Consider the following 113,680-nt stretch of genomic DNA (forward strand, 5'->3'; position numbering starts at 1 on the left):
CTCCGTGCGTGGCACAGTGAGAGTACGCAGCGAAGCGCCAGATCAAACGCGAATATGGAAAATCATCTTCCTGGACGCTATCGACTAGACATCTTGGACACCACGATGCACCCTTGCAAAGCGTCGCTGACTTCCCTGAGACAAGCTCACCGATTCCTAGGAGCGTTCCCCCTAGAAGTGACTGACCGGTTAATCGTTCCAGCGCTTTCGCTCGCCTGCGCACTACAGGACCGGAGCCGGATAGCCTCGAGCAATCGTTGTAAGTGCCTGGCTCAGACCCTGATGCAGCATCGAGAAGAGCGATAAACGATGACCAAGGAACTGCGCACAGGGTCGTTAGTCGCAGGCAGTAGCTACTGAGGGACTCAGTGCCGGAGGTCCCAGCCCCAATGAGCTTTAGGGGTGGAAGCTTCGTCCAGTTTGGAATGTGAACTGTCATGCGCCGGCCGCACCGTCAGCGCTAGGCTCAATGTTCAAGTAGTCGGCTAGTGACGTTGTAGGCTTTGAGCTCGCAAGACGATTGAAATGATCGATGTCTCGCCAGAACGAGCTGTGGTTCTTTGGTGTGCCTGAAGCCGATTTGAGGTGGTCAGAAGTCAGCTTCGAGCATCCAGCTCTGCACCTCAGCTCATTTGCACGTCGGAGATATCTTACAGTTGGGCCGAATATTCCTCCTCCATTCAATGCAACCAGCTCCAGGTTGTCCTGAAGCAGAGTGGGATGGGATAACGGAAAGCCTGCGCCGATTGCCTTTACCAACGTCGCGTAGCCTACTAGGTCCTGCTGCATCTTCAGGTTGTACGGTCGCATGTAGACGATGTCCGAGCGGTTGAAGATTTCCTGAGCATCTTCATAGAGGGGAGAGGCCTCATGCGTACCGAACATGACCGCCGCGCAGCCGATCTCCTCGATGAGGGCCATGATTCCAAGCATGTAGTTGCGAGCACTCTGCGTCCTTGTGACTCGACAGATATTTGCGACTTCGTCGATGACTATGTACTTTAGGCCGCGAACCTTCGCCATTCTTTCAAAGGAGAGTCGGAGCTCTCTCTCCGCTCGACGCGATCGAACGTCTTGCCAGAAATGAGAGGACGCGCGTTCTTCAGCAGACTCGTCAAACCTGTGGGGACTGCCAAGATGGGAGTCAGGCTCTAGCCAACCTATCTCAGGTTCTGTGATCTCCTGATGGAGCCTCAAGGCAAAATCCTTGGGGTTGAACTTGTCGCCTTGGTTCAGGACAGCTCTTACTGAGATCAAGGGGATGCTGCCGATAGGCCAGTGCTTAGGTCGGCCTGCAAGCGATGGCATAAGACGACGTCGCAGCTCACTCTTGCCTGACCACGACGGGGCAACAAGCCATACGAACTCCCCGGGCCTCGCGCGTGCAATGGAGCCAAGCATCTCGCGCTCAGCTGTCACGAACCGTTCGTGTGGAATGAAGGGAAGTGACTCGTTACAGAGCAGATTGACCAACGGAAACTCAATGCTCATCGCGACTACCTTCGGTGACCAGGTCAGGAAGAGCACTGAAGTCAATCTTCAGACCGCCATCCGCTTTGAGCGGCTTTGATTTCCTAAGAGGAGGCGCACTGTTCTCACCCTTCCTTTGCTCTGCATCCAAAGAGCGCTGTCTTGCATTAGCCGCGCTGGTCCTTTCGTAGTTCTGCCTTTGGATGTCTTCCTTCCTAATCACCGTTTCCGGGCGAAGGAACTGATCCCACATTGCCTCGAACAATCGATCTTCAGGCGTGTAGTGGCCGATCTTGGTAACCTCAGAACACCACGCTTTGTAGCGCCTGGCGGTCGTCTGAATCCATACGAATGTTGTATCTTCTGGGTCCCGACGCGCCTCCAGAATCTTCTCAGAGGCTAGGCGGCTACAGAGTTCTGAATTTGTGTAGTTTCTTCCGCAGAAGCGGAATCCGCGCGTTGTCTCATAAGACGTTGACTTAAGCTTCACAGCGGTGCGGAAAAGCAGGTCGTCGTTCAAGACGATGGGGAGGCCTGAGTTAGGTGCCAAGCGGATGAGTTCTTCCATGCGCTCACCAGATCCGCAGTGATCTGCGCCAGGGAGCCGTGGGAGCAGGCCGTACAGGAGCTCATTGATCTCGGACTCGGTGGTCGAGAACTCCATTCGAGCGGTCGAGCGGCTCTTGAACTTTCCGTCGACGCTTCTTCCGGCCTGATCGGGCTTCGTGCTGCCGATCAACCGATGACTCACCATCGCATTGATCTGGCCTTGGATGGTCTCGCACTCAGAGTTATATCGGCTTCCGCCAGTCGGCGCCGTAAGAAATGTTACTCCAGGTATCTGGCAGACCTCACATCGGACGGACTTTAGGTCAGAGCCCCGATCGATCAGTATTGAATGAGGGAGCTTCTGGTGCTTTCGAACATAGTTCCGCAAGAGTATGAGAATTCCATCCCGCCTGGCTGGACCGAAGACAAACGCGTGCGCCATGACGTGTCCAGAAGCTTCGTCGCGTCCGCAATAGAGCAGCGGGCACTGGTCCTCCATGCCTTCTTGTCCTTGGATGAATGTTCTGTGGTCGATCTTTGTCGCATCAACGTGAAGCACGGAATGTACGGCCAGTGCGGATCCCGATCTTACGCGCGCGTCAGAGCGAGGCTTATTTGCCTGATATCGACGCTTTCCGCCAACCGCAAGATCGCGAACCGCTCGGGACGTGTTCTTCACTCGGCTTAGGAGCGCCTTATAACCGGGCGCAACTATGCCGAGCTTTTCACACTGGCCGACGAGCTCTCGATGTAGATCAGACTTGCTCGTCACCAAGCCACCTAGCCAGTGGGACTTGATTGTTTTGTTGAGAACCTCCGTTTGGGTGGACGTGAGGCGGCTTGACCTGTTCCCGGAGTTTGCATATTTGGTAAGCGCTTCTTGCAGCGGATTTCGCCCCTCCGCGCGTGCGGCCCTAACTTTCCTTTCCAGAGCCCGCATGCGGCGAGGCAAGGGCTCTCCACTTGCGATGACTCGGTCGAGCTTCTTGAGTCTTGCAACCGCTTTTTCCACGTCGGTTGAACTGGCGAGTGACATTGGATCGCTCGCGTCCAGATAGAGAGCGTCGATGCCTTTACTGAACTCCACACCGATGGCCAGCGCCTGTTCCGGATTAAGGCTAAGGTAGAAGTTCCGTACGTCTATGAGAGGCACATGTTCTATCGGGCCGAAAAGAAGCTTATCGGCGAGCAGGGCGGCGGCAATTCCGGCATTGAACCAAGCTATCTCTACCATCAACGTTGAGATGCTTTTAGGCCCTGCGGTGAGTCGCTTCTGGACTTCTATGAATCCCTCGCGGCGGGCGAGTGATAGCTCCTCATCCCAGCTCTGATAGATGAACTGCAGGTTCCGGAGGTAGCGGCTGTTGTATGGGGAGGTGGCCCGCACGACGTACGTAATTCCATGCGACTCCGCCCATCGCTCATACGCCAGGTTACGGTAATGGCTGCCATCCCGAATCCACTCATCTGGCTTCTTCTTAACCAGCGAATCAAGCTTGGTGATCGACTTGCACTCGACCACCTCAACATTCGACCTCCGAATCACGAAGAAATCTGCGTGTGCGGTGCTTATGTGGCGTCCTCGTCGTATGCCGTGACACCTGACTTGGCAGACATACGAAATTACGTCGGGGTCCAGCTCAAGCTCTAAGGCATATGTCTGCTCAACTGTGTGGCTTTCGAGCCGGCGTATTGCGCGACACTTCTTGGAACTGAAATCGACAATCACATTGTCTAGTGCATAGGCGCCGACGGTTCGCCCGGCACCATGGCCGTACAGGTCAAACGCGAATGCCCGGTCTTCTAAAGAAAGATCCAAGGTTCTTAGGTGGTTTTGCAGTTCATCTGGCGTCATCTAGGCCTCCCTTGGCTGGGCGAGGGCAATACCTCACCCTCCCGGCCGCGCGGGTACTTGAAAGAAGTACGGGACGGGGGTAGATTCAGCTCAGCGGATCCAAACGCTAGCTGCACACAAGCCCCGGCCTGCAAGCCGGGGTTTGTTGTTTCTACCCTAGTGGTTGAACTCAGCTCATCGCATGGGTGCTCTCCTGTACGGTCGCTGCGGAAATGAGGGCGAGCAGGTTATTGGGTCCTGCTTCTTGAGGCCACGAAGAGCCAGCGGGCGAGGGCTTGTGAAGGGACTACGCGACCTCGACGGCCGGGCATATGCACCACGTCAACGCCTAGGCGGCCTTGGACGGCGGCACGCCTTGCTGCCTCGAGACTGCGGAAGCCCAGGGCCTGCCAAGCATCGGCAATACGTACGTAGAGTCCAAACTCATCCACGATCGTCCCTAGCAGTTCATCCTCGGACTGGGATTGAAGTGCTGCTCTTGGTAGTGAAAGGGTGCTCATGCCACCGAAACATACGGAATCCACGGTCCGTTGCAAGCGATCTGGGTTCGGCAGGCCATTAGGAGCCATAAATGGTTATGGGCTCCATCAAATCAAAGGCTTACGCGTAACAGCCGACGCCTTCGGGATGGCGCCTTTTGTGGCCTTACTTTGCAGATTGCGCGGACAGCTTCCCTGCCGGCGAGAAGTGGTGGGGCCAGTCCATTACGTGTGCTAGGTGTCCACAGAAGCTTGGGCGGCTCAGTCCTATGGATGAGTACTAGCGATTGGCCAGATAGCGAGCTAGCCAACGCTTGCGCTAATAGCGCCCGTCGATCAGGTGCCCGCGATCGTCTTCGTACTCCTCAGCTTCATTGCCGGCAGCCTCAGCCGCTTGCAAAGCGGCTTCCTGTGCTTGTTTATCGGCGTACTCCTGGCGATTCTCGACGAAGGCTTCGCATCCTTCGATGAAGGGCTGAGAGTTGCCGCCACACTCCGACGTGTCAGAGATGTCGTTTGCCTGTGCCCACGCAAAGCCGGCTTCATGACCTGAGCAATCTTGCGTGCAAGTATAGTTGCCGCTGTCTTCTATGGCGTAAGGATCAACACTGCTGAGATCAGCCCCCGTACCTTCACTGTCGGCCCCGTACTCTTCGTATGTCGCTTGCGTTGCATCCTCTGCCGCGGCAGCTGCCACCTCTGCATCAGCTTCGTAATCGTTGTAGTCGCCGTGGCGTCCGCAGGCGGTGAGAAGCACGTAGGTGGCAAGCATTACTTGAAGCCGGCTCACACTTGCTCCCTTGTTCACTTGTGAATGAAAGAAGCCGAAATGGGGGCATTGATCGAGAGCACTTGGCACGAGCTGAGCCAAAGGCGCGCGGTCAACTCGACTTCAACAACAGTGAGAATAGGTTGGATGTCACACCAGCCCCCCGTCAGTTACGGTGAAACTGTTGGGGTAGACAGGCAAGAGTGATGTCGCCACGGGAGCGAGACGAGAGCATGTCTGCTGCACCTCTCATGACTACCTCAGCTCTTCGTATACCTGATGGGCCGACCGCACTCGAGCCAGTGTCTCAGCCCACCTTTCAGGATGTATTGGCGACAGTGCGATTCGCTCAACATCGGTCCAGAGTTCATGAACCGCACGACGGACCATAGAAAGATTTTTTACATAAGACAGTGCAAGAAGTTCAACCTCTGCGTAGCCCTCTTTGACGCAGGCAGAGAGCTTCGAAGCACTTGCCGCGGACTCGCCATCGTCATTGGCAGTCCTCCGCCTAGCTCTGATTAACTGCTCCGGAAGGCCAAAGATGAATGAAAGGTCGGGAACTACCCTCAAGGCAAATATCCGCGAGCATTTACATTTGCCAGCACTACTAGCTCCGATGGCCTGCGAAACTTCCATCTCTACAAATGACCTACCCTCCATCCACATGAGCAACAACTCTTGAAGCCGGGGTATAGCCCACTGCCCTTTTTCTCGGTCTGAGCTAAATCGCGCGTAGTCTCTTTCAAAGAGGCCTTCAAGATTTCCCTTCCTCACTAGCTGCGGGACCAGAGAGGGGTCTTCTGCAAGCCAGTCAAAGACCCATTCGGTCCACTCTCTCACATTGGCGAAATCACCTGGGCAGTTCCTCTGCATACGAGCCTCCAAGCCCCTGATGACAGTGGGCTCAACTCCCGTTGAAGCCGCCAACTTGTCTATCCAGTCTGGATTCTGCTCAGCCCCGAATTCGTCTCGGAACCTAGCTACTACCTCGGAGCTTACGTCCACCCAGTCTTGGCCTCCTTGGGCACTTGCTGAGAAGGCTCCCATCGTTCTTCCAAGGTACTCGCGAACGGCAGATCTAGAAGACTCGCGATCAAAGGAAATCGGGAGTCGTCGAAGCATGTATCGGGCGGTTTCATCCAACTCGTCTGTGGATGCATGCATCCGGTCAAGCACTCGAGCAAGCGGATCCTCAACTGCCAAACACTGGTCGCTTTGAGAGAACACCTCCCTAAGCTGATTCCAGTAACGACTGATAGTGTTGGACTCACCGTCGAAACGCATAACCCTACCAGGGATAACTAGGACGAAGCCAAATGAATTTTCCCCCGCCCGCCCGGCCCTGCCCGCTGCATTCAGCAGCTCATGAGCCTCCAGAGTCCCCATTCGCTCCGAGTCGGCGTCGAATCTCTGATCACTGGATATGATCACGACTTGGCTTGGTAGATTCATCCCTTGTGCTAGGGTTGAGGTCGCTACGACGACATCAACCCCATCGGGCCGCCTGTAAAGTGATTCGTGAAGGGCCCTCTCCTGCGGAAGTAACAGGCCATGATGCGTAAGGGCCCGACTTCTCAGATCGTGTCCGTCGCCAACGTCAGCATACAGAGCACTACGTTCGCCCAGCTCGGTGAGTGCCGCGTCAAAATTTTGCCGCTCAGACTGGTTCAGTGAAATCGTTCGTACTGGGAGCGCATCTGAAACCTTCCTCGCGATACTGGCTGCCCAAAGGATGGTTTGGGTAAAGACCAGCGTCTTCAAGGTCTCGCTTGCAGAACGTGTGGCTGCACCGATGGCAATTTCTGCCGCAACTTCGGTGGAGTTCGGGGTAAGGTACCAGTCCGACGTGCGTGTGCCCGCCGCACCCAGCTTGACATTTCGGTCTAGCAGCGGAACGAGGAGGTAATCACTTATATGGTTGGTCATCCACGTTTGCTGAAGGCCCATAAAGCCGTAGGGTTTAACCTGCAATTGGCGTCTTACTGAGACAGGAGGCGCCGCCGTCCTTCTGGCCCTCGCTGCAGCAGCTAACACAGCCTGGCTCGACGCGACCTCGGCAGCTTGGTAAAGCACGACACCGCGTACCTGCCGAGTGGGCTTCCAGTTCAAATCCAGTGCAAGGCATGGCCTGCTGGTTAGGTTTTCAACCCATGCTGCCACTTGCGAAGCATTGCTGACCATTGCGGACATCAACAGAAGATCTGCAGAAGGAGCCGCAAGCGTGAAGTTCAGTAGACAAACCATTGCATCGATGGATCTCCTGTCACGGCCAACTCCGGCAGAGTGGATGAGGTGGAATTCGTCGAACGTCAGAAGACCAACTTCAGCGAACGCGGCGGGCTCGTATCCGAGGAGTGCCAAGCAACGCTCAGGGGTCATCACTGAAATTTCAGGAAGTCCCTCGTTGACGATGTCTTCAACAGAATCTGAACTCCGTTCCTTCTGAATTTCTCCAGATGGGAAAGCCGCCCCCAAAGAACGGGCGACCTGATCTACCAAAGCAAGCGTGGGCGCAAGGAACACCACCTTCCGATTCGCCAGCAGCGTACTTGCGATCTTTAGCTCAGATAGAGTGGATTTGCCTGCGCCGGTTGGGAAGCTGACTACGGATGAAACTCCATTATCAAGATAACCTCTACTAACTGCCTGTAGATGGTTCTTCCAGAGATAGGGTCTACTACCTGCAATCAACCCCATTTTCTCGCGCCACCTGTCTTCTGGAACTCCTGATGGCGGCTTGATCGATACGAGCGAGGACGCTCGGAGTTCTGTTCCTGCCGCCAAGAGCAAAGATGCCAGATGAAATGGCCCTGGGTAAGTACTTTCAGAGACTACAGGCCGGTTGGAGAGATTGGTCGATTCTGTTTTTCGAATGGATAGCTCGGCCACACGTGAAAAAATCTCATTGCTGCTCCTGACCGGCTCCGGCCTTCCCATCAGCTCGCTCGAAAGAAGTCTGACCCCGTCAAGTATCATGCCGTAGAGAGCAGTGGCACCCAGGCCAATGCTAGGCGAAGGGCTCTCCATCCAACTGCTTGTCGAGTTGCTACCGGTAGCCACTGTCGCAAGATCGCCTCTGATGAGGCGTCGAAGTGCGTCGATGAGCGACGAACTTACACTCCCGGAGCTTTCAGGCGGAGCCATCGTCTTCGTCATTTCCACCGCGTCCGCATGAGACTGCGCAATTAGAAACAGCAGCGAAGAGGAAATGCCCGCCGGTATCGCGTCCAGCCTAAGCTCCCAGCTGGCAGATGCTTCAGCAGAGAGTGCCTCTGCTTGAAAAACCACATGATGCGCGGTCCCTGCGACAAACGCCGCTGACCTCCTGATATCAGACTCTGGGGCCAGAGAAACCAGCGACTCTTGTACGAATGCAAGCCTTCGCATCTCGTCAATTAGGCTGTCGATGCCGTGATCAGCCTCTTCACCACTACGAAGCCTTATTCGTGCGGCAACGATCCTTGTGTAAGCAGCGGTTAGCTCCTTCGCCAAATCCCGGGACTCAAGCCCCTGAAGGCTGGGGGCGGATGCTATTAGATCCAGGGTCTCTCGATCAAACACTCTTCACCCCGGAATCAAGAATGGCGACTACTTTCTCGGCTAGCTCCTGCATCCATCCTCGCAGGTCGGCGACATGAAAGATGTCCCCTCTACGTCGGCTCATGTCGCCTTTGACAACTTCGTCATAGTCCATAAAGAGTGAACTCAGACCTCGCGGCGATGCATGATAGTCTCCAACCGTGATGGATGCCTTGAACACCCTGGCTTCTCTCCAGATGATGCTCTTAACTGCATCGGTGGCGTTTGGATAGCCAGAACTCTTGAGTAGGGAAACCACTTCTGCAGCAATCATGTTCTGACGGGACCCAGACTCCAGTTCGCGAAATTCTGGCCAGACCTCATCACGGATCACATCCCGGGGATTATCTGTCGCCTTGTCCTCGAAGATTACGACATGGCTAATTCCATTCTCACCTGCCTCAACTTGCAGGCCGTCCAGCCCTTTGTGGGCAAGAATCATGTGTGGTGTTCGGATAGCTGAGTTTGCATTGAGGCGATGCGCGCATATCCACGACATGACTTGGAACAACCAGCCATCGCGGTGGTAAGGGTTATCTGCGCTGGCCGTGACGAGTTTAATGGCTTCCGATCTGGCGATACCGTCTGCTTCCACTTGCGGAACTCCGGAGGCCTTTAGGATCTCTGCCAAATGATCCGCTTGACCTAAGGCGACCATGGCAATCTGAACTGCCAAGAGGTCTGCATCCGGGACTGACCACTCATTGCCGTCGCAGAGCGAAGCCACGGTATACGGTCTCGTTTCAATTGCCATCTCCAGCTGCCCCCAATTCAGCTTCCGTGTCTATAGCTTCTTCACAAGACGTATACCACACACTCACAGTGATGCACGCCCTGTAGCAATCTGGTGACTGTGTTACTAGCCTTACAGAGGGGACCCGCCGGATGTCGAAAAAAGTCTTGTGAATCAATCGATTGAATGGAGCGGCCCTTCACGCTTACCCTTTGGGTGCCAAATAGATCGATATTTGGACGGTTCGCAACCATCTAGCACGTCCCGCAATCCTTGGGCGACTTCATCAAACTTCCCAACTCCCAGCATCAGACAGCGACCTCGATTGGGCGGTGGCTATCTGTCATCTGCGCATAGTCTGTGCATTTGCTGCCGGATGCACGAACTATGCGTCAATCGCCTTTAAAATCAATGGCCTATGGAGTCGTGTGCCAAGCTATGTACTCAGCTGTGAGCATAGTCAGTGCATAAATCTCTCCGAAACGTCGCAACTATTGCTCTAGGTGGCGTCCAAACTATGGGGAGATGGCTAATCTGCTATGCACGCGCGCACTTCATCGCGACGATGACGGTGCATCGCCGGCGCAGAAAAATGAGAAACGCGCCCGCTATCGGGCGTCTGGGATCAGCGTTCGCCGTCGCGCAGGTAATCGAACAACTCGGCGTCGCCTTTCAGACCGAGCTTCAACATCGCATCGCCTTTCTGGCGGCTGATGGTGCTCACGCTCTTGTGCAGATGGATGGCGATCTCTTTGACCGTCATGCCGCTGCCGAGCAGACGCAGCACTTCCACTTCGCGCGGTGACAGGGGACGGGCTTCGCCTTCCTCGACACTCTCCGTGCCGATTGCGTCAATGCGTTCCTTCAGCGACAGGCTGACGTAGGACATGCCACGCTGCACCGTCTGGATCGCCAGCGGCAGTTCGTCCATCGACGAGGTCTTGTCGACCAGCCCCAGCACGCCGGTAGCGACGACCATGCGCAGGATCGCCAGATTGTTGGACACGCTGAGCATCAGCACCGGCAGCTCGGGAAAACGACGGCGGATCATGGCGATCATCGCGAAGCCATCGGCCTGCGCGCCGCCGGGCATGGAGTAGTCGGTGACCAGGACATCGCACTCGTGGTCGCCCAGTGCGGTCATCAGCTCGGCCACGGTGCTGGCCTCGGCCACCACCTGGCCAACGCCGCTGGATTCGATCACGGCCTTCGTGCCGATCCGTACGACTGGATGGTCATCGGCAATGATAATGCGCAGGGTCATGGACTAGTATTGCCTGTGAGGCAGCCGTCGGGCCGTGCCGGGATGGGAATGTCATTCTACGGAGATCAGGCAGCATGCGTACCCACGTCGTTCGCTGGCTGGTTCTGTTCGTGCTCGCGATGGCGATGGGCATGCAGGCATCCGCTGCTTCATCGCCTCCCTTGCCCGCCCACCAGAGCGAGTGGCTTGGCAGGCACCCTACCATCATCCTGGGTATGTACGACAGCGGCTGGCCGCCATTCGAGTCCATGCGCGACGGCACGCCGGTCGGCCTCGGCTACGATTATCTCAGCCTGCTGACCCGGCAGTTGGGGGTGCAGGTGCAGGTGCGGATGTATCGCGACTGGACCGACGTCCTGGAGGCGGCATGTCGGGGCGAAGTCGATGTGGTGATGAACATCACCCTCACCGCTGATCGCACGCGCTGCATGGTCTACACCCGCCCCTATGCCCATGCGCCACTGGCGCTGGTGGGCCGCCCCGGCGAAACCCGGGCATCGTCTGATCCTGACCTGCGCGGCCTGCGCGTGGTCACCGAGCGCGAGTTCGTCACCAGCGACGAAGTGCGCGCGCGCTTTCCCGAAGCCCGGCGCGTGACCGCGGCCAGCACCGCCGCCGCATTGGCCATGGTCGGCAGGGGCGAGGCCGATGTCTACATCGGCAACGCTTATGTGGCCACGACCCTGATCGCCGAGCGACGGCTGACCGATGTCAGCCTGCTGCGCCCCAGCGACCTGCCACCGGAGCGGCTGCATTTCGGTGTGCCCAACGCCAAGCAGCCCTTGGCTGAAGCGCTGGACATGGGCCTGGCCGCGCTCGCCGAGAGCGAGCGCGAGCGCCTGGAACGGCGCTGGCTCCCGACGCCGCGATGGTCGGTGCAGTCGCAGGTGATCCTGGGCAACGCGGAGCGGCGTGTCCTGGAAACGCCGCTGCGCCTTGCTTTCGCGCCGAACGCGGCACCGCTGGCCTTCATCGACAGTGCCGACCGGCCCAGCGGTGTCTCGGCCGAGTACCTGCGCCTGCTGCGCACGGTGGGGGCGCAGCTCACGCGGGTGCCGGCGCACGACTGGTTCGATGTGCGCGAGCAGCTGCGCCGTGGCGAGGTCGACGCGATCATGGGCATCCCCAACGATTCGAACTACCTGGGCGACGGCTGGGTGTTCAGCCAGCCCTTCATCACCGTTCCCAACGTCGTGGTGACAGCCAGTGGCAGTGCATCGGTGCTGGGCGTGCCCGATCTGGATGGCCGCAGCATCCTGCTGTCCGATCCGGAGCGGTTGCGCGGGTATGTCCTGCAGCAGGCCCCCAATGCGCGCATCGTGCCCGCGCGCAGCGCCGAACTGGCGCTGGCACGGCTGGCCAAGGGAGACGCCGATGCCTACATCGGAAACCTGGCCGTCATCGATCGGATCGTGCGTGATCACTATCCCGCGCAGCTGCAGGTGGCAGCGCCGGCAGGATTCAGCGATCGCCTGTCGTTGGCGGTCAAACGCCAGTACGCGCCGCTGGCCACCACGTTCGACCGCCTGCTGTTGAACATGAGCGCGCGCGAGCACGAAGCGATCCGCAGCGACTGGTTGTCGGCCGAGTACCGCAGCGATCTGGACTGGCGCAGGATCGCGCGCTGGGCGGTGCCGCTGGCCCTGGTGCTGCTGACCGCACTGCTCGTCCATGGGTGGGGCCACTGGCGCCTGCGCCGTGAAGTGGCGATGCGCCGCCGTGCCGAGCAGCGCCTGGCCGACGTCACCGACAACCTGCCGGCGATCGTCTACCAGGGCCGTCGCGAACGGGATGGCCGGCTGTCGCTGCCGTATATCGCCGGTGACACCGAAGCGCTGTTCGGGCTCACCGCGGCCGAGGCGATGGCCGATGAAAGCGCGCTGATGGCGCGCATCGACGAGCGTGATCGCGCCAGTGTGCGCCAGGCCATGGAAAGCGCCGCGCGTGACTTCGCCCCGTTGGACATGGAATTCCGTACCCGCCCAAGTGGCATGCTGCGCTGGGTACGTTCGCGCGCGCTGCCCTACGACGCCGAGGACGGGGTGCTGCTGTGGAGCGGCTATTGGATCGATGTGACCGATGCGCGCGCCCAGGCCGACGCGCTGGCGCTGGCCAAGGCGGCAGCCGAGCGCGCCACCGCCGCCAAATCCGAATTCCTGGCCACGATGAGCCATGAGATCCGCACGCCGATGTCCGGCGTGCTGGGCATGGTGGAGGTGCTCTCGCATACCTCGCTGGATGGCGAGCAGCGCCGCATCATCAGCGTGATCGAGGACTCGGCGCAGATGCTGCGGCAGATCCTCGATGACCTGCTGGACTACTCCAAGATCGAGGCCGGCGCGCTGTCGCTGCAACCGCATCCGGTCGCGCTGCGCGCATTGCTTGGCAATGTGCAGCAGCTGCTTGCCCCACAGGCGGTGGCCAAGGGACTGGACCTGCAGATCCAGATCGACGACGCGCTCGCGGCCATGCACCTGATCGATGGCATGCGCCTGCGGCAGATCGCATTCAACCTGCTCAGCAATGCCATCAAGTTCACGCGTGCCGGCGAGGTCGGCATCGCGCTGGCGGTGCTCGACGCTGAGGCCGACGGCGCGCAGCGGCTGCGCCTGACCGTTCGCGATACAGGCATCGGCATTTCGCCCGAGCAGCGCGAACGGCTGTTCGCGCCGTTCGTACAGGCCGACGCGGCGACCAGCCGCCAGTACGGTGGCACCGGGCTGGGGCTGAGCATCTGCCAGCGCCTGGTGGCGATGATGCATGGCACGCTGACGCTGCACAGCGTGCCCGGTGAGGGCACGCGCGTGGAGGTGCTGCTGACCGTACCGGTGGTGCCGGTGGACGAACAGCCCGGCGCCGCGGAAGAACACACGCAGGCGGTGCCGTTGCCGGCCGCAGTGCAGCAGCGGCGCATCCTGATCGTGGAGGACCATCCCACCAACCAGGCGCTGATGGGGTGGCGCATGCAACAGCTGGGCCTGCCACACGTGCTGGCCGAGAACGGCGAACAGGCACTGGCGCTGCTGGCGCGTACCCGTTTCGACCTGGTCCTTACCGACTGCCGGATGCCGGTCATGGACGGCTATGCCATGACCCGCCGCATCCGCGAGCAGGAGCGCGACCGCGGCAGCGCCCGGCTGCCGGTGATCGCGCTGACCGCCAGCGCGATGGAGGACGATCTGCAGCGCTGCCGCGAGGCCGGCATGGACGATCTGCTGGCCAAGCCGGTCGCACTGGGCGCCTTGCGCCAGGCACTGGTGCAGTGGCTGCCGGACGGGGATCGCCCGCCGTCCGGCGCGGTGCAGGCATCGGGTACGGATGACGCGCCGCCGGACCGGGCCGCGCTCGTGCGCCGGTTTGGTTCGGAGCACGTGGCTGGCGTGCTGATCGAGAGCCTGTGCACGGCCTCGGCCGAGGATCTGGTGAAGCTGCAGGCAGCCCTGGATGCGCAGGCCGGGCCCGCGCTGGTGAATGTGCTGCACCGGCTGGTGGGGGCCGTGGCAACGCTGGGGGCCGATGCGCTGGCGCTACAGGCGCGCAGCCTGATGGAACGCGTCGACGACGAAGGCGTGGCGGCGCACGCCGAGGCGGTCAGCGCATTCGATGCGGCGTTGCGCGCTTATCTGGTGCAGCTGCAGGCGTCCTGACCGGCGCCCTGCCGATCATCGCTGCTGCTGCAGGTATTCGATCACCTGCCGCCGGCGCTCCGGGTCGGCGGTGGTGTTGACCATGCGGGTGCCCGGCACCACGTGGGTCGGCGAGCGCAGGAACGCATCCAGGGTCTGCTCGTTCCAGGTCAGCCCGGCCTCGCGCATGGCGGTGGAGTACGGGTAGCCGGTGACACTGCCGGCGCGCCGGCCGATCACGCCGTGCAGGTTCGGGCCGAAGCGGTGCACACCCCCGGGGCTGACCGTGTGGCAGCCGGCGCAGATCGCGAACGCGCGCTGCAGATCCTGCTGATGGGCCTGCTCCGGCGTTTGCGGGGTGCGCGAACACGCTGCCAGCAGCAGGCAGGCCAGTAACGCCAATGTCGATCGGAAAGCAGGGGCCATGGCGCAACGGTCAGGTCCAACAGGACGCTCAGGATAGCGAGCGCGGTGGCGCCTGCCGCATCCGATGACCTGCGACCGGTGGTCGCAGGTCGGGCCGGTCACATCCCCGAGTAGTTCGGGCCGCCGCCGCCCTGCGGGGTCACCCAGACGATGTTCTGGGTCGGATCCTTGATGTCGCAGGTCTTGCAGTGCACGCAGTTCTGCGCATTGATCTGCAACTGCTTATGACCATCGCTGCCGACGAACTCGTACACGCCCGCCGGGCAGTAACGCGCTTCCGGCCCGGCGTATTCGCTCAGGTTGATCCGCACCGGCACACTGGCGTCCTTGAGCGTCAGGTGGCTGGGCTGGTCTTCGGCGTGGTTGGTGCTGCTCAGGAACACCGAGCTGAGGCGGTCGAAGGTGAGCACGCCATCGGGCTTGGGATAAGTGATCTTCGCGTGCTTCGACGCCGGCTCCAGGCACGCGTGGTCCGGCGTGCTGTGGCGCAGCGTCCACGGCGGGTTGCGGATGCCCAGCTTGGGCAGCAGCCACTGCTCGATGCCGGTCATCAGCGTGGCCACGGTCTGGCCCTTCTTGAACCACTGTTTGAAGTTCTTGGCCTGCTGCAGCTCGGCATGCAGCCAGCTGCTCTCGAACGCCTTCGGATAGGCGCTCAACTCGTCGTGCTGGCGATCAGCGGCGAGCGCATCGAAGGCCGCATCGGCGGCGAGCATGCCGGTCTTGATCGCGGCGTGGCTGCCCTTGATCCGGCTGACGTTGAGGTAGCCGGCCTCGCAGCCGACCAGCGCGCCACCGGGGAACACCGTCTTGGGCAGCGACATCAGGCCGCCGGCGGTGATCGCGCGTGCGCCGTAGCCGATGCGCTTGCCCCCTTCCAGGTGCTTGCGGATGTCCGGGTGCGTCTTGAAGCGCTGGAACTCTTCGAACGGGCTCAGCCACGGATTCCTGTAGTCCAGGCCGACCACATAGCCGATCGACACCTTGCCACCTTCGGCGTGGTACAGGAACGCGCCACCGTAGGTGTCGTTGTCCAGCGGCCAGCCGGCGGCGTGCACCACCAGGCCCGGTTCGTGCTTGGCCGGATCGATCTGCCACAGTTCCTTGATGCCGATGCCGTAGGCCTGCGGATCCTTGCCGGCATCGAGCTGGAAGCGGGCGATCAGCTGGCGGCCGAGATGGCCGCGCGAGCCTTCGGCGAAGATCGTGTACTTGGCGTGCAGCGCCATGCCGCGCTCGAACGCCGGGCCGGGCTGACCGTTCTTCTCGATGCCCATGTCGCCGGTGGCCACGCCGATCACCGCGCCGTCGTCGCTGTACAGCACTTCCGCCGCCGGGAAGCCGGGGAAGATCGCCACCTCCAGCGCTTCGGCCTGCTGCGCCAGCCAGCGGGTGACCTCGCCCAGGCTGACGATGTAGTTGCCTTCGTTGTGGAAGCACTCCGGCAGCAACGCGTTGGGCGTGCTGCGCGACCCCGTTTCATTGAGGAACAGGAATTCGTCGCGGGTGACCTTCTGCTTCAGCGGTGCGCCGCGCTCGGCCCAGTGCGGGAACAGTTCGGTCAACGCGCGTGGGTCCATCACCGCGCCGGACAGGATGTGCGCGCCGGGTTCGGAGCCCTTCTCCAGGATGCAGACCGACAGCTCGCGGCCAGCCTCGATGGCGCGCTGGCGCAGCCGGATCGCCGTGGCCAGGCCAGCAGGGCCGCCACCGACGATCACCACATCGAATTCCATCACTTCACGCGGGGGCAGGACGTTGATTTCTTCGCTCATGGGGCTGCGTAACTCTTGGGTAGTGCCGCGGGTTGAACGGCGGCGGTTGCCTGGGAATCGCGCGTGTCACACCACGGCGAAACGGTGGATCAGTGCGCCAGAGTACCGGCACGGCGCATGTAAGCCTAGATCGCCGACGATGAGAGCGGTGTCGGCGCGTGCTGGATACCGGGATGCTGCGGCGCAGCAACCGCGCTGCGGCGCCGTCCCTTGGCCGCTTCCTGCACAACGACCACAATGGGGGCCTGTTCCACCGCCACCTGCCGGGATGCCATGTCACTCAATCCGTTCGATCTGTTCGATATCCGTTCGCTGTTGAGCGAGGAGGAGCGCGCGGTGCAGGCGACAGTGGCGCGCTTCACTGATACCCGGGTGCTGCCGATCATCGGTGATGCATTTGATGAAGGCCGCTTTCCGGACGAACTGATCCCCGAGATCGCTGCACTGGGTCTGCTCGGCTCCAGCCTGCCCGAGCAGTACGGCGGCGGCGGACTGAACGCGGTGAGTTACGGCTTGATCTGCCAGGAACTGGAGCGTGGCGATTCGGGCCTGCGCAGTTTCGTCTCGGTGCAGAGCTCGCTGTGCATGTACCCGATCTACGCCTACGGCAGCGAAGAACAGCGCCTGCGCTGGTTGCCGGACATGGCCACCGGCAAGGTGATCGGTTGCTTCGGCCTGACCGAGGCGCATGGCGGCTCCGATCCGGCGGCGATGAAGACCCGCGCGGTGCGCGATGGCAGTGACTGGCTGATCAACGGCAGCAAGATGTGGATCACCAGCGGGCCGGTGGCGGACATCGCCATCGTCTGGGCACACACCGAAGACGGCATCCAGGGCTTCGTGCTCGAGAAGGGCATGGCCGGCTACAGCACGCAGGAGATCAAGCACAAGATGAGCCTGCGTGCCTCGCTCACCGGCGCGCTGTTCTTCGACAATGTGCGCGTGCCCGACCGTAACCGCCTGCCCAACGTGCAGGGCCTCAAAGGCCCGCTGGGCTGTTTGAACCAGGCGCGTTATGGCATCAGCTGGGGCCCGATCGGTGCCGCGGTGGCCTGCCTGGATGAAGCGCTGGCTTACACCAAGCAGCGCGTGCTGTTTGGCCGGCCGGTAGCGGCCACGCAGAGTGCGCAGATCAAGCTGGCCGACATGGCGCGGCGGATCACCACCGCGCAGCTGCTGGCCTTGCAGCTGGGGCGCCTGAAGGACGCCGGGCAGCTGCAGCCGCAGCAGGTGAGCCTGGCCAAGTGGAACAACTGCCGCATGGCCATCGACATCGCGCGCGAGTGCCGCGACCTGCTCGGTGGCGCCGGCATCACCACCGAGCATGTGGCGATCCGGCATGCACTCAATCTGGAATCGGTGATCACCTACGAGGGCACCGAGACAGTGCACCAGCTGGTGATCGGGCGCGAGCTGACCGGGATCAATGCGTTCTGAGGTCACCTGACCAACGGTCAGGTGCTACACCAACGGTCAGGTGCTACACCAACGGTCAGGTGCTACACCAACGGTCAGGTGCTACGCGGCCGGCAGGTGCCTGTGTCACCGGTAGGTGCCGACCGGTGGTCGGCACGGCATCTTATTCCCCGCCGGCAAACCCGTTCTGGCGCCACGCCTCGTACATCACCACCGCGACAGTGTTGGACAGATTGAGGCTGCGGTTGCCCGGTTGCATCGGCAGGCGCAGGCGGCGGCCGTGGGGCAGGCTGTCGAGCAGGTCCTGGGGCAGGCCGCGGGTTTCCGGGCCGAACAGGAAGGCATCGCCATCTTCAAAGTGCTGGGTGTCGTAACGCACGCTGCCGCGGGTACTCAGCGCGAACAGGCGCTTGGGCGCAATCACCTGCAGGGCGGTCTCAAGATCTGGATGGACCTGCAGTCGGGCGTATTCGTGATAGTCCAGGCCGGCGCGCTTGAGCTGCTTGTCGCTCAGGTCGAAACCGAGCGGCTCGATCAGGTGCAGCCGCGCGCCGGTGTTGGCGCAGAGGCGGATCACATTGCCGGAGTTCGGCGGGATTTCGGGTTGGAACAGAACGACATGGAACGTGGGCGTGGCAGTCATCGGCGAAGTGTACGCCGTGGCTGCGGGGGACCGCAGCTACGGCTTACTGGCGGATCAGGGTCGAGGCGGCGGCAGCGGCGGTTTCCAGGGCAAGGGCCTGCAGATCGGCAGCCGACGGACGCACCTGCAGGGTCGGCAGGTTGATGATCACTTCGTTGGCGACGGCGGTGGCGGCAGCGGTGAAGGTGGCGACGTAGCCGCGGTCACGGGTCTGCTCGGCAGCCAGGGCCTGGCGCTGTTCGGCGGTCGGGCGCACTTCAACGGCGGCCAGCGTGGTGACGTGGCGGTTGGCGGCCAGTTCGGCGCGGTAATCGGCGATCAGGCCGGCAGTCGGGCGCACTTCCACGACGGCCAGGGTCGGGATGCTGCTGGTGCGCTCAACCTCGGCCTGGGCGATCTGGTCGGCCGACGGGCGGACCTGCACGGTGTCCAGGGTGACGATGGCGGGAGCGGCCTGCACCGACGAAGCAAATGCGGAGCCGGCGGCGAGGGCGATGGCGATGGCGAGCGTCTTGGTGTTCATGGCGAGGTCCTGTTTAGTGTTGGTGAGCAGTGGTGTGGTAGTAAGGTAGTACACCGATTCGGGGCTTGCAAGAACAATTTGATCTTTCTTGTTTTTGTTCAGCGTCCAGTCAGTTTCGGTTTGATCCCTGTTTCTTCGCCCAGTACCACGCAGGACGCGTGCCAACTTTTCAACGTTGATTTCAAAGGATTTTTCGGGGAAATGGGGTGTCCGCCGTCCGGACAGGTGTCCGCTGGCAGGCGTGTGCGCCGTCCGGTTCCCCCCCAATGACTGTTGGCCGATGCCTTTTGCCCGGACGGCGCGCTAGCATCCGGCTTCACTTTCATGACCAAGGAACCGGAATGGCCGTCCAACTTCGACCGCGTGCCGCGCTGCTGGCTGTAGCGCTCTCCGCCGCACTGGGCTCACTCGCGCCGGCACCGGTCCTGGCCAAGCCGGCCACGGTGGCCAAGGTCGATATTCCGTTCGAGCAGTTCACCCTGCCCAATGGCCTGCGCGTGGTGGTGCACACCGACCGCAAGGCGCCGATCGTGGCCGTCAACATCTGGTACCACGTGGGCAGCAAGGACGAACCGGCCGGCCGCACCGGCTTTGCGCACCTGTTTGAACACCTGATGTTCCAGGGCAGCGAGAACCACGACGGCGAGTATTTCGAGCCCTTCAAGCAGGTGGGTGTCACCGGCCAGAACGGCACCACCAACACCGATCGCACCAATTACTTCGAGAACGTGCCGACCACCGCGCTGGACATGGCGCTGTGGATGGAGTCCGACCGCATGGGCCATCTGCTCGGCGCGATCGACCAGGCGGCCCTGGACGAACAGCGTGGTGTGGTCCAGAACGAGAAGCGCCAGGGCGAGAACCAGCCGTATGGACAGGTCTGGGAAAAGCTGACCCGCGCGATGTATCCGGAAGGCCATCCGTATCACCACAGCGTGATCGGCTCGATGAACGATCTCAACGCGGCCTCGCTGGACGACGTGAAAACGTGGTTCCGCACCTGGTACGGCCCCAACAATGCCGTGCTGGTGCTGGCCGGTGACATCGACGTGGCCACCGCGAAAGAAAAGGTCGCCAGGTACTTCGGCGACATCCCGGCCGGCCCGAGCATGGCCCAGCCCAAGGTGGACGTGGCCAAGCGCGAGAAGAGCACGCGCGAAGTGATGACCGACAAGGTGCCGCAGGCGCGCATCTATCGCGCGTGGAACGTCGCCCAGGTCGGCACCACCGACATCGACCAGCTGCAGTTGTTCGCGCAGGTCCTCGGCGGTGCGAAGTCCTCGCGTCTGGATCAGCGCCTGCTGCACCAGGACAAGCTGGTGGACAACATCAGCGCCGGCGCCTACAGCTCGCAGCTGGGCTCCAACTTCGTGATCATGGCCAGCGTGAAGCAGGGCGTGGACCCGGCCAAGGTCGAGGCGATCATCGATGAAGAGGTGAAGCGCCTGACCAGGGACGGTCCGACCGCCGATGAGCTCAGCCGTGGCAAGACCGCCTTCCGCGCCGGGTTCATCCGCGGCATCGAGCGCATCGGTGGCTTCGGCGGCAAGGCCGACGCGCTGGCCGAGTGCACCGTGTACGAAGGCGACCCGGGCTGCTTCCGCACGTCGCTGGCCACCATCGATGGGGCCACTGCCGCGCAGGTGCGCGATGTCGGTGCCAAGTGGCTGGGCGCCGGCGACCACACCATCGTGGTCGAGCCGGGCGCGCGCGTTGCGCTGGCCGAACTGCCTTCGGAAACGCCCAAGCCGTTCACCGTGCCCGCCGTGGACCCCAGCTTCACGACCCTGGCCAAGCAGGTCGACCGCAGTACCGGCGTGCCGCAGACCAAAACCTTCCCGGATCTGAAATTCCCGGAACTGCACCGCGCCACGCTGAAGAACGGCACCCAGGTGATCCTGGCCGAGCGTCACGACATCCCGGTCGTGCAGTTCAGTTATGAGTTCCCGGGTGGCTTCACCGCCGACCAGGGCCGCAAGTCCGGCACCGCCAACTTCACCATGGGGCTGCTCACCGAGGGCGCCGGCAAGCTCGGCGCGCTGCCGTTCGCCGATGCCGCCGATGCACTGGGTGCCAAGCTCGATGCCTCCGCCTCGCTGGACAGCACCAGCGTGTACCTGTCCGCGCTGAAGGAAAACCTGGCCCCGTCGCTGGCCCTGTATGCGGACATGCTGCGCCAGCCGCGCTTCGACCAGACCGAGATCGATCGCGTCAAGGCCACCTGGATCGCCGGCATCCAGCAGGAGAAGGTCAACCCCAGCGCGGTCGCGATGCGCGTGATGCCGACCCTGCTGTACGGCGCCGGTCATCCGTATGCGATCCCGTTCACCGGCAGCGGCAATGAAGTGGACATCCAGTCCATGACCCGCGAAGACCTGGTCGATTTCCACCGGGATTGGCTGCGCCCGGAGCAGGGCACCCTGATCGTGGTCGGCGATACCACGTTGAAGGAAATCGTGCCCTTGCTGGAACGCCAGCTCGGCAATTGGAAGGCCGAGGGTCCGGCGCCGCAGGTCAAGGCCCCGGTGGACGTGGCACGGCCGACCCAGGCCCGGGTGTACCTGATCGACCAGCCGGGCGCGGTGCAGGCCAACCTGTTCGCCAGCCAGGTGGTGCCCTCGTCCAAGGACCCGGGTTCGACCCGCTTCGACATCGCCAATGGCGTGCTCGGCGGGGACTTCACCTCGCGCCTGAACATGAACCTGCGTGAGCAGAAGCACTGGTCCTACGGTGCCGGCAGCAGCGCCAGCAACACCCTGGGCCAGCGCCCGTGGGGCGCCCGCGCACCGGTGCAGATCGACAAGACCGCCGAGGCGATGCAGGAGATGCGCAAGGAGATCGCCGAGTTCGCCAGCGGTACCAAGCCGGCCACTCCGGCCGAAGTGGCGCGCATCCGCAACATCCAGAACCTGAGCCTGCCCGGCGCCTACGAGACCGCCAGCGCGGTGATGGGGACCATCAGCGGGATCGTGCGTTACCAGCGCCCGGACGACTATGTGGTCCAGCGCAAGGCCGAGATCGAGGCGATGACCCCGGCCCAGGTGCAGCAGGCCGCGGCCACGCTGGACCCGAACGCGCTGACCTGGGTGGTGGTCGGTGACCTCAAGCAGACCGAGGCACCGGTGCGTGCGCTCAACCTCGGCCAGGTGCAGGTGATCGATGCCGAAGGCAAGGTGGTGGCTCCGGCTGCTCCGGCTGCTCCGGCGGCGGCGGCCCCGGCCGCGGCCGCGGCCCCCAAGGCCCGGTGATGCCGACAGCGGGTCAGCCATCGCGCTGGCCCGCCCCTCAGGTGCCGGGAACCCTCCCGGCCCCTGATCACCCCCGATTCAGTTGTTTCCCGCACACTCCCTTACGTATTCCAGCCAGGCCTTGTCCATGCGCATTCTGCTTCTGTCCGCCCTGATCCTCAGCGTTTCCGCCTGCACCTGGGTGCCGATCGAGTCGTCCGGCAAGACGGTCCGTGTGCTGCCGGCCGGACCCGCGCCGAGCGGCTGCCAGAGCAAGGGCGAGGTGGTGGTGACCGTGAAGAGCAAGGTCGGCTTCTACAACCGCAACCCGCTGCGCGTGCAGGAGGAGCTGGAAACCCTGGCCCGCAACGAGGCGCCCAGCGCCGGTGCCAACGCCGTGCAGGCCTCGGGCCTGCCCGCCGATGGCAGCCAGCGTTTCCTGGCCTTCCAGTGCCCGCCACGCTGAACCCTTCACCCCGCGCCCGGACCATACGCCCGGGCGTGAATTCGTAAAGGTGCGGTGAAAGCCGTGCCGGCTTACAATAGCGCCCCCTTTGCCTGAGCCTTGGCGCTAACTGATGCTCTTCAAGAATGTATCGATCGCCGGCTTGGCGCACATCGACGCGCCGCACACGCTGACGTCCAAGGAAATCAACGAACGGCTGAAGCCGACGCTGGATCGCCTTGGCATCCGTACCGATGTGCTCGGCGATATCGCGGGCATCCACGCCCGCCGCCTGTGGGATGCCGACATGCTGGCCTCCGACGCCGCCACGCTGGCCGCCCGCAAAGCACTGGAAGACGCCGGGATCGGCGCCGACAAGATCGGCCTGCTGGTCAACACCTCGGTCAGCCGCGACTACCTGGAGCCGTCCACGGCCAGCATCGTCTCGGGCAACCTGGGGGTCGGCGATGAATGCATGACCTTCGACGTCGCCAACGCCTGCCTGGCCTTCATCAACGGCATGGACATCGCCGCCCGCATGCTCGAACGCGGCGAGATCGACTACGCGCTGATCGTCGACGGTGAAACCGCCAACCTGGTGTACGAGAAGACCCTCGAGCGCATGGCCCTGCCGGGCGTGACCGCCGATGACTTCCGCAACGAGATGGCCGCGCTGACCCTGGGCTGCGGTGCCGCGGCGATGGTCATGGCGCGCACCGAGCTGGTGCCCGATGCCCCGCGTTACCGCGGTGGCGTGACCCGCTCGGCCACCGAGTGGAACCAGCTGTGCCGGGGCAACCTGGACCGCATGGTCACCGACACCCGCATGCTGCTGATCGAAGGCATCAAGCTGGCACAGAAGACCTTCGTGGCCGCCCGTGAAGCGCTGGGCTGGGCCGTGGAGGAACTGGACCAGTTCGTCATCCACCAGGTCAGCCAGCCGCACACCGCCGCCTTCATCAAGAACTTCGGCATCGACCCGAAGAAGGTGATGACGATCTTCGGCGAGCACGGCAACATCGGCCCGGCTTCGGTGCCGATCGTGCTGAGCAAGCTCAAGCAGCTGGGCAAGCTGAAGAAGGGCGATCGCATCGCGCTGCTCGGCATCGGCTCGGGCCTGAACTGCTCGATGGCCGAAGTGGTCTGGTAAACCAGTCGCCGCAGGCTGCTGCGGCGTTGGAATTGAACATCAAGGGCCGGTTCTGCCGGCCCTTTTCACAGGTGCGTTTGCATGCCCCAGCTGCCCGGTTACCCCGCCCATCCGCACCGCTTCGAGGTGCGCCCCGGCCTGTCGATGAACTATCTCGACGAAGGCCCGCGCGATGGCGAGGTGGTGGTGATGGTCCACGGCAATCCGTCGTGGAGCTATTACTGGCGCACCCTGGTGGCCGGGTTGTCGGACAGATACCGCTGCATCGTGCCGGACCATATCGGCATGGGCCTGTCGGACAAGCCCGATGACGCGCACTACGACTACACCCTGCAGTCGCGCGTGGATGACCTCGACGCGCTGCTCGCGCACCTGGGCATCACCGGCCCGGTGACCCTGGCCGTGCACGACTGGGGCGGCATGATCGGCTTCGGCTGGGCGCTGTCGCACCACGCGCAGGTCAAGCGCCTGGTGGTGCTCAACACCGCCGCCTTCCCGATGCCGGCCGCGAAGAAGATGCCGTGGCAGATCGCGCTGGGCCGCCACTGGACGGTGGGTGAGTGGATCATCCGCACCTTCAACGCCTTCTCGTCCGGTGCCTCGTGGCTGGGCGTGGAGCGGAAGATGCCGGCCGAGGTGCGCCGCGCCTATGTGTCGCCGTACAACAGCTACGCCAACCGCATCAGCACCATCCGCTTCATGCAGGACATCCCGCTGTCACCGGCCGACAAGGCCTGGTCGCTGCTGGCGCGCGCCGGTGAGGCGCTGCCTTCGTTCGCCGACCGCCCGGCCTTCATCGGCTGGGGCCTGCGTGACTTCGTGTTCGACCACCACTTCCTGGCCGGCTTCCAGGCCGCACTGCCGCAGGCGCAGGTGCATGCCTTCGAGGATGCCGGGCATTACGTGCTGGAAGACAAGCACGAGGTGCTGGTGCCGAAGATCCGCGCGTTTCTGGACGCGAACCCGATCTGAGCCGTTGGGATTGACGCTGGGTCGCATCCGACCCCGTCGGTAGAGCCGACCGTTGGTCGGCTGCTTTCTGGTCGGCTGCTTCTGCCCCGGCGTCATAACACCCGGCGCCCCCAACTACGCTGCGATCGGTGCCTGCGGCGGTGCCGGGGAATTGCCGTTGTCATCGGGATGATCATCGTCATTGTCCGCCTCGTCCCGCCAGCGCCAATCGGCCAGTGTCAGCGCCGGCATGCCGTGCGCCACGCGCGCCTTGTCGCACTGGGGGCTGGCCTTGCCGTACTCCCACGAGGCATCCACCTCACGGCAGACGCTGGGGCGGTTGGGGTGGATGCTGCAGCGCGAGTACACGCCGATCTCCGCATCCAGCGCCACGCAGTACACCGGCTTGGACAGCGTGCCGCGCATGCACAGCCGGTGCGGGTCCAGCACCTGGGTGAGCTCGTGCGGGACGCCACCGGGGGTGACCTCGTCCGATTCCATCCAGTGGAAGGCCACACGGTATTGGGTGCAGCAGGCGCCGCAGGTGAGGCAGGGATGGGGCATGGGGCACCGGCTGAATACACGTAGATCCACGCCATGCGTGGATGGGTGGGAAGGCCGCGAATTTTCCACGCCCTCGGCCGGCGCGCAAGATTTTTCTGCAGCGGCGACAATGAACGGATGAACAGCGCCATCAATATCGCCGCGCGCCTGCCCGAGCTGGCCCGTGAACGCCCCGACCAGATCGCCATCCGCTGCCCCGGCAAGCCCGGACCCGGCGGCATGGCGCGTTATGACGTCACCCTGGATTACCGCACCCTCAACGCCCGCAGCGATGCGATGGCGGCCGGGCTGGCCGCGCACGGCATCGGCCGCGGCGTGCGCGCGGTGGTGATGGTGCGGCCCTCGCCGGAATTCTTCCTGCTGATGTTCGCGCTGTTCAAGAACGGCGCGGTCCCGGTGCTGGTCGACCCGGGCATCGACAAGCGCGCGCTGAAGCAATGCCTGGACGAGGCGCAGCCGGAGGCCTTCATCGGCATCGGCCTGGCCCACATGGCGCGCCTGGTGCTGCGCTGGTGCCGCTCTGCGCGCCTGCTGGTGACCGTCGGCCGTCGCTGGGGCTGGGGTGGCACCACCCTGGCCCGGCTGGAAGCCCAGGGCGCCACGGCGGCACCTGCGCTGGCCCCGACCGATGGCGAGGATGTCGCGGCGATCCTGTTCACCAGCGGCTCCACCGGCGTACCCAAGGGCGTGGTCTACCGCCACCGTCATTTCGTCGGCCAGGTCGAGCTGCTGCGCGCCGCCTTCGGGATGGCGCCGGGCGGGGTGGACCTGCCGACCTTCCCGCCGTTCGCGCTGTTCGATCCGGCGCTGGGGCTGACCTCGGTGATCCCGGACATGGACCCGACCCGCCCGGCCCAGGCCGATCCGCGCAAGCTGCATGACGCCATCAACCGCTTCGGCGTCACCCAGCTGTTCGGCTCGCCGGCGCTGATGCGGGTGCTGGCCGATCACGGCCAGCCGCTGCCGAGCGTGCGCCGGGTGACCTCGGCCGGTGCGCCGGTGCCGCCCGACGTGGTCGCGCGCATCCGCCGCCTGCTGCCCGATGACGCCCAGTTCTGGACCCCCTACGGCGCCACCGAGTGCCTGCCGGTGGCCGTGATCGAAGGCCGCGAGCTGGAGAACACCCGCCAGGCCACCGAGGCCGGCGCGGGCACCTGTGTCGGCCGCGTGGTCGCGCCGAACGAGGTGCGCATCATCGCCATCGATGACGCGCCGCTGCCGGGCTGGTCGCAGGCGCGCGTGCTCGCCGCCGGCGAGGTGGGCGAGATCACCGTGGCCGGCCCGACCGCCACCGACAGCTACTTCAACCGCCCGCAGGCCACCGCGGCGGCGAAGATCACCGAAACCCTGGCCGATGGCAGCACGCGTGTCGTGCACCGGATGGGCGATGTCGGCTACTTCGATGCGCAGGGCCGGCTGTGGTTCTGTGGGCGCAAGACCCAGCGCGTGGAAACCGCGCAGGGCCCGCTCTACACCGAGCAGGTCGAGCCGGTGTTCAACGCGCTCGATGGCCTCGCCCGCACCGCGCTGGTCGGCGTGGGTGCACCAGGCCGGCAGGTGCCGGTGCTGTGCTACGAGCTGCTGCCCGGTACCGTCGATTCCCCCGCGCTGGTCGAGCGGCTGCGCCGCGAGGCCGCCGCGCACGCGCATACCGCGCGCATCGAGCGCTTCCTGCTCCACCCGGGCTTCCCGGTCGACATCCGCCACAACGCCAAGATCGGCCGCGAGAAGCTCGCGGTCTGGGCCACCGCGCAACTGGAGCAGCACGCATGAAGATCCTCGTGACCGGTGGCGGCGGCTTCCTCGGCCAGGCCCTGTGCAAGGGGCTGATCGAGCGCGGTCACCAGGTACTGGCGTTCAACCGCGGCCATTACCCCGCGCTGCAGGCGATGGGCGTGGGCCAGATCCGCGGTGATCTGGCCGATGCGCAGGCAGTAATGCATGCGGTGGCCGGGGTCGATGCGGTCCTCCACAACGGGGCCAAGGCCGGTGCGTGGGGCAGCTATGACAGCTACCACCAGGCCAACGTGGTCGGCACCGACAACGTCATCGCGGCCTGCCGCGCGCACGGCGTGGGCAAGCTGGTCTACACCTCCACGCCCAGCGTGACCCATCGCGCCACCCATCCGGTCGAGGGCCTGGGCGCGGACGAGGTGCCGTATGGCGAGAACTTCCAGGCGCCGTATGCGGCCACCAAGGCCATCGCCGAGCAGCGCGTGCTGGCCGCCAACGATGCACAGCTGGCCACCGTCGCGTTGCGGCCCCGGCTGATCTGGGGCCCGGGTGACCAGCAGCTGGTGCCGCGCCTGGCCGAGCGCGCCCGGGCCGGCCGCCTGCGCTTTGTCGGTGATGGGCAGAACAAGGTGGACACCACCTACATCGACAACGCCGCGCTCGCCCACTTCCTGGCTCTGGAACACCTGGCCCCGGGCGCGGCCTGCGCCGGCAAGGCGTACTTCATTTCCAACGGCGAGCCGCTGCCGATGCGCGAGCTGCTCAACAAGCTGCTGGCCGCGGTGGAGGCCCCGCCGGTGACGAAGTCGATCAGCTTCAAGGCGGCCTACCGGATCGGCGCGGTCTGCGAGCGGCTGTGGCCGCTGCTGCGCCTGCGCGGCGAACCGCCGATGACCCGCTTCCTGGCCGAGCAGCTGTGCACCCCGCACTGGTACAGCATGGAACCGGCGCGCCGCGACTTCGGTTATGTGCCCCGGGTCAGCATCGAAGAAGGGCTGGCCCGGCTGGCATCTTCATCGAACGCACAGGATTCCATCACTCCCTGAACACCGCAGGTTGGTGAACATGGCCCCACGCCAACTCCGGCACGCATCAACGCGAGGGTCGACATGCTGCATTACGCCGTCATCTTTTTTGTCATCGCCATCATCGCGGCGGTACTGGGTTTCTCGGGCATTGCCGGCGCTGCCAGCAACGTTGCCTGGATCCTGTTCGTCGTCTTCCTGATCCTGGCGGTGGTGTCGATGTTCCGCAAGCGGACCTAGTGTCCGGCGCGTCCCGCGCCACCTCTCTCCGGCGTGGGACGCGCTGCGGAAATCACGACGGCCTGACATCGGCAACGATGTTCAGGCTGTCGTTGCGATGGAGCTGCGCAGATCGCGCTCGTGCGCGTGCCGCGCCATCGCCAGTTCCAGCAGCCGCGTGATCAGCGCGGTGTAATCCAGCCCACTGGCCGCCCACAACTTCGGGTACATGCTGATCCGGGTGAAGCCGGGCAGCGTGTTGATCTCGTTGATCACCACCTCGCCAGCCGAGGTCAGGAACACATCCACGCGTGCCAGGCCGGCACAATCCAGTGCCTGGTAGGCCTGCACGGCGATTTCCCGGATACGGGACTGCTCCGCATCGGTGATGGCCGCCGGCACCACGATGTCCGCACCGCTTTCGCTGATGTACTTGGTGTCGTAGGAATAGAAATCATCGTGCACGACCACCTCGCCACAGGCGCTGGCTTCGGGGTGCTCGTTGCCCAGCACCGCGCATTCGATCTCGCGGCCGTCGATCGCCGATTCCACCAGCGCCTTGTGATCGAACGAGAGTGCCAGCGCGAGCGCGGCATGGAATTCCGCTTCAGTGCGCACCTTGCTCACGCCCACCGAGGAGCCCTGGTTGGCCGGCTTCACGAACAATGGCGTGCCCAGCGCGGCGACCAGCGCGGGGTAATCGGCCCGGGCCGCCGTGACCCGGTTGAAGCAGGCGAACGGCGCCACCGCCAGCCCGGCATCGCGCAGCAGGCGCTTGGCCACGTCCTTGTCCATCGCCACCGCCGAGCCGAGCACGCCCGAGCCCACGAAGGGCAGGTTGGCCATGCGCAGCAGGCCCTGCAGCGAGCCATCCTCGCCCAGCGTGCCGTGCACGATCGGGAACACCACGTCGATCTGCTCCAGCGCGGTGGCCGGATCGGTCGGGACCAGCTGCTGGCGCTCCAGGCCCGGCCGCACCGCCACCGCATTGCCCGAGCGGTGCAGCGCGATCCGTGCCGGGTCGCTGGCATTGAGCAGGAAGTCGCGCGGGTCGCTGACGTGCCACTGGCCCTGCTTGTCGATGCCGATCAGGCTGACCTCGAAGCGGTCCTTGTCCAGTGCATCGAGGATGTTCTTCGCCGATTGCAGCGAGACCTCGTGCTCGGCCGAACGGCCGCCGAAGATGATGCCTACCCGGGTCTTGCCCATGCCTGTTGCCGCTCCTGCCTCTTCTGGAACCACACAGGATGGACCGGCGCGCGGTGCATGGCAAAACGCGCAACGCGTGATGCCCGCGGACGCCCGCCGTTCAAGGGGGCACGGTAGAATGCGGTGATGGCCCGTTCCCTGCTCTCTTCCCTCAAGCCGCTGGCTGGCAATGCGCTGCAGCTCACGCTCAACCGCGCGCTGGCGCTGGACCCGGACACCCGCAGCGCGCTGGCCGCGCTGGATGGCCGCCACATCGCCCTGACCCTGGAATCGCCTGCGTTGGCGATGCGGATCGGGGTGGACGGTGAGCGGCTCACGGTCGGCCCGGTCGATCCGCAGCAGGAGCCGGACCTGGCCGTGCGCAGCACGCTGGGCGGGATGCTGGCCCAGCTGCCGTTCCTGGCCAATGCACGCCGTGGCGGTGATGCGCCGGCCGGGCGGGTCAAGGTCTCCGGCGATGCCGAGCTGGCCCGCCGCCTGCAGCAGCTGGCGACCCGTTTCGATCCGGACTGGCAGCAGCCGTTCGTGCGCGTGTTCGGCGAGGTGATGGGCGTGCAGATCGCCAATACCCTGCGCTCGGCACTACAGCACGCCCGCCGCGGCGCGTCCGACCTGGCGCACAGCGCCGCTGAATTTGTCACCGAGGAGTCGCGCGACGTGGTACCCCGAGCAGAACTGGATGCCTTCCACGACGATGTGGACGTGATGCGCGACGACGTTGAACGCATGGCCGTGCGCGTCCAGCGCCTGCGGCAGGTGGGCGCATGAAGGCGATCTTCCGGGCCAGCCGCATCGGCCGCATCATCCTGCGCTACCGCCTCGACGATCTGCTCCAGGGCACCCCGGCCGAACGCTGGCTGCGCCTGGCCAAGCCGTTCGTGCCACGCGCCTCGGCCGACATCGCCGCACAGTCGCGCGGTGCGCGCCTGCGCCTGGCGCTGCAGGACCTGGGCCCGATCTTCGTCAAATTCGGCCAGATCCTCTCCACCCGCCGTGACCTGATCCCGGCCGATGTCGCCAACGAACTCACCCTGCTGCAGGACCGGGTCAAACCGTTTGATGGCGCCGCCGCGCAGGCCATCGTCGAGCGTGCGCTGGGCCGCCCGGTCAGCGAAGCGTTCGCCAGCTTCGATCTGCAGCCGCTGGCCTCGGCCTCGATCGCGCAGGTGCACGCGGCCACGCTCGCCGATGGGCGCCAGGTGGTGGTCAAGGTGCTGCGCCCGGACATCGAAAAGCAGATCGACGCCGACATCGCGCTGCTCAAGTCGGCCGCCGCGCTGATCGAGCGCGCGCACCCGCGCGCCGACAAGATCCGCCCGCGCGAGGTGGTCGCCGAAGTCGAAAACACCCTGGCCGCCGAGCTGGACCTGCAGCGCGAAGGCGCCAATGCCAGTGTGCTGCGCCGCAACTGGATCGACTCGGACGATCTGTACGTACCGGAAGTGATCTGGAGCCATACCGCCGAGCGCGCGCTGACCCTGGAGCGCGTGTGGGGCATTCCCTCGGACGACATCGTCGCGCTGGACAAGGCCGGCATCGACCGCAAGGCGCTGGCCGCCAAGGGCGTGCGGGTGTTCTACACCCAGGTGTTCCGCGACAACTTCTTCCACGCCGATGCGCACGCCGGCAATATCTGGGTCGACACCGATCCGGCGCGCCGCGACAACCCGCGCTTCATCGCGCTGGATTTCGGCATCATGGGCCAGCTGTCCGAAGAAGATCAGTACTACCTGGCCGAGAACTTCATGGCCATCTTCAACAAGGATTACCGGCGCATGGCCGCGCTGCATGTCGAGGCCGGCTGGATGCCCAACAACGTGCGCATCGATGAACTCGAAGCGGCCGCGCGTTCGGTGTGCGAACCCTATTTCACCCGCCCGCTGTCGCAGATCTCGCTGGCCGAGGTGCTGATCAAGCTGTTCCGCGTGGCCCAGCGCTACGAGCTCACGCTGCAGCCGCAGCTGATCCTGCTGCAGAAGACACTGCTCAACATCGAAGGTGTCGGCCGTCAGCTCGATCCGGAACTGGACATCTGGGCGGTCGCGCGGCCGGTGCTGGAACGCATCCTGCGCGAGCGTTACAGCCCGCGCCGCGTGCTCAAGGAAGTGCGCAAGCGCCTGCCTGAAATCATGACGCATACGCCGGACATGCCGCGCCTGGTCCACGCCTGGCTGCGCCAGCAGGTGGAAGGCGACCACGAATTGTCGATGCGCTCGCGCGATCTGGCGGCGCTGAACGTCAGCGTGCAGAAGCTGCAGAAGCGCGCGGTGGCCGCGATCGCCGGCGTCGGCCTGATGATCGTCGCTGCGGTGCTGTATGGCCTGCAGCCAGGTGGCTGGTACTTCGGCGATGCCCCGGTGTGGAGCTGGGTGACCGGCGCGGCGGGCGTGTTCTCGCTGGCCAGTGCCTGGTGGCGCCGATGAGCGCGATCGAGCTGCAGGCAGAGGCCATCGCCGAGGCGCCTGTTGCGCTTCCGCCCCTGCAACTGCTGCACCTGGACGACCAGCTTGCCGTGGTCAACAAGCCCGCCGGGCTGATGGTCCACGACAGCAAGCTCGCCCGGGGCGAAGACGACTTCCTCGCCGACCGCCTGCGCGAACAGCTCGGCAAGCCTATCTTCCTCGTCCACCGCCTGGACCGCGCCACCAGCGGCTGCCTGCTGCTCGCCTTTGATCGCGAAAGCGCCAGCGTGCTCGGCAAATCGCTGATGGGCGGCGACGTCACCAAGGATTACCTCGCGATCTGCCGCGGCTGGCCGGCCGACGAGGCCTTTACCGTCGACCATGACCTCGATGGCGGCCCCGGCAAGCCGGTCAAGAAGCAGGCGATCACCCACTTCCAGCGCGTCGCCGTGGGCGAGATCGCCATTCCGATGGGCGAGTTCGAGACCTCACGTTACGCCCTGCTGCGCTGCCAGCCGCAGACCGGTCGGTTCCGTCAGATCCGCCGCCACCTCAAGCACCTCTCGCATCACCTGATCGGCGACACCAGCCACGGCGACGGTCGCCACAACCGCAGCTTCCGCATGCAGGGCATCCACCGCATGCTCCTGCACGCCGAGCGCCTGCGCTTCCCGCATCCGGACGGCACGCCGATGGACATCAGCGCGCCGGTGGACGGCGAATTCCGCAAGGCGATGGATCTGTTTGGTTGGGTCGTGCGATAGCCGACCAACGGTCGGCTCTACTTCACGACAGCCGACCAACGGTCGGCTCTACCGGAGGACATACGTCGTGCGATAGCCGACCAACGGTCGGCTCTACCGGTTATTTTTTTGCCGGTGTTGGCTCATTCACGATCGCTTCCAGGTCCTTCTGCAGATCCACGAACAGCGGCTGCATCTTGGCCTGGATCGCCACCATCACGTTCTGCATCAGTGCCGGCGTCTTGTCCAGCAGGCTCTGCCCCGCCGAGCTCTCATAGAACTCCGCCATCGCCAGCACGTCTTCCTTGCTGAAGGTCTGCTTGTACAGATCCACGTACATCGGCCGCAGCTCCTTCCAGGACAGCGCCTGACGCACGGTCTGGCTGGTCCGCTGCTCGATCCGCTGCAGCTGGGCCTGCTGTGTCGCATCCAGCTGACGCTGCTGCGCCACCTGCTGGAACTGCTGGCGCTGCATCGCCTCGATCTGCGGCAGCATCGTATCGAGCATGCTCTGCGCGCGCGAGGCGGCCAGCAGGCGGTTGATGTCGGCATCCGACGGCGGCGCGGCCAAGGCCGGCGCGATCGCGGCCAGGCCCAGCGCCAGGGCCAGAGTGAGGCGGGTCAGGCCGCGGCGGGCCAACGGGCGGATCAGGGACATGGCGGAGCATCCTGCGTTGCGTGGACTCCGGAGAATACCTGCGATGGCGTCATCAGGCCGTAATTGAGGACGTTATCGGCGACATCCACGCACGTTGCAGTCACCCGACCGGCGGTCCTCCCCTTACAATGCCGCCCATGGGCAACGGGCCAGTCACCATCAGCGCGCACCTGACGATTCCGGATACGGAACTCGTCGAGCGGTTCGTGCGCGCCAGCGGCGCCGGTGGCCAGAACGTCAACAAGGTCTCCACCGCCGTCGAGCTGCGCTTCGACGTGGCCGGCTCGCCTTCGTTGCCCGAGCCGTTGCGCGCGCGCCTGCTGGCCCGCCGCGACCGGCGCATGACCGGCGAAGGCGTGCTGGTCATCGATGCACAGCGTTTCCGTACCCAGGACCGTAACCGCGAGGACGCGCGCGATCGACTGGCCGCCTTCATCCAGGCGGGGCTGAGCGTTCCCAAGGCACGCGTGGCCACCAAGCCGACCTACGGGTCGAAACTGCGTCGTCTGGACGCCAAAAAGGGGCGCGCGCAGATCAAGCGCGGGCGCACCACACGCAATTGGGAGTGATTGCTTGAACAACCGAAGTCCGTTGTTGCCGGTGGTTCCGCCGAACATGCCGCAGGTCAAACCGAACCGCTTCCTCCGCTGGCTGGCCCGCTGCACGCTGCGCCTGGGCGGCTGGAAAGTGACCGGCACCCTGCCCGATGTGCCCAAAGTGGTGTTCATCATCGCCCCGCATTCGTCCAACTGGGACGGCTTCTGGGGCATGGCGGCGAAGATCGCGCTGGGCATGCAGGTCAAGGTGCTCGGCAAGGCCTCGCTGTTCTGGTGGCCGCTGGGGCCGCTGCTGCGCAAGCTCGGCGTCATCCCGCTGGACCGCAGCTCGCCGCAGGGCACCGTGGAGCAGGCGGTCAGCCTGATCCGTGGCTCGGACCGCCTGTGGTACGCGATCACCCCGGAAGGCACGCGCAAGGCGGTGCAGCACTGGAAGGCCGGCTTCCTCAAGATCGCGCGCATGGCCGATGTGCCGGTGCTGGCCGCGTACTTCCACTACCCGGAAAAGACCATCGGCATCGGCCCGCTGTTCCATCCCACTGGCAACGACGTGGCCGACATGGCCGCGATCCGCGCGTACTACCGCCCCTGGCAGGGCAAGACCCGCGGCACCGTCTGAGCGCGGCCGGGCGGGTCGGGCGGAGTAGCCCCCACGGCCCGCACAGCCACGCGCCACGACCGGCACATGCCGCCTGCGGGCTTTGGGAGTAGGGTGACCGGCTGCGGGATTTTCCGTCCCGCGCCCTCATCCAAGGAGCCCGTTTCATGTCGCGTACCGTAGTTTTGGCCGCTGCCATCAGCCTGGCGCTGGCGGCCTGTTCCGGCAAGGAGTCCACCCCCGTGACCGATACCCAGCCCGCCCCGACCCAGCAGCCGGCCGATGCGTCCGCCAACCCGCTGTTGAGCGCCAGCACGCTGCCGTTCCAGGCGCCGCCGTTCGACAGGATCAAGGACAGTGACTACCTGCCGGCCTTCAACGAAGGCATGAAGCAGCACCTGGCTGAAGTCCGCAAGATCGCCGACAACCCCGAGCCGGCCACCTTCGACAACACCATCGAAGCGCTGGAGCGCAGTGGCGAGACGCTGACCCGCGTGTCGCGCATCTTCTTCGGCCTGGTCCAGGCCGACACCAACGATGCACGCCAGAAGGTGCAGGAAGAAGTCGCCCCGAAGCTGGCCGAACACCAGGACGAGATCAACCTCGACCCGAAGCTGTTCGCCCGCATCAAGACCATCTACGACCAGCGCGATGCGCTGGGCCTGGACCCGGTGCAGAAGCGCCTGGTCGAACGTGACTACCAGGAGTTCGTGCGCGCCGGCGCGCAGTTGAACGATGCCGACAAGGCCTCGCTTCGCAAGCTCAACGTGGAAGAAACCACGCTGGCCACGCAGTTCCACACCCGTCTGGTGGCTGCGACCGCCGCCGGTGCCGTGGTCGTCGATGACAAGGCCAAGCTGGCCGGCCTGGACGAGGATGCGATCAACACCGCCGCCGCCGATGCCAAGGCCCGCAACCTCGATGGCAAGTACCTGCTGCCGCTGCAGAACACCACCCAGCAGCCGGTGCTCGGCTCGCTGAGCGACCGCGAGCAGCGCGCCGCCGTGCTCAAGGCGTCGGAAACCCGTGCTGAAAAGGGCGACGCCAACGACACGCGCGAGACCATTCAGCGCCTGGCCCAGCTGCGCGCGCAGAAGGCCAAGCTGCTCGGCTTCGAGAACTATGCCGCCTACAGCCTGGCCGACCAGATGGCCAAGACCCCGGCCGCCGCGCTCAAGCTGCTGACCGACACCGTGCCGGCCGCCACCGCCAAGGCGCGTGGCGAGATCAGCGAAATGCAGAAGGTGATCGATGCGCAGAAGGGCGGTTTCAAGCTCGCTGCCTCCGATTGGGACTTCTACGCCGAACAGGTGCGCAAGGCGCAGTACGACCTGGACGAATCGCAGATCAAGCCGTACTTCGAGATGGACAACGTGCTGCAGAACGGCGTCTTCTACGCCGCCACGCAGCTGTACGGCATCACCTTCAAGCCGCGTACCGATATCCCCACCTACCATCCGGACATGAAGGTCTATGAAGTGTTCGACAAGGACGGCACCTCGCTGGCCCTGTTCTACACCGACTACTTCAAGCGTGACAGCAAGTCCGGCGGCGCCTGGATGGACGTGTTCGTCGAACAGGATGGCCTGACCGGTGCCAAGCCGGTGGTCTACAACGTGTGCAACTTCACCAAGCCCGCCGCCGGCCAGCCCGCGCTGCTGAGCTTCGATGACGTGACCACGATGTTCCATGAGTTCGGCCATGCGCTGCACGGCATGTTCTCGAAGGTGAAGTACCCGTCCATCGCCGGTACCAGCACCTCGCGCGACTTCGTCGAGTTCCCCTCGCAGTTCAACGAGCATTGGGCGCTGGACCCGAAGGTCTTCGCCAACTACGCCAAGAACTACAAGACCGGCGAGCCGATGCCGCAGGCGCTGGTCGACAAGATCCTCAAGGCCCGCACCTTCAACCAGGGCTATGCGACCACCGAGTACCTCTCGGCGGCCCTGCTCGACCTGGCCTGGCACACCCAGCCGGCCGACGCCAAGCTGCAGGACGTCGCCCCGTTTGAAGCGGCCGCGCTGAAGAAGTTCAAGGTCGACCTGCCGCAGGTGCCGCCGCGCTACCGCACCAGCTACTTCGATCACATCTGGGGTGGCGGGTATTCGTCCGGTTACTACGCCTACTTCTGGGCCGAGGTGCTGGACCATGATGCCTTCGAGTGGTTCAAGGAGAACGGCGGCCTGACCCCGGAGAACGGCCAGGTCTTCCGCGACAAGATCCTCTCGCGCGGCAACAGCGTGGAGCTGGCCGATCTGTACCGCGAGTTCCGCGGCAAGGATCCGTCGGTGGAACCGCTGCTGGTCAATCGTGGCCTGAAGTAATCGCGGCATCCCGGTAGGTACCGACCGTTGGTCGGTACGCCTGCCACCGGTACACGCTGAAACCAAAACGGCAGGGGAAACCCTGCCGTTTTTTTTGGGTTGCTGCTCCGCTGGGCCGGGCGCTGGGCCCCTATGCCCTTTCCGGCGAATGTCCTCCGGCGTCGGCCTGCGGCCGCCCCCTCCCCCTTTATTTCGCCTCCAAGGGCATAGGGGCCCAGCACCCGCCCCACCGACTCCGCGCATCACGTCCCCACGTGCACGCCTTCGGCGATCTCACTGCACCCCAGGTGATCCAGCGCGATCTCCAGCGCGTGCATGTAACTCTGCGCGCAGTAGCCGCGCGCCACGCCGATGCGCTGGCCCACATCCGCTGGCAAGCACGCTTCCGGTGCGCGCGCATCGTCGTCGTGCACTTCCACGTAGGCGTTGTGCAGATGCGGCAGCAGGCGCTGCAGGCGCGCGCTGTCCACGCACGCACCCGGATCGAGCAGGGTGACTTCGCCGCGGCTGTGATCGGCCACGCGCAGGGCGTCCAGCAACTCCTGCTCCGAGCCGCACGCGCGGATCGCCACCGTGGTGCCCGCATCGATCGCACGGTGCACCAGGGATTTGAGAACGAGCGGCGGCAACGGCTGCGCGGTACGGATCAGCTGCCCGGCCGCTTCCGGCCCGCGGATGATGAAGATCGACATGGCTCAGCCCTCCACGGCCTGCAGGCGATGGGCGGCGATCGCCAGCGACAGGCGACACGCATCCTGGCGGCCGCTGCTGCAGACGACCCGCGCGGCCGGGGCGTGCTGCGGATGCAGGTGCTCGTCCAGCGCGTCGTCGTCGTTGCTGGCCATCTCGATGTACGGCGCCGGCAGGTCCTCCAGCGCGGTGCGCAGCGCTTGGCCATAACGAGCCCACTGCGGTGCATCGACCGCCGCGGTGGCGATCAGGACCAGCGCCGGGCGGCTGCGCTGGGCACGCTGCAGGCAGCGCACCAGGGCCGGCAGGGAGTCGCAGTCGCGGCAGGCCAGGCGGTGCCCGGCGACCCGCGCAGGCAGCGGCGACGCGTCCGGCACGGCGTTCGACGGTGTGTGCCGGATCAGCAGGATGGTCATGGAACGTCTCTTCGAAGCGCCCTTTGGCGCGGTGTCGCCACGATGCGGCCGCGCCCCGTAAAACCGCGATGCCGACCGGACGGCCCCTGCGTAAACAGTGCGTAGCTTTTTCAGCGCGGGGCAGGGAACTTGCCCGCCGTCCATCCGGTCACAGCCACACACTTCCTGGAGCGCCCGTATGGACACCCCCGCCGCCGCTGCCCCCACCGACCATCGCCTGCTGCGCTGGCTGAAGAAGGAAGCCCTGCCGCTGCTGGTGATGCTCGGCCTGCTCGCCGCGGCGCGCGACACCTTGGCCAATCACTACCAGGTGCCCAGCGGCTCGATGCAGCACACGCTGATGCCGGGCGACCGGGTGGTGGTGGACATGCGTGCCTACGGCGTGCGCCTGCCGTTCACCTCGATGGAGCTGCTGCACACCGGCCAGCCGCAGCGGGGTGACGTGGCGGTGTTCGATTCACCGCAGGACGGCACCCGCCTGATCAAGCGCATCGCGGCGGTCGGCGGGGATCGGGTCGAGCTGCACGATGGTCACCTGAGCATCAATGGCCATCCGCTGGCCCAGGCCGGCGTCGGCGAGATCGAAGACTTCGGCCAGCATCTGGCGCAGCTGGATCTGGGCCAGGGCGGCGGGCCCGATATCACCGGGCTGACCGTCCCGGCGGGCGAGGTGCTGATGCTCGGCGACCACCGCGGCAACAGCGCCGACGGCCGCTTCTTCGGCCTGGTCCAGGCCAGCGCGCTGTATGGCAAGGCGTCGCACGTCTACTACCGCCGTGGGGAAGGCCTGACCTGGCAGGCGCTGTAATCCCGGCCACGATCTAAATCGATATCTGGATCGTCTCGATTCAGATCTATCAGGTTATGGATCGACCTGCCGGCGCTGCCTATCCTGAGCGCTGACTCCTCGCTCCGGCCCGTCCACGCGGGCCTTACCGGCATGAATGGCGACACCGCAGCGGTCCCCGATCGCAGCTCCCCGGCCACCGCAGCGGCGGACGGCGATCAGATCCAGCAGGGCACCCCGGCCTTCCGGCGCACGGCGGCCGCGCTGTTCCTGGCCGGCTTCTCCACCTTCGGGCTGCTCTACACGGTGCAGCCGCTGCTGCCCGAATTCAGTCGCCACTTCGGCGTCTCCGCAGCCAACAGTGCGCTGACCCTGTCGCTGACCACCGGTCTGCTGGCGGTCTCGATGCTGATCGCGGGATTGATCTCCGACCGCATCGGGCGCCGCAGCGTGATGGTCGCGGCGTTGCTGGCGTCCAGCGTGTTGTCTGTCGCCACCGCGATGGTGGATGACTGGACCACGCTGCTGGTGTTGCGCACGCTGCTCGGCATCGCGCTCAGTGGCGTACCGGCGGTGGGCATGACCTACCTCGCCGAAGAAATGGACAGCCGCGCGCTGGGCCTGGCGATGGGCCTGTACATCGGCGGCAACGCGATCGGGGGCATGAGCGGTCGTCTCATCGCGGGCATCGTTGCCGACCATTGGGGCTGGCGCTGGGGCATTGGCGTGGTCTCGCTGATCGCACTGCTCAGTACCGTGCTGCTATGGATCCAGCTGCCGCCGTCACGCCACTTCCAGAGCCGTCGCGGGGGACTGCGCGAACTGCCTTCGCGCTGGCGCAGCCTGTTCGGCGATCCCGGCTTGCCGTGGCTGTTCGCCACCGCCTTCGTGTTGATGGGTGTGTTCGTCACCCTCTACAACTACCTCGGCTTCCACCTGCTCGCGCCGCCGTATGGCCTCAGCCAGACCGTGGTCGGCCTGATCTTCAGCGTGTACCTGGTCGGCACCTTCAGCTCGGCGTGGATGGGGCAGCAGTCCAACCGCCATGGCCGCAGCCGCGTGCTGGCGATCTGCTACGGACTGATCGCGCTGGGCATCGTGCTGCTGGCGATGCCGTGGCTGGGCTGCATGGCGGCCGGCATCGCGCTGGTGACGTTCGGCTTCTTCGGCGGCCACTCGGTGGCCAGCAGCTGGGTCGGCAGCCGCGCCGGCGCGATGCGCGCCGAAGCGTCCGCGCTGTATCTGTTCGCCTACTACCTGGGCTCCAGCGTGGCCGGTGTGCTTGGCGGTGTGTTCTACACGCATTGGGACTGGCTGGGCGTGTGCGGTTTCGTCGGCGTACTGACCGTGGCCGGTGGCGTGATCGCCTGGCGCCTGGGCCAGCGCGTGCAACCGGCCGCCGCCGCGCTCGCGCTCAGCCGCTGACACCCTGCAGCAGCCGGGTGAAGTGACCGATCAACGGCGAAGCTGTGCCGCGGCGGCAAGCCACGTGCACTTCCGAACTGGCTGCTCGATCACTGAGTGCGACGAAGCGCGCGCCGTCCACCTGGATATGGCTGCACGAGGCGGGTAGCACCGTTACCCCCAACCCTGAGGCCGCGAGGCTGATCAGTGTCGAGGCTTCCCCGGCTTCCTGCACGATGCGCGGCGTGAAGCCGGCGCCCCGGCACAACGCGATGAAGTGATCGTGGATGCCCGCGCCGACCTCGCGCAGGAAACCCACGAACGGCTCATGCGCGAACAGCCGCAGCGCCACCGTCGCATCGGCCGGCAACTCACGTACCAGCGGATGCTGGTCGTGCACCACCAGCGCGAGCGGATCACTGAACAGTTTGCGTGACATCAGCGGCGCGGGCAGGGCACGTTTGCGGATCAACCCGACATCCAGTTCGCCGGCCATCAGCGCATCGATCTGCTGCAGTGTATTCATCTCGCGCAGCTTCAACTGCACCTGCGGAAACTGCTGGCGGTAGGCGAAGATCGCGCGCGGAATCTGAGTGGACAGCGGGGTGGCCCGGGTCAGACCGATGCGCAGTTCGCCGGTTTCCCCGCGCTGCGCGCGCTGGGTCAGATCGATCGCGGTATCCACCCGCGCCAGCACCTCGCGCGCCTGCTCCTGCAGCACGCGACCGGCGTCGGTCAGTTCCACGCGGCGGTTCGCACGCAGGAACAACCGCGCGCCGAGCAGCGTTTCCAGCTGACGGATCTGCTGGCTGAGCGGCGGCTGCGACATCCCCAGTCGCTCGGCGGCACGGCCGAAGTGCAGTGTCTCGGCGACGGCCAGGAAGTAGCGCAGGTGGCGGAGTTCGATGGACATGGGGCGTGCGTCAGCGCTCGGAATGACCACTTTCATCATAGCTGCGCGGACTGAACAGGTCCGGCTGGATCAGCTCGATGAATGCCCGCGCCTGCGGTGACAGGAAACGCCCGCGCCGCACGATCACGCCATAACTGCGCTCCGGGAACCACGCACCCATCGAGCGCGTCACCAGCTTCTCGCGGTCGGCATCGTGCAGGCAGAGCGCCGGCACGATCGAGATGCCCATGCCCATCGCCACGTACTGCTTGATCACTTCCCAGCCACCCACCTCCAGCGCCACGGTGTAGGGCAGCCGATGCCGCTGGAACACCTGGTCCACCAGCCGGTACGTGATCTGGCGTTTGGGCGGCAGCACCAGCGGGTACTGCGAGATCGCCTCCAGGCTCAGTTCGCCATGCGCCAGCGGATGATCGGGCGGGGCGATCAGCACCTGCTCGAAGCGGTAGGCCGGGGCGTAGCTGAGGTCGGCCGGCACGTCGGTCATCGAGCCCACCGCCAGGTCCGCCGCATCGCTGCGCAGCAGGTCGGTGCCGTCGGCGCTGATCGCGTTGTGCAGGGTCAGGCGGACGTCCGGGTGGCGCTGGCGGAAGCGCTCCACGATGCGCGGCAGCAGGTACAGGATGGTCGAACTGTTGGCCGCGATATTGAGCTCGCCGGCATCCAGCCCCTTCACCTTGTCGCGGAAGCTGGCCTCCAACCCGTCCAGGTTCTCCACCAGCGGCAGCGCCATCTCATACAGCAGCTGGCCTTCGCGGCTGGGCACCAGGCGGCGGCCGCTGCGCTCGAACAGGTTGACCCCGAGTTCGCGCTCCAGGGCCTGCAACTGCTGGCTGATGGCCGGCTGGCTGACGAACAGCGCCTCAGCTGCCCGTGAGACTGAGCCCAGGCGGACCGTCTGGCAGAACGCCCGCAGCGGCTTGAGCCGATCGGATTTGTAGGAAAACCGGGGGCTTGGCGTGCGCGGCGTGGTCATGGCGTCATGAGTATAAGCGCACCTTATGTAAGGCATTGCAATAACTGCTTTGTCAAATATCGGCGCGGCGGCGCACGGTGGAGCTCAACCGCACCGCAGGAGCCCGCCATGTCCGCCGTCGCTTACGCCACCGCCCAGCCCACCCCCGCCGATGCACCGGCCACCCCCGGCATTGCCCTCACCACCCAGCTGGCTGGCCAGTCCGCGCTGCTGCCGGCGGGGGTACTGGCGCTGCTGGTGTCGCTGCACCGTGCGGTGGAGCCGGAGCGTCAGCGCCGGCTGCAGGCACGGGTGGCCCGCCAAGCGTTCTTCGATGGCGGCGGCCTGCCGGACTTCCGTGCTGATACCGCCGAGATCCGCAGCGGCGACTGGCAGGTCGCCCCGCTGCCGGAGGCACTGCAGGACCGCCGGGTGGAGATCACCGGCCCGACCGACCCGAAGATGGTCATCAACGCGCTGAACTCCGGCGCCAAGGTGTTCATGGCCGACTTCGAGGATTCCACCGCCCCGGCCTGGCGCAACCTGCTGGCCGGCCAGCAGGCGCTGATCGGCGCGGTGCGTGGCGATCTGACCCACACCGGCCCGTCCGTCGATGGGAAGCCGGGCAAGCAGTACACCCTGCGCCCGTTCAACGAGCAGGCCGTGCTGATCGTGCGTCCGCGGGGCTGGCACCTGGATGAGAAGCACGTGCGCATCGATGGCCAGCCGATCGCCGGTGGCCTGTTCGATGCGGCGGTGTTCGCCTTCCACAATGCCCGCACGCTGATGTGCAGGCAGCGTGGCCCGTACTTCTACCTGCCCAAGCTGCAGAGCATGGAAGAGGCGGCATTGTGGGAGACCGCGCTGTCGCACATCGAGGGCATGCTCGGCCTGCCTCACGGCCAGATCAAGGTCACGGTGCTGATCGAAACGCTGCCGGCGGTGTTCGAGATGGACGAGATCCTGCATGCGCTGCGCGACCGCATCGTCGGCCTGAACTGTGGCCGCTGGGATTACATTTTTTCCTACATCAAGACCTTCCGCCGCCACGCCGACAAGGTGCTGCCCGAGCGCGGCCAGGTGACGATGACCCAGCCGTTCCTGAAGGCGTACTCCGAGCTGCTGATCCGCACCTGCCACCGCCGTGGCGCGCATGCGATGGGCGGCATGGCCGCGCAGATTCCGATCAACCACGACGCGGCCGCCAACGAGCAGGCGATGGCGCGGGTGCGGGCGGACAAGCTGCGCGAAGTCACCGCCGGCCATGACGGCACCTGGGTCGCCCACCCCGCGCTGATCCCGGTCGCGCAGGCGATCTTCGACGAGCACATGCCCGGGCCGAACCAGCATCGCGTGCTGCGCAACGATGTGCAGGTGGGCCGCGATGATCTGATCGCCGCGCCCACCGGCACCATCACCCGCGCCGGTTTCGAGGGCAACGTCGAGGTCTGCGTGCGCTACCTGGCCGCCTGGCTGGACGGCAACGGCTGCGTGCCGATCCACCACCTGATGGAAGACGCGGCCACCGCCGAGATCAGCCGCAGCCAGCTGTGGCAGTGGCTGCATACCCCCGGCCAGCACCTGGACGACGGCACCGCCATCGACCTGGCCCTGCTCGACGCCACCCTGGCCCAGCTGCCGGCGCGGCTGGGCGATAGCGCCGCGCTGCCCGGCAGCGCCCGCATCCCCGAGTCCATCTCGCTGCTGGCCGACCTCAGCCGCCGCGAGGAGCTCACCGACTTCCTGACCCTGCCGGCCTACGACCGCCTCGACTGACCACCCGCCATCCACCTGCTGTTACCGCATCCGTTCCCTTTGGAGATTCGACATGAGCACCCTGCAGACCGCCGAACAGATCCAGCACGCTTGGAACACCGACCCGCGCTGGGCCGGGATCACCCGCAACTACACCGCCGCCGACGTGGTGCGCCTGCGTGGCACCGTGCACGTGGAGCACTCGCTGGCGCGGCTGGGCGCGGAGAAGCTGTGGACGTACCTGCAGGAAAAGGACTTCGTCAACGCGCTGGGCGCGCTGACCGGCAACCAGGCCATGCAGCAGGTCAAGGCCGGCCTGAATGCGATCTACCTGTCCGGCTGGCAGGTCGCCGCCGATGCCAACCTGGCCGGCCAGATGTACCCGGACCAGTCGCTGTACCCGGCCGATTCGGTGCCGGCGGTGGTCAAGCGCATCAACAACACCCTGCTGCGCGCCGATCAGCTGCACCATGCCGAGGGCAAGGATGACATCGACTTCCTGCAGCCGATCGTGGCTGATGCCGAAGCCGGGTTCGGCGGCGTGCTCAACGCCTTCGAACTGATGAAGGCGATGATCGAGGCCGGCGCGGCCGGCGTGCACTTCGAGGACCAGCTGGCCTCGGTGAAGAAGTGCGGGCACATGGGCGGCAAGGTGCTGGTGCCCACCCGCGAGGCCATCGAGAAGCTCAACGCCGCGCGCCTGGCCGCCGACGTGATGGGCGTCCCGACCCTGCTGGTGGCACGTACCGATGCCGAGGCGGCCGACCTGCTGACCAGCGATGTGGATGGCAACGACCAGCCGTTCACCACCGGCGAGCGGACCGTGGAAGGCTTCTACAAGACCCGCAACGGCCTGGACCAGGCCATCAGCCGCGGCCTGGCTTACGCCCCCTACGCCGACCTGATCTGGTGCGAGACCGGCAAGCCGGACCTGGCGTTCGCCCGCAAGTTCGCCGAAGCGATCCACGCCAAGTTCCCGGGCAAGCTGCTGGCCTATAACTGCTCGCCCAGCTTCAACTGGAAGAAGAACCTGGACGACGCCACCATCGCGACCTTCCAGAAGGAGATCGCCAAATATGGCTACAAGTTCCAGTTCATCACCCTGGCCGGCTTCCACGCCCTGAACTACTCGATGTTCAACCTGGCCCACGGCTACGCCCGCCGCCAGATGAGCGCCTTCGTGGAGCTGCAGGAAGCCGAGTTCGCCGCCGCCGACCGCGGCTTCACGGCGGTCAAGCACCAGCGCGAGGTCGGCACCGGCTACTTCGACGCGGTGACCCAGGCGATCCAGCAGGGCCAGTCCTCGACCACCGCCCTGAGCGGGTCCACCGAGGAAGAGCAGTTCAACGCCGAACGGGCGGCCTGATCCAGGAAGGGCGGCCAAGGAAGGCCCACAGGGCGGCCGGTCGGGGATCGGCCGCCCTGCGTCGTCTCGGGACCCGCCTCTTCACATCGTCACACGCGGTAGAACACGCGTGTTTTCACGATCTTGGGGGGTAAAAGTCGGAAATGGGATAGGGCGCACAGTTTTGAGGAGTGCTATCCTCCATCGCTCACCAGGGGGACGCTGAAAAGCGGGTGTTCGGAAATGACCGGCAAGGGTGCGGCGGCGATCATGTGCGAACAGGAACCAGACATCGACCGCAAGGCGATGGCTGAGATCGTGCACGCCATCCTGAGCAACGGCGAGTCCGCATTGTTCTCCGAATTCGGCCGGCAACGCAAGCTGCCCTCAGGCACCCATCTGTTCCATCGCGGCCACGCCGGCAACACGATGTACGTGATCGTCAGCGGCTGCATCGAACTGGACTTCGGCGAAGACCTCGTCGTGAAGTCACTCGGTCCCAATGAATTCTTCGGCGAGCTGGGCCTGCTGATCGGCGACCACCAGCGCACGGCCGGCGCGCGTGCGGTCGAGGACAGCATCGTGCTGGAACTGGACCACGACGATTTCCAGCGTCTGGTCGACCGCGACCCTGGTCTGCTGGCCTACTTCCTGCGCCGCACGATCATGCGGGTGGTGAGCAACGAGCAGGTGTTGATCCGCCAGCTGCGCCGCCGCAACCACGATCTCGAAACCGCGCTGGACAACCTCTACGTCACCACTCACCAGCTCACCCACACGCGCGAGCTGGTGCGCACCGACGAGCTGACCGGCCTGCACAACCGGCGTGGCCTCGCGCTCTACCTGCAGGACTGCCGTGCGCAGGAAAACAGCGCGCCGCAGGGCCTGCTGCTGATCGACTGCGACCAGTTCAAGCAGGTCAACGATGTGCACGGCCACCAGGCCGGCGACCGCGTGCTGCAGAGCGTGGCCAACATCCTGCGCTCGGTGGCCACCGAGCCGGACGTGGCCTGCCGGCTGGGCGGCGACGAATTCTGCCTGCTGCTGCGCAGCGCCGACCAGGACAGCCTGCAGCACGCCGCCGAGTTCATTCTCAGCGCGGTGCATGGCCTGATCGGCCGTGCGCATGGCGTGCCGCATGTGTGCCCGGTCAGCATCGGGGTCTGTCTGATCGACCCGCAGACCGACTGGAGCGAGTGGTACGCCCGCGCCGACAATGCGCTGTACCAGGCCAAACGGCTGGGCGGCAACCGATTGCACTGGTCGCGATCAGCGACCGCCACACCCTGATCGGGAGATCGGCATGAACGGCGACAACGGAACGTCGACCCAGGCCCCGCAGATGCGGGCGCTGCTGTTCACCGATCTGTGCGACTCGTTGATCCTGGTGGAGCGGATTGGCGATGCGGCGGCGGCGGAGCTGTTCCAGGCGCATGACCGGCTGGTGCTGGTGTTGCAGCAACAGTGGAATGGTCGCCTGATCGATCGTTCCGATGGCCTGCTGCTGTTGTTCGAGCGCGCCATCGATGGTCTCGGCTTTGCGCTGGATTACCAGCGCGGCCTGCAGGAGATCGGCAAGCAACGCAACATCGTGCTGCGCGCACGCGCGGGCCTGCACGTCGGCGAAGTGCTGACCTGGGAAAACAGCCCCGAGGCGATCAAGGTTGGGGCCAAATCGCTGGAGGTCGAGGGCCTGGCCAAGCCGATGGCCGCGCGCCTGATGGCCCTTGCCCGGCCCGGGCAGATCCTGCTCTCGGCCGTGGCCGAATCGCTGACCCATCGCGCGGTGGGCGAGCTGGGGGAGCGTGGCGAGCGACTGGTGTGGAAATCGCACGGCGGCTGGCGGTTCAAGGGCATGCCCGGTCGCCAGGACATCCATGAAGTGGGCGAACCGGAGTTTGCGCCGCTGCGTGCCCCACGCGGCAGCCCCAAGGCCCGCCGTGCCGTGCCGCTGTGGCGCCGGCCGATGACACTGCTGGCCGAGGTGGCGCTGGTGGCAGGCATGGTCTTCGGCACCTGGGCCTTTCTACGCCCGACGCCGGCCATTGCCTTCGGCGAACGGGATTGGGTGGTACTGGGCAACCTCCATAACCTGACCGGCAATGCACTGCTGGACGACAGTCTTCAACAGGCGTTCCGCATTTCTCTGGAGCAGTCGCGTTACGTCAATGTGCTCAGCGACATGAAGGTGCAGGAAACGCTGGAGCGGATGCGTCGCGAAGGTGGAGCGCTGGACCGCGACGCGGCGATCGAGGTCGCGCTGCGTGAGGGTGCCAGAGCCGTGATCGTACCCACCGTGGCCGAAGTGCATGGGCGGCTGCGTGTTTCACTGGAACTGATCGATCCCAACACCGGCAATACGGCGTGGTCCGACCATGCCGATGGCCGCGGCATGGAATCCCTGCTGGGATCCACCGATGACGTCGTGGCTCAGATGCGCGTGGAGCTCGGCGAGGCCATGCATGACATCTCGCGGGACTCGATGCCGCTGCCCAAGGTGGCGACGGCCAGCCTGGATGCGCTGCATGCCTACGCGATGGGCGTCAAAGCATACGGCGATGGACGCTATGACGACGCGCAGCGGTTTTTCGGGCAGGCGGTGCGTTTCGATCCGGACTTCGCGTTCGCCTACCTGGCACAGCTGCGCATCCAGTGGGGCCGGGGCAATCCCGAAGGGGCCCGGCAATCGCTGGCCGCGGCAAAACGCGCTGCCGGTCGCTTGTCAGGGCGGGATCGGCTGTACATGGACGCCTGGGATGCCGATCTCAACGGCGCCGGAACACTCGCCACGGCCGAAAAGTGGAAGCTCTTGGGCGATCTCTATCCCGATTACCACGGCGCCCATGCCAACTACGCCTGGTCCATGCTGAGCGTGGGGCGGTATAGCGAGTCCGAGCAGGCTGCACGCAAGGCCGCTGTCGCACAGAACCCGTTGCAGGCCATGGCGTTGCAGGCGCTCGGTCGCGCCGAGCTGGCGCAGAATCACGCCGATGCGGCACTGCGCAGCTATCGTCAATCCGCACGGATCGGTCAATGGTCAGTGAACCGCCACATGGTCGCCGCGCTCGCCGCTCATGGCGACCTGGTGGGCGCCCAGCGCATGCTTGCCGCCGCTCGGGAGGATGATCTTGCCATGCACCTGGAGGGCACCGCCGTCGCGTTGGACGCAGGCGAGCCGGCGGCGGCACTGCGGGCCAATGCAGGTGCGCTGCGCCACTGTGGTGACAATGCGCGGATCTGCGGAATGTTCCAGGCGCAGTCGCTTTCGCTGGCCAGCATTGCCGTGCGAAAGGCCGGCGCACACGAATATGAGCAGCTTATCGCCACCATGATCGCGCAGGCGGCCGATCCTGCGGCAGGCGAGCGGGGAGAGTGGCTGTACATGGCCGCTGCCTCGGCCTATCTCGCGCAACGCGCCGAGCTCTATGACGTGGCACGTCGCCAGTTGCCGCATCTGCAGCGACTTGCCAAGGCACTGGATGACCCGCGTGGAACGCAGATGGTGGCGGTGCTGGTGGCCAACCAGGATCGCGTGGATGGCCGGGCTGCGCAATCGGTGCAGCGCTTGCGCGCGCTCATCGACGGCAGCGAGTTGTTCCAGGTCCACGTCGCCCTGCAGGACAGCCTGGTGGCCGCCGGGGACCAGGTGGCTGCCGCCGCCGAGCAACGCTGGCTGGCGACACAACGCGGCAGGGCCTACGCGGAGAACGCCGGTTCCTATCTCCTGCAGGCGCTGAATGTCCATGACAGCCGGGCCGCACAACGACGTCTGGACGCGACGTCGTTGCAGTAACCGCCAGACCTCAGGGCTGCGGCTTGCGCTGCAGTTGTGAGTCGATGTCACCGCTGACGAAACAGTGCGGAAAGCTGAACGAGCTGGTGGCGGTCAGGTGGGCGAGCAGGCGCGTACGAGCGGCCAGGAATTCTTGCTTGCTGGCCAGCGGACCGCCTGATTCGCAGTCGCACGATGCCGCGCCCGCCTCGGCGCTGATGGTCGCCAGCGCGGCGGCGGGATCGGCCTGGAACAGGGTACGGAACGTATCGTCGCTGCTGAGCAGATCCAGCAGCTGTACGGCATCGTTGGAGGAAAGCGGCGGAGAAGTGCTGGTCATGTGGGATGTCTCGGAGATAGCGGAGGGAAGGAGGGGGCGTACGCGCAGGCCGGGGTGTGACGTTACAGCCGCGATCGATAGCGGCCGGCGCGTGAAGCGCTTGAGTCGCCCGATGATCATCGGCCTTCATCTTTGGCGATCCCGGCCGACACACTGGAACACGCGATGCTTCCCTTTCTGGCTGCCCATGCACGATACCCTCCACCTGCGCCGATGCCGCACCCTCTACCTCGAGCCCCGACAGCAGACCTCCTTCGATCTGCGCGCGCTGGTATCCGGTGGTACGGGCATGACCCTGCGCAGTGTCTGGACGGCGCTGGCACCGCACCTGCCGGCGCCGGTCGAGCTCAATGAGTCACAGGTGCTGCTGCTGGGACGTCTCGACCCGGAGCGATGGGAGCCACGGCCCGCCGGGGAAGATGACAGCGATCTGCGCTACCTGCTGGCGCATGGGCTGGTCCAGGCACAGGGCGCAGATCGCGACGCGTTGGCTGAACGTGAAGCGCAGCTGCGGCAGGTGCCGTGGTGGGGACCTGCCGCGATGCTCCATTGGCAGGGCCGCTGGCAGGGCCAGGACAGCGTGAAAGCCCTGGAATCGGCGGGACTGCACACCGCGGCGGGGCTGCGTGCACACCTTGGGCCGCCACCGCCCGCGTTGGCTCCCCACGCAGGAGAACCTCGTCGCCTGCCACGCCAGCCCGAGGAGGCGTTCGACCGCAGCCTGCGCGAGCGCAGCACCTGCCGCAACTTCGATACGGCGCAGCCACTGCCGCTGGCCGAGCTGTCACGACTGCTGCAGCGCACCCTGGCTGAAACTGGACGGCAGGTGGTCGAAGAAGACGCGGTGTTTCTCAAAAAGAACGTACCGTCCGCCGGGGGCCTGCATCCCACCGAAGCGTATCTGCTGGTGCAGCATGTCGAGGGTCTCCAGGCGGGTCTGTATCACTACGATCCTGCCTCGCACGGCGTGTCCGCCCTGCCTTCCGATGCGCGGTCCATGGCAGAGCTGGCGGCGTTGTTCACCGCAGGCCAACACTGGTTTGCCGATGCGCCGGTGCTGATCGTGCTGGCCCCCCGGTTCGCGCGCACCTACTGGAAGTACCGCCACCATCCCAAGGCCTACCGCGCGGTGATCCTGGATGTTGGCCACATCTCGCAGCTGCTGCTGACCTGCGCGACCGAACAGGGCCTGGGGGCCTTTGTTACGGCCGCGATCAACGAACAGGATATCGAGCAGGTGCTCGGCATGGATCCCATGCAGCTCAGCCCGCTCGCCGTGTGTGGCGTAGGCTGGCGCGCACAGCAGATGTCGACCTCTGAGTTCGACCCCGGCGGCCAGGTGTGGACGCCGGTACTCACTGCCGAGCCGCCAACCGGGTGACTCACCCCGCCTCGAAATCCACCAGCACCGCCCCATCGCCCACCTGGTCTCCGGCTTTCACCCGGTAGCCCTGCACGGTGCCATCGGCGGGTGCCTGCAGCGTGTGCTCCATCTTCATCGCTTCCAGCACCAGCAGCGGCGCGCCGCGTTTGACCGCCGTGCCCGGTGACACGAGTGTGGCGACGATACGGCCCGGCATCGGCGCGACCAGGCTGCCAGCATCGGCAACGGACTGGTCCGCTTCGCTGACCGGATCATGCAGGGTGAAGCGCTGCACGCCTTCGCTGCCGAACAGGTACAGCTCGTTGCCGTCGCGGATGACGGTGGCGCGGTGCAGCTGCTCGCCGATCTGTACGCGAAGTGCATCACCGTCCAAACCACCGCTGCCCGCGAGCGCGTTGCCGTCCATGTGGACGGTCCACTGTTCGCCCGCGCCCGCGCCCGCGCCCTGCACGGTGACGCTGCGCTGCGCGCCCCGGTGCTCCAGCGTCAGCGCGCGTGCAGCGGCCGCGCCGAGGCGCCAGCCGTCCTGGGCCTGCCACGGCGAGTGCGGGTCACGCGCATCACGGCGGGCGGCTTCGCTGGTGGCCACGCCGGCAATCGCGGCCAGCGCCCACAGCGCCGGATCACTGTCGCCGTCGTTGGGGGCCAGGGCGGCCTGCTCGCGCTCGATCAGCGCGGTGTCCAGCTTGGCCTGGGTGAACGAATCGGTCATCACCAGCCGGCGCAGGAAGGCGGCATTGGTGGTCACGCCGACCACTTCGCACTCGGCCAGGGCCTGCTGCATGCGGCGCAGCGCGGCGTCGCGGTCGACATCCCAGACGATCAGCTTGGCGATCATCGGGTCGTAGAACGGGGTGATCGCATCGCCCTGCTCGACACCGGCGTCCACGCGCACGTGCGCGGTGTTGGCCGGCAGGCGCAGGTGGCGCAGGGTGCCGGTGGAGGGCAGGAAACCGCGGTCGGCATCTTCGGCGTACAGGCGGGCTTCCAGTGCATGCCCGCGGATCTGCAGCTGATCCTGCTGCAGCGGCAGCGGTTCACCGCTGGCCACGCGCAGCTGCCATTCCACCAGGTCGGTGCCGGTGATGCACTCGGTGACCGGGTGCTCCACCTGCAGGCGCGTGTTCATTTCCATGAAGTAGAAATCGCCATCGGGGCCGGCGATGAACTCCACCGTGCCCGCGCCGACGTAGTTGACCGCGCGCGCGGCATCGACGGCGGCCTTGCCCATCGCGGCGCGGCGCTCGGGCGTCATGCCGGGCGCAGGCGCTTCTTCGAGCACCTTCTGATGGCGGCGCTGCACCGAGCAGTCGCGCTCGAACAGGTACACCACGTTGCCGTGGCTGTCGCCGAACACCTGGATCTCGATGTGGCGCGGACGCTCGACATACTTTTCGACCAGCACGTGTGCGTTGCCGAAGGCGGACTGCGCTTCACGCTGGCAGCTGGCCAACGCCTCGGTGAAGGTGGCGCTGTCATCCACGCGGCGCATGCCCTTGCCACCGCCGCCGGCGCTGGCCTTGATCAACACCGGGTAGCCGATGCTGTCGGCCTGCTTGCGCAGGAACTCGGGGATCTGCTCGTCGCCGTGGTAGCCCGGGGTCAGCGGCACGCCGGCCTGCTGCATCAGCGCCTTGGCCGCGCTCTTGTCGCCCATCGCGCGGATCGCCGCCGCAGAGGGGCCGATGAACACGATGCCCGCCTCGGCGCAGGCCTGCGCGAAGCCGGCGTTCTCCGAGAGGAAGCCGTAGCCAGGATGGATCGCCTGCGCGCCGGTGCGGCGGGCGGCGGCCAGGATGGCGTCGCCGCGCAGGTAGCTCTCACGCGCCGGCGCCGGGCCGATCGCGATGGCCTCGTCGGCCAGGCGCACGTGGCGCGCGTTGCGGTCGGCGTCGGAGTACACCGCCACGGTGGCGATGCCCAGGCGCTGGCAGGTAGCGATGACGCGGCAGGCGATTTCGCCACGGTTGGCGATCAGGATCTTGGTGAACATGGTGGTCTCGTTGCGCGGGCCAGGGACGGCGGTGCCAGGCGGCACCGCCCGTGCATTACATGCGGAACACGCCGAAGTCGGTCTTCTTCGCCGGGGCGTTGAGGCTGGCTGACAGCGCCAGGCCCAGCACACGACGGGTGTCGGCCGGATCGATCACGCCGTCATCCCAGAGGCGGGCGCTGGCGTAGTACGGGTGGCCCTGCGATTCGAACTGCGCGCGGATCGGCGACTTGAAGCCGTCTTCTTCCTCGGCCGACCACTGCCCGCCCTTGGCTTCGATGCCGTCGCGCTTGACCGTGGCCAGCACGCTGGCGGCCTGCTCGCCGCCCATCACGCCGATGCGCGCGTTCGGCCACATCCACAGGAAGTTGGGCGAGTAGGCGCGGCCGCACATGCCGTAGTTGCCGGCACCGAACGAGCCGCCGATCACCACGGTGAACTTGGGCACCTTGGCGCAGGCCACGGCCATCACCAGCTTGGCCCCGTCCTTGGCGATGCCGCCGTGCTCATACTTGCGGCCGACCATGAAGCCGGTGATGTTCTGCAGGAACACCAGTGGAATGCCGCGCTGGGTACACAGTTCGATGAAGTGCGCGCCCTTCAGCGCGGACTCGGAGAACAGGATGCCGTTGTTGGCGATGATGCCCACCGGGTAGCCATGCAGGTGCGCGAAGCCGGTGACCAGGGTGTTGCCGTAGCGCGGCTTGAACTCATCAAAGCGCGAATCGTCGACCAGGCGCAGGATCACTTCGCGCACGTCGTACGGCTTGCGGGTGTCGGCCGGGATCACGCCGTACAGCTCGTGGGCCGGATGCCGCGGTTCCACCGGGGCCTGCACCGCCAGTGCCGGCTCGGGCTTGCGCCAGTTGAGCTGGGCGATGATCGCGCGGACCCGGGCCAGCGCCTGCAGGTCGTTGTCGGCCATGTGGTCGGCCACGCCGGAGATGCGCGTATGCACATCGGCACCGCCCAGTTCTTCGGCGGTGACCACTTCACCGGTGGCCGCTTTCACCAGCGGTGGGCCGCCGAGGAAGATGGTGCCCTGCTCGCGCACGATCACCGTTTCATCGCTCATCGCCGGCACGTAGGCGCCACCGGCGGTGCAGCTGCCCATCACGCAGGCGATCTGCGGAATGCCCTGCGCGGACAGGTTGGCCTGGTTGTAGAAGATGCGGCCGAAATGGTCGCGGTCCGGGAACACCTCGTCCTGCAGCGGCAGGAACGCACCGCCGGAATCCACCAGGTAGATGCAGGGCAGGCGGTTCTGCTCGGCCACTTCCTGCGCGCGCAGGTGCTTCTTGACCGTCATCGGGTAGTAGGTGCCACCCTTGACCGTGGCATCGTTGGCCACGATCACGCACTCCACGCCCGAGACCCGGCCGATACCGGCAACCACGCCGGCGCTGGGGATCGGGTCGCCATACATGCCGTGCGCGGCCAGCGGGGCGATTTCCAGGAAGGCGCTGCCCGGGTCGAGCAGGGCATCGATGCGGTCACGCACCAGCAGCTTGCCGCGTGCGGTGTGCTTGGCGCGTGCCGCTTCGCTGCCGCCCAGTGCGGTCTGCGCCAGGGTGGCGCGCAGGTCGTCGACCACCGCCTGCAGCGCGGCGCGGTTGGCCTCGAAGGTGTCGCTGCCCGGTTGCAGCTGGGTGCTCAATACGGTCATGGCAGGGCCCTTACTTGGTGCGCTGGAACAGTTCGCGGCCGATCAGCATGCGGCGGATCTCCGAGGTGCCGGCGCCGATTTCATACAGCTTGGCATCGCGCCACAACCGCCCGGTCGGGTACTCGTTGATGTAGCCGTTGCCGCCCAGGATCTGGATCGCCTGGCCGGTCAGCCAGGTGGCCTTCTCGGCCGAATACAGGATCGCGCCGGCCGCGTCCTGGCGCGTGGTGCGGCCCTGGTCGCAGGCGCGTGCCACCGCGTAGACATAGGCGCGGCAGGCGTTGAGGCCCACGTACATGTCGGCCAGCTTGGCCTGGATCAGCTGGAAGGTACCGATCGCCTCGCCGAACTGCTTGCGCTCGTGCACGTACGGCATCACCACATCCATCGCGGCGGCCATCAGGCCGAGCGGGCCACCGGACAGCACCACGCGCTCATAGTCCAGACCGGACATCAGCACCTTGACGCCACCGCCGACCACGCCAAGCACGTTGGCTTCGGGTACTTCGCAATCCTGGAAGACCAGCTCGCAGGTGTTGGAGCCGCGCATGCCGAGCTTGTCCAGCTTCTGCGCCGTGGAGAAGCCCTTCATGCCCTTTTCGATCAGGAACGCGGTGATGCCCTTGGCGCCGCCATCCGGATCGGTCTTGGCATAGACCACCAGCACATCGGCATCCGGGCCGTTGGTGATCCACATCTTGTTGCCGTTGAGCACGTAGTGATCGCCGCGCTTGTCCGCCCGCAGCTTCATCGAGACCACGTCCGAGCCGGCGCCCGGTTCGCTCATGGCCAGCGCGCCGACCAGCTCGCCGCTGCACAGGCCGGGCAGGTAGCGCTTTTTCTGATCTTCATTGCCGTTCTTGCGCAGCTGGTTCACGCACAGGTTCGAGTGCGCACCGTAGGACAGCGCGATGGCACCGGAGGCGCGCGAGATCTCTTCCATCGCCACCACATGCGCGAGGTAGCCCATGCCGCTGCCGCCGTATTCCTCTTCCACGGTCAGGCCGAGCAGGCCCTGTTCGCCGAGCTTGCGCCACAGCGCATTGGGGAACAGATTCTCTTCGTCGGCCTGGGCCGCCAGCGGGGCGATTTCAGCGGAGGCAAAATGGGCCACGCTCTGGCGCAGCAGGTCGATCTCTTCGCCGAGATCGAAGTTCATGGTCGGGACGTGCATGGGCGACTCCGCAACAACAAGGGATGGGACGCGCCGGGAGGGATGGACGGGCTGACAGGGCCGTCCCGCGGGCGATGTACCCCCAGCGTAGCCGGGTTCGACAAAGAAGTGAACACAAATTCAAAAATTGAACATAGAATCAACAAATGGCCTATAAACGCTCCGCCCTGATGGAAGAACGCCTTGCCGGCGCCCGTGAACGCATCCTGCTGGCGACCCGTGTGCTGGTGGCGGCCGGCGGCTACCGCAACGCCCCGGTGACCGCGGTGGCGGCCGAAGCCGGGGTCTCCACCGGCCTGATCTACCGGCACTTCCCCTCCAAGGCCGAACTGTTCGTGGAGGTGCTCACCGCCGCCGTCGAGCACGAGCTGCGCATCTTCGAGGCGATCGCGGCCGAGCCGCTGCCCGCGCCGGAGCGCCTGCGCCGGGCGATCACCGCCTTCGTGCGCCGCGCGCTGGCCGGGCCCGGGCTGGCCTATGCCTTCATCGCCGAGCCGGTCGATCCGGAAGTGGAAGCCGAGCGCATCCGCTGCCGCCGTCTGTTCGGCGATGTGTTCCGGCGCATCGTCGCCGATGGCGTGGAGGCAGGCACCTTCCCGCCGCAGGACACCCATGTCGCAGCGGCCTGCATCGTCGGCGCGTTCACCGAGGCGCTGGTCGGCCCGACCGCACTGAGCCGCGACGCGCACGGCGACGAAGATGCGCTGGTCGAGTCGATCTGTGTTTTCTGCCTGCGTGCCGCGGGCGCCTGAGCCGCGCCGATGCTGCATTGCGACACCCGGCGGTCGCTTGCGCAGCGCCGCCGACGCTGGTCATACTCGGCCGACAAGCCGTGGTCCAACGACTACCAGCCAGGGGTATAGAGAGTGCGGAATTACGACCTCGAGTTCCTGAAACGCTTTTCCATGGTCATCGCGCTGCTGATGGCCATCACACTCGGCCTCATCATCTTTGCGGCCTACCTGCATACCAGCATTCCCCCTGAAGTCTCGCCGATGGCGGCCAAACGTACCGAGCAGCGCATCGCGCCGGCCGGTGCGGTGTACGCCGGCAGCACCGGTGCCGCCGCGCAGGCCGCCGCCCATGCCGCCGCGCTGGTCAAAGCCGCCTCGCAGGTCGCCTACGGTGGCACCACCGACGGCAAGGTGATCTACGACAACCTCTGCACCGCCTGCCATACCAATGGCGTCGGCAAGGCGCCGACGCTGGATCACGGGCATTGGGATGCGCGCATCGCCCAGGGCAAGGACACGCTCTACAAGCACGCAGTGGAGGGCTATACCGGCCCGGACGGTGGCATCATGCCGCCCAAGGGCGGTAATCCGGCGCTGACCGAGGAGCAGATCCATGCCACGGTCGATTGGATGCTCGCCAACCTGAAATGACGGCTTTGCCGGATCAGGCCACCGACGCCGCCGAAGGGCGGCGTTTCACTTTATGTGGTTAGCCTTGTCGCACTTCCCTGGAGTCCCGCTTCCGATGCGCCGTACCCCCCTCGTGTTCGCTCTCGCGCTGGCGTTGTCCGGCGCGGTCCATGCCGCCCAGCCGCAGCCCGCCACCTCGCCGCAGGCGCGCCCGGCGCCGACCACGTCGGCCACGGTCACCCTGACCGCGCCGCCCACCGACTGGCGCACGCTGGATGGCCAGCAGGTCCGCATCGCCGCGCCGCTGACCCTGGCCGGCACCGATGGCCTGTCGCGCTTTGGTGAGTTGACCGTGGCCTTCGGTGGTCGCCTGTGGCAGCCGAGCGAAGTGGCCGCACCCGGCACCGCCGGGCATGCCCAGGTGGTGGCCGACAACCTGCATCGCCGGCTGGTGCTGGACGATGGCAGCGACGCCCGCGATCCCGGCCCGGTGGCCTACCTGCCGGCGGCCGCGAACCTGCGTACCGGCATGGTCCTGCGCAACGTTGAAGGCATCGTCCGTATCGATCCCAAGGGCAACACCCGCCTGCAGGTGACCCGCCCGCTGAACCTGCCGGCGCTGGAGCGCCCGGCCGTACCGGTGGTGGCCGGGGCTCTGCACGTGGCGGCGTTCAACCTGGAGAACTTCTTCAATGGCGACGGCCAGGGCGGCGGTTTCCCGACCCTGCGTGGCGCCCGTACCCTGGCCGAACACCAGGCGCAGAAGACCAAGCTGGTCGCCACCATCAACGCGCTCGGCGCCGATGTCGCCGCGCTGATGGAACTGGAGAACGATGGCTACGGCCCGCAGTCGGCGATCGCCCAGCTGGTTGATGCGCTCAATGCGGACCGGGGCCAAGGTGCCGACTGGCGTTTCATCGATGCCCGGCAGGGCCCGGGTGACAACCCGATCCGGGTCGGCATCATCTATCGCGCCTCGCGCGTGACCCCGGTCGGCGCCCCCGCCGTGCTGGAGAAGGAGCCCTTCGGCGAGCGCAGCCGCGTGCCGCTGGCGCAGGCCTTCCGTGCGGGCAAGGGCGCGCCGTTCGTGGTCGTGGCCAATCACTTCAAATCCAAGGGCTGCTCCGAAGCGACCGGCGCCGATGCCGATCAGAAGGACGGCCAGGCCTGCTGGAATGCCACCCGGGTCGCCTCGGCCACGCTGCTGGACCAGTGGCTGGCGACCGATCCCACCGCTGCGGGCACCCGCGATGCGGTGCTGCTGGGTGACTTCAACGCCTACGCGATGGAAGACCCGATCCGCACCCTGCACGCGGCCGGCTGGCGGGATGCGTTCGCGGTGGCGAAGGTCGAACGGCCTTACAGCTATGTCTACAACGGCATGACCGGCCGGCTGGACCATGCGCTGTTGAGCCCGGGCATGGCCAAACGCCTGCGCGCGGCCGCGGAGTGGCACATCAATGCCGATGAGGCCGACGATGTCGGCTACCGCGACCGCAACGAAGCGGGCCCGTGGCGCAGCTCGGACCATGATCCGCTGCTGCTGGGGTTTGATCGCTGATACCGCACGGGTGCGCCGGCACGCCCGGCCACCGTCGCGTTGCCCGGGTAGTGCCGGCCGCTGGCCGGCACCGCATCAACCAGTTACCACGTGCCCCACGCGATCAACCCGATCGCCACCACGGCCAACCCCAGGCCCACCCGGTTCCACACACTGGTGCGCTCGCCGAAACCGACGATGCCCACCAGCGCGCCCAGCACCACCACGCCGATGTTCATGCCGGCGAACACCACCGCCGGGCTGTCCGGCAGATGCTGGTGGGCGCGCACGTAGAACAGGATGTTGCCGAAGTTGAGCAGCCCGAGCAGGGCGCCGCCGACCCCGTTGCGCCACTGCAGGCGGGCGATGCCGCGCAGGTGACGCCATAGCTGCAACGCCAGCATCAGCACGAAGGCCAGGCTGAAACTGGCCAGCAGCGCGGCCATCGAGGGCGTGCCCGACAACGCCACCTTCTTGAGCAGGATGTCCACCAGGGCATAGCCCACCCACACCGCCAGCAGCCACGGCCAGGCCCGCCCGCCAGTGGGCTCGGCCGCACCGGCGCGCGGGCGCACGCTGATCCCCAGGATCGCCAGCAGGCCCAACCCCAGGCCGGCCAGCTTCCAGCCGTTGGCGGTCTCCCCGAACACCAGGAACGCGGCCAGCAGCGAAAGCAGGAGTGACAACCGCTGGGCCACGTCGCTACGCACGATCCCGGCGCGGGTGACCGCGCGGGCCATCATCAGGAAGATCGCCGGCAGCGCCAAGGCCAGGCAGAGCAGGGCGGCCCACGGCGCATGCGCGGTCTGCAGTGACGCCAGCGAGGGCTGCAGCAGCACCGCGCTGAGCACGCTGGCGACCAGATAATTCCACGTCACCACCTGCGGCATGTCCAGCCGCTGGCGCGGCGCCAGCTTCAGCAGGACCGAGACCAGCACGCTGCAGAGAACGCTGAAAACCAGAAAGTGCATGTACGGATCCGGCGGGGCGGCGGTGAAGCACGCGGAGGGACGGTATTATGACGCCATGCACAATCCCCCATTTCCCCAAGAAAGCGGTGCGCTGACGCTGGACGGACCGGTCGGTCCGCTGGATGTCGTGGTTGATCTGCCCGAGGCCGATGTCGCGGTGCAGCCGGTGGTGGCGATCGTCTGCCATCCGCTGTCCACCGAGGGCGGCAGCATGCACAACAAGGTGGTGACCATGGCCGCGCGCTCGCTGCGCGACCTGGGCATCGCCACCGTGCGCTTCAACTTCCGCAGCGTCGGCGACTCGGCCGGCACGTTCGACAACGGCGTGGGCGAACAGGACGACCTCAAGGCCGTCGCCGCCTGGGTCCGTGCGCAGCGGCCGGGCCAGGCCCTGTGGCTGGCCGGTTTCAGCTTCGGCGCGTACGTCTCGCTGCGCGCGGCGGGCGACCTGCAGCCGACCACGTTGATCTCGATCGCGCCGCCGGCCGGGCGCTGGGACTTCGAGGGCATGCAGCCGCCGGCCCAGTGGCTGGTGATCCAGGGCGAGGAAGACGAGATCGTCGACCCGCAGGCGGTCTATGACTGGCTGGACAGTATGGATGCACCGCATGAACTGGTGCGCATGCCCGATACCAGCCACTTCTTCCACCGCAAGATCGTCGACCTGCGCGGCGCGCTCATCCATGGCGTCAAGCAGTGGCTGCCCAACCCCGCCCCCGACGCGGCATGAGCGACACCGTGATGACCCCGTCGCAGCGCTACGCCGATGGCGTGGCCCGGGGCGAATGGCAGAACGACCCGGCCCAGCACGCCGCCCTGGCCGAGCTGGATCGCATCCATCTGGCGCTGGTCGACAGCGCCCAGGACGGCTGGCTGGACCGCCTCTCCGCATTCTGGAAGAAGCCCGAGCCGGTCAAGGGCCTGTACTTCTGGGGCGGGGTGGGGCGCGGCAAGACCTTCCTGGTCGATCTGTTCTATGACGGCCTGCCGATCGAACAGAAGTACCGCACCCATTTCCATCGCTTCATGCGCGGCATCCACGAGCGCCTGCGCGAGCACCAGGGGCAGAGCGATCCGCTGGCGAAGATCGCCCAGGAGTGGCGCAGCAAACTGCGCGTGCTGGTGCTGGACGAATTCTTCGTCACTGACATCGGCGATGCGATGCTGCTGGCGCGCCTGCTCGAACGCATGTTCGCCGAGGGCGTGACCCTGGTGACCACCTCCAACACCGCGGTGGAAAACCTGTACCTCAACGGCCTGCAGCGCGACAGCTTCCTGCCCGCGATCGGGCTGCTGCAGACCTACTGCGTGGAACTGTACGCCGAAGGCACCGAGGACTACCGCATGCGCGCGCTGACCCGCTCGCCGGTGTACCAGTCCCCGATCGATGCCGGCAGCGATGCCTGGCTGGCCGGCCGCTGGGCCGAGCTCAGTGGTGGGCAACCGGCCAAAGCGGGCAACATCGAGATCGAGGCGCGCAAGATTCCGGTGCGCGGCCGCGGCAAGAGCATCGTCTGGTTCGATTTCAAGGCGCTGTGCGAAGGCCCACGCGGCCCGTCGGATTACATCGAGATCGCGCACGAGTTTAACACCGTGCTGCTCGGCGACATCCCGCACTTCGACACACTCAACGAAGATGCCGCGCGCCGCTTCGTCAACCTGATCGACGAGCTGTACGACCGCCACGTCAACCTGGTCTGCACCGCAACCGATTCACCGGTCGGGCTGTATTCGGGCATCCGCCTGCAGGGCGCGTTCGAACGTACCGCCTCGCGCCTGATCGAAATGCAGAGCGCCGAGTACCTGGGCACCCCGCACCGCGCGTAAATCCACGCCGGGCCTGGACAGGCCGTGATGTAGATCCACGCCATGCGTGGATAGGCCGTGCAACGTAGATCCACGCCATGCGTGGATGCGCTCTACAACGGCGGCAACACCAACGCGTCCCCGCGCGGCTGTTCGTGCGCGATCGGCGCGGCCGCGTCCTCGTTGCGGTCCATCACCATCATTGCCAGCGGCCTGCCCTGGTAGCGCACCTCCAGCGACTGCTGGATCGCGTCCAGCGCCAGCACCTGCGTGCACAGCGACTGGGCCTGCGCCTCCAGCGCCTTGCCACGCAACTCCATGCGGTGCTCCAGGTCGGCCTCCATCTTCTCGGCGCGCGCCTCGATCCGGCCAGAGCCGCCGGTCAGCATCGTCCACAGCACCCCGCGGGCAAGCGAGGCCGACATCGACTCGGCCGCCTGCTCGATGCGCGCCTCGAACTGCTCGCCGAACAGGTCCTGCTCCCAGATCCCGCGGCCCAGCGTACGGCCAACGTATTCGTGGGCATCCCTGCGCAGCCCTTCCACCTCGCGCGCCTTGCGGCCGCTGCCGGTCATGATCTCCACCGTCGCCCCCAGCGCATCGAAGGCGATGTCCGTGGCCTCGCCGGCCACCCCGGCCACCGCAGGCACCAGCTGGCGGGTGCCCCATTCGAGCTGGCGCAGGCGCTGGGCATCGGCGTCACTGACCGGGATCGGCTGGCGATCGATGTTCAGCTCGCCATCGTGGAAGAAAATCTCCGCCGGCAGCTGCTCGCGGTTGCGCAGCCAGATCCCGCCGCTGTCCACCAGCACGTTGTAGGGCGTGCTCACCCCGCACTGGCGCGAGGAGAGGGCCGGCGCCTTGGTCTGGCCATCGGCGGCGGCGGTGCCGGTGCCGGCCAGGGTCAGGCCCAGCAACAGACATCCAGTCAGGGGCAGGCGCATGGTCGCGTTCATATGAAAGGAGACGCGTTGGAGCGTCGCACCCCGGGGCGGCCCCGGCGCGGGTCGGAAGTCACCCTGACCGGCGGCCATTCGTTAGGGCCATGTGAGGCCGCTGTTCCGTTTTTCGCGCCCCTGCGTCGCATCCGGCACCGGCGTTTTGGCCTTGACTGCGCACTCGCTTTCGACAGGTCCAGACCGTTCGTCGGACGCCTTTCCGGCCCGGTCCTTGCGCCGCAAGGGATTAGGGAAATTCACTACATTTGGCGTTGACGACACCTGGTACCCCCACTATCTTGTGGCCGTCGGTACCGCCGACCACAAGTCGACGGGCGTATCGCCTTCACGCCGATGGCCTGAAGACCTACTGACAACCGCACGAAGTACAGCGTGTGGTGCCGGTCGCAGGATTCTCCGGGGGGAGAGGACCGGTGACGCAGGGGAACCGCCCGCAGGCTTGCCTGCCCGGGTCGCGGCTCCTGCGACGCCGATAGTCCACCCTGAGCATCTCTGCATCGGTTCCGGCGCCTGCCAGGCAGACCCACGCTGCACCACCCCAAATCACGCCAAGAGGAAAACGCCGTGAGCACCGAAACCAGCGCAGCTATCGATAAGGAAAGCGAATTCCTGCTGACCTCGCCGCCCACGGCGACCGCCATGAGCGTCACCAAGCGCAATGGCACGACCGAACTGGTGGACCTGAACAAGATCGTGCGCGCCGTACAGCGCTGCTGCGAAGGTCTGCATGCGGTGGATCCGATGCGCGTTGCGACCCGCACCATCTCCGGCCTGTATAACGGCGCGACCACCCAGGAGCTGGACGAACTGTCCATCCGCACCTCGGCGCTGCTGATCGGTGAAGAACCCGAATACGGCCGCCTCGCCGCGCGCCTGCTGGCCAACTTCATCGCCAAGGAAGTGTCCGGCCAGGAAATCCATGCGTTCTCGCAGTCGGTCGGCCGCGGCCACGAAGTCGGCCTGATCAACGCACGCCTGCTGGAGTTCGTGCAGGTCAACGCCCGCAAGCTCAACGACGCGATCGATCCGTCGCTGGACCTGCATTTCGATTACTTCGGCCTGCGTACCCTGTACGACCGGTACCTGCTGCGTCATCCGCACACCCGCAAGGTGATCGAGACCCCGCAGCAGTTCTTCCTGCGCATCGCCAGCGCCCTGAGCGAAGACGTGCCGGAAACCCTCGCGCTGTACAAGCGCATGGGCAATCTGGATTACCTGCCCTCCAGCCCGACCCTGTTCAACTCCGGCACCACGCATGAGCAGCTGTCCTCGTGCTTCCTGCTGGATTCGCCGCAGGATTCGCTGGAGTCGATCTACGCCAAGTACGGCGATATCGCCCAGCTCTCCAAGTTCAGCGGCGGCATCGGCGTCAGCTACAGCCGCGTGCGTTCGCGTGGTTCGCTGATCAAGTCGACCAACGGCCATTCCAACGGCATCGTGCCGTGGCTCAAGACCATGGATTCGTCCGTGGCCGCGGTGAACCAGGGCGGCAAGCGCAAGGGCGCGGCCTGTGTGTACCTGGAAACCTGGCACGCCGATATCGAGGACTTCCTCGAACTGCGTGACAACACCGGCGACGAATCGCGCCGTGCGCACAACCTGAATCTGGCCAACTGGATCCCCGACCTGTTCATGCAGCGCGTCGAGGCCGACCAGGAATGGTCGCTGTTCGATCCGAGCGTGGTGCCCGAGTTCACCGATCTGTTCGGCGAAGCGTTCGAGCAGGCCTACCTGCAGGCCGAAGCCCAGGGCAAGGCCCAGCGCACCATCTCCGCACGCAAGCTGTACTCGCGGATGATGCGTACCCTGGCCGAGACCGGCAACGGCTGGATGACCTTCAAGGACAAGTGCAACCGCGCCAGCAACCAGACCCTGCGTCCGGGCAACGTGATCCACCTGTCCAACCTGTGCACCGAAATCCTGGAAATCACCTCGGCCGAAGAGACCGCGGTGTGCAACCTGGGCTCGATCAACCTGGGCAATCATTTCGACGGCCACGGCGAGTTCGATTTCGAGAAGCTGGCCGACACCGTGCGCCTGGCCGTGCGTCAGCTCGACCGCGTGATCGACCTGAACTTCTACCCGATCGAAACCGCCCGCCGCGGCAACCTGCGCTGGCGTCCGGTCGGCCTGGGCTGCATGGGCCTGCAGGACGTGTTCTTCCGCAAGCGTCTGGCCTTTGACAGTGCCGAAGCCCGCGCGCTGTCCAGGCAGATCGCCGAAACGATCTACTTCCACGCGCTGGAAACCTCGTGCGAGCTGGCCCAGGAACGCGGCAAGCACCCGTCCTTCGCCGACACCCGTGCGGCCAGCGGCGAGCTGCAGTTCGATGCCTGGAACGTGGTGCCCGAAGACACCGCCCGTTGGGACGCCCTGCGTGAGCGCATCAAGGAACACGGCCTGCGCAACTCGCTGCTGATCGCGATTGCCCCGACCGCGACCATCGCCTCGATCGCCGGTTGCTACGAGTGCGTCGAGCCGCAGGTCTCCAACCTGTTCAAGCGCGAAACGCTGTCCGGCGACTTCCTGCAGGTCAACCGTTACCTGGTGAACGAGCTGAAGAAGCTCGGCCACTGGACCCCGGAAATGCGCGACGCGATCAAGCTGGCCGAAGGCTCGATCCAGGGCATCACCCAGATCCCGGAAACGCTGCGCCACATCTACCGCACCGCCTGGGAACTGCCGATGCGTTCGCTGATCGACATGGCCGCCGACCGCGGCGCGTTCATCGACCAGTCCGCCTCGCTCAACCTGTTCATGGAAAGCCCGAACATCGGCGCGATGTCCTCCATGTACATGTACGCCTGGAAGCAGGGCATCAAGACCACGTACTACCTGCGTTCGCGCCCGGCGACCAAGATCGCCAAGACGACCGTCAGCAGCTACACCCCGGTCGAAGCCGTCGCCTGCTCGCTGGAAAACCCGGAAAGCTGCGAGGCGTGCCAGTAACCAAGGCGTGCCGGCCCACCGGGCCGGCACCGCCGGGTGCACGGACGGAAAATCACACATTCGGTAGCTACCGACCGTTGGTCGGTAGTCGCCAAGAAGGACGAAACACCATGGCCGACAAGCCGACTCAAATGCTGCTCGATCCAGGTTTTGAACTGACGTTGCGCCCGATGCGCTACCCGCAGTTCTATGACATGTATCGCAACGCGATCAAGAACACCTGGACGGTCGAGGAAATCAACTTCCAGATCGACATCAGCGACCTGCACGGCAAGATGTCGCCGGGTGAGCGCCACCTGATCCACCGCCTGGTCGCGTTCTTCGCCACCGGCGATTCGATCGTGTCCAACAATCTGGTGCTGAACCTGTATCAGCATCTGAACGCGCCGGAAGCGCGCATGTACCTGTCGCGCCAGCTGTACGAAGAAGCGCTGCACGTGCAGTTCTACCTGACCCTGCTCGACAACTACCTGCCCGATCCGGACGAGCGCGCCAAGGCGTTCGACGCGGTGGAGAACATCGACTCGATCAAGAAGAAGGCGGACTTCTGCTTCAAGTGGATCGACTCGATCCAGAACCTGAAGCGCATCGAGACCCGTGACGAGCGTCGCCAGTTCCTGCTCAACCAGATCTGCTTCGCGGCGTGCATCGAGGGTCTGTTCTTCTTCGCGGCCTTCGCGTACGTGTACTACTTCCGTTCGCGCGGTCTGCTCAACGGTCTGGCCTCGGGCACCAACTGGGTGTTCCGCGACGAGAGCGCGCACATGGAGTTCGCCTTCGAGTGCGTGGACGTGATCCGCGAGGAAGAGCCGGACCTGTTCGACGATGCGATGAAGCAGGAGGTCTACGACATGCTGGCCGACGCGATCGAGTGCGAAGTGCAGTTCGCCGAGGACGTGCTGTCGGGCGGCGTGGCGGGCATTTCGACGCGCGACATGCGCCAGTATCTGCAGCATTGCGCGGACAATCATTTCCATCGCCTGGGCATGGAGAAGAAGTACAACGTGCGCAATCCGCTGAGCTTCATGGAGCTGCAGGACGTGCAGGAGCTGACCAACTTCTTCGAGCGTCGTTCCTCGGCCTACCAGGTGGGCGTGAAGGGCGAAGTGTCGTTCGACATGTCGTTCTGATCTGACGCTCACGTCGTGATTTCGAAAAGCCCCGGACATGTTCCGGGGCTTTTTGTTTGCGCTCTGCTTGCTTGAGCGTTGAAGCGTTGAGGCAACAGCGTTGGCGTCCGGATGCTGCGAGTAGAAGTGACCCGGGCAGGCGAATGCTGGACCCGCCGTAAATACGTCCGTGCAGGCTCGTGGGCCGCATCCATGCGGCCGAACGGTCCTGCATTCGCCTACCCGGGTCACGTCCCATGGATCTTCCATTGCGGTTGGAAAGGCGGTTGCTACCAACGTGCGCTGACTATCAATGAAGACCTTGGTATCAACACGTCGTGTAGAGCCGAGCCATGCTCGGCTGCTCTTCCTCTCCCACACCACGTCGCGTAAGCACTCGCCAAAGCCGCTCTCCCCACCGCGCATAAGCAAACTATCTAGAGGAGGTCGGGGGTCCCTTTGCAGGACCGTTAAGCGGCATGGATGCCCCCCTGTCGTATCATCCGCGCCATCCCACAGCATTCCCGGCCCCCGCCATGACCCCGATCCCCGAAACCATCCCGCCCATCGAAGTCCGCATGGCCGAGATCGTGTTCCCCAACCACACCAATCACCTGGGCACCCTGTTCGGTGGCCAGGCGCTGGCATGGATGGACAAGGCGGCGTTCCTGGCCGCGGCCCGCTACTCGCGCCGCACCGTGGTCACCGCACGCTCGGACCAGGTCGATTTCAAGCTGCCGATCCGCATCGGCCAGATGGTGGAGACCGTCGGCCGCATCGTGGAAGTCGGGCGCAGCTCGATGAAGGTGGAGGTTGAACTGATCGCCGAAGACCTCCACACCGGTGAGCGCAAGCTGTGCACGCGCGGACACTTCGTGATGATCGCGCTGGATGCCGACGGCCATCCGACCAGCGTCCCGTCGCTGCCGGGTGACATCCCGGGCCCGTAAGCGGCCAGCGATTGCCTCTCCGCACCTGCGCCCCCATCTGCTGATCATGAGCACACCCCTCGCCGAGTTCATCGACCGCGCCCAGCGCCTGTTCGTGTTGACCGGCGCGGGCTGCAGCACCGATTCGGGCATCCCGGATTACCGCGATGCCGATGGCCAGTGGAAGCGGACGCCGCCGGTCACCTACCAGGCCTTCATGGGCGAGCTGGCCACCCGCCAGCGCTACTGGGCGCGCAGCCTGCTGGGTTGGCCCCGGTTCGGCTGGGCCCAGCCGAACGGCACGCATGCTGCGCTCGCCGCGCTGGAAGCCCGTGGCCAGGTCGAGCTGCTGCTCACCCAGAATGTCGACCGTCTGCATCAGCGGGCGGGCAGCGAGGCGGTGATCGACCTGCATGGGCGGCTGGACCAGGTGCGCTGCATGGGCTGCGAAGCGCGCACCCCGCGCGAGGCATTCCAGCACCGGCTGCTGGCGCTCAACCCCGGCTGGGAGCATCTGGAGGCCGGACAGGCGCCCGACGGCGATGCCGATCTGGAGATGGATTTCTCCGCCTTCCAGGTGCCGGCCTGCCCGGCATGCGGCGGGGTGCTCAAGCCGGACGTGGTGTTCTTCGGTGAAAGCGTGCCGCGCGAGCGGGTCGCCACCGTCCACGACCATCTGCAGCGGGCCGATGCGGTGCTGGTGGTCGGCTCCTCGCTGATGGTCTATTCCGGCTTCCGCTTCGTGCAGGCCGCGGCCCAGGCCGGGCTGCCGATCGCCGCGCTCAACCGCGGCCTTACCCGCGCCGACGCGCTGCTGAGCCTGAAAGTCGACCAGTCCTGCGCCGACGCGCTGGCCTTCCTGCTGCCAGGAACCGCCGCCGCCTGAGCCGCTACGAAACACTGATCCATTGGCACGGTTGCCTCCGCCGCCGCACAGGAGTGCAATGGCGCCCGGTTCCATTTCCTCTTCCCGAGTTCCCCCCTTGAGCCAGCTCTTCTCCTCCATCCCCTTCGGTCCGCTGACCCTGCCCAACCGCATCGTGATCGCGCCGATGTGCCAGTACTCCTGTGTCGACGGCCTTGCCAACGACTGGCACCGCATCCATCTCGGGCAGCTTTCGCAGTCCGGCGCCGGCCTGCTGATCCTGGAAGCCACCGCCGTGCTGCCGGAAGGCCGCATCAGCTGGGCCGACCTGGGCTTGTGGGATGACGCCACCGAAGCCGCGCTGGCCTCGGTCGTGGCCTCGGTCAAGCAGTGGTCGCCGATGCCGCTGGGCGTGCAGTTGGGCCATGCCGGGCGCAAGGCCTCGGTCAACAAGCCCTGGGAAGGCGGCGGTGCGATGGACCCGTCCGATCCGCGTGCGTGGCCCACGGTCGCACCGTCCGCGCTGCCGTTCGCCAAGACCGACCCGACCCCGACCGAACTGGATCTGGCCGGCATCGATGCCGTGGTCGAGGCTTTCGCGGCCGCCGCCCGTCGCGCAGAGCGCGTCGGCATGGACCTGATCGAACTGCACGCCGCGCACGGCTATCTGCTGCACCAGTTCCTGTCGCCGCTGAGCAACCGCCGCGAGGACGACTACGGTGGCTCGCTGGAAAACCGCATGCGCCTGCTGGTGCGCGTGTTCGATGCCGTGCGTGAGGCCGTCTCGGACCGCATCGCGGTGGGTGTGCGCATCTCCGCCAGCGACTGGGTGGCCGGTGGCTGGGATATCGAACAGACCACGACCCTGGCGCACGTGCTGGATGCGCGCGGCTGCCAGTTCCTGCACGTCTCCAGCGGTGGCAACGACCCGCGCCAGCAGATTCCGCTGTCGCCGGGCTACCAGGTGCCGTTCGCGCAGGCGATCAAGGCGCACAAGCTGCGCATGCCGGTCATCGCGGTGGGCCTGATCACCGAGCCCTCGCAGGCCGAATCGATCCTGCGCCATGGCCATGCCGATGCGATCGCGCTGGCCCGCGGCATCCTCTACGACCCGCGCTGGCCGTGGCATGCCGCCGCCGCACTGGGCGATTCGGTCGCTCCGGCACCGCAGTACCTGCGCTGCGAACCGCGCGAAGCCCGCGGTGTGTTCATCGCGCCGGAACGCTGACACGCTGACGGTAGTGCCGGCCGTTGGCCGGCATCCGGGTGACCCTGTGCTCAGCCGACATCCACCCGCCACGCCGGCGGCAGCCCCTCGATGATGTGCTGCATCAGCGCCCGCACCTTCGGGGTCAGATCGCGGCGATCGCTGACGCACAGGAACAACCGCATCGGCTCCGGTGAGGCCTGGGTGCTCTGCGCATCGCCGGGTTCGAACAGCGCCTGCAGCTCGCCGCGCGCGAGATAGGGCGCGGCCACGAACGCCGCCAGCCGGGTGATGCCGCCGCCGGCCACCGCCATCGCGGCCAGTGCATCGACGTCATCGCTCACCAGCGCCGGGGCCACCTCGGCATCGAAGCGCATGCCGTCGCGGACGAAGCCCCACGGCAGATAGCGCCCGTCCAGCGGGTAGCGCAGCAGCAGGCAACGATGCTCGCGCAGCGCCTCCGGTGTGAGCGGAATCCCGGCCCGCGCGAGATACGACGGTGCCGCGCAGAACACGAACGGCACCTGCGCGATCGGCCGCGCCACCAGGCCTTCCTCCAGCTGCGGTTCGATCCGGATGCTCACGTCCACGTCTTCGTGCGCGTGGTCCACGCTGCGGTCGGTGAGCAGCAGCTCGATCGCCAGGCGGCGGAAGCGGGCCTGCAGCGCGGGCAGCAACGGGGCCAGCGCGTGGCGGCCGAACGCGGTGCTGCTGGCGATCCGCAACCGTCCTTCAGGCGTGGCATCGAGGTCGGTCACGGCGGCCTGGGCGCGCTGCAGGTCGCGTTCGATGTGGCGCACCTGGGCCAGGTACAGCGCACCGCGCTCGGTCAGGGCCAGGGTACGGGTGGTGCGGTTGAGCAGGCGCACGCCCAGATGCGCCTCCAGCCGGGCGATGTTCTGCCCGACCGCCGCCGGGCTCACCCCAAGCGTGCGCGCGGCCGCAGCCAGGCTGCCCGCGTCGGCGGTCCGGATGAAGCTGCGGATTGACTGGAGAATGTTCATGCTGGCCGCCATTCTCGCGCTCCATTGGAAAGAATTTCTTTATAAAGCCCCAAGTCCATCCGGTCTACCCGCCCTGCGGCCCCCTGCTTATCGTGCCTGTCCCGCAACCGCCAGGTTGCCCGCTCGCCCGGCTCTGTTGCCCGGGCGACGCCGCTTCCGCGCTGTGCCGCCCCCGCTGCCGTCGCGTCCTGCGCACGGCCTGGCCGCCTTCCCCGGAGATGACATGAACCCAGCGCTCGCCCCCCTCGATACCGACCCGCAGGAAACCCAGGAATGGCGTGAGTCGCTGGAGGCGGTCATCCACGCCGCCGGCCGCCCGCGCGCGCATTACCTGATGGACCAGCTGACCGAGCTGGACACGGCCCGCCATGGGGATCTGCATGGCCGCGTCTGGACGGCGTATACCAACACCATTCCGGTCGAGCGCCAGCCGGCCTATCCGGGCGATCTCGGCATCGAGAGCCGCCTCAACGCGATGATCCGCTGGAACGCGATGGTCATGGTGCTGCGCGCCGGCAAGCACTCCAACGTGGGTGGCCACATCGCCACGTACCAGTCCGCGGCGGTGCTGTACGACGTCGGCTTCGATCACTTCTTCCGTGGCCGTACCGACACCTTCGATGGCGACATGATCTACATCCAGGGCCACTCGGCGCCCGGCATCTACGGCCGCGCATTCGTCGAAGGCCGCATCGCGCCCGAACGCATGGACAACTTCCGCCGCGAATCTGATCGCGATGGCCTGTCCTCCTATCCGCACCCGCGGCTGATGCCGGACTTCTGGCAGTTCCCCACCGTCTCGATGGGGCTGGGCCCGCTCACCGCCGCCTACCAGGCGCGTTACATGCGCTACCTGGAATACCGCGGGCTGAAGGAGCACCAGGGCCGCAAGGTATGGGCCTTCCTTGGCGATGGTGAAATGGACCAGCCCGAATCGCTGGCCGCCATTTCTGTGGCCGGCCGCGAGCGCCTGGACAACCTGGTGTTCGTGGTGAACTGCAATCTGCAGCGGCTGGACGGCCCGGTGCGCGGCAACGCCAAGGTGATCCAGGAACTGGAAGGCACCTTCCGCGCCGCCGGCTGGAACGTCATCAAGGTCATCTGGGGCGGCGGCTGGGATGCGCTGCTGGCCAAGGACCGCACCGGCCTGCTGCGCCAGCGCATGATGGAATGCGTGGATGGCGACTATCAGACCTTCAAGTCGCAGAACGGTGCCTACGTGCGCGAGCATTTCTTCGGCAAGTATCCCGAACTGCTGGCGCTGGTCGCGGAGATGAGCGATGACGAGATCTGGGCGCTTGCGCGCGGCGGTCACGATCCGCAGAAGGTCTATGCCGCCTACGCGCAGGCCGTCGCCGGCAACGGCCGGCCGAGCGTGATCCTGGCCAAGACGGTCAAGGGGTTCGGCATGGGCGAGGCCGGTGAAGGCCAGAACATCAATCACCAGCTCAAGAAGATGAGCGCCGATGCCGTGCGTGCGTTCCGTGATCGGTTTGATCTGCCGGTCAGTGACGACCAGCTGGAAGACATGCCGTACCTGCGCCCCGCGCCGGGCAGTGCAGAGGCGCGCTATTTCGCACAGCGCCGCCAGGCCCAGGGCGGCCAGCTGCCGGCGCGGGTGACCCACGTCGATCCGTTGCCGGTGCCGGCGTTGTCGGCGTTCGCCACCCAGTTGCAGGGCAGTGGCGAACGCGGCCAGTCCACCACGATGGGCTTCGTGCGCATCCTCACCACGCTGCTCAAGGACCCGGAACTGGGCAAGCTGATCATTCCGATCGTGCCCGATGAATCGCGCACGTTCGGCATGGAAGGCCTGTTCCGCCAGATCGGCATCCACTCCTACCTCGGCCAGCTGTACACGCCGCAGGATGCCGGCCAGCTGAGCTATTACAAGGAAGCCAAGGACGGCCAGATCCTGCAGGAAGGCATCAACGAATCCGGCGCGATCTGCTCGTGGATCGCCGCCGGTACCGCCTACAGCAACCACGGCCTGGCCACGATTCCGTTCTACATCTTCTACTCGATGTTCGGCCTGCAGCGCGTCGGTGACCTGGCCTGGGCGGCTGCCGATGCACGCACTCGCGGCTTCCTGCTCGGCGCCACCTCCGGCCGCACCACGCTGATGGGCGAGGGCCTGCAGCACGATGACGGCCACAGCCACGTGCTGTCCTCGGTGATCCCCAGCTGCGTGTCCTTCGATCCCACCTACAACTTCGAACTGGCGGTAATCATCCAGGACGGCCTGCGCCGGATGTACGTGGACCAGGAGGACATCTACTACTACATCACCGTGCTCAACGAGGCCTATCCGCACCCGGCACTGCCGGAAGGCAGCGAAGCGGGCATCCTCAAGGGCCTGTACCTGCTGCACCCCGCTGCCGCCGACAGCGACCCGGCGCTGCGTGTGCAGCTGATGGGCAGTGGCGCGATCCTGCGCGAAGTGGAAGCCGCGGCCACGCTGCTGCAGCAGGATTTCGGCATCGCCAGCGATGTGTGGAGCGCCACCAGCCTCACCGAACTGCGCCGTGATGGCCTGGCGGCCGAGCGCTGGAACCTGCTGCACCCCGTGGAGGAGCCGCGGGTGCCGTATGTGCACCAATGCCTGGCCGCGCACCCGGGCCCGGTGATCGTGGCCACCGACTACATGAAGATCGTCGGCGACCAGATCCGGCCCTTCATCGACGGCCGCCGCTTCACTGCGTTGGGCACCGATGGCTTCGGCCGCTCGGATACGCGCGAGTCACTGCGTACGTTCTTTGAAGTGGACCGCCACTTCATCGTGCTCGCCGCGCTCAAGTCGCTGGCCGATGACGGCCGGATCGAACGCGGCCAGCTGCAGGTGGCGATCGACCGGTACGGCATTGATGTGGAGAAGGTGGACCCGGCGGCGGTGTAGGGGCTGGGCCACTGCCCTTGGTTGCATCTGAGAGCATCGACCGCAGCCCGGCGGTGCTCGCTTACACTGGCCGGATGCGCCCCGATTCCATCCTCACCCTCTCATGCCCGGACCGTACCGGAATCGTCTACCGTGTGTCCGGCCTGCTGTTCGAGCTGGGCTGCAACATCCTCGATGCCCAGCAGTTCGGCGACGACGAGAGCGGCCGGTTCTTCCTGCGCGTGCATTTCGATCGTGCCGCCGAGCGGTCACTGGGCGATGTGGAAGCCCGCATGGCCACCCTGGCCGCCGAGTTCGGGATGGACTGGCAGCTGCATGACGCCCGCCGCCGCGCACGGCTGCTGGTGCTGGTGAGCAAGCAGGGGCATTGCCTCAATGACCTGCTGTTCCGCGCGCACAGCCGGCAGCTGCAGGTGGATATCGCGGCGGTGGCCTCCAATCACGAGGACTTCGCTGCCCTGGCCGGCTCCTATGGCGTGCCGTTCCATCACCTGCCGGTCAACGCGGACAACCGCGCCGTGCAGGAGCAGCAGATCATCGATCTGGTCGAGCGCGAGCAGATCGACCTGGTGGTGCTGGCGCGTTACATGCAGATTCTGTCGCCGCGCCTGTGCGAGGCCTTGGCCGGGCGGGCGATCAACATCCACCACAGCTTCCTGCCCAGCTTCAAGGGCGCGCAGCCGTATCACCAGGCGCACGCGCGCGGGGTCAAGATCATCGGCGCGACCGCGCACTATGTGACCCCGGATCTGGACGAAGGCCCGATCATCGAACAGGACGTGGCGCGCGTGGATCACGCGATGACGCCGCGCGACCTGGTGCGGCTGGGCAGCGACACCGAATCGCAGGTACTGGCCCGCGCGGTACGCCGGCATGTGGAGCACCGCATCCTGCGCAACGGGCATCGCACCGTCGTCTTCCGCTGACCGGTAGGTACCGACCGTTGGTGGGTACGACGCTCCGGTAGTGCCGGCCGCTGGCCGGCTCATCGCACGCCCCAAACGGTATCGGGAGCCGGCCAGCGGCCGGCACTACCAGCGCACGGCCAGCACCCGCCGATCGTTCTTTGATCCGGTAGGTACCGACCGTTGGTCGGTACGCCGTTCCGGCTGGCGCCCGGGTTCGCCCGTCAGATAACCGCGATCTTCGCCTTGGCCAACGCCTCGCGCACCATCCCATCGTTGGCCTCGGTCACCGGCCGGGTCAGGTCCCACAGGAACTTCACCCGGAACCCGGATTTCATCGCGTCCTGCGCGCTCCACAGCACGCAGTAATCGCGCGCCAGGCCGCACACATGTACCTCGCGGATGCCGCGCTCATGCAGCCAGCCGGCCAGGCCGGTGGCGGGGCGGGTGCCGTCGGGACCATGGTTTTCACGGAAAGCACTGTATGAGTCCACCTCGCGCCGGGTGCCCTTGCGCAGGATCAGGTCAGCCACCGTCCAGTCCACGCCCGGATGCAGCACGGCGCCATCGCTGCCCTGCACGCAGTGGTCCGGCCACAGGGTCTGCGGCTGGGCGTGCAGCAGGATCGCTTCGAACGGCAGATGCCCCGGGTGCTGGCTGGCGAAGGAGGCGTGGTCGGCCGGGTGCCAGTCCTGGGTCGCCACCACGGTGGCGTACCGGCGTTCGGCCAGCAGGGCGGCAATGTCCGGCACGATCGCATCGCCGTCCACGCAGGCCAGTGCGCCACCGGGCATGAAGTCCGGCTGCAGGTCGATCACGACCAGGGCGACATCGGCGGGGTAACGGCTCATGGCGGCTTCACGGCTGTAGGGGCGCCCAGTCTAGCCGACGCCCCTGCAGCGGTCAGTCGGCGTCGTCCTGCTTCGAGGTGCCATCGCCGTAATACAGCACGCCCAGCTTGATCCGCTCGCGCCCGGTCTCGCGGCGGTGGCGGTTGGCGTCGCGCAGCGAGTACACGCAGCCGCAGTACTCCTGCTGGTAGAACTGCTCGCGCTTGCTGATCTCCACCATCCGCGCGGCGCCGCCGCCCTTGCGCCAGTTGTAATCCCAGTACTGGAGGCCCGGATAGTGCGCGGCGGCGCGGTGGCCGCAGTCGTTGATCTGGTTCATGTCCTTCCAGCGCGAGATGCCCAGCGAGCTGCTGATCACCGCAAAGCCGTTCTCATGCGCGTAAAGCGCGGTGCGCACGAAGCGCATGTCGAAGCACATCGTGCAGCGGATGCCGCGCTCTGGTTCGTTCTCCATGCCGCGGGCGCGCGAGAACCAGGTGTCGGTGTCGTAGTCGGCGTCGACGAACGGCACGCCATGCTTCTCGGCGAAGCGGATGTTCTCCTGCTTGCGCAGTTCGTATTCCTTCACCGGGTGGATGTTGGGGTTGTAGAAGAAGATCGTGTAGTCGATGCCGGAGGCGGTGATCGCCTCCATCACTTCGCCCGAGCACGGCGCGCAGCACGAGTGCAGCAGCAGCTTGGTGTGGCCGTCGGGCAGGGACAGGGTGGGGCGGTCGATCGGTGTCAGGTCATGCGGGTTCATGCGTTTCTCGTCGACCCCACCGCCGGCAACGGCGGCGATGGGGTCCTTGGGTCAGTCTACAAAGGGCCGATCAGGCGGCGTTGGCGTCGGCGGTTTCCTCGCGCAGTTCGCGCGCGGCGGCCACCAGTGCTTCCAGCGCGGCACGGGTTTCCGGCCAGCCGCGGGTCTTCAGGCCGCAATCCGGATTGACCCAGATCTGCTCGGGACGCAGCACTTCGGCGGCCTTGCGCAGCAGGGCCAGCATCTCGGCCTTGTCAGGCACGCGGGGGGAGTGGATGTCGTACACGCCCGGCCCGATCTCGTTGGGATACTGGAAGCGCACGAAGGCATCCAGCAGTTCCATGCGCGAGCGCGAGGTTTCGATCGAGATCACGTCCGCGTCCATTGCGGCCACCGAGTGGATGATGTCGTTGAACTCGGAATAGCACATGTGCGTGTGGATCTGGGTCGCATCGCGCACGCCGCTGGCGCTGATCCGGAAGGCTTCCACCGCCCAGTCCAGGTACTCGCGCCATTGCGCACGGCGCAGCGGCAGGCCCTCACGGATGGCCGGCTCGTCGATCTGGATCACGCCGATGCCGGCCGCTTCCAGATCCGTCACTTCATCGCGCAGGGCGAGTGCGATCTGGCGGCAGGTGTCCGCCCGGGACTGGTCATCGCGCACGAACGACCACTGCAGCACCGTCACCGGCCCGGTCAGCATGCCCTTCATCGGCCGCTGCGTGAGCGACTGCGCATACTGCGACCAGCGCACTGTCATCGGCTGCGGACGGGTCACATCGCCGAAGATCACCGGCGGCTTCACGCAGCGCGAGCCGTAGCTCTGCACCCAGCCATTCTTGGTAAAGGCAAAGCCATCGAGCTGCTCGCCGAAGTACTCGACCATGTCGTTGCGCTCGAACTCGCCATGCACCAGCACGTCCAGCCCGATCTGTTCCTGCACGCGCACGCAGTGCTCGGTCTGGGTGGCCAGGAACGCATCGTAATCCGCATCGGAGAGCTTGCCGGACTTGTTGCGGGCGCGGGCCTCACGCACCTCCAGCGTCTGCGGGAACGACCCGATCGTGGTGGTCGGGAAGCGCGGCAGCTTCAGCGCGGCGGCCTGGGCCAGGTGGCGTTGCGGGTAGCGGCTGTGGCGCTGTGCATCGGCCGGGGTCAGCGAGGAAAGACGCGCGGCGACGGCCGGGTTGTGCACGCGCGGCGAACGACGGCGCGATTCGATGCACGCACGCGAATGCGCGAGCGGTGCCTCGGCACGCGCCGGCGCATCGATCGCGTCGGCCAGCACGCGCAGCTCGCCGAGTTTCTGCTTGGAGAACGCCAGCCAGCTGCGCAGTTCGTCGTCCAGCTTCTTTTCGTGGTCCAGATCGACCGGGCTGTGCAGCAGCGAACACGATGGCGCCAGCCACAGCGCATCGCTGCCGACATGACCGTGCGCGTAGCGCGCCAGCACCAGGGCGTTGTCCAGGTGGGTGCGCCAGATGTTGCGGCCGTTGACCAGCCCGGCCGACAGTACGCGACCGGCCGGCAGCGCCTTGATCACCGCATCGAGCTGTTCCGGCGCACGGACCAGATCCACATGCAGGCCATCGACCGGCAGCGAGGCAGCCAGCGCCAGGTTGTCTTCCAGCGCACCAAAGTACGTCGCCACCAGCACCTTGGGGCGGGCGACCTGGCCCAGCACCGCATAGGCGTGCTCGAACGCGGCCCGCGTGGCCTCGTCCAGGTCCTGCACCAGCAGCGGCTCATCCAGCTGCACCCACGCCGCGCCGGCGGCCTTGAGTTCGCCGAGCAACTGCACGTACACCGGCAGCAGCGCATCGAGCAGGTCCAGCGCGTTGCTGCCATCGGTGGTCTTGGACAGCCGCAGGAAGGTCACCGGCCCGATCAGCACCGGGCGGGTCTCGATCCCCAGCGCCTTGGCCTGGCGGTACTCGGCCAGCGGCTTGTCGCCGCGCACCGCGAAGGTCTGGCCGGCGTGCAGTTCGGGCACCAGGTAGTGGTAGTTGGTGTCGAACCACTTGGTCATTTCCAGCGCATGCAGGTCGATGCCATCGCGCTGCAGGCCCCGCGCCATCGCGAAGTAGCCGCTCAGCGGTTCGGCATCGGCGAGCGCGCGGTAACGGGCCGGGATCGCATCGAACAGGAAGGCCGCATCCAGCACCTGGTCATACAGGCTGAAATCATTGCTCGGCGGCACATCCACGCCGGCCTCGCGCTGCAGCTGCCAGTGGCGTTCACGCAACTCGGCCGCGGTGTCCTGCAGCGACGCGGCGCTGCTCTCGCCGGACCAGAAGGCTTCGAGCGCGCGCTTGAGTTCGCGCTTGGCACCGATGCGCGGAAAACCCAGGGTGGTAACAGTGGTCATTGGAACGTGTCCTCATTGCGTAGGGGCATTGAGGAACGAAGGAACCGCGCGCCGTCCGGGGCCTTGCAGCCCGTTCCGCCCCGCCAGCGACCTTCGCCCCCGCGGGCGAACCGGATGCCGTGAAGCGGACGCACGGGGGCAGCGCCATGCAGGCGGCATGGCGGCAGGCCCCGGCAACCTCCCCGCGGACGTTCCAGGTCGAATCGGAGGACGGTCATGTCCTCCGGCCGGGGCCGGTATTCGGGCTGATGGACACGGGCGCGGACGCCCACCTAGTACCTGCCGCTTCCCAGGCGCGAAGGCCCAGTGCTGTTGGCAGGAGTCGTTTCCATTCACCGCTGCGGGGCAGCTCCGGAATGGGCGCGCGAGGCGCCTTCACCGGATTCCCGTTTAAATCCATCCCTTCATCTGCATGAAGCGATGGATACCTTCGGCGAGCACAAGGTAGGCCGAAGGCGAGCGATGGTCAAGTCGTCTGTCCGATTCATCCCACTGCATCCAAACCACTGCCACCTGCGTATCTCCCTGCAAGCCCGCCCGTTTGGACTCCCATGCGCCAGCCCTTGTCCTGCCTGATCCTGCTGCTGTCGGTGATCGCCCCCCCCGTGAGTGCCGCCGATCAGACCGTGCAGCGCCAGGAAGGCCGCGCGTACGCCACCGCCGATGGGCGCCTGCTGTATCGCGAGACCCATTGGCTGCAGGGGCCGACAAGCGCCCAGTCGAGGTTGGTGCTGTACCGCTGCAGCGACGGGCGTCCCTTCGCGCGCAAGTGGATGACCCCGCAGGGCAGCCCGCAGACGCCGGATTTCACCCTGGACGATGGACGCGATGGGTATCAGGAAGGCGTGCGCGGCGGTGCCGCTACCCGCCAGGTATCGGTCCGCGCCAGCGCGCAGGCACCGACCTTCAGCAGGGCCATCACGATCCCCTCGGGGGCGGTGGTGGATGCCGGGTTCGACGCGGCGGTGCGCAGCCATTGGGCCGCGTTGCAGGCCGGGCAGAGCGTGGCCTTCCAGTTCCTGCTGCCCAGCCGCCAGCGCCTGGTGCCGCTGAAAGTGCAACGCACGGGTGCGGTGACCTGGCAGGGTCAACCGGCCGAACAGCTGCAGATGAAGCTCGATGCCTGGTTCGGTTTCGCCGTGCCCGCGGTCACCTTGGTGTATGCCACCGCAGACCAGCGCCTGCTGCAGTTCACCGGCACCGGCAACGTCCGCGATGAGAAGGGCAAGTACCCGCAGGTGCGGGTCGAGTTTCCCGCCGCACCGGTTGCAACGCCCGCCGCCGAGCTGACCGCTGCCCGCACGCAGCCGCTGGTGAAGACATGCGGTGCCTGAGCGCCCCCTTGCAGATGGCGCCGGGAGCAAGGAGGATGCCGATACGCCCGTTATCGACATTGAGCCTGCAATGCCCGAGCTGGACGCCGCCGCTACCGCTGCATCACATCGTCTGGACGAGCTGCTCGTCCGGGTCGCCGGCGGTGATCGCCAGGCGTTCGAATCGGTCTATCAGCTGGCCTCCGGCCGCCTGTTCGCGATCTGCCTGCAGGTGCTGCGCGACCGCGGCGATGCCGAAGAGGTACTGCAGGACGTGTTCACCACGGTCTGGAACAAGGCGGCGCAGTTCGACCGCGCCAAGGCGGCGGCCATGACCTGGCTGTCGATGCTGGCCCGCAACCGCTCGATCGACCGTCTCCGCGCCGCGCCGCCGCGCGCGCTGGATGATCTGTCGGTGGCCGAGGAACTCCCCGATGTCGCGCCGCAGCCGGCCCAGGTGGCCGAACAGGCGTCGGATCACGAGCGCCTGCAGGACTGCCTGGATACGCTGGAGCCGCGCCGTCGCTCGCTGATCCGGCTGGCCTTCCTCGATGGCGCCAGCTATGAGGAACTGGCGCGCCGCATTGGTTCGCCGCTGGGCTCGGTGAAGAGCTGGATCCGCCGGGGCCTGGGCCAACTGCGGGTGTGCCTGGAACGATGAACGCCCGCGACCTCCATGATCTGCATGACGACGGCGAACCGCCGAGCGCCGACATCCTCGCCGGTGAGTACGTGCTGGGGGTGCTCGATGCCGCGCAGCGTGCCGAGGTTGAACGCCGCATCGCCAGCGATCCCGGCTTCGCGCGATTGGTCGCCCAGTGGGAGAACCGCCTTGCGCCCCTGCTCGAATCGCTCGGTACCGAAGCGGTGCCCGCGCATCTGTGGCCGCGCATCCGCACCTCGCTGGGCTGGCCCGCCGCAACGACCGCCTCGCCACGGGTCTGGCAGCGCACCGGTTTCTGGCAGGGCATGACCGCGCTGGCCGCCGCGCTGGCACTGGTGGCGGTGTTCAGCCGCCGCGATCTGGAGCCGACCACACCGTCGCCTACGCCCGTGGCGGTCACGCCGACCCCGCCGACGACACCGGCCGAGCCGGAGCAGGCCACCAAGCCGGTCACGCCGCTGTTGCACGACGACGGTACGCCGGGCTGGCTGGCGTCCGTCGACAAGGCCCAAGGCAAGGTGCTGATGGTGCCGGTCCCGGCCGCGGCCGATGCGGCCGGCCGTGCACCCGAGCTGTGGCTGATCCCGGCCGGCGGCACCCCGCGTTCGCTGGGCCTGGTCTCGATCAACCGCGCGCACACTGTTGCGGTGCCGGCCACGCTGCGTGATGCACTTGTGAATGGCTCGGTGCTGGCGATCACACTGGAACCGTCAACCGGTGCGCCGCAAGGCATTCCGACCGGCCCGATCATCGCCAAGGGCGACATCGCCAACCTGTAATCGCACGGACGCACGGTTTTTTTTCCGGATCCGTGCATCCAAACGGCGCCCGCTCCCGTATCTCCTGATAACGCCTCAGGAGAAGCGAGTCATGTCGGTCAGCCCCACCCCCGACGCAGGACGCACCGCACAGCGACGCCGCTGGGCCACGCTGTGGCGTTGGTTCGATACCAGCACGGATGCGGCGGCTGCGACCGGCCAGCCACAGCGGGTGGACTGGGTGCGGGCCATCCCGTTCGCGGCGATGCACCTGGCCTGCCTGGCGGTGATCTGGGTGGGTGTGTCCTGGGTCGCGGTCGGCGTGGCGGTGGCACTGTACGCGGTGCGCATGTTCGCGATCACCGCCTTCTACCACCGCTACTTCTCGCACCGTACCTTCCGCACCTCGCGCGCCGTGCAGTTCCTCTTCGCGCTGATCGGCGCCTCCAGCGTGCAGCGCGGCCCGCTGTGGTGGGCCGCGCATCACCGCAACCATCATCGCCATACCGACACGGCGGCCGATCCGCATTCGCCCTCGGTGCATGGCTTCTGGTGGAGCCACATGGGCTGGTTCCTGACGGTGGAAGGCTTCCGTACCGACTGGTCGCGCATTCCCGATCTGGCCAAGTGTCCCGAACTGCGCTGGCTGGATCGCTTCGACACGCTGGTGCCGATCGCGCTGGCCGCGGCACTGTTCGGCCTGGGTGCGCTGCTGGAGCGCATCGCGCCGTCGTGGGGCACCACCGGTGGGCAGATGCTGGTGTGGGGCTTCTTCATCTCCACCGTGGTGCTGTTCCACGCCACGGTGACCATCAACTCGCTCGCGCACCGTTTCGGCCGCCAGCGCTTCAACACCGGTGACGACAGCCGCAACAATCTGTGGCTCGCCCTGCTGACGTTTGGCGAAGGCTGGCACAACAACCATCACTTCTTCCCGGGCACCGCGCGCCAGGGCTTCTACTGGTGGGAAGTGGATGTCACCTGGTATGGCCTGCGTGCGATGGCCGCACTCGGCCTGGTGCGTGACCTCAAACCCGTGCCGGCCTGGGTGCTAGCCAAGGCGGAGCACTGACATGCGTATCGCCGTGATTGGATCGGGTATCGCCGGCCTCGCCAGTGCGTGGTGGCTGAGCCAGCAGCATGAAGTGACGCTGTTCGAGGCCAATGACTACCTCGGGGGCCACACCCATACGCATGAGGTGGAGGTCGATGGCCGCACGCACGCGGTGGACACCGGCTTCATCGTGTTCAACCCCGCGCACTACCCGTTGCTGACCGGCCTGTTCGAGGAACTGGGCGTGGCCTCGCAGCCGACCACGATGAGCTTCTCGGTGCACAGCGAACGCAGCGGGCTGGAGTACAACGCCACCTCGCTGGACACGCTGTTCTGCCAGCGCCGCAACCTGGTGTCGCCGCGCTTCTGGGGCATGCTGCGCGACCTGCGCCGGTTCTACCGCGAGGCGCCGGCGCTGCTCGCGCGCGACGATGAAGGTCCCTCGCTGGGCGAGTTCCTGGACAAGGGCCGTTACGGCCGCACCTTCATCGACGAACACCTGCTGCCGATGGCCTCGGCGCTGTGGTCGTCGCCGACGGCCAGCCTTGCCGCCTTCCCGGCGCGCTATCTCGTGCAGTTCATGGCCAATCACCAGATGCTGCAGATGACCGGGCGCGCGCCATGGCGCGTGGTGCAGGGCGGCTCGGCGCGGTATGTCGACGCGCTGCGCCGCCGCTGGCAGGTGCGTGAGCGCCTGGAGTGCCCGGTGTTCGGCGTGGAGCGCCACGAGCATGGCGTGCGCGTGCACAGCGCTGCCGGGCTGGAAGGCTTCGATCAGCTGGTGCTGGCCTGTCACAGCGACCAGGCGCTGGCCTTGCTCTCCGATGCCGATCTCACCGAGCGCGCGGTACTGGGCGCGATCCGTTACCAGCCCAACGAGGTGGTGCTGCATACCGACGCCAGCCTGCTGCCGCGTGACCGCAAGGCCTGGGCCGCCTGGAACGCGCATGTGCCGCGCGACCCGCTGGCGCCGTGCACGGTCAGCTACTGCATGAACCTGCTGCAGGGCATCGATACCCCCACGCCCCTGGTGGTCACCCTCAACCGCAGCGAGGCGGTCGATCCGGCCACCGTGCTGCGCCGCCTGCAGTATGCCCATCCCGTGCACGACCACGCGATGGTGCGGGCGCAGCAGCGCTGGACGGAAATCCAGGGCCATCGCCGGACCTGGTTCGCCGGTGCGTACTGGGGCTGGGGCTTCCACGAGGATGGCATCCGCAGTGCCCGCCGCGTGGTCGATGCATTGCAGGCGTTGGATGCCGAGTCCTACTGGCCGCTGGCCGAGGCACTGCCAGCATGACCGCCAGTGCGATCTATCGCGGCTGGATGCGCCATCGGCGGCACGCGCCGCACGCGCACGCGTTCGGCTACCCGATCGCGCAGCTGCTGCTGGACCTGGACGAACTGCCGCGCCTGTTCGAGCGGCGCTGGCTGTGGTCGGTGGGTCGCCGCAACGTGGTCGAGTTCCGCCGCAGCGACTATCTCGGTGCGCCCGATCAGCCGCTGGCCGATGCCGTACGTGCACGCATCACCGAGGCACTGGGCCACGCGCCCGCCGGGCCGATCCGCCTGCTGACGCATCCGCGGTATGCCGGCCATGTCTTCAATCCGGTGAGCTTCTATTACTGCTATGCCGCTGATGGCACCACGCTGGACAGCATCGTGGCGGAGATCACCAACACGCCCTGGAAGGAACGCCACGCCTACGTGCTGCCGGTGGCGCAGGCCGATGCCCAGGGCCGCGCGCTGTGCTGGTCCTTCGACAAGCAGTTCCACGTCTCTCCCTTCATGCAGATGGACTGCGAGTACCGCTGGCGCTTCACCGCGCCGGGCGATGACCTGCACGTGCACATGCAGGTGTGGCGCGAGGGCGCATGCCAGTTCGACGCCGACCTGGTGATGCAGCGCCATCCGCTCACCGGTCGTGGCCTGGCCGGCGTGCTGCTGCGCTACCCGCTGATGACCCTCAAGGTCGTGGCCGCGATCCACTGGCAGGCGCTGCGCCTGTGGCTCAAGCGCAACCCCGTTCACGACCATCCTTCTCTTGCTGGAAAATCCCCATGAACGACATGACCCGTGCGGTGGCCGTGCCGCAACCGTCCGCCCTTGAAGGGTTCCTGCGCGGGCGCCTGCTGGCGCAGCTGGCACCGCTGCGCGGCGGGCACCTGCGGCTGCGCGATGCGGTGGGCGATGTGGTGATCGGCGATCCGGACGTCGCGCCCCAGGTGACGGTCTGGGTGGACGATCCCGGTTTCTACCGCGCGGTGGCCGCACAGGGCAGCGTGGGTGCAGGCGAGGCCTACATCCGCGGTGACTGGCGCTGCGATGACCTGGTCGCGCTGGTGCAGCTGCTGGTGCGCAACCGCGATCTGCTCGATGGCATGGAGGGCGGCCCGGCTCGCATCGGCGGCTGGCTGCTCAAAGGCTGGAACCGGCTGCGTCGCAACACGCGCGAAGGCAGCCGCCGCAACATCGCCGCGCACTATGACCTCGGCAATCCGTTCTTCTCGCTGTTCCTGTCCCCGGACCTGATGTACTCCTCGGCGCTGTATGCCAGCCCGGAAGATACGCTCGAGGCTGCGTCCGAGCGCAAGCTGGCCCGCATCTGCGAGCAGCTGCAGCTCACCGCGTCTGATCGCGTGGTCGAGATCGGCACCGGCTGGGGCGGCTTCGCGCTGTACGCGGCGCGCCATATCGGCTGCCACGTCACCACCACCACCATCTCGGTGGAGCAGTACACGCTGGCCAGGCAGCGGGTCGAGGCGGCCGGGCTGCAGGACAAGGTCACCCTGCTGCTCAAGGATTACCGCGATCTGGAGGGCCAGTTCGACAAGCTGGTGTCCATCGAAATGATCGAGGCGATCGGCGCGCAGTACCTGGACACCTACTTCGCCACGCTTACCCGCCTGCTCAAGGATGACGGTCTGGCGCTGCTGCAGGCCATCACCATCGAAGACCAGCGTTACGAGCAGGCGCGGCGCAGCGTCGATTACATCAAGCGCTTCGTGTTCCCCGGCAGCTTCATCCCCTCGATCAACGCCATCGTGGCCGCCAAGACCCGCAGCAGTGATCTGCAGCTGATCGGCCAGCACGACTTCGGGCCCTCCTACGCACTCACGCTGCGCGCGTGGCGCCAGCGCTTCCTGGCCCAGCTGCCGGCGGTGCGCGCACAGGGCTTCGATGCGGGCTTCATCCGCATGTGGGAGTTCTACCTGGCGTATTGCGAAGGTGGCTTCCTGGAGCGCTCGATCGGCGTCTCGCACCTGTTGATGGCGCGCCCGGGCTACCGGCCCGCGCTGATGGCCGGGGAGGCCTGACGTGCCACGCTTCTGGGCCAACGTGATCGGCAACCAGCTGGTCTGGCTCTGCGCCGTGATCGGGGCCGGTCACGGGCTGCGCTGGCCCGCGCTGTTGGCAGCGGCGGCTTACGTGGGCACTCAGTTGGCCTGGTCCGCGCAGCCGTCAGTGGAGATCAGATTGATGCTGGTGGCGATCGCCTGCGGGTTGGTCGTAGACGGGCTGGCCGGCGCCTCCGGTTGGGTGACGTACGCGGCCGGCAATGATCCGGCGTGGCTGGCCCCGGTCTGGATCCTCGCGCTGTGGGCTGCCTTCGCAATGACGCTCACGGTGTCGTTCGCGACGCTGCAGCGGCATCTGCGCCTTGCGGCGCTGGTCGGTCTGCTGTTGGCGCCGCTGGCGTATCTGTCCGCCGCGCGCGGCTGGTCGTCGGTGGTGTTCGCCACACCGCAGTGGCGCGGTGTGCTGCTGCTCGGCCTCGGCTGGGCGATCGCACTGCCGGTGCTTGCGGCGTGCGCCCGTCATTGGCAGACCCGCGCGGTACCGCTCGCCACCCTTGCTCCAGGAGACACACGATGAAGATGCTGTGGGTGGTGTGGCTGTACGCCGCCGTGATCATGACCTGGGGCTGGTGGTGGCAGCGCCGGCACCAGAACATCGGCGTGGTCGATGTGCTGTGGGCCAAGGGTGTGGGTGCGTCTGCCCTGTTGCTGGCACTGCTCGGCGATGGCGCGGCGATGCCGCGGATCGCGTTGGCGGTGCTGGGCGGCCTGTGGGGGTCACGTCTGGCGCTGCACCTGTGGCACCGCGTGCGCAGCGAGCCCGAGGACGGTCGCTACCAGCATCTGCGCAAGCATTGGAACGGCCATCAAGGAAAGATCTTCGGTTTCTTCCAGTTCCAGGCAGTGCTGATCGTGCTGTTCGCGCTGCCCTTCGTGGCGGTGTCGGTGAATCCGGAAGCACATGGCTGGGGTTGGGTGATCGCGGCCGTGGCGATGTGGCTGCTGAGCGTGGGCGGCGAATCGCTGGCCGACCGTCAGCTGGCGCGCTTCCGTGCCGATCCGGCCAACAAGGGCAAGACCTGCCGCGATGGGCTGTGGCGCTACTCGCGGCATCCCAACTATTTCTTCGAATGGCTGCACTGGTTCACCTACGTGCTGCTGGCCGTGCAGTCGCCGTTGTGGTGGCTGGCGTGGTCCGGCCCGCTGGTGATGTACGTGTTCCTGCGCTGGGTCAGCGGCATTCCCTTCACCGAGGCGCAGGCGCTGCGCTCGCGCGGTGAGGATTACCGCGAGTACCAACGCACCACGCCGATGCTGTTTCCGTGGTTCCCCTCCCGTTCGTCGTCTGCCCGCAAGGAATCTTCACCATGAATGTCGCCAGTGCCCGTCTTCCGCTGCCGGACTACGCACCGGGCCTGACCGGCCTGGCCGAACGCGGGGTGCTGCCCGATGCGCTGTTGCGGCTGGGCATCCGCCGCCAGTGCGAGCAGCGCCTGCGCGAAGAGCTGGCCGGCGGTCAGCAGGTGCAGTCGCAGCGCTTTGCGGCGCGCATCGCCGGGCTGGCCAGCAGCGCGGTGGCGCTGCACGTGGATGCGGCCAATCGCCAGCACTATGAAGTGCCGGCCGAATTCTTCCACCGCTGCCTCGGCAAGCGCCTGAAGTACAGCAGCTGCTACTACGCCACGGGCACTGAAACCCTGGACGAGGCCGAAGAGGCGATGCTCGCGCTGTACGGTGAGCGCGCGCAGCTGGCCGATGGGCAGCATATTCTTGAGCTGGGCTGCGGCTGGGGTTCGCTGACGCTGTGGATGGCCGAGCGCTATCCGAACGCGCAGATCACCGCCGTCTCCAACTCCAACAGCCAGCGCGAGTACATCCTGGGGCAGTGTCGTGCACGTGGCCTGATCAACGTCACCGTGCTGACCCGTGACGTGAATCACCTGACGCTCGATGCCGAGACCTTCGACCGCTGCGTCTCGATCGAGATGTTCGAGCACATGCGCAACTACCCGCAGCTGCTGCAGCGCATCCACGCGTGGCTGCGGCCGGAAGGCAAGCTGTTCGTGCACATCTTCGTGCACCGCACGCTGATGTACCCGTTCGAAACCGAGGGCGACGACAACTGGATGGGTCGCCACTTCTTCACCGGTGGCCTGATGCCTGCCGCCGACACCCTGCTGTTCTTCCAGCAGCATCTGCAGCTGCAGCAGCGCTGGCTGCTGGATGGCACCCACTACGAGCGCACCGCCAACCACTGGCTGGCCAACCAGGACCGCGAGAAAGAGGCGGTGATGGCTGTGCTGCGCCAGACCTACGGCGATGCCTCGGCCGCGTTGTGGCACCAGCGCTGGCGCATGTTCTGGATGGCCTGCGCAGAGCTGTTCGGCTACCAGCAGGGCCAGCAGTGGCAGGTGGCCCACTACCTGTTCAACCGTCCGTGATCACCCCACGTTCCTGGAGGAAGCCGTCATGTCCATCCGTGCTCTCGTTCCCCTGCTGGTTGTCGGCATGATGCTCGGCGGCTGCAGCGGCAACACCCGTCCGATCCCGCCCGTGGCGCATGTGGACGTGCCGCGCTTCATGGGCGACTGGTACGTGATCGCGCATATCCCCAGCCGACCCGAGCGTGAGGCGTTCGATGCCGTGGAGTCCTACGCACTGCGTCCGGACGGCCGCATCCAGACCACCTTCCGTTATCGCAAGGGCAGCTTCCAGGCACCGATCAAGACCATGCACCCGGTCGGGACGGTCAAGGAAGGCACCGGCGGCGCGATCTGGGGCATGCAGTTCATCTGGCCGATCCAGGCCGAGTACGTGATCGTGGACCTGGATCCGGAGTACAAGCAGACCATCGTGGGTCGCAGCAAGCGCGACTACATGTGGCTGATGGCGCGCACCCCGACCATCTCCGATGCCGACTATCAAGCGGCCATGACCCGCATCGCAGCGCTCGGTTACGACCTGTCCCAGGTGCGGCGCGTGCCGCAGTCCGGCAACGCTGAATAAGCGGTTCCGTGCCGCGCTTCTCAGGCCCTGAGAAGCGCGCAGGCGATACTGTCGGCATCGATCTTCCGGTTGCCTGCCTCGTGGTGGGTACCGCTGGGGAGGGTGCGTGGATCGGCCACGCACGGGCGGACAGAGGACGGCAACGTGGCGGACAAGTACTGCGATCTGGTCATGAAGGGCGGCATCACCAGCGGCATCGTGTATCCCAACGCGGTGCTGTCGCTGGCCCGTGAGTACCGCTTCAAGAGCATCGGCGGTACCTCGGCCGGCGCCATTGCGGCCGCCGTGGCCGCCGCGGCCGCGCTGGGCGATCGGCGTCGCCAGGCCGGGGAGCCGCTAGCGGCGGCGGTGGGCTTTCCGGGGCTGGCCGACGTGTCCGCGCAGCTGTCCCGGCAGGGCTTCATCCACAGCCTGTTCCAACCGGCGTATGGCGCGCGTACCGCGTATCGCCTGCTGGTGATGCTCACCGGCAAGGCGGGCCTGCTGCGCAAGGTCGCCTGTCTGCTCGCCGCGGTATTCGCCATCGCGCCGGTGGAGCTGCTGGTCTCACTGGCCGGCCTGCTCGGGATCGGTTATCTGGCAGGGGGCATCGACGGCATCTGGGCAACGTTGCTGCCCTCGCTGCTGTGCGCCTACGGGGCCGGTGTACTGGCCTCGGCGCTGCGCGTTGCCCGCGTCGCCCGCCGCAACCTGCTCGGCCTGTGCAATGGCAGCACCCAGCCAAACGCCTCCGCGCCGGCGTTGACGGATTGGCTGCACACCCAGCTGCAGGCCTTGGCCGGCAAGCCGCATGACCAGCCATTGACCTTCGGCGATCTGCACACGGCCCCGCGCTATCCCGGCGAGCCCAGCGGCGCGCATGCGATCACGCTGCAGATGATCACCACCTGCGTGTCGCACAGTGAGCCGCGCACGTTGCCGTTCAACGCGGCGCACTTCTGGTTCCTGCGCGAGGAATTCGCGCAGCTGTTTCCGGCCAGCGTGGTCGAGTGGCTGATGGCACGAGCGGGCCCTCCGCAACAGGTCGATGGGCGCGACTACTACCGCCTGGTTGATGGCGAGGATCTGCCGGTGCTGGTCGCCACGCGAATGAGCCTGAGCTTCCCGCTGCTGATCAGCGCGGTACCGCTGCATGAGCCGGCCCGTCGCGAACGCCGCTGTGAGCCGGTGGCCGATGCCGAACCCCGGCGCGACAACACCAACGTCGCCGACAGCATGGAAGGGCTCACCAGCGGTGGCCAGAACTGCGGCCCGGTGATCACCGCGTTCCGTGTGTGCTGGTTCTCCGATGGCGGCATCAGCAGCAACTTCCCGATCCACCTGTTCGACGCCGCGTTGCCGCGCTGGCCGACCTTCGGCATCAATCTGGTCTACGCGCAGCCTGCCGACGCCGTGAGCATGGTGGCTGAGGGCGACGCGCATGCACGCGCGGAGCAGGCCGTGTTCCTGCCCACCGAGAACCGCCATGGCTGGCAACGCACCTACCACGCCATCGCGCAGCCGATGGCCGCGGCGGAGATGTCCGGTTTCCTGTTTTCGATCGTATCGACCATGCAGAACTGGCGTGATGTGCTGCAGGCCCGCGCGCCGGGCTACCGCGACCGCATCGTGCATGTCGCGCTGGAGGGCGACGAGGGCGGCATGAACCTGGACATGCCGCAGGCCGTGCTCAGCCGCATCGCCGACAAGGGCAGCATCGCCGGGGAGCGGTTCTGCGATTTTTCCTTCGCCAACCATTACTGGATCCGCTGGCGCAATCTGGCCTCGGCCTACCAGCGCTACACGCTGGATGTGGCACGCACCGATGACCCCGCACAACGCGTGGCGGCATACGAAGCGGCGTATCAAAGTGTGGCCACCGGCATGCCGGTGCCGCCGTCCTACCGATTGAGTTCGGAAGACAAACGGCGCGAATCGCAGCAGCTGTGGCGGCACATGGTCGAGCAGGGCCAGACCTGGGAAGACCTCGGGCCGGACCTCACCGACGGCGCACCGCGTCCGCTGCCGCAGATGAAGGTCACGCCGATCTACTGAGTCGGCGATGGACCGCATCCCGATCCGACCTGCCCGCCGTTGGTCGGCTTCCCGTTAAACGTCACATGACCGGTAGAGCCGACCGTTGGTCGGCAGCTCTTCGCAACGGTGCCAACACTCGCGGCATCGGACGCAAGTCGACCAACGGTCGACGCTACCCGCGTCCCGGCAGCTGCGGGAACGCGCGCTGCATGCAATCCTCGCGCGGGCACACCCGGCAGCCCGGGCCGATCGAGACCGAGTTGCCCGGGCTCTGGATATCCAGCCCACGTGTGTAGATCAGCCGTTCGGCATGCTGCAGGTCGCAGCCCAGCGCCACCGCGAAGGTCTTGCGCGGTTGCCCGTGCCCGATAGGCCCACTGCTGACCTGCCGCGCCAGCCAGAAGTGGCGGCGTCCGTCGGGCATGCGTGCGGTCTGGGTCAGCACCCGCCCCGGTTGGTTGAAGGCTTCGTACACGATCCACAGCGGGCACGAGCCGCCCACCTGTGAGAAGTGGAAATCGGTGGCCGAATGCCGTTTGGAGACATTGCCGGCGCGGTCCACGCGGATGAAGAAGAACGGCAGGCCGGGCGCGCTGCGTCGCGCCAGCGTGCTCAAGCGATGGCAGACCGCCTCGAAGCCCACGCCAAAGCGGTGGGCGAGCGCATCGATGTCGTATGCGCTGTGCTCGGCGGCGCGCAGGAACTGCGCATACGGCATCACCAGCGCACCGGCGAAGTAGTTGGACATGCCGATCCGCGCCTGCGCGATCTGCTCCGCTTCGCCGAAGCCCGCGCGGGCGATCACCGCATCGATCTGCGCCGCATAGCCCAGCAACGCGAGCTCGGCGGCCATCTGGAATGCCTGCTGGCCCGGCTCCAGATAGTCGGGCAGCCACAAGGTGCGGCTGCCGCCGTCGTAGACGCGCTTCTCGCGCCCGGCCTGCAGCGGCCCCACTTCCACCAGCACGCCATGGCGGTCGGCCAGCAGCTGGCGCAGGCGCGGCGCCACGTGCCCGGCTACCAGCCCCCATTCGCCGAACAGCTGCTCGGCCAGGTCATCCAGCTCGGGGATGTGGTTGTGCATGCGGTTGAAGAAATCGCGGACCTGATCGCCCGCGGGCAACGCCTGCCCGGCGTGCACATCACCCAGCTGGAACTCCAGCGCGGCGGCATGCTCGCGCAGCATCAGGTGGCGGCGGTGCAGGTCGAGCAGGGCACGGCTGATCTGCGGCAGGTTGCCCGCCATCGCGCGCAGTTCGGTGCTGCTGACATCGGCCAGGCCCAGGTCGCGCAGGGTCTCGCCCAGCGATTCCTGCAGCGCGCCGGGGTCATCGACCTCGAACAGCTCGCTGACGTCGCCCAGTACGGCGCGCAGCTTGCCCTGCACCGCCGGGGTCAGCGGCCGCTTGTTGCGCTCGATCTGGTTCAGGTAGCTGGCCGACAGCCCCAGCGCCCTGGCCAGGGCCAGCTGGCTGTAGCCGCGCTGCTCGCGCAGCTTGAGCAGGCGCAGGCCGATCTGGCGTTGGACGGACTGGCTATTCACAGAATTCACAAGAATCGTAGCGGGCATTGGCCAGATTAAGCGCATACAGGCCGGAAATCGAGGGTGGCACTGTGAATAATGCCAACAACTTTCGACCCGCCGGGATTGTCCATGACTGTTGCAGCGCCCCGTATCCGCATGTTGATCGATGGCCAGTTCATCGAATCGACCAGCTCGCATTGGCAGAACGTGGTCAATCCGGCCACCCAGGACGTCCTGGCCCAGGTCCCGTTCGCCACCCCCAGCGAAGTCGACGCCGCCGTCGCCTCGGCCAAGGAAGCGTTCAAGACCTGGCGCAAGACCCCGATCGGCACCCGCGCGCGCATCTTCCTGAAGTACCAGCAGCTGATCCGCGAGAACATGAGCGAGCTGGCCCACATCCTCAGCGCCGAGCAGGGCAAGACCGTGCCGGATGCCGAGGGCGATGTGTTCCGTGGCCTGGAAGTGGTCGAGCACGCTGCCGCGATCGGCAACCTGCAGCTCGGTGAGCTGGCCAACAACGTGGCCAACGGCGTGGACACCTACACCCTGCTGCAGCCGCTCGGCGTCTGCGCGGGCATCACCCCGTTCAACTTCCCGGCGATGATTCCGCTGTGGATGTTCCCGATGGCCATCGCCACCGGCAACACCTTCATCCTCAAGCCGTCCGAGCAGGACCCGATGGTCACCATGCGCCTGGTCGAACTGGCGCTGGAAGCGGGTATCCCCAAGGGCGTGCTGAACGTCGTGCACGGCGGCGAAGAGGTGGTCAACGCGATCTGCGATCACCCGGATATCAAGGCCGTTTCGTTCGTCGGTTCCACCCGCGTCGGCACCCACGTGTACAACCGCGCCTCGCTGGCCGGCAAGCGCGTGCAGTGCATGATGGGCGCCAAGAACCACGCCGTGGTGCTGCCGGATGCGAACAAGGAACAGAGCCTCAACGCGATGGTCGGTGCCGCCTTCGGTGCGGCCGGCCAGCGCTGCATGGCCGCCTCCACCCTGGTGCTGGTCGGCGAAGCACGCGAGTGGGTGCCGGACCTGGTGGCCAAGGCCAAGACGCTGAAGGTCAGCGGCGGCAGTGTCGCCGGTACCGATGTCGGTCCGGTGATCTCCTGCGCCGCGCGTGAGCGTGTCGAAGGCCTGATCGCCTCGGGCGTGGAGCAGGGCGCCAAGCTGGTGCTCGATGGCCGCCACCCGCAGGTCGATGGCTTCGAGAAGGGCAACTTCGTTGGTCCGACCATCTTCGCCGGCGTGACGCCGGGGATGCGCGTGTACGACGAGGAAATCTTCGGGCCGGTGCTGGTGATCCTGGAAGCGGACACCCTGGAAGATGCCATCGCACTGATCAACGCCAACCCCAACGGCAACGGCACCGCGCTGTTCACCCAGTCCGGCGCGGCCGCCCGCAAGTTCCAGGAAGACATCGACGTCGGCCAGGTCGGCATCAACGTGCCGATCCCGGTGCCGGTGCCGCTGTTCTCGTTCACCGGCTCGCGTGCCTCCAAGCTCGGCGACCTAGGCCCGTACGGCAAGCAGGTGGTGATGTTCTACACCCAGACCAAGACCATCACCTCGCGCTGGTTCGATGACGAGACGCTGGGTCATGGCGTCAACACCACCATCAGCCTGAAGTAAGCAACAGCAACAACGGAGTTCGACCATGAGCCACTCGATGACGACGGAACTCGACGAAGCGCAGCAGGCCTATAGAGAGGCAGCGCGTGACTTCGCCCAGGCCGAACTGGCGCCGCACGCCGCGCGATGGGATGCGGAGGGCATCTTTCCGCGCGAGGCGATCGCCAAGGCAGGGGAACTCGGGTTCTGTGGTTTGTACATGGATCCCGAGGTCGGTGGCAGCGGCTTGAGCCGTCTGGACGCCGCCGTCGTCATCGAGGAGCTCGCCAATGTGGATCCGTCCACGGCGGCCTATGTCAGCATCCACAACATGGCGTCGTGGATGGTGGCCAAGTGGGGCCAGCAGAGCCTGCGTGCCGCGTGGGGCGCAGACCTCTCCTCCGGCACGAAGCTGGCCTCGTACTGCCTGACCGAGCCGGGTGCCGGTTCGGATGCGGCCTCGCTGAAAACCAGCGCGGTGCGTGACGGCGACGATTACGTACTCAATGGCTCCAAGGCCTTCATCTCCGGCGCCGGTGCCACCGAACTGCTGGTGGTGATGGCGCGTACGGGTGGCCCGGGCGCGGGCGGCATCAGCGCGATCGCGGTGCCGGCCGATTTGCCGGGCATCAGCTACGGCCGCAAGGAAGAGAAGATGGGCTGGAACAGCCAGCCGACCCGTGGCATCACGTTCGAGAACGTGCGCGTGCCGGTCAGCCATCTGCTCGGCGAGGAGGGCAGCGGTTTCAAGCTGGCCATGAAGGGCCTGGACGGCGGCCGCATCAACATCGCCGCCTGTTCGCTGGGCGCTGCCCAGGGTGCACTGGATGCCGCCCGCCGCTACATGGGCGAGCGCCGCCAGTTCGGCAAGGCGCTGTCGGAATTCCAGGCGCTGCAGTTCAAGCTGGCCGACATGGCCACCCAGCTGGTCGCCGCCCGGCAGATGGTGCACACCGCGGCGCGCAAGCTCGATGCCGGTGCCAGCGATGCCAACGTGTGGTGCGCGATGGCCAAGCGCTTCGCCACCGACGCCGGCTTCAACATCTGCAACGACGCGCTGCAGATCCACGGCGGCTACGGCTATATCCGCGAATACCCGATTGAACGGTTGCTGCGCGATTCGCGCGTGCACCAGATCCTGGAGGGCACCAACGAGATCATGCGTGTGATCGTGGCCCGCCACCTGCTCAACACTGAAGAGGAACTGCGATGATGGAGTGGCGCCAGCATGATCATGTCGGCCTGAAGGTCGAGGCCGATGGCCACGTCGCGGTCATCACCCTCAACAATCCGCCGGCGCATACCTGGACCGTGCACAGCCTGTCCGCGCTGCGCGATCTGGTCGACGCACTCAATGCAGACCGCGATATCTACGCGCTGGTGATCACCGGCGATGGCGAGAAATTCTTCTCTGCCGGTGCCGACCTGAAGCAGTTCGCCTCCGGCGACAAGGCCGCCGCACGCGAAGCTGCACGTCGCTTCGGCGAGGCGTTCGAAGCCCTGTCCGGGTTCCGTGGTGTCTCCATCGCGGCAATCAACGGCTACGCGATGGGTGGCGGCCTGGAATGCGCGCTGGCCTGCGACCTGCGCATCATCGAAGAACACGCCCAGGTGGCGCTGCCGGAGGCCACCGTCGGCCTGCTGCCGTGCGCCGGCGGCACCCAGAACCTGCCGCGCCTGGTCGGCGAAGGCTGGGCCAAGCGCATGATCCTGCTTGGCGAGCGCATCGATGCGGACACCGCACTGCGTATCGGCCTGGTCGAAGAAAAGGTCGCCAAGGGCGAAGCCAAGGCACTGGCGCTGGCGTGGGCGCACAAGGCGGGCAAGCAGAGCCCGACCAGCATCGCCGCGTGCAAGACGCTGGTGCAGGCCACCCGCACCGGTACCCACGCCTCGGCGCTGGTGGCCGAGCGCGAGGCCTTCGTCGATCTGTTCGACAGTGCCGACCAGGCCGAAGGCGTGAACGCCTTCCTGGAAAAGCGCGCTGCAGAGTGGAAGAACGCATGAGCACGCCGGCCGCCAGCGACGAGGCACCGGTGCTGTTCGAAGAGCGCACCGCCGGTAATGGCACGCGCATCGGCATCGCCACGCTCAACGCCGCCCGCACCCTCAACGGGTTCTCGCTGCCGATGGCGCACCTGCTGCGCGAGCGGCTGGAGACCTGGGCGCTCGATGATGGCATCGCGCTGGTCGTGCTGCAGGGCGCGGGCGAAAAAGCGTTCTGCGCCGGCGGCGACCTGCACAGCCTGTACCGCAGCATGGTCGACTACCGCGAGAGCGGGAAGACCGACATCCGCGACAACGCCTACGCCGCCGAGTTCTTCGACGTCGAGTACCGCGTCGACTATGCGATCCACACCTATCCCAAGCCGATCCTGTGCTGGGGCCATGGCATCGTCATGGGCGGCGGCATCGGCCTGATGTCCGGGGCCAGCCACCGCGTGGTCAGCGAGCGCTCCAAGCTGGCGTTCCCGGAGATCACCGTGGGCCTGTTCCCCGACGTGGGCGGCAGCTGGCTGCTGCCGCGCGTACCGGGCAAGGGCGGCCTGTTCCTGGCCCTGACCGGTGCGCCGCTCAACGCCGGCGATGCGATCTATGCCGGCCTGGCCGATATCCACATCGCCGAGGCACAGCGCGAGACCGTGTTCAACGCGCTGGCGGACGTGCACTGGAGCCGCGATGCCAAGCGCAATCACGAACAGTTGACCGCGCTGCTGCAGCAGCACGCCAGCGATGCGGCCACCGGCCCGCTGCTGCGCAATGCCGCCGCCGTGGATGCGCTGTGCGCCGGTGACGACGTTGGTGCGATCGTCGAGACGATTCTTGCCTTGGAGACCGAGGACGCCTGGTTGAAGACCGCGCAGGCCACGCTGGCCGCCGGTGCACCCGGCTCGGCGCGTCTGGCGTTCGAGCTGCAGCGCCTCGCCGACGGCGCAACGCTGGCCGAGGTCTACCGCATCGAGTACATCGCCGCGCTGCATGCGGCTGCCCACGGCGATTTCGCCGAAGGCATCCGCGCACTGCTGATCGACAAGGACCGCACCCCGCAGTGGCAGCCGCGCACGCTGGCGGACGCCACGGCCGAGTGGGCCCGCACCTTCTTCGTTTCGCCGTGGTCCGATGCCGCGCATCCGCTGGCCGACCTCGGTGCCACCGTCCCTGAAAGGAGCCACGCATGAGCCGTATTGCATTCATCGGGTTGGGCAACATGGGTGGCCCGATGGCCGCCAACCTGGCCAAGGCCGGTCACGCCGTGCGCGTGTTCGATCTGGTGCCCGCCGCCGTGCAGGCCGCCGTCGATGCCGGCGCCACCGCCGCCAGCTCGGCACTGGATACGCTGATCGACGCCGAGATCGTCATCTCGATGCTTCCCGCGAGCCGCCACGTGGAAGGCGTTTACCTCGGTGATGATGGCCTGCTGGGCGATATCCCGGGTGGCGCGCTGGTCATCGACTGCAGCACGATCGCCCCGGCCACCGCCCGCAAGGTCGCCGAAGCGGCCGCCGCGCGTGGCCTGCAGATGCTGGATGCCCCGGTGTCCGGCGGTACCGCAGGTGCCCAGGCCGGCACGCTGACCTTCATCGTCGGCGGCGAAGCCGAGGCGCTGGAGCGTGCGCGCCCGCTGCTGCAGGCGATGGGCAAGAACATCTTCCACGTCGGTGCCAGCGGTGCCGGCCAGGTCGCCAAGCTGTGCAACAACATGGCGCTGGGCGTGATCATGGCGGTGACCGGTGAGTCCATCGCCCTGGGCGTGGCACACGGGCTGGACCCGAAGGTGCTCTCGCAGATGATGGCGGTCAGCACCGGCCGCAGCTGGGCCACCGAAGTGTGCAACCCGTGGCCCGGCGTGCTGGAAAACGCCCCGGCCTCGCGCGGCTACAGCGGCGGCTTCGGCAGCGACCTGATGCTCAAGGACATGGGCCTGGCGGTGGAAGCGGCGATGAGTGTCGGCGCCTCGATCCCGCTGGGCGAGCTGGCCCGCAACCTGTATTCGATGAACCACCAGGCCGGTCGCGGCAAGCTGGACTTCTCCAGCGTGGTGCAGCTGATCACGCACGACAAGTAACGGGTAGTGCCGGCCGCTGGCCGGCAACTTCACTATCGAAACCGGCGACATCCGGCTTCACCGGTAGGCAACGACCGTTGGTCGTTGCAACGGAACAAGATGCATCCCATGGGTACGCCCACGGGATCCACCGCGGTGGGATGGGCGGTTGCCAGACGTTCGCGTCAGGCAGCCGCCCATTTTTTTATCGGGTCACTCGGCCGTCGACGGCGCGCGCGGCAAGTCCCGGCAGCGTGCCTGCATGCGCTCGCCACCGGGTGTGCCAGCGCGGATCTCCCCGTCCTGCAACCACCCGTAGATTTCGCGCCGCACGCGATACGCCGCATCCGCTGACTCGACCACATCTGCATTGTCGCTGGCGAGCGGGGCACCCGGCAGCGCCGCCTCCGGGATCCTGCCCAGGACCGCCAGCTGCGTGCACAGACCGGCGTAGTAGGCCGTGCGCTCGTCAACTGCACCGCGATCACCGGCGGCGAAGCCCAGGGCATGGAAGGTCTCATGCGCGACCAGGTCCACGAGATTGGCCTCGGTCCGCGCGCGCGATTCGTACACGCGTATGGCCAAGGTCAGATGCGGCACGCGGAAGCGCAGCGATCGGGTGCGCAGGTTCAGGCGCGTTCCGTGGGGCATGAGCAGTGCCGTATAGGCCGCGCGTCGCTCGGGATACCACTGCTGCGCGTGGCGTGCAGCGGCATCGATCAGGGCGCAGGCATCGGTAGCCGGCAGGGTCGCCGGCGGATAGGCCGCGATCCGGATGCGGGCTGCCGCGTCAGGGCAGGCGTAGGTCTCTGGCAGCCCGGGTGCAGCCGTGCCGGGCAGATACAGATCGGTCACCACGTGCACGAACCCGGCGCCGCGGAAGAGAGACAGCGCGTTCATCCCGTTCGAGGCGATCGCCTCGGGTGGCGCGATGGGAGCGGTAGCGCAGCCCCCCAGAAAACCGCTGAGCAACAGCGCGGCCAGAATCCTGTGCATGTCCGTTTGCCAGTGAGGATCGTCTGGCCAGTCTACGGTGGCGACGGGGATGTGTGCCCGTCGCCACGGCAGGTCATGCGGGGGGATCAGACCACCGTCAGCGTCACGTCGATGTTGCCGCGGGTCGCATTCGAGTACGGGCACACGATGTGCGCCTTCTGCACCAGCGCTTCGACCTGCTCGCGCGGCAGGCCCGGGACCGAGATTTCCAGCGCCACTTCGATGCCGAAGCCGGTCGGGATCTGGCCGATGCCGACCTTGCCGGTGATCTGCGTTTCCGCCGGCAGGGCGACCTTGGCCTGGCCAGCCACGTACTTCAGCGCGCCCAGGAAGCAGGCCGAGTAGCCTGCGGCGAACAGCTGCTCCGGGTTGGTGCCCGGGCCGCCCGCACCGCCCAGCTCGCGCGGGGTGGAGAGCTGGATGTCCAGCACGTTGTCGGAAGAGACGGCGCGGCCGTCGCGGCCGCCGTTGGCAGTGGCCTGGGCGGTATACAGAACGTTGGCAATGGACATGGGAATCTCCTGCGGAGTGAAAAGGGTGGGCCAGATGGCAGGTGTACTGTGCGCGCCCGCATCGTACTTGTGGCAACATTTCGTCCAGAAAACTTGATCTGGAGTCCGCCATGGTCGACCGACTGCAATCCCTGCTGGACCGTTTCGCGGTGTCTGCCGAGGTCTTCCACGCGGGCGCGCTGTGCGGCATCAACGATCTGCCAGCCGACGGCGAGCGCGGTCAACTGCACCTGATCCGCGAGGGCGATGTACGCGTCGAGCACCCGGATGGCAGCACGCTGCAGATCACCACGCCCAGCGTGCTGCTGTACCCGCGCCCGCTCGCGCACCGCTTCGTCACCGATGCCACGCGGGGCGCGGATTTCGCGTGCGCCAACCTGCAGTTCGAAGGGGGCGCCAACAACCCGGTCGCCGCTGCGCTGCCGCCGATCGTGTGCCTGCCGCTGGAGGGCTTGTACGGCGGCCAGCCGGTGCTGTCACTGCTGTTCGAAGAAGCCTTCGCGCAGCGCTGCGGCCGCCAGGCGCTGCTGGATCGTCTGTTTGAAGTGGTGCTGATCCAGATCCTGCGCGCGCTGATGGAGAGTGGCCAGATCCGCGTCGGCCTGCTCGCCGGCATGGCCCATCCGCGCCTGCGTCACGCGCTGGTGGCGATGCATGAAGCGCCCGCCGACGAGTGGACGCTGGAGTCGCTTGCGCAGCGCGCCGGCATGTCACGCAGCGCCTTCGCCGACAGCTTCCGCGACACCATCGGCAGTACGCCCGGTCATTACCTGCAGGGCTGGCGCACCCGCCTGGTGCAGCAGGCGCTGCGCCGCGGCCATCCGCTCAAGCGCATCGCCATCGACGTGGGCTACGGCAGCGAAGCAGCGTTGTCGCGCGCGTTCAAGGCGCAGACAGGGCAGTCGCCGCGGCAGTGGAAACAGGGCAGTGTGGCCACCGAACGATAACGCGATGCACGCCGACGTCGCTCAGATCGCCCACTCCCGATCCGTCGTGAACATGATCGTCAGCCAGCGGTCCGGCGACTCCTCACCCAGCGCTTCGCCGATCTCATCGCGCAGGCGATCCCATTCGATCAGCGCCCGCGGTGGATCATCGGCGCGCACCACGAAGAACAGCTCGATCTGCTCACCGCGCCCGACCTTGGCCACGTAGCTGCGGTATTCCAGGAAACCGTGCCTGGCCACGATATCGCGCGCCACCTCGTCCACGTGGGTCTGCAGATCCAGCGGGGTGATCAGCAGGATGTCCGACAACGCCTGGCGCACCGTGCCCATCGGCGCCACCACCACGAACAGGCAGACCACCAGCAGGATCGCCGGATCGATGTACGGCACCAGCCACGCCCACTGCGTGCCACCCAGCACATAGCCGCCGACGAAGGCGACCAGATACGCCGCCGACATGCTCGCCGCGACCACCCAGTTCTTGGCATCGAGTGCGATGAAGTCCGAGCCGATCGACCGGTTCGCCCGGCGTACGAACAGTGCCAGCCCGGTTTCGGCCACGATCGAGATCACCGCAAACAGGATCGCCGGCCCGAGCGCGATCTCGCGCCCGCCGGACATCAGGGCGTCCACCGCGTTGACCGCCGCGTACAGCGCCGCGCCGATCATCAACGTCCCGCTCACCCCGAGCACGATCGGTTCCAGATGCCAGAAGCCCATGGTGAAGCGCTGGTTCAAGCGCGACTGCAGGGTATCGACGTGGGTCGACAGGCTGATCAGGCGCACCACCAGCAGCGACAGCCAGGTCATCACCACGTCGATCAGGCCGTAGATGCCGTCGAAGATGATCAGCGAGGAGTTGGCGAGCAGGCCAAAGGCCACCGCTGCGGCGGCCATCGCCAGCGATGCGGCGATCGACAGGCGCAGGACGCCTTGTTCGGTGGTGGGGTCGAAGCTGGGAAGGCGGAGTGCGGGCATGGATGCCTGGCGGGGTTGGTGCAGAGCCGCATTGTCTACCGCCATGGTTGCACGTGTGTACTGCCAGCGCGCTATCGCGCGCGGGCGAGCTGCTCAAGCCCCGCCAGATCCACAATGTCGATCCTGCCGTATCCCACGCGGATCAGGCCTTGCCGCGACCATTGCGCAAGCTGTCGGTTCACCGTTGGCCTGGATACGCCGAGCTGCGTCGCCAGCATTTCTTGAGAAAGGCGCAGCGCGCTGGACCCGGAGTGGGGAAAGTGGCCGATCACGGTGCGCGCCAGTCGGCATTCGAAGGATCGAAGGGTGGTGTCCTCGATCCATTCAATCGTCTGGCGATAGCGCGTGCAGACGAGTTGGCAGACGGCAAGAAGTGCCTCGTTATCCGACCGTATCAAGGCATGAAATGCAGTTGCCGTAACGGTCGCAATGCGGCATTCGCCATGAGCGACGGCGGTAAAGGCGCGGGCCTTCGCATCCAGAAGCGGTGCCTCGCCAAACCACTGGGAGGGCCCCAGAACGGCGACCAGCCGGTGATCCATCGCCTCACCTTCAACACCGACGCGGACGCATCCCTCAAGAACGCCGAACATGGCGGCCGGGCGGGAGCCCTGCTCGAACAGTGGCTGCCCGTTCTTCAGTCTTCGCACTACCGATGCGGCTTTGAACCGCTCGGCGATGTGGCTGGGGAGAGTGCCATCGGCTTGCATCGTTGGAATCCAGTCGGCCAATTGTTCAAGATTTACAGTTTAGACCACGCCTGGCGAGCATCATCTGCGCATCGGATAGAGCAGGAGGTGATTCATGTACGTAGGCCATTTCGCGATTGGTTTAGCCTTGAAGGCGCGATTTCCAAAGATCCCCACGCTGCCCCTGCTGATGGGGTGGGATTCCTGGACATCCTCGATGGCCTCTTCATCATTCTCGGCTGGAACCACGTAACGCCCAACCTGCTGGCGGGCCCCTATCTGTTCTTTGATCTGACCTTCATCGACTGGGACCATTCGCTCGCCGCCGCGCTGCTGTGGTCCTGCGTCTGGGGCGCGTTTTTCCTCAACGACAAGCGGGTCGCTGCATTCGCCTTCGTCGCCTGCTTCTCGCATTTCCTCGCGGATTGGCCGATGCATAACGCCGATCTGGCTCTCTATCCCTTCTCGACCCTGCATCTGGGCATGGGGATGTGGGGGAAGCTGGGCACGATGTCCTGGATCATCGAAGGGCTGTTCGTCGCGGTACTTGCAGGCTATGCGTACCTGTCGAGCATGCGCCGGGGCGTCGACCTGCGCTGGCCGATGGTGGTGATGGTGCTCGCTTTCATCAACCTCTCGCCGTGGTTGTCGCCCATGAAGCATGTCGCCACGCTGGGCCAGCCGTCTGCCACGCTTGTTCACGGCGCGCTGGTCACTGCCGGGTTCCTGATTCCCGGTGCCTTGTTGACGTGGCTGATCAACAAGGCAGAGCGAAAGGGTGCCGCAGCGCACTAAGGGCAGCATTCATCGGAAGCGGGTAAACTATTGATTGCGCTGGCAATGCCAGTGAATCCAGATGCGCCTGCAGCCGATGACCACCCAGCCCGCCACCGACGCCAACGCGCGTTACGCCGCCTCCCTGCGCCTGTCCGTCGCCCCGATGATGGACTGGACGGACCGCCATTGCCGGTACTTCCACCGGTTGCTGGCACCGGGCGCACGGCTGTACACCGAAATGGTGCACGCCAACGCGGTGATCCACGGCGACCGTGAGCGTCTGCTGGGCTTCGACGGCAGCGAGCATCCGCTCGCGCTGCAGCTCGGTGGCAGCGATCCGGCCCTGCTGGCCCAAGCCGCGCGCATCGCGCAGGAGTGGGGCTACGACGAGGTCAACCTCAACTGCGGCTGCCCCTCCGATCGGGTCCAGGCCGGGCGCTTCGGTGCCTGCCTGATGCGCGAGCCGGCCTTGGTGGCCGAGTGCGTGGGCGCGATGGTCGCCGCGGTGGACATCCCCGTCACGGTCAAGTGCCGCTTGGGCGTGGATGACGACAACGACTACGAAACCTTCCTGAACTTCGTCGATCAATCGGCCAACGCCGGCAGCGCGATGTTCGTGGTGCATGCCCGCAATGCGTGGCTGAAGGGCCTTTCGCCGAAGGAAAACCGCGAAGTGCCGCCGCTGCGCTACGACTGGGCGCACCGGCTCAAGGCCGACCGCCCTCAGTTGCAGATCGTCCTCAACGGCGGCCTGGCTACGGTCGAGGCCGCGCAGGCCCAGTTGCCGGCGCTGGATGGGGTGATGCTGGGCCGTGCGGCCTACCACGACCCCTACGTGCTGCATCAGCTGGAGTCCGCCCAGACCGGTGCACCGCTGCAGTCACGCGAGGCGCTGCTGCGCGCCATGCAGCCCTACATCGAGGCCCAGCTGGCCCGTGTGCTGGCGCTCAAGCACATCACCCGCCACCTGCTGGGCCTGTTCCACGGCCAGCCGGGCGGGCGCGCCTTCCGCCAGATCCTGAGCGAAGGCTCGCACCGCGTCGGGGCCGACTGGAGCCTGATCGAGCAGGCGCTGGCGGTGACCCGTGCCCAGGCCGAGCGCGTCGCGGCGTGAGCCGCGTCACCTTGTCAGCTTGACAAGGACCCCGGTTTAGCCGCCAATGTTCACTTAGATGAACAAAGCGGGGAGGCAGGCGGAAAAGTTCAGACCGGATTCACTGGCTAAAACCAAGAATTCGCTAAAGATTCGTAAAGCGCCGGCCCAGGCTGGCGGTTGCCGATTCACAACTTTTGAACGTTTAGCCGCGCTCCGCTAGGATCAGACCGATGTTCTCCGTGACCCGCCACCGCCGCATTGCCGCCTTCGCCCTTCTGGCGACGGGCGCAGCTGCCTCCACCAGTGCGTGGGCGCAGATGCCGCCGCCGGAAGCGGCCCGTGCCGAGATGATGCGTACGGCCGAACGCGGCGGTCCGCAGGAGCGCTCGCTGTCCGATGCCGTGCGTCGGGTTCAACGTACTACCGGTGGACACATCCTTGGCGCCGAGCGCGTGCCCTTCGATGGGCGCGATATCAACCGGGTGAAGTACATGGATGACCGCGGTCGCGTCCGCTATATGGACGATCCGGCGACATCGCGTTCACAGCCCCGCACGCCGCGCTCGGATATGTCATCACTACGCGGCGATAACCCCTGAACAGGGATAGTTGTCCGCAGTCATCTGCATTACCCACTGGCCCCATGGGGCCATACCCAGGACACTAGGGAGAGTTCATGCGTATCCTTCTGGTCGAAGACGAAGCCCCGCTGCGGGAAACACTGGCAGCCCGGCTCAAGCGCGAAGGCTTTGCCGTCGATGCTGCGCAGGACGGTGAGGAAGGTCTGTACATGGGCCGCGAAGTTCCGTTCGACGTCGGCATCATCGATCTTGGCCTGCCCAAGATGTCGGGCATGGAGCTGATCAAGGCCCTGCGCGACGAGGGCAAGAAATTCCCGGTGCTGATCCTGACCGCGCGTTCGAGCTGGCAGGACAAGGTCGAGGGCCTCAAGCAGGGCGCCGACGATTACCTCGTCAAGCCGTTCCACGTCGAAGAGCTGCTGGCCCGCGTCAATGCGCTGCTGCGCCGTGCCGCCGGCTGGAGCAAGCCGACGCTGGAGTGCGGCCCGGTCGCGCTGGATCTTGCTGCACAGACGGTCAGCGTCAACGGCAGCAACGTGGATCTCACCAGCTACGAGTACAAGGTGCTGGAGTACCTGATGATGCATGCCGGTGAACTGGTCTCCAAGGCCGACCTCACCGAGCACATCTATCAGCAGGACTTCGACCGCGACTCCAACGTGCTGGAGGTCTTCATCGGTCGCCTGCGCAAGAAGCTCGATGCCGACGGCGAACTCAAGCCGATCGAAACCGTGCGTGGCCGCGGTTACCGCTTCGCCATTCCGCGCAACGAAGGCTGAGCTGCGGCTGGCGATAGATGATGTCCGGCCGTCTGTGGTTCTTTAAACGCTGGCGGCCGCGCTCACTGCAGGCGCGCCAGCTGTTGGCCGCCTCGGTGGGCCTGGTGGCCTTCCTGGCCCTGGCCGGCTACGCGCTGGACGCCGCCTTCGCCGATACCGCGAAGGCCAACCTGCGCGAGCGTCTGAAGAACTACGCCACCGCGTATGCGGCCGGCATCGACTTCACCCGTGACCGCTCGCTGTACATCCGTGAGCAGCCACCGGATCCGCGCTTTGACGTCCCGGGCAGCGGCCTCTATCTGCAGGTCGTGATGCCGGACGGCAAGGGCAACTCCATGTCTGCCGAGGGCCCGATGCTGCCCACGGTAGGCGGCGGCATGCTGGCCCCGCGCCAGGAAGTCTTCGAAGGCCCGTTGCCGATGATCCAGATCGATGGCAGCGAGGGCTCGGCCTACCGCTATGGCATGGGCCTGGTCTGGGATGCCGACGCCGACCCGGCCACCGAATTCCCGTACACGATCTACGTGCTCGAAGACTCGCGCGCGCTGGGCGCACAGCTGCGCGTATTCCGCGGGCGCGTGTGGTTCTACCTCGGCGGCATCGGCCTGATCCTGCTGCTGCTGCAGACGGTGATTCTGCAGTGGAGCCTGCGTCCGATGCGGCGCGTGATCAATGAACTGACCAAGGTCCAGCGCGGTGAAACCGAGCGCATGAGCGAACGCCATCCGCGCGAGCTGGAACCGCTGACCGACAGCATCAATGCCTTCATCGAGAGCGAGCGCGAGAACCTCGAACGCCAGCGCAACACCTTGGCCGATCTCGCGCACAGCCTGAAGACGCCGCTTGCGGTATTGCGTACGCAGCTCGACAGCGGCGCACGCGATGAGGATCTGCGCGAGGAATTCGACGTGCAGCTGCGACGCATGAACAACCTGGTGTCCTACCAGTTGGCGCGCGCGGCATCCTCCGGTCACAAGCTGTTCTCCGCCCCGCTGCCGATTGAATCCAACGCCGAAGAAATCGTGCGGGGTCTGGAGAAGGTGTACGCGTCCAAGGGCGTGCTGTGCGAATTCGATATCGACCCGGCCGCGCGTTTCCACGGCGAGCCCGGCGATCTGCAGGAACTGCTCGGCAACCTGCTGGAAAACGCCTTCAAGTGGGCCAAGCGTCGCGTGTTGCTGACCGCGCATCCGTTGCCGGCACCCGGTGCGCGTCGCGCCGGGCTGGTGCTGTCGGTGGATGACGATGGCCCGGGTATCGCACCGGAAGACATCGCCAAGGTGCTGCAGCGTGGCGTGCGCGGCGATGAGCGGGTGCAGGGTCACGGCATCGGCCTGTCGATCGTGCAGGACCTGATCAAGGATTACCGCGGCGAACTGCAGGTGAAGCGTTCGCCGGAACTGGGTGGTGCACGCTTCGAAGTGAAGCTGCCGCCCGGGCCGTAAGCGCCGTACCGACGAACGGTCGGTACCTGCCGATGGCCCGTACCCCGGCATTCCCACGGGACAGGTAGCCCACGACCGTTGGTCGTGGCGCGCGTCACCGCATCAGCGGTGACGGACCATAGAACCGCTGCAGATGCCCGGCGACCGCCGGCATCTCGCGCGCGAGCAGAGCCGGTGCGGAGAAGTGGTACTCGCTCACCACCGCGAAGAATTCTTCCGGCGCCTCGGACGCATACGGATCGATCAGCGTCTCGCGGCCCTGGTCCACCTCGGCGCAGAACGCGTCATAGGCCTGCTGGAAATCCGCCGCCCATTGTTTCTGCCACGCGCGCGGCAACGGCGGCGTGCCGTCGATCGCCCCGTCCAGCGCATCGATCTTGTGCGCCATCTCATGCACCGCCACGCAGAACCCGGCCTCCGGATCGGCGATGTCGGCCTGGATGTCGGCCCACGACAGAATCAGCGGACCGCTGTCCCACGATTCGCCGATCAACGCATCGTCCCATTCGTGCAGCACGCCGGCCGCATCCACCTGGCTGCGGTGCACGCGGAATGCGTTGGGATAGACGATCAGCTGCGACCAGCCACGCAGGCCGATCTCGCCCAGTTCCAGCAGCGGCAGGCAGCAGAGCGCGGCCAGCAACACGCCGTCGGTGTCCTCCAGCTGCAGTTCGGCGGCCGGGCTGATGGTCTTCTCGTGCAGGAAGCGGGCGGCGAGGGCACGCAGGCGTTCGCGGCGGGCAGCGTCCAAGTGCTGCAGCCAGGCGGCGCGGCGGCAGGTGGTGTCCCAGAGGGTAGGGTCGATCTCGCGTGGCGTACGGCGCAGCCAGCCCAACAGTCGTTCGATCAGCGGAACATACCCGGCAGGAAGCTGTGCCACTTGGGTGCGCGCAGGCGCGGCAGCACGTCGTCATCGCCACCACCGCCGGTGCTGGTTCCGCTGCTGGCGCTGGGTTTGACCGTGGCCGGTGCGGCGGCGGCCGAGGCCGAGGCCGGTGCACTGCGCTCGTTCTCGCCTGCCGAATAGACACACGCACCGCGACCCGCAGTGGTGAGCGCATCGGAAGCGTGCGCGGCCAGCGGGGCCATCAGGAGGAGCAGGCAATGGGCGAACGGGCGCATCGTCAACATCCAGCGGCGGGTCAAGTTCTCGATTCTAGCCCGATTCGGCCGGAGGATTGGAAGGCCTCCGGGCGGGCGCTGGCGGCGGCTTTCCCGCATACTTTTCCCGTTTACCCGATGGAAGCTGCCGTGGACGACCGCCAACTGCTGGCCAAACTGGGCGCCGGGCGCCTGTCCGGCGACGCGCTGGCGCGCGAACTGGGCCAGACCCGCGCCGCGATTTGGAAGCGGATTCAAGGACTTAGGGCGGCTGGCGTCGATATCGACGGCCGCGCCGGTGACGGCTACCAGTTGCAGCAGCCGCTGGATCTGCTGGACGCCGAGGCCATCCAGGCGGCGTTGTCGGGCGCCGTCGGCGACCAGCTGAGCTCCCTGCAGGCGGCCTGGTCGGTCGCGTCAACGAACAGTGAATTGCTGCGCTGCAGCGCGCCGGAGCGCGGCGCGATCGTCCTGCTGGCCGAGCGCCAGACCCGCGGCCGTGGCCGCCGTGGGCGGGCATGGGCCTCACCGCTGGCGGCGCATGTCTATCTCTCGGTGCTGCGGGGGTTTGCCGGTGGCCTGTCGCGGCTGGGCGGACTGAGCCTGGTCGCCGGGGTCGCGGTGGCCGAGGCACTGCGCGAGGCCGGCTATCCGGACGTCGCCCTGAAGTGGCCCAATGACCTTGTCGTCGACGGGCATAAGCTCGGCGGCCTGTTGATCGAGGGCGGCGGTGAGTTCGCCGGCCCCGCACGTGCGGTGATCGGCCTGGGCGTCAACGTGCGCATGCCCGCTGCGTTCGCCGCGGAGATCACCCAGCCCTGGACCGATCTGGACACGTTGTCCGGCGCACAGACGTCGCGCAACGTGGTGGTCGCGCGCATCCTGGCCGGCCTGCTGCCGGCGCTGGATGCGTTCGAGCAGGACGGCCTGGCACCGTTCCTCGCGCGCTATGCCGCGCTGGACAGCCTGGCCGGGCGCGAGGTGCAGGTGGAAGAAGGCGGCGTGCTGTTTGCCGGCACGGCGTTGGGTCTGGCCGACGACGGGGCGCTGCGCGTGCGCATCGACGGCAACGAACGGGTTTTCCATGCGGGCGAAGTCAGCGTGAGGGCGCAATGAGCGACTGGTTGTTTGATCTGGGCAATTCGCGCTTCAAGTTCGCGCCGCTGCAGGGCGTGCGCGCGGGCGACGTGCAGGCGTGGCCGCATGGCGCTGAAGCGATGCCGGCCGCGGCACTGGATGCGCTGCCGTCAGGCGACACCGCCTACGTTGCCAGTGTCGCCGCACCTTCGTTGACCGCGGCCATGCTGGATGTATTGCAGGCGCGCTTCCGCCAGGTCCGCGTGGCACGTACCGAAGCCGAGTACGCCGGTGTGCGGATCGCCTATGCCGACCCCGCCCGCTTCGGCGTGGACCGTTATCTGGCGCTGTTGGCGGTGGCTGCACGTGGCCAGGCGGTGCTGATCGCCGGCGTCGGCACCGCGCTCACCATCGATCTGCTCGACGCCGAGGGCCAGCACCACGGCGGGCGCATCTCGGCCTCGCCGACCACCATGCGCGAAGCGTTGCACGCGCGTGCCGTGCAGCTGCCGGCCGCGGGCGGTGACTACAGCGAGTTCGCCAACGACACCGCCGATGCGCTGGCCTCCGGCTGCGATGGGGCCGCGGTGGCGCTGATCGAACGCAGCCGCGTGCAGGGCGGCGAACGGCTCGGTGCGTTGCCGCATCTGCTGGTGCACGGCGGCGGTGCGCCCGCGTTGCTGCCGCTGCTCGGCGATGCCGAATTCCAGCCCTCGCTGGTGCTTGATGGGCTGGCCCGCTGGGCCGTGCATCAACCGCCATCGGCAGGCTAGGATCAGCCGATGCTTACCCGTGCCCTGATCGTCGTCCTGGTCATTCTCAACCTCGGTGTCGCGCTGTGGTGGCTGTTGCGTGGCGAACCGGCCAGCGAACCGCCGGCCTCGCCGGCCGGTGTGGCGCAGCTGGAGGTGTTGCCGGCCACCCAGGCGCCGACGACCATGGTGGCTTCCCCGGATGCCACGCCAGCCCTGCAGGACGTGACGCCCGCCTCCGCGCCGGTGGCCCAACCGCCGGGGCCGGTCTCCGCGCCGGCGACCGCCGTGGCTGACACCTCTGCGCCCAGGCCCGCCGCCAGCCTGCCTGCGCCCGCTCCGGTGGCCGCCGCACCCGCAGCGCCCGCCGTACCCGCACCCGTCACCGCACCGCCCGCACCCGCACAGTGCGTGAGCCTGGGGCCGTTCGCTGACCGCGCTGCCGCCCAGGCCGCCCAGTCGCGCGCCGGGGCTGTCCTGCGTGGGGCCAAGCTGCGGGAGGTGGCCGACGCCGGCGCCACCCGTTACCGCGTGCTGCTGCCGCCCGCCGCCAGCCGGGAGGCGGCGCAGGCCACGGTCAAGCGGATCGTGGCAGCGGGCGTGAGCGACTACTACATCATTGCCCAGGGCGAGGACACCAACGCCATCGCCCTGGGCCAGTACCGCAATCGCGAAGGCGCCGATCGCCGCCTGGCCGCCCTGAGCGCGGCCGGTTTCAAGGCAACCATGGTCGCCAGCGGAGGCGATGGCAGCGCGCAGTGGTGGCTGGATGCGACCCTGGCCGACGGTACCGGCACCGCCGTGGCCCGCCAGCGCAGCGGCGCGGCCCAGCAGCGCTCGCTGGAATGCGCGCGCTTGCGCTAGAATCCCGGCTCCGCGACGGGTCGTCCCGCCGCGATGCCGATGCCGGCATAGCTCAGTTGGTAGAGCAACCGCCTTGTAAGCGGTAGGTCCCCAGTTCGAATCCGGGTGCCGGCACCATTGATGCACGGTCGATGACGACTGCTGCAGCGCCGCGAGTCGTATCACGCCGCGCTGGCTATGCTGGGCCTCTTTGCAACGGAGGCAACAGCGATGGCGATGTATTCCCCGGTTTCCCTGATTGGCGTGCCCACCGATATCGGTGCGGGCCACCGTGGCGCGGGTCTGGGACCGGACGCCCTGCGCATTGCCGGGCTGGGGGATGCACTGGCCGCGCGCGGCGTGGAGGTGCGCGACCTTGGCAACCTGGCCGGTCCGCGCAACCCGTGGACGGCACCGGTGCACGGCTACCGCCATCTTGACGAAGTGGTGGCCTGGAACCGCGCGCTGATGGACGCCACCTACGGCGAACTACAGGCCGGGCGCATGCCGATCATGCTCGGCGGCGACCACTGCCTGGGCATCGGCTCGATCACCGCGGTCGCGCGCTGGTGCCGCGAGCGGGGCAAGGACCTGCGCGTGCTGTGGCTGGATGCGCATTCGGATTTCAACACCAGCGAGGTCACCCCGTCGGGCAACGTGCACGGCATGCCGGTGGCCTGCCTGTGCGGGCTCGGCCCGGACGCGTTGACCCGGCTGGGTGGCGATGCGCCGGCGATCCGCCCGCAGCAGGTGCACCAGATCGGCATCCGCTCGGTGGACCAGGAAGAGAAGCGCCTGATCAAGCAGCACCAGGTGGATGTCTATGACATGCGCTACATCGACGAAGCCGGCATGAAGCGCACGATGGAGGCAGCGCTGGCCGGCATCGATGCCAACACGCACCTGCACGTCAGCTTCGACGTGGATTTCCTGGATCCCAGCATTGCACCCGGCGTCGGCACCACGGTGCCGGGCGGGGTGAACTACCGCGAAGCACAGCTGGTGATGGAGATGATCGCCGACACCGGGCGCATGGGATCGCTGGACATCGTGGAGCTGAATCCGCTGCTGGACAACCGCAACGCCACCGCGGAGCTGGCGGTGGATCTGGTCGAAAGCCTGTTCGGCAAGTCGACGCTGATGCGTGATTGAGGATGTCTGGCTGAACAGCGTTTTCCTGCATTCACATCCGCTGCACGCCTCTCCCGCCAGATTGCACGTCACGCGGCGCCGTGTGTTTCGACCCACAGCGCTGCAGGTCAGGAAGAGGAGTTGCGCTGGCGTGCTCATCTGACAGGCGGGACCGGATTCCGGTATTGAATTTGATCAACCAGGAGAACCCTATGAAGCGTGTTATCGCACTGATGCTGTTGTCGATGTTCTCGGTCGCCATGCTGTCCGGCTGCAACACCGTTGCTGGTGCTGGCAAGGACGTGCAGAAGGCCGGTGAAACGGTCGAAGGCGCTGCCAAGGGCAACTGATCCACGGATCAGGCGTCAACGGAAAAGGCCGGGGATTCCCGGCCTTTTTCATGTCCAGAAAATGACCGCGCAACGTGTGTGTGGTGAATCCATTCAAGCTCGTGAGTGTGCGCTTCATCGTCGCTTGACCGCGTGCCAACGCGGGCGGGCGCATTCTGATCCCACGGCGAGATGGCCGTTGCAATCGAGGAAGCGAACCCATGAACAAAGACATCATTTCCGGCAAGTGGACGCAGCTCAAGGGCAAGGCGCAGGCCAAGTGGGGCGACCTGACCGACGACGATTTCAAGGTGGCCGAAGGCAACGCCGAGTACCTCGCGGGCCGCCTGCAGGAACGCTATGGCTGGGCACGCGACCGTGCTGAAACCGAAGTCCGCGACTTCGAAGCTGCCATGCGCAAGGATTATCCGGATTACCACTGAGGGGTGATTCGTGACGACGGCACCGCCGTCGGGGAGTTGAAACCGGAACGGGCCGCGAGAGCGGCCCGTTTTTGTTGGGGTGCCTTGGCGATCAGCGGCGGCGATACAGCGGTGGATCGGGCACGTACTGGCCGGGGAAGGCCTGTGGCTCGCCACGCACGGGCCCGTTCACCCGCGCAATAATGCCGCGTGCCACCAGGTTGCGTTCGCTGTCGTAGCGCACCTGCACCTGTTGCGCCGGAGACGCGGTATTGCGCTCGAATGTGGTGTTGCGCACCCGCGACGGCTCGCGCTGGCCATGGCCGGTGCCCAGTTGCGGTGCCGGCGCGGTGGTGGAACCGGTCACGCGGGCGGTCTCCATGGAAGACGACCGTGCCTGGGGGCGCGCCTTGGCATCGGCCGCGCCGGCCACGGCGGGCGCGGCGTCCCAGGACACGCGCCCGGCTTCGTGGAAGACCGCCACACCGATCACGCCGATGTTGGCCGGGCGCCCGGTGCGGCCGGCGTAGCTGCGGTCCGGATCGGTGAACACGAACTGCGCGACTTCCTCGGCGGATTTGCGCCAGCCGTGGATATCGGTGGTCTGCCACGGGTTGAGCACGTAGCCGGTCTGGTGGGGCGCGGCCACCTCGCCGCTGATGGCATTCAGACCATCCACCGAGAGCACCACCAGCACCCGCTCGGCGCTGCCGTTGCGCAGGCGCACGCTGTAACGGTGGCCCTGCTGCCCCGCGATCCAGCGCTGGCCGTCCTGGCGGTACTGGGTCAGGGCCTGGCCGCTGTCGCGGTCGATCACCGTCAGGTGGACCGGACCGGTGTCGTGACGCAGCGGGACCGCCGGTTTGAAGCCGCACAGGGCCAGCACGGCAAGCAGGGGCAGGATCAGGTGTTTCATGGGAAGGCTCCGCAGGGCAGGTGCAGGATCAAACGCACGGCCCCGGCCAACGGGGTCGAGCGCGGGCAGGTAAACTGGGGCGGTTCATCTGTCCGCATCGATTCCCCATGACTACCCGCGTTCTTACCGGCATCACCCCCTCCGGCACGCCCCACCTGGGCAACTACGTCGGCGCCATCCGTCCGGCGATCACCGCCAGCCAGGCCTCGGAGATCGAGAGCTTCTTCTTCCTGGCCGACCTGCACAGCCTGATCAAGGCGCAGGAGCCCGAGCGCACCCAGCGCTCCACGCTGGAGATCGCGGCAAGCTGGCTGGCGTGCGGGCTGGATCCGGACAAGGTGTGGTTCTACCGGCAGAGCGACATCCCGGAAACCACCGAGCTGATGTGGTTCCTGACCGTGATCGCCAGCAAGGGCATCCTCAACCGCGCGCACGCCTACAAGGCGGCCGTGGACAAGAACCGCGAGGAGCAGCTGGATGACGACGCCGGGGTCAGCGCGGGGTTGTTCATGTACCCGGTGCTGATGGCCGCCGACATCCTGATCTTCAAGGCCAACCGCGTGCCGGTCGGCCGCGACCAGATCCAGCACATCGAGATGGCGCGCGATTTCGCGCAGCGCTTCAACCATGTCTACGGCCAGGCGTTCTTCCCGCTGCCGGAGGTCGTGATCGATGAGCAGGTCGCCACGCTGGCGGGCCTGGACGGCCGCAAGATGAGCAAGAGCTACCACAACACCATTCCGCTGTTCGCCCCGCGCGCGGAGCTGAAGAAGCTGGTGTTCTCGATCCTGACCGATTCGCGCGCACCCGGCGAGCCCAAGAGCACCGAAGGCTCGGCGCTGTTCCAGATGTACCAGGCGTTCGCCACCCCGGAGCAGACCGCGGCGTTCGCGCAGGCCTTCGCCGAGGGCATCAGCTGGGGCGATGCCAAGCAGCAGCTGTTCGAGCGCATCGACAGCGAGATCACCCCGCTGCGCGAGCGCTATGACGCGCTGATGGCCGAGCCGGAAAAGATCGAGGCGCTGCTGCGTCGTCGTGGC

At 66.4% G+C, this 113,680-nt stretch carries 99 protein-coding genes, 1 tRNA gene and 1 riboswitch (1 of these 101 only partly in view); of the genes, 65 read left to right on the forward strand and 35 right to left on the reverse strand.

Translation table 11 applies throughout. The features are described from left to right. Positions 1-435: 435 nt before the first annotated feature. The 6 genes from ABE422_RS05160 to ABE422_RS05185 all read right to left on the reverse strand — a co-directional run bounded on the left by ABE422_RS05160 (position 436) and on the right by ABE422_RS05185 (position 10,701). Complete coding sequence (locus tag ABE422_RS05160; RefSeq protein ID WP_346465379.1) at positions 436-1,491, reverse strand: hypothetical protein; 1,056 nt, start codon at positions 1,489-1,491, stop codon at positions 436-438. Then, on the reverse strand, positions 1,481-3,874 hold the full coding sequence (locus ABE422_RS05165; RefSeq protein ID WP_346465381.1) for a hypothetical protein: 2,394 nt from the start codon (positions 3,872-3,874) through the stop codon (positions 1,481-1,483). The genes ABE422_RS05160 and ABE422_RS05165 overlap by 11 nt, the downstream gene beginning before the upstream one ends. Positions 3,875-4,672: 798 nt before the next feature. Continuing rightward, positions 4,673-5,125, reverse strand: a complete 453-nt coding sequence (locus ABE422_RS05170) for a hypothetical protein (protein WP_346465383.1) — start codon at positions 5,123-5,125, stop codon at positions 4,673-4,675. A 252-nt stretch (positions 5,126-5,377) separates the two neighbouring features. Beyond that, on the reverse strand, positions 5,378-8,686 hold the full coding sequence (locus ABE422_RS05175; protein ID WP_346465385.1) for a DEAD/DEAH box helicase: 3,309 nt from the start codon (positions 8,684-8,686) through the stop codon (positions 5,378-5,380). Continuing rightward, positions 8,679-9,458 (reverse strand): hypothetical protein, encoded by a 780-nt coding sequence (locus tag ABE422_RS05180; protein WP_346465387.1) that lies wholly within the window; start codon positions 9,456-9,458, stop codon positions 8,679-8,681. The genes ABE422_RS05175 and ABE422_RS05180 overlap by 8 nt, the downstream gene beginning before the upstream one ends. Positions 9,459-10,062: 604 nt before the next feature. Beyond that, the gene (locus ABE422_RS05185) at positions 10,063-10,701 is read right to left on the reverse strand and encodes a response regulator transcription factor (RefSeq protein WP_313212641.1); all 639 of its coding nucleotides are present in this window, start codon (positions 10,699-10,701) and stop codon (positions 10,063-10,065) included. 74 nt (positions 10,702-10,775) lie between these two features. On the opposite strand from ABE422_RS05185, the gene ABE422_RS05190 reads away from it, so the two are divergent. After that, positions 10,776-14,348, forward strand: coding sequence for a transporter substrate-binding domain-containing protein (locus tag ABE422_RS05190; protein ID WP_346482600.1), 3,573 nt, complete (start codon positions 10,776-10,778; stop codon positions 14,346-14,348). 15 nt (positions 14,349-14,363) lie between these two features. Here the strand turns inward: ABE422_RS05190 and ABE422_RS05195 are convergent, their stop codons facing one another. Next, on the reverse strand, positions 14,364-14,753 hold the full coding sequence (locus ABE422_RS05195) for a c-type cytochrome (protein ID WP_313212639.1): 390 nt from the start codon (positions 14,751-14,753) through the stop codon (positions 14,364-14,366). Between the two features lie 98 nt (positions 14,754-14,851). Continuing rightward, positions 14,852-16,528, reverse strand: a complete 1,677-nt coding sequence (locus tag ABE422_RS05200) for an electron transfer flavoprotein-ubiquinone oxidoreductase (protein ID WP_346482601.1) — start codon at positions 16,526-16,528, stop codon at positions 14,852-14,854. Between the two features lie 273 nt (positions 16,529-16,801). Between ABE422_RS05200 and ABE422_RS05205 the strand changes: the two genes are divergently transcribed. Beyond that, entirely contained in the window at positions 16,802-17,965 is a 1,164-nt protein-coding gene (locus tag ABE422_RS05205; RefSeq protein WP_313212637.1) for an acyl-CoA dehydrogenase family protein, read from the forward strand. Positions 17,966-18,107: 142 nt separating this feature from the next. On the opposite strand, the gene trmL is transcribed toward ABE422_RS05205, so the two are convergent. Beyond that, entirely contained in the window at positions 18,108-18,587 is a 480-nt protein-coding gene (gene trmL, locus ABE422_RS05210; RefSeq protein ID WP_346482602.1) for a tRNA (uridine(34)/cytosine(34)/5-carboxymethylaminomethyluridine(34)-2'-O)-methyltransferase TrmL, read from the reverse strand. Between the two features lie 43 nt (positions 18,588-18,630). Continuing rightward, positions 18,631-19,110 carry a hypothetical protein gene (locus ABE422_RS05215; protein WP_346482603.1) on the reverse strand — a complete coding sequence of 160 codons (480 nt, stop codon included), beginning with the start codon at positions 19,108-19,110 and terminating at the stop codon, positions 18,631-18,633. Between the two features lie 341 nt (positions 19,111-19,451). Here ABE422_RS05215 and ABE422_RS05220 point away from each other — a divergent pair, with 341 nt between their 5' ends. The 4 genes from ABE422_RS05220 (at position 19,452) to ABE422_RS05235 (ending at position 24,904) form a co-directional block, all read left to right on the forward strand. Continuing rightward, positions 19,452-22,358: a pitrilysin family protein gene (locus ABE422_RS05220; RefSeq protein WP_346482604.1), complete on the forward strand. Its 2,907-nt coding sequence runs from the start codon at positions 19,452-19,454 to the stop codon at positions 22,356-22,358. Positions 22,359-22,485: 127 nt separating this feature from the next. Further along, positions 22,486-22,803 carry a DUF4156 domain-containing protein gene (locus tag ABE422_RS05225; RefSeq protein WP_088434811.1) on the forward strand — a complete coding sequence of 106 codons (318 nt, stop codon included), beginning with the start codon at positions 22,486-22,488 and terminating at the stop codon, positions 22,801-22,803. A 112-nt stretch (positions 22,804-22,915) separates the two neighbouring features. After that, complete coding sequence (locus ABE422_RS05230; protein WP_019184878.1) at positions 22,916-23,932, forward strand: 3-oxoacyl-ACP synthase III; 1,017 nt, start codon at positions 22,916-22,918, stop codon at positions 23,930-23,932. An 81-nt stretch (positions 23,933-24,013) separates the two neighbouring features. Further along, the gene (locus ABE422_RS05235; RefSeq protein WP_346462726.1) at positions 24,014-24,904 is read left to right on the forward strand and encodes an alpha/beta fold hydrolase; all 891 of its coding nucleotides are present in this window, start codon (positions 24,014-24,016) and stop codon (positions 24,902-24,904) included. Between the two features lie 114 nt (positions 24,905-25,018). On the opposite strand, the gene ABE422_RS05240 is transcribed toward ABE422_RS05235, so the two are convergent. Continuing rightward, positions 25,019-25,447, reverse strand: coding sequence for a YkgJ family cysteine cluster protein (locus ABE422_RS05240; RefSeq protein WP_152154128.1), 429 nt, complete (start codon positions 25,445-25,447; stop codon positions 25,019-25,021). A gap of 117 nt (positions 25,448-25,564) precedes the next feature. Between ABE422_RS05240 and oleC the strand changes: the two genes are divergently transcribed. The 3 genes from oleC to ABE422_RS05255 all read left to right on the forward strand — a co-directional run bounded on the left by oleC (position 25,565) and on the right by ABE422_RS05255 (position 28,446). Then, positions 25,565-27,220 (forward strand): olefin beta-lactone synthetase, encoded by a 1,656-nt coding sequence (gene oleC, locus ABE422_RS05245; protein ID WP_346462725.1) that lies wholly within the window; start codon positions 25,565-25,567, stop codon positions 27,218-27,220. Then, positions 27,217-28,227 carry a 2-alkyl-3-oxoalkanoate reductase gene (gene oleD / locus ABE422_RS05250; RefSeq protein WP_346465397.1) on the forward strand — a complete coding sequence of 337 codons (1,011 nt, stop codon included), beginning with the start codon at positions 27,217-27,219 and terminating at the stop codon, positions 28,225-28,227. The genes oleC and oleD overlap by 4 nt, the downstream gene beginning before the upstream one ends. A gap of 63 nt (positions 28,228-28,290) precedes the next feature. Next, complete coding sequence (locus ABE422_RS05255) at positions 28,291-28,446, forward strand: DUF1328 domain-containing protein (protein ID WP_019184873.1); 156 nt, start codon at positions 28,291-28,293, stop codon at positions 28,444-28,446. Between the two features lie 81 nt (positions 28,447-28,527). On the opposite strand, the gene ddlA is transcribed toward ABE422_RS05255, so the two are convergent. After that, positions 28,528-29,634, reverse strand: a complete 1,107-nt coding sequence (ddlA, locus tag ABE422_RS05260) for a D-alanine--D-alanine ligase (RefSeq protein WP_346482605.1) — start codon at positions 29,632-29,634, stop codon at positions 28,528-28,530. Between the two features lie 126 nt (positions 29,635-29,760). Between ddlA and ABE422_RS05265 the strand changes: the two genes are divergently transcribed. The 3 genes from ABE422_RS05265 to ABE422_RS05275 are packed head-to-tail and all read left to right on the forward strand — an operon-like array spanning position 29,761 to position 32,800. Continuing rightward, a complete protein-coding gene (locus ABE422_RS05265) occupies positions 29,761-30,402 on the forward strand; it encodes an SCP2 sterol-binding domain-containing protein (RefSeq protein WP_346482606.1) in 642 nt (213 codons plus the stop codon). Further along, positions 30,399-32,057, forward strand: a complete 1,659-nt coding sequence (ubiB, locus tag ABE422_RS05270; RefSeq protein WP_259260576.1) for a ubiquinone biosynthesis regulatory protein kinase UbiB — start codon at positions 30,399-30,401, stop codon at positions 32,055-32,057. The genes ABE422_RS05265 and ubiB overlap by 4 nt, the downstream gene beginning before the upstream one ends. Continuing rightward, positions 32,054-32,800, forward strand: a complete 747-nt coding sequence (locus ABE422_RS05275) for a pseudouridine synthase (RefSeq protein ID WP_313208912.1) — start codon at positions 32,054-32,056, stop codon at positions 32,798-32,800. Before ubiB ends, ABE422_RS05275 begins: the two co-directional genes overlap by 4 nt. A 100-nt stretch (positions 32,801-32,900) precedes the next feature. On the opposite strand, the gene ABE422_RS05280 is transcribed toward ABE422_RS05275, so the two are convergent. Next, positions 32,901-33,437, reverse strand: coding sequence for a DUF2059 domain-containing protein (locus ABE422_RS05280; protein WP_070474260.1), 537 nt, complete (start codon positions 33,435-33,437; stop codon positions 32,901-32,903). Between the two features lie 137 nt (positions 33,438-33,574). Between ABE422_RS05280 and arfB the strand changes: the two genes are divergently transcribed. From arfB to dcp, 3 genes are all read left to right on the forward strand, one after another. Further along, complete coding sequence (gene arfB / locus ABE422_RS05285) at positions 33,575-34,006, forward strand: alternative ribosome rescue aminoacyl-tRNA hydrolase ArfB (protein ID WP_121044396.1); 432 nt, start codon at positions 33,575-33,577, stop codon at positions 34,004-34,006. Between the two features lie 46 nt (positions 34,007-34,052). Further along, positions 34,053-34,613 carry a lysophospholipid acyltransferase family protein gene (locus ABE422_RS05290; RefSeq protein WP_313208918.1) on the forward strand — a complete coding sequence of 187 codons (561 nt, stop codon included), beginning with the start codon at positions 34,053-34,055 and terminating at the stop codon, positions 34,611-34,613. A 146-nt stretch (positions 34,614-34,759) separates the two neighbouring features. Then, positions 34,760-36,916 (forward strand): peptidyl-dipeptidase Dcp, encoded by a 2,157-nt coding sequence (gene dcp, locus ABE422_RS05295; protein WP_019184865.1) that lies wholly within the window; start codon positions 34,760-34,762, stop codon positions 36,914-36,916. A 242-nt stretch (positions 36,917-37,158) separates the two neighbouring features. Here dcp and ABE422_RS05300 read toward each other — a convergent pair whose 3' ends face one another. Then, on the reverse strand, positions 37,159-37,608 hold the full coding sequence (locus tag ABE422_RS05300; protein ID WP_019184864.1) for a 3-dehydroquinate dehydratase: 450 nt from the start codon (positions 37,606-37,608) through the stop codon (positions 37,159-37,161). Between the two features lie 3 nt (positions 37,609-37,611). After that, the gene (locus ABE422_RS05305) at positions 37,612-38,022 is read right to left on the reverse strand and encodes a hypothetical protein (RefSeq protein ID WP_046272279.1); all 411 of its coding nucleotides are present in this window, start codon (positions 38,020-38,022) and stop codon (positions 37,612-37,614) included. 178 nt (positions 38,023-38,200) lie between these two features. Here ABE422_RS05305 and lepB point away from each other — a divergent pair, with 178 nt between their 5' ends. Together lepB and ABE422_RS05315 are read left to right on the forward strand one after the other, a co-directional pair. Continuing rightward, a complete protein-coding gene (gene lepB, locus ABE422_RS05310; RefSeq protein WP_313219868.1) occupies positions 38,201-38,830 on the forward strand; it encodes a signal peptidase I in 630 nt (209 codons plus the stop codon). Positions 38,831-38,962: 132 nt separating this feature from the next. Then, a complete protein-coding gene (locus ABE422_RS05315) occupies positions 38,963-40,234 on the forward strand; it encodes an MFS transporter (protein WP_346482607.1) in 1,272 nt (423 codons plus the stop codon). Here ABE422_RS05315 and ABE422_RS05320 read toward each other — a convergent pair. Further along, entirely contained in the window at positions 40,224-41,126 is a 903-nt protein-coding gene (locus ABE422_RS05320) for a LysR substrate-binding domain-containing protein (RefSeq protein ID WP_346482608.1), read from the reverse strand. The two genes, ABE422_RS05315 and ABE422_RS05320, sit on opposite strands and share 11 nt — an antisense overlap. A gap of 10 nt (positions 41,127-41,136) precedes the next feature. Then, positions 41,137-42,102, reverse strand: coding sequence for a LysR substrate-binding domain-containing protein (locus ABE422_RS05325; protein ID WP_346482609.1), 966 nt, complete (start codon positions 42,100-42,102; stop codon positions 41,137-41,139). Between the two features lie 108 nt (positions 42,103-42,210). Between ABE422_RS05325 and aceB the strand changes: the two genes are divergently transcribed. From aceB to ABE422_RS05345, 4 genes are all read left to right on the forward strand, one after another. Then, complete coding sequence (aceB, locus tag ABE422_RS05330; protein ID WP_346482610.1) at positions 42,211-43,857, forward strand: malate synthase A; 1,647 nt, start codon at positions 42,211-42,213, stop codon at positions 43,855-43,857. 52 nt (positions 43,858-43,909) lie between these two features. Next, complete coding sequence (gene aceA / locus ABE422_RS05335) at positions 43,910-45,202, forward strand: isocitrate lyase (RefSeq protein ID WP_070474290.1); 1,293 nt, start codon at positions 43,910-43,912, stop codon at positions 45,200-45,202. 222 nt (positions 45,203-45,424) lie between these two features. Then, positions 45,425-46,471 carry a GGDEF domain-containing protein gene (locus tag ABE422_RS05340; RefSeq protein ID WP_313208905.1) on the forward strand — a complete coding sequence of 349 codons (1,047 nt, stop codon included), beginning with the start codon at positions 45,425-45,427 and terminating at the stop codon, positions 46,469-46,471. A gap of 13 nt (positions 46,472-46,484) precedes the next feature. Then, on the forward strand, positions 46,485-48,974 hold the full coding sequence (locus ABE422_RS05345) for a putative peptide modification system cyclase (protein WP_346462715.1): 2,490 nt from the start codon (positions 46,485-46,487) through the stop codon (positions 48,972-48,974). 10 nt (positions 48,975-48,984) lie between these two features. Here the strand turns inward: ABE422_RS05345 and ABE422_RS05350 are convergent, their stop codons facing one another. Beyond that, positions 48,985-49,293 (reverse strand): NHLP-related RiPP peptide, encoded by a 309-nt coding sequence (locus ABE422_RS05350; RefSeq protein ID WP_346482611.1) that lies wholly within the window; start codon positions 49,291-49,293, stop codon positions 48,985-48,987. 112 nt (positions 49,294-49,405) lie between these two features. Between ABE422_RS05350 and ABE422_RS05355 the strand changes: the two genes are divergently transcribed. Further along, complete coding sequence (locus ABE422_RS05355; RefSeq protein WP_313219874.1) at positions 49,406-50,674, forward strand: putative peptide maturation dehydrogenase; 1,269 nt, start codon at positions 49,406-49,408, stop codon at positions 50,672-50,674. Position 50,675: 1 nt separating this feature from the next. Here the strand turns inward: ABE422_RS05355 and ABE422_RS05360 are convergent, their stop codons facing one another. The 3 genes from ABE422_RS05360 to ABE422_RS05370 are packed head-to-tail and all read right to left on the reverse strand — an operon-like array spanning position 50,676 to position 55,510. Beyond that, positions 50,676-52,670 (reverse strand): acetyl/propionyl/methylcrotonyl-CoA carboxylase subunit alpha, encoded by a 1,995-nt coding sequence (locus tag ABE422_RS05360; RefSeq protein ID WP_346482612.1) that lies wholly within the window; start codon positions 52,668-52,670, stop codon positions 50,676-50,678. A gap of 55 nt (positions 52,671-52,725) precedes the next feature. Further along, positions 52,726-54,336, reverse strand: a complete 1,611-nt coding sequence (locus tag ABE422_RS05365; RefSeq protein WP_070426393.1) for a carboxyl transferase domain-containing protein — start codon at positions 54,334-54,336, stop codon at positions 52,726-52,728. Between the two features lie 10 nt (positions 54,337-54,346). Continuing rightward, complete coding sequence (locus ABE422_RS05370; RefSeq protein WP_121044350.1) at positions 54,347-55,510, reverse strand: isovaleryl-CoA dehydrogenase; 1,164 nt, start codon at positions 55,508-55,510, stop codon at positions 54,347-54,349. 146 nt (positions 55,511-55,656) lie between these two features. Between ABE422_RS05370 and ABE422_RS05375 the strand changes: the two genes are divergently transcribed. The 3 genes from ABE422_RS05375 to ABE422_RS05385 all read left to right on the forward strand — a co-directional run bounded on the left by ABE422_RS05375 (position 55,657) and on the right by ABE422_RS05385 (position 58,435). After that, entirely contained in the window at positions 55,657-56,262 is a 606-nt protein-coding gene (locus ABE422_RS05375) for a TetR/AcrR family transcriptional regulator (protein WP_121044348.1), read from the forward strand. Between the two features lie 114 nt (positions 56,263-56,376). After that, positions 56,377-56,895 (forward strand): c-type cytochrome, encoded by a 519-nt coding sequence (locus ABE422_RS05380; protein WP_070474313.1) that lies wholly within the window; start codon positions 56,377-56,379, stop codon positions 56,893-56,895. 94 nt (positions 56,896-56,989) lie between these two features. Further along, positions 56,990-58,435 carry an ExeM/NucH family extracellular endonuclease gene (locus tag ABE422_RS05385; RefSeq protein WP_313208900.1) on the forward strand — a complete coding sequence of 482 codons (1,446 nt, stop codon included), beginning with the start codon at positions 56,990-56,992 and terminating at the stop codon, positions 58,433-58,435. 83 nt (positions 58,436-58,518) lie between these two features. On the opposite strand, the gene ABE422_RS05390 is transcribed toward ABE422_RS05385, so the two are convergent. Continuing rightward, positions 58,519-59,385: an EamA family transporter gene (locus ABE422_RS05390; RefSeq protein WP_346482613.1), complete on the reverse strand. Its 867-nt coding sequence runs from the start codon at positions 59,383-59,385 to the stop codon at positions 58,519-58,521. 55 nt (positions 59,386-59,440) lie between these two features. Here ABE422_RS05390 and ABE422_RS05395 point away from each other — a divergent pair, with 55 nt between their 5' ends. Together ABE422_RS05395 and zapE are read left to right on the forward strand one after the other, a co-directional pair. After that, positions 59,441-60,115, forward strand: coding sequence for a CocE/NonD family hydrolase (locus ABE422_RS05395; protein ID WP_313208898.1), 675 nt, complete (start codon positions 59,441-59,443; stop codon positions 60,113-60,115). Then, positions 60,112-61,212, forward strand: a complete 1,101-nt coding sequence (zapE, locus tag ABE422_RS05400; protein ID WP_313208897.1) for a cell division protein ZapE — start codon at positions 60,112-60,114, stop codon at positions 61,210-61,212. Before ABE422_RS05395 ends, zapE begins: the two co-directional genes overlap by 4 nt. Positions 61,213-61,304: 92 nt before the next feature. Here zapE and ABE422_RS05405 read toward each other — a convergent pair whose 3' ends face one another. Then, complete coding sequence (locus ABE422_RS05405; protein WP_346465424.1) at positions 61,305-62,135, reverse strand: DUF2884 family protein; 831 nt, start codon at positions 62,133-62,135, stop codon at positions 61,305-61,307. Positions 62,136-62,714: 579 nt separating this feature from the next. Here ABE422_RS05405 and ABE422_RS05410 point away from each other — a divergent pair. The 5 genes from ABE422_RS05410 (at position 62,715) to ABE422_RS05430 (ending at position 69,230) form a co-directional block, all read left to right on the forward strand. Further along, on the forward strand, positions 62,715-65,099 hold the full coding sequence (locus ABE422_RS05410) for a ribonucleoside-diphosphate reductase subunit alpha (RefSeq protein ID WP_313219878.1): 2,385 nt from the start codon (positions 62,715-62,717) through the stop codon (positions 65,097-65,099). 110 nt (positions 65,100-65,209) lie between these two features. After that, positions 65,210-66,229, forward strand: a complete 1,020-nt coding sequence (locus ABE422_RS05415; RefSeq protein WP_313208894.1) for a ribonucleotide-diphosphate reductase subunit beta — start codon at positions 65,210-65,212, stop codon at positions 66,227-66,229. Positions 66,230-66,744: 515 nt separating this feature from the next. Further along, a complete protein-coding gene (locus ABE422_RS05420) occupies positions 66,745-67,158 on the forward strand; it encodes an acyl-CoA thioesterase (RefSeq protein WP_019184839.1) in 414 nt (137 codons plus the stop codon). A gap of 46 nt (positions 67,159-67,204) precedes the next feature. Then, positions 67,205-68,023: an NAD-dependent protein deacetylase gene (locus ABE422_RS05425; protein WP_313219880.1), complete on the forward strand. Its 819-nt coding sequence runs from the start codon at positions 67,205-67,207 to the stop codon at positions 68,021-68,023. 58 nt (positions 68,024-68,081) lie between these two features. Then, positions 68,082-69,230, forward strand: a complete 1,149-nt coding sequence (locus tag ABE422_RS05430) for an NADH:flavin oxidoreductase/NADH oxidase (RefSeq protein ID WP_313208892.1) — start codon at positions 68,082-68,084, stop codon at positions 69,228-69,230. 50 nt (positions 69,231-69,280) lie between these two features. On the opposite strand, the gene ABE422_RS05435 is transcribed toward ABE422_RS05430, so the two are convergent. After that, positions 69,281-70,213, reverse strand: a complete 933-nt coding sequence (locus ABE422_RS05435; protein WP_313208891.1) for a LysR substrate-binding domain-containing protein — start codon at positions 70,211-70,213, stop codon at positions 69,281-69,283. Between the two features lie 223 nt (positions 70,214-70,436). Between ABE422_RS05435 and aceE the strand changes: the two genes are divergently transcribed. Together aceE and purU are read left to right on the forward strand one after the other, a co-directional pair. Next, positions 70,437-73,109 (forward strand): pyruvate dehydrogenase (acetyl-transferring), homodimeric type, encoded by a 2,673-nt coding sequence (gene aceE / locus ABE422_RS05440; RefSeq protein WP_313219881.1) that lies wholly within the window; start codon positions 70,437-70,439, stop codon positions 73,107-73,109. Between the two features lie 74 nt (positions 73,110-73,183). Then, entirely contained in the window at positions 73,184-74,035 is an 852-nt protein-coding gene (purU, locus tag ABE422_RS05445; RefSeq protein ID WP_313219882.1) for a formyltetrahydrofolate deformylase, read from the forward strand. A 203-nt stretch (positions 74,036-74,238) separates the two neighbouring features. Here the strand turns inward: purU and pncA are convergent, their stop codons facing one another. From pncA to metE, 3 genes are all read right to left on the reverse strand, one after another. Then, a complete protein-coding gene (gene pncA, locus ABE422_RS05450; protein ID WP_313208888.1) occupies positions 74,239-74,865 on the reverse strand; it encodes a bifunctional nicotinamidase/pyrazinamidase in 627 nt (208 codons plus the stop codon). Positions 74,866-74,917: 52 nt separating this feature from the next. Beyond that, complete coding sequence (locus ABE422_RS05455; protein ID WP_313208887.1) at positions 74,918-75,607, reverse strand: epoxyqueuosine reductase QueH; 690 nt, start codon at positions 75,605-75,607, stop codon at positions 74,918-74,920. A gap of 70 nt (positions 75,608-75,677) precedes the next feature. After that, the gene (metE, locus tag ABE422_RS05460; RefSeq protein ID WP_346482614.1) at positions 75,678-77,975 is read right to left on the reverse strand and encodes a 5-methyltetrahydropteroyltriglutamate--homocysteine S-methyltransferase; all 2,298 of its coding nucleotides are present in this window, start codon (positions 77,973-77,975) and stop codon (positions 75,678-75,680) included. A gap of 213 nt (positions 77,976-78,188) precedes the next feature. Next, positions 78,189-78,422: riboswitch (cobalamin riboswitch) on the reverse strand. Between the two features lie 104 nt (positions 78,423-78,526). Between metE and ABE422_RS05465 the strand changes: the two genes are divergently transcribed. The 12 genes from ABE422_RS05465 (at position 78,527) to ABE422_RS05520 (ending at position 90,103) form a co-directional block, all read left to right on the forward strand. Continuing rightward, a complete protein-coding gene (locus tag ABE422_RS05465) occupies positions 78,527-79,309 on the forward strand; it encodes a hypothetical protein (RefSeq protein ID WP_346482615.1) in 783 nt (260 codons plus the stop codon). 70 nt (positions 79,310-79,379) lie between these two features. Then, entirely contained in the window at positions 79,380-79,949 is a 570-nt protein-coding gene (locus ABE422_RS05470; RefSeq protein ID WP_313208884.1) for a sigma-70 family RNA polymerase sigma factor, read from the forward strand. Further along, positions 79,946-80,731: an anti-sigma factor gene (locus ABE422_RS05475; protein WP_313208883.1), complete on the forward strand. Its 786-nt coding sequence runs from the start codon at positions 79,946-79,948 to the stop codon at positions 80,729-80,731. Before ABE422_RS05470 ends, ABE422_RS05475 begins: the two co-directional genes overlap by 4 nt. A 91-nt stretch (positions 80,732-80,822) precedes the next feature. Next, on the forward strand, positions 80,823-81,782 hold the full coding sequence (locus tag ABE422_RS05480) for an acyl-CoA desaturase (protein ID WP_346482616.1): 960 nt from the start codon (positions 80,823-80,825) through the stop codon (positions 81,780-81,782). A 1-nt stretch (position 81,783) separates the two neighbouring features. After that, positions 81,784-83,064, forward strand: coding sequence for an FAD-dependent oxidoreductase (locus ABE422_RS05485; protein WP_346466237.1), 1,281 nt, complete (start codon positions 81,784-81,786; stop codon positions 83,062-83,064). Continuing rightward, a complete protein-coding gene (locus ABE422_RS05490) occupies positions 83,061-83,828 on the forward strand; it encodes a DUF1365 domain-containing protein (RefSeq protein ID WP_313219890.1) in 768 nt (255 codons plus the stop codon). The genes ABE422_RS05485 and ABE422_RS05490 overlap by 4 nt, the downstream gene beginning before the upstream one ends. Then, positions 83,825-85,081 (forward strand): cyclopropane-fatty-acyl-phospholipid synthase family protein, encoded by a 1,257-nt coding sequence (locus tag ABE422_RS05495; RefSeq protein ID WP_313219891.1) that lies wholly within the window; start codon positions 83,825-83,827, stop codon positions 85,079-85,081. The genes ABE422_RS05490 and ABE422_RS05495 overlap by 4 nt, the downstream gene beginning before the upstream one ends. A gap of 1 nt (position 85,082) precedes the next feature. After that, positions 85,083-85,640: a DUF2878 domain-containing protein gene (locus ABE422_RS05500; RefSeq protein WP_346466235.1), complete on the forward strand. Its 558-nt coding sequence runs from the start codon at positions 85,083-85,085 to the stop codon at positions 85,638-85,640. Then, positions 85,637-86,434, forward strand: a complete 798-nt coding sequence (locus ABE422_RS05505) for a DUF1295 domain-containing protein (RefSeq protein WP_346481100.1) — start codon at positions 85,637-85,639, stop codon at positions 86,432-86,434. Before ABE422_RS05500 ends, ABE422_RS05505 begins: the two co-directional genes overlap by 4 nt. After that, entirely contained in the window at positions 86,431-87,504 is a 1,074-nt protein-coding gene (locus ABE422_RS05510; protein WP_346482617.1) for a class I SAM-dependent methyltransferase, read from the forward strand. The genes ABE422_RS05505 and ABE422_RS05510 overlap by 4 nt, the downstream gene beginning before the upstream one ends. 28 nt (positions 87,505-87,532) lie before the next feature. Then, positions 87,533-88,069: a lipocalin family protein gene (locus ABE422_RS05515; protein ID WP_313208876.1), complete on the forward strand. Its 537-nt coding sequence runs from the start codon at positions 87,533-87,535 to the stop codon at positions 88,067-88,069. A gap of 144 nt (positions 88,070-88,213) precedes the next feature. After that, complete coding sequence (locus ABE422_RS05520) at positions 88,214-90,103, forward strand: RpoH suppressor (RefSeq protein ID WP_346482618.1); 1,890 nt, start codon at positions 88,214-88,216, stop codon at positions 90,101-90,103. Positions 90,104-90,257: 154 nt separating this feature from the next. Here ABE422_RS05520 and ABE422_RS05525 read toward each other — a convergent pair whose 3' ends face one another. Beyond that, positions 90,258-91,628: a short-chain fatty acyl-CoA regulator family protein gene (locus ABE422_RS05525; RefSeq protein WP_346482619.1), complete on the reverse strand. Its 1,371-nt coding sequence runs from the start codon at positions 91,626-91,628 to the stop codon at positions 90,258-90,260. 111 nt (positions 91,629-91,739) lie between these two features. Between ABE422_RS05525 and ABE422_RS05530 the strand changes: the two genes are divergently transcribed. From ABE422_RS05530 to mmsB, 5 genes are read left to right on the forward strand one after another with little or no spacing between them, the layout of a single operon-like run. Then, positions 91,740-93,245: a CoA-acylating methylmalonate-semialdehyde dehydrogenase gene (locus ABE422_RS05530; RefSeq protein WP_346482620.1), complete on the forward strand. Its 1,506-nt coding sequence runs from the start codon at positions 91,740-91,742 to the stop codon at positions 93,243-93,245. 25 nt (positions 93,246-93,270) lie between these two features. Then, a complete protein-coding gene (locus ABE422_RS05535; protein WP_121044261.1) occupies positions 93,271-94,437 on the forward strand; it encodes an acyl-CoA dehydrogenase family protein in 1,167 nt (388 codons plus the stop codon). Next, positions 94,434-95,231 (forward strand): enoyl-CoA hydratase, encoded by a 798-nt coding sequence (locus tag ABE422_RS05540; RefSeq protein ID WP_346482621.1) that lies wholly within the window; start codon positions 94,434-94,436, stop codon positions 95,229-95,231. The genes ABE422_RS05535 and ABE422_RS05540 overlap by 4 nt, the downstream gene beginning before the upstream one ends. Next, complete coding sequence (locus ABE422_RS05545) at positions 95,228-96,403, forward strand: enoyl-CoA hydratase/isomerase family protein (protein WP_346482622.1); 1,176 nt, start codon at positions 95,228-95,230, stop codon at positions 96,401-96,403. Before ABE422_RS05540 ends, ABE422_RS05545 begins: the two co-directional genes overlap by 4 nt. Further along, on the forward strand, positions 96,400-97,290 hold the full coding sequence (gene mmsB, locus ABE422_RS05550) for a 3-hydroxyisobutyrate dehydrogenase (RefSeq protein WP_346481095.1): 891 nt from the start codon (positions 96,400-96,402) through the stop codon (positions 97,288-97,290). The genes ABE422_RS05545 and mmsB overlap by 4 nt, the downstream gene beginning before the upstream one ends. Before the next feature lie 192 nt (positions 97,291-97,482). On the opposite strand, the gene ABE422_RS05555 is transcribed toward mmsB, so the two are convergent. Both ABE422_RS05555 and ABE422_RS05560 read right to left on the reverse strand, forming a co-directional pair. After that, positions 97,483-98,265: a hypothetical protein gene (locus tag ABE422_RS05555; protein ID WP_346482623.1), complete on the reverse strand. Its 783-nt coding sequence runs from the start codon at positions 98,263-98,265 to the stop codon at positions 97,483-97,485. Positions 98,266-98,351: 86 nt separating this feature from the next. Further along, positions 98,352-98,777, reverse strand: a complete 426-nt coding sequence (locus tag ABE422_RS05560; protein WP_259260512.1) for an organic hydroperoxide resistance protein — start codon at positions 98,775-98,777, stop codon at positions 98,352-98,354. A 110-nt stretch (positions 98,778-98,887) separates the two neighbouring features. Between ABE422_RS05560 and ABE422_RS05565 the strand changes: the two genes are divergently transcribed. Next, positions 98,888-99,724, forward strand: coding sequence for an AraC family transcriptional regulator (locus ABE422_RS05565; RefSeq protein WP_346464216.1), 837 nt, complete (start codon positions 98,888-98,890; stop codon positions 99,722-99,724). 21 nt (positions 99,725-99,745) lie between these two features. Here the strand turns inward: ABE422_RS05565 and ABE422_RS05570 are convergent, their stop codons facing one another. Beyond that, positions 99,746-100,702 (reverse strand): cation transporter, encoded by a 957-nt coding sequence (locus ABE422_RS05570; RefSeq protein WP_102788854.1) that lies wholly within the window; start codon positions 100,700-100,702, stop codon positions 99,746-99,748. A gap of 71 nt (positions 100,703-100,773) precedes the next feature. Beyond that, positions 100,774-101,295: a Crp/Fnr family transcriptional regulator gene (locus ABE422_RS05575; RefSeq protein ID WP_346482643.1), complete on the reverse strand. Its 522-nt coding sequence runs from the start codon at positions 101,293-101,295 to the stop codon at positions 100,774-100,776. On the opposite strand from ABE422_RS05575, the gene ABE422_RS05580 reads away from it, so the two are divergent. The 5 genes from ABE422_RS05580 (at position 101,236) to ABE422_RS05600 (ending at position 106,069) form a co-directional block, all read left to right on the forward strand. Beyond that, a complete protein-coding gene (locus tag ABE422_RS05580) occupies positions 101,236-102,186 on the forward strand; it encodes a hypothetical protein (RefSeq protein ID WP_346482645.1) in 951 nt (316 codons plus the stop codon). The genes ABE422_RS05575 and ABE422_RS05580 overlap by 60 nt on opposite strands. A gap of 61 nt (positions 102,187-102,247) precedes the next feature. After that, entirely contained in the window at positions 102,248-103,282 is a 1,035-nt protein-coding gene (gene dusA / locus ABE422_RS05585) for a tRNA dihydrouridine(20/20a) synthase DusA (protein ID WP_346482624.1), read from the forward strand. A 212-nt stretch (positions 103,283-103,494) separates the two neighbouring features. Further along, positions 103,495-103,863, forward strand: a complete 369-nt coding sequence (locus tag ABE422_RS05590) for a hypothetical protein (protein ID WP_313208862.1) — start codon at positions 103,495-103,497, stop codon at positions 103,861-103,863. A gap of 77 nt (positions 103,864-103,940) precedes the next feature. Beyond that, positions 103,941-104,624: a response regulator transcription factor gene (locus ABE422_RS05595; RefSeq protein WP_019185514.1), complete on the forward strand. Its 684-nt coding sequence runs from the start codon at positions 103,941-103,943 to the stop codon at positions 104,622-104,624. Between the two features lie 20 nt (positions 104,625-104,644). Then, the gene (locus ABE422_RS05600; protein ID WP_070474511.1) at positions 104,645-106,069 is read left to right on the forward strand and encodes a sensor histidine kinase; all 1,425 of its coding nucleotides are present in this window, start codon (positions 104,645-104,647) and stop codon (positions 106,067-106,069) included. A gap of 94 nt (positions 106,070-106,163) precedes the next feature. On the opposite strand, the gene ABE422_RS05605 is transcribed toward ABE422_RS05600, so the two are convergent. Beyond that, on the reverse strand, positions 106,164-106,949 hold the full coding sequence (locus ABE422_RS05605; protein WP_346464207.1) for a M90 family metallopeptidase: 786 nt from the start codon (positions 106,947-106,949) through the stop codon (positions 106,164-106,166). Continuing rightward, complete coding sequence (locus tag ABE422_RS05610; RefSeq protein WP_121044234.1) at positions 106,916-107,191, reverse strand: hypothetical protein; 276 nt, start codon at positions 107,189-107,191, stop codon at positions 106,916-106,918. The genes ABE422_RS05605 and ABE422_RS05610 overlap by 34 nt, the downstream gene beginning before the upstream one ends. A gap of 129 nt (positions 107,192-107,320) precedes the next feature. On the opposite strand from ABE422_RS05610, the gene birA reads away from it, so the two are divergent. From birA to ABE422_RS05645, 7 genes are all read left to right on the forward strand, one after another. Beyond that, entirely contained in the window at positions 107,321-108,286 is a 966-nt protein-coding gene (birA, locus tag ABE422_RS05615; RefSeq protein ID WP_346482625.1) for a bifunctional biotin--[acetyl-CoA-carboxylase] ligase/biotin operon repressor BirA, read from the forward strand. Next, entirely contained in the window at positions 108,283-109,020 is a 738-nt protein-coding gene (locus ABE422_RS05620; protein WP_313208859.1) for a type III pantothenate kinase, read from the forward strand. The genes birA and ABE422_RS05620 overlap by 4 nt, the downstream gene beginning before the upstream one ends. Positions 109,021-109,029: 9 nt before the next feature. Next, positions 109,030-109,863, forward strand: coding sequence for an SPOR domain-containing protein (locus ABE422_RS05625; RefSeq protein WP_346482626.1), 834 nt, complete (start codon positions 109,030-109,032; stop codon positions 109,861-109,863). A 41-nt stretch (positions 109,864-109,904) separates the two neighbouring features. Continuing rightward, positions 109,905-109,980 (forward strand) — tRNA-Thr (locus tag ABE422_RS05630). Positions 109,981-110,073: 93 nt separating this feature from the next. After that, positions 110,074-110,994 carry an arginase gene (gene rocF / locus ABE422_RS05635; RefSeq protein ID WP_346482627.1) on the forward strand — a complete coding sequence of 307 codons (921 nt, stop codon included), beginning with the start codon at positions 110,074-110,076 and terminating at the stop codon, positions 110,992-110,994. 191 nt (positions 110,995-111,185) lie between these two features. Continuing rightward, positions 111,186-111,323 (forward strand): entericidin A/B family lipoprotein, encoded by a 138-nt coding sequence (locus tag ABE422_RS05640; protein WP_019185522.1) that lies wholly within the window; start codon positions 111,186-111,188, stop codon positions 111,321-111,323. A gap of 200 nt (positions 111,324-111,523) precedes the next feature. After that, on the forward strand, positions 111,524-111,745 hold the full coding sequence (locus ABE422_RS05645; protein ID WP_019185523.1) for a CsbD family protein: 222 nt from the start codon (positions 111,524-111,526) through the stop codon (positions 111,743-111,745). A gap of 91 nt (positions 111,746-111,836) precedes the next feature. On the opposite strand, the gene ABE422_RS05650 is transcribed toward ABE422_RS05645, so the two are convergent. Then, entirely contained in the window at positions 111,837-112,640 is an 804-nt protein-coding gene (locus ABE422_RS05650) for a hypothetical protein (RefSeq protein ID WP_346482628.1), read from the reverse strand. Between the two features lie 107 nt (positions 112,641-112,747). On the opposite strand from ABE422_RS05650, the gene ABE422_RS05655 reads away from it, so the two are divergent. Then, positions 112,748-113,680 carry the 5' portion of a tryptophan--tRNA ligase gene (locus tag ABE422_RS05655; RefSeq protein ID WP_313208855.1) on the forward strand. 357 nt of this gene lie beyond the right edge of the window, so only the first 933 of its 1,290 coding nucleotides appear in the window; the start codon lies at positions 112,748-112,750; the stop codon falls past the right edge of the window.

It is taken from the genome of Stenotrophomonas sp. TWI1151 (genome assembly GCF_039673135.1).
Lineage (GTDB): Bacteria > Pseudomonadota > Gammaproteobacteria > Xanthomonadales > Xanthomonadaceae > Stenotrophomonas.

What these genes read in the sequence shown, in the direction of transcription:
- ABE422_RS05160 (WP_346465379.1), bottom strand. Translation starts at nt 1,491, where the DNA reads ATGAGCATTGAGTTTCCGTTGGTCAATCTGCTCTGTAACGAGTCACTT.
- ABE422_RS05165 (WP_346465381.1), bottom strand. Translation starts at nt 3,874, where the DNA reads ATGACGCCAGATGAACTGCAAAACCACCTAAGAACCTTGGATCTTTCT.
- ABE422_RS05170 (WP_346465383.1), bottom strand. Translation starts at nt 5,125, where the DNA reads ATGCTTGCCACCTACGTGCTTCTCACCGCCTGCGGACGCCACGGCGAC.
- ABE422_RS05180 (WP_346465387.1), bottom strand. Translation starts at nt 9,458, where the DNA reads ATGGCAATTGAAACGAGACCGTATACCGTGGCTTCGCTCTGCGACGGC.
- ABE422_RS05185 (WP_313212641.1), bottom strand. Translation starts at nt 10,701, where the DNA reads ATGACCCTGCGCATTATCATTGCCGATGACCATCCAGTCGTACGGATC.
- ABE422_RS05190 (WP_346482600.1), top strand. Translation starts at nt 10,776, where the DNA reads ATGCGTACCCACGTCGTTCGCTGGCTGGTTCTGTTCGTGCTCGCGATG.
- ABE422_RS05195 (WP_313212639.1), bottom strand. Translation starts at nt 14,753, where the DNA reads ATGGCCCCTGCTTTCCGATCGACATTGGCGTTACTGGCCTGCCTGCTG.
- ABE422_RS05200 (WP_346482601.1), bottom strand. Translation starts at nt 16,528, where the DNA reads ATGAGCGAAGAAATCAACGTCCTGCCCCCGCGTGAAGTGATGGAATTC.
- ABE422_RS05205 (WP_313212637.1), top strand. Translation starts at nt 16,802, where the DNA reads ATGTCACTCAATCCGTTCGATCTGTTCGATATCCGTTCGCTGTTGAGC.
- trmL (WP_346482602.1), bottom strand. Translation starts at nt 18,587, where the DNA reads ATGACTGCCACGCCCACGTTCCATGTCGTTCTGTTCCAACCCGAAATC.
- ABE422_RS05215 (WP_346482603.1), bottom strand. Translation starts at nt 19,110, where the DNA reads ATGAACACCAAGACGCTCGCCATCGCCATCGCCCTCGCCGCCGGCTCC.
- ABE422_RS05220 (WP_346482604.1), top strand. Translation starts at nt 19,452, where the DNA reads ATGGCCGTCCAACTTCGACCGCGTGCCGCGCTGCTGGCTGTAGCGCTC.
- ABE422_RS05225 (WP_088434811.1), top strand. Translation starts at nt 22,486, where the DNA reads ATGCGCATTCTGCTTCTGTCCGCCCTGATCCTCAGCGTTTCCGCCTGC.
- ABE422_RS05230 (WP_019184878.1), top strand. Translation starts at nt 22,916, where the DNA reads ATGCTCTTCAAGAATGTATCGATCGCCGGCTTGGCGCACATCGACGCG.
- ABE422_RS05235 (WP_346462726.1), top strand. Translation starts at nt 24,014, where the DNA reads ATGCCCCAGCTGCCCGGTTACCCCGCCCATCCGCACCGCTTCGAGGTG.
- ABE422_RS05240 (WP_152154128.1), bottom strand. Translation starts at nt 25,447, where the DNA reads ATGCCCCATCCCTGCCTCACCTGCGGCGCCTGCTGCACCCAATACCGT.
- oleC (WP_346462725.1), top strand. Translation starts at nt 25,565, where the DNA reads ATGAACAGCGCCATCAATATCGCCGCGCGCCTGCCCGAGCTGGCCCGT.
- oleD (WP_346465397.1), top strand. Translation starts at nt 27,217, where the DNA reads ATGAAGATCCTCGTGACCGGTGGCGGCGGCTTCCTCGGCCAGGCCCTG.
- ABE422_RS05255 (WP_019184873.1), top strand. Translation starts at nt 28,291, where the DNA reads ATGCTGCATTACGCCGTCATCTTTTTTGTCATCGCCATCATCGCGGCG.
- ddlA (WP_346482605.1), bottom strand. Translation starts at nt 29,634, where the DNA reads ATGGGCAAGACCCGGGTAGGCATCATCTTCGGCGGCCGTTCGGCCGAG.
- ABE422_RS05265 (WP_346482606.1), top strand. Translation starts at nt 29,761, where the DNA reads ATGGCCCGTTCCCTGCTCTCTTCCCTCAAGCCGCTGGCTGGCAATGCG.
- ubiB (WP_259260576.1), top strand. Translation starts at nt 30,399, where the DNA reads ATGAAGGCGATCTTCCGGGCCAGCCGCATCGGCCGCATCATCCTGCGC.
- ABE422_RS05275 (WP_313208912.1), top strand. Translation starts at nt 32,054, where the DNA reads ATGAGCGCGATCGAGCTGCAGGCAGAGGCCATCGCCGAGGCGCCTGTT.
- ABE422_RS05280 (WP_070474260.1), bottom strand. Translation starts at nt 33,437, where the DNA reads ATGTCCCTGATCCGCCCGTTGGCCCGCCGCGGCCTGACCCGCCTCACT.
- arfB (WP_121044396.1), top strand. Translation starts at nt 33,575, where the DNA reads ATGGGCAACGGGCCAGTCACCATCAGCGCGCACCTGACGATTCCGGAT.
- ABE422_RS05290 (WP_313208918.1), top strand. Translation starts at nt 34,053, where the DNA reads ATGCCGCAGGTCAAACCGAACCGCTTCCTCCGCTGGCTGGCCCGCTGC.
- dcp (WP_019184865.1), top strand. Translation starts at nt 34,760, where the DNA reads ATGTCGCGTACCGTAGTTTTGGCCGCTGCCATCAGCCTGGCGCTGGCG.
- ABE422_RS05300 (WP_019184864.1), bottom strand. Translation starts at nt 37,608, where the DNA reads ATGTCGATCTTCATCATCCGCGGGCCGGAAGCGGCCGGGCAGCTGATC.
- ABE422_RS05305 (WP_046272279.1), bottom strand. Translation starts at nt 38,022, where the DNA reads ATGACCATCCTGCTGATCCGGCACACACCGTCGAACGCCGTGCCGGAC.
- lepB (WP_313219868.1), top strand. Translation starts at nt 38,201, where the DNA reads ATGGACACCCCCGCCGCCGCTGCCCCCACCGACCATCGCCTGCTGCGC.
- ABE422_RS05315 (WP_346482607.1), top strand. Translation starts at nt 38,963, where the DNA reads ATGAATGGCGACACCGCAGCGGTCCCCGATCGCAGCTCCCCGGCCACC.
- ABE422_RS05320 (WP_346482608.1), bottom strand. Translation starts at nt 41,126, where the DNA reads ATGTCCATCGAACTCCGCCACCTGCGCTACTTCCTGGCCGTCGCCGAG.
- ABE422_RS05325 (WP_346482609.1), bottom strand. Translation starts at nt 42,102, where the DNA reads ATGACCACGCCGCGCACGCCAAGCCCCCGGTTTTCCTACAAATCCGAT.
- aceB (WP_346482610.1), top strand. Translation starts at nt 42,211, where the DNA reads ATGTCCGCCGTCGCTTACGCCACCGCCCAGCCCACCCCCGCCGATGCA.
- aceA (WP_070474290.1), top strand. Translation starts at nt 43,910, where the DNA reads ATGAGCACCCTGCAGACCGCCGAACAGATCCAGCACGCTTGGAACACC.
- ABE422_RS05340 (WP_313208905.1), top strand. Translation starts at nt 45,425, where the DNA reads ATGACCGGCAAGGGTGCGGCGGCGATCATGTGCGAACAGGAACCAGAC.
- ABE422_RS05345 (WP_346462715.1), top strand. Translation starts at nt 46,485, where the DNA reads ATGAACGGCGACAACGGAACGTCGACCCAGGCCCCGCAGATGCGGGCG.
- ABE422_RS05350 (WP_346482611.1), bottom strand. Translation starts at nt 49,293, where the DNA reads ATGACCAGCACTTCTCCGCCGCTTTCCTCCAACGATGCCGTACAGCTG.
- ABE422_RS05355 (WP_313219874.1), top strand. Translation starts at nt 49,406, where the DNA reads ATGATCATCGGCCTTCATCTTTGGCGATCCCGGCCGACACACTGGAAC.
- ABE422_RS05360 (WP_346482612.1), bottom strand. Translation starts at nt 52,670, where the DNA reads ATGTTCACCAAGATCCTGATCGCCAACCGTGGCGAAATCGCCTGCCGC.
- ABE422_RS05365 (WP_070426393.1), bottom strand. Translation starts at nt 54,336, where the DNA reads ATGACCGTATTGAGCACCCAGCTGCAACCGGGCAGCGACACCTTCGAG.
- ABE422_RS05370 (WP_121044350.1), bottom strand. Translation starts at nt 55,510, where the DNA reads ATGCACGTCCCGACCATGAACTTCGATCTCGGCGAAGAGATCGACCTG.
- ABE422_RS05375 (WP_121044348.1), top strand. Translation starts at nt 55,657, where the DNA reads ATGGCCTATAAACGCTCCGCCCTGATGGAAGAACGCCTTGCCGGCGCC.
- ABE422_RS05385 (WP_313208900.1), top strand. Translation starts at nt 56,990, where the DNA reads ATGCGCCGTACCCCCCTCGTGTTCGCTCTCGCGCTGGCGTTGTCCGGC.
- ABE422_RS05390 (WP_346482613.1), bottom strand. Translation starts at nt 59,385, where the DNA reads ATGCACTTTCTGGTTTTCAGCGTTCTCTGCAGCGTGCTGGTCTCGGTC.
- ABE422_RS05395 (WP_313208898.1), top strand. Translation starts at nt 59,441, where the DNA reads ATGCACAATCCCCCATTTCCCCAAGAAAGCGGTGCGCTGACGCTGGAC.
- zapE (WP_313208897.1), top strand. Translation starts at nt 60,112, where the DNA reads ATGAGCGACACCGTGATGACCCCGTCGCAGCGCTACGCCGATGGCGTG.
- ABE422_RS05405 (WP_346465424.1), bottom strand. Translation starts at nt 62,135, where the DNA reads ATGCGCCTGCCCCTGACTGGATGTCTGTTGCTGGGCCTGACCCTGGCC.
- ABE422_RS05415 (WP_313208894.1), top strand. Translation starts at nt 65,210, where the DNA reads ATGGCCGACAAGCCGACTCAAATGCTGCTCGATCCAGGTTTTGAACTG.
- ABE422_RS05420 (WP_019184839.1), top strand. Translation starts at nt 66,745, where the DNA reads ATGACCCCGATCCCCGAAACCATCCCGCCCATCGAAGTCCGCATGGCC.
- ABE422_RS05425 (WP_313219880.1), top strand. Translation starts at nt 67,205, where the DNA reads ATGAGCACACCCCTCGCCGAGTTCATCGACCGCGCCCAGCGCCTGTTC.
- ABE422_RS05430 (WP_313208892.1), top strand. Translation starts at nt 68,082, where the DNA reads ATGGCGCCCGGTTCCATTTCCTCTTCCCGAGTTCCCCCCTTGAGCCAG.
- ABE422_RS05435 (WP_313208891.1), bottom strand. Translation starts at nt 70,213, where the DNA reads ATGAACATTCTCCAGTCAATCCGCAGCTTCATCCGGACCGCCGACGCG.
- aceE (WP_313219881.1), top strand. Translation starts at nt 70,437, where the DNA reads ATGAACCCAGCGCTCGCCCCCCTCGATACCGACCCGCAGGAAACCCAG.
- purU (WP_313219882.1), top strand. Translation starts at nt 73,184, where the DNA reads ATGCGCCCCGATTCCATCCTCACCCTCTCATGCCCGGACCGTACCGGA.
- pncA (WP_313208888.1), bottom strand. Translation starts at nt 74,865, where the DNA reads ATGAGCCGTTACCCCGCCGATGTCGCCCTGGTCGTGATCGACCTGCAG.
- ABE422_RS05455 (WP_313208887.1), bottom strand. Translation starts at nt 75,607, where the DNA reads ATGAACCCGCATGACCTGACACCGATCGACCGCCCCACCCTGTCCCTG.
- metE (WP_346482614.1), bottom strand. Translation starts at nt 77,975, where the DNA reads ATGACCACTGTTACCACCCTGGGTTTTCCGCGCATCGGTGCCAAGCGC.
- ABE422_RS05465 (WP_346482615.1), top strand. Translation starts at nt 78,527, where the DNA reads ATGCGCCAGCCCTTGTCCTGCCTGATCCTGCTGCTGTCGGTGATCGCC.
- ABE422_RS05470 (WP_313208884.1), top strand. Translation starts at nt 79,380, where the DNA reads ATGCCCGAGCTGGACGCCGCCGCTACCGCTGCATCACATCGTCTGGAC.
- ABE422_RS05475 (WP_313208883.1), top strand. Translation starts at nt 79,946, where the DNA reads ATGAACGCCCGCGACCTCCATGATCTGCATGACGACGGCGAACCGCCG.
- ABE422_RS05480 (WP_346482616.1), top strand. Translation starts at nt 80,823, where the DNA reads ATGTCGGTCAGCCCCACCCCCGACGCAGGACGCACCGCACAGCGACGC.
- ABE422_RS05485 (WP_346466237.1), top strand. Translation starts at nt 81,784, where the DNA reads ATGCGTATCGCCGTGATTGGATCGGGTATCGCCGGCCTCGCCAGTGCG.
- ABE422_RS05490 (WP_313219890.1), top strand. Translation starts at nt 83,061, where the DNA reads ATGACCGCCAGTGCGATCTATCGCGGCTGGATGCGCCATCGGCGGCAC.
- ABE422_RS05495 (WP_313219891.1), top strand. Translation starts at nt 83,825, where the DNA reads ATGAACGACATGACCCGTGCGGTGGCCGTGCCGCAACCGTCCGCCCTT.
- ABE422_RS05505 (WP_346481100.1), top strand. Translation starts at nt 85,637, where the DNA reads ATGAAGATGCTGTGGGTGGTGTGGCTGTACGCCGCCGTGATCATGACC.
- ABE422_RS05510 (WP_346482617.1), top strand. Translation starts at nt 86,431, where the DNA reads ATGAATGTCGCCAGTGCCCGTCTTCCGCTGCCGGACTACGCACCGGGC.
- ABE422_RS05515 (WP_313208876.1), top strand. Translation starts at nt 87,533, where the DNA reads ATGTCCATCCGTGCTCTCGTTCCCCTGCTGGTTGTCGGCATGATGCTC.
- ABE422_RS05530 (WP_346482620.1), top strand. Translation starts at nt 91,740, where the DNA reads ATGACTGTTGCAGCGCCCCGTATCCGCATGTTGATCGATGGCCAGTTC.
- ABE422_RS05535 (WP_121044261.1), top strand. Translation starts at nt 93,271, where the DNA reads ATGAGCCACTCGATGACGACGGAACTCGACGAAGCGCAGCAGGCCTAT.
- ABE422_RS05540 (WP_346482621.1), top strand. Translation starts at nt 94,434, where the DNA reads ATGATGGAGTGGCGCCAGCATGATCATGTCGGCCTGAAGGTCGAGGCC.
- ABE422_RS05545 (WP_346482622.1), top strand. Translation starts at nt 95,228, where the DNA reads ATGAGCACGCCGGCCGCCAGCGACGAGGCACCGGTGCTGTTCGAAGAG.
- mmsB (WP_346481095.1), top strand. Translation starts at nt 96,400, where the DNA reads ATGAGCCGTATTGCATTCATCGGGTTGGGCAACATGGGTGGCCCGATG.
- ABE422_RS05555 (WP_346482623.1), bottom strand. Translation starts at nt 98,265, where the DNA reads ATGCACAGGATTCTGGCCGCGCTGTTGCTCAGCGGTTTTCTGGGGGGC.
- ABE422_RS05560 (WP_259260512.1), bottom strand. Translation starts at nt 98,777, where the DNA reads ATGTCCATTGCCAACGTTCTGTATACCGCCCAGGCCACTGCCAACGGC.
- ABE422_RS05565 (WP_346464216.1), top strand. Translation starts at nt 98,888, where the DNA reads ATGGTCGACCGACTGCAATCCCTGCTGGACCGTTTCGCGGTGTCTGCC.
- ABE422_RS05570 (WP_102788854.1), bottom strand. Translation starts at nt 100,702, where the DNA reads ATGCCCGCACTCCGCCTTCCCAGCTTCGACCCCACCACCGAACAAGGC.
- ABE422_RS05575 (WP_346482643.1), bottom strand. Translation starts at nt 101,295, where the DNA reads ATGTTCGGCGTTCTTGAGGGATGCGTCCGCGTCGGTGTTGAAGGTGAG.
- dusA (WP_346482624.1), top strand. Translation starts at nt 102,248, where the DNA reads ATGCGCCTGCAGCCGATGACCACCCAGCCCGCCACCGACGCCAACGCG.
- ABE422_RS05590 (WP_313208862.1), top strand. Translation starts at nt 103,495, where the DNA reads ATGTTCTCCGTGACCCGCCACCGCCGCATTGCCGCCTTCGCCCTTCTG.
- ABE422_RS05595 (WP_019185514.1), top strand. Translation starts at nt 103,941, where the DNA reads ATGCGTATCCTTCTGGTCGAAGACGAAGCCCCGCTGCGGGAAACACTG.
- ABE422_RS05600 (WP_070474511.1), top strand. Translation starts at nt 104,645, where the DNA reads ATGTCCGGCCGTCTGTGGTTCTTTAAACGCTGGCGGCCGCGCTCACTG.
- ABE422_RS05610 (WP_121044234.1), bottom strand. Translation starts at nt 107,191, where the DNA reads ATGCGCCCGTTCGCCCATTGCCTGCTCCTCCTGATGGCCCCGCTGGCC.
- ABE422_RS05620 (WP_313208859.1), top strand. Translation starts at nt 108,283, where the DNA reads ATGAGCGACTGGTTGTTTGATCTGGGCAATTCGCGCTTCAAGTTCGCG.
- ABE422_RS05625 (WP_346482626.1), top strand. Translation starts at nt 109,030, where the DNA reads ATGCTTACCCGTGCCCTGATCGTCGTCCTGGTCATTCTCAACCTCGGT.
- rocF (WP_346482627.1), top strand. Translation starts at nt 110,074, where the DNA reads ATGGCGATGTATTCCCCGGTTTCCCTGATTGGCGTGCCCACCGATATC.
- ABE422_RS05640 (WP_019185522.1), top strand. Translation starts at nt 111,186, where the DNA reads ATGAAGCGTGTTATCGCACTGATGCTGTTGTCGATGTTCTCGGTCGCC.
- ABE422_RS05645 (WP_019185523.1), top strand. Translation starts at nt 111,524, where the DNA reads ATGAACAAAGACATCATTTCCGGCAAGTGGACGCAGCTCAAGGGCAAG.
- ABE422_RS05650 (WP_346482628.1), bottom strand. Translation starts at nt 112,640, where the DNA reads ATGAAACACCTGATCCTGCCCCTGCTTGCCGTGCTGGCCCTGTGCGGC.